Raw genomic sequence first — 115,343 nt, 5'->3', positions numbered from 1 at the left:
GGCGTGTCCCCGCAGGCGCGCGGCGAGTCCCTGACCGTCGAGGAGTTCGCGCGGATCGCCGAGCACAAGGGGGCCGCGGCGTGAGCGTCACCGTCCGCGTCCCCGCGAAGGTCAACGTGCGGCTCGCCGTGGGCCCCGCCCGCCCCGACGGCTTCCACGACCTCGCCAACGTCTTCCTCGCCGTCGGCCTGTACGACGAGGTGACCGTGGCGCCCGCCGAGGAGCTGCGCGTCACCTGCTCGGGCCCGGACGCCGCCCAGGTGCCCCTGGACCGCACCAACCTCGCGGCCCGCGCCGCCCTCGCCCTCGCCGAGCGCCACGGCCGCTCCGCCGACGTGCACATCCACATCGCCAAGGACATCCCCGTCGCGGGCGGCATGGCGGGCGGCAGCGCGGACGGCGCGGGCGCCCTGCTCGCCTGCGACGCGCTCTGGGGGACCGGCGCGTCCCGGGCCGAGCTGCTCGACCTCTGCGCCGAGCTCGGCAGCGACGTGCCGTTCAGCCTGGTCGGCGGCGCCGCCCTCGGCACCGGGCGCGGCGAGAAGCTCCAGGAGCTGGCGGTGGGCGGCGGCTTCCACTGGGTGTTCGCCCTCGCCGACGGCGGCCTCTCCACCCCGGCCGTCTACCGCGAGTTCGACCGCCTCACCCCCGACGCCCCCGCCCCCGAGGCGTCCCCGGCGCTGCTCGACGCCCTGCGCGCGGGCGACGCCGCGGCCCTGGCCGGGGCCGTCTCCAACGACCTCCAGCCCGCCGCGCTCTCCCTCTCCCCAGCCCTCGCCGACACCCTGAAGGCGGGCACGGAGGCGGGCGCCCTCGCGGGCATCGTCTCCGGCTCGGGGCCGACCACCGCCTTCCTGGCCAAGGACGCGACCACCGCCGAACAGATCGCCACGGCCCTGCGCGCGTCGGGCACGTGCCGGACGGCGCGGGTGGCGTCCTCCCCGGCGCCGGGGGCGACCGTCCTCTAGGGCCCTACAGCTCGTCGATGGCGGTCAGGTCGATGTCGATGTCGTACGGCACGCTGAGCTTGAGACGGTCGTGGTGGATACCGGTGAGGGCGTAGGTACCGGAGGTTTGGCCGAGTTCGTAGACCTGGACCACTGGATGGTGGTCCGGGCTCGCCATCTCGACCAGCCAGAAGTGGCGAATGCCCGCGGCGGCGTACCTGATTGGCTTGGTGAAGCGGTCGCGGGACTCGGACTCCGGGGAAATGACCTCGACGGCCAGTACGACGTCCACGCTCTTGAAGTGCGTCTGCATCGGACCCGTCTTCGAACTAGCCCGCACCACTGAGATGTCCGGCTCGGGGCCATTGCGCCTGTTCAGTACCACCGTCATCTCGCGTGCAACCTTCAGCTCGGGCGGCACACTGCGACGCAGGCCACTGACCAGCAGGTCGATCGTAGTGAAGTGGAAATAGCGCTGCGGACTCACGAAGACCAGGCTCCCGTCGACCAACTCGGTGTGCGGCGGGAGATCCGGCAGTGTGAACAGGTCGTCCACCGTGTACCCGTCCATCGGCGGCATGGGCCAGCGGGGGTTTTCGGTGGACTCGGCGGTCATGGTTCCTCCCATGAGCGGGATTCTGTGGCCTGCCCCTCCACGGTAGCGACTGCCTCTGGATCACGTCATCACATCGAGTGACTGTTCGACCCCGTGCCGTCGGCGCCGGTCCACGCCCTACTCTTGAAGGCTGATCCACCCCCTCGTCAGGAGTGAAATGGCCGTCAACCTGGTCAATGTCGAAAACGTCAGCAAGGTGTACGGCACCCGTGCCCTGCTCGACGGTGTCTCGCTCGGCGTGTCCGAGGGGGACCGGATCGGCGTCGTCGGGCGCAACGGCGACGGGAAGACCACCCTCATCCGCATGCTGGCCAAGCTGGAGGAGGCCGACACCGGCAGGGTCACGCACAGCGGCGGCCTGCGCCTCGGCGTGCTGACCCAGCACGACTCGCTCGACCCCGAGGCGACCGTGCGGCACGAGGTCATCGGCGACCTCGCCGACCACGAGTGGGCCGGGAACGCCAAGATCCGGGACGTCCTCACGGGCCTGTTCGGCGGCCTCGACCTGCCCGGCTTCCCGCAGGGCCTCGACACCGTCATCGGCCCGCTGTCCGGCGGCGAGCGCCGCCGCATCGCGCTCGCCCAGCTGCTCATCGCCGAGCAGGACCTGATCGTGCTCGACGAGCCCACCAACCACCTCGACGTGGAGGGCATCTCCTGGCTCGCCCGGCACCTGCGCGAGCGCCGCTCGGCGCTCGTGTGCGTGACGCACGACCGCTGGTTCCTCGACCAGGTGTGCACCCGCATGTGGGACGTGCAGAAGGGCACGGTCTACGAGTACGAGGGCGGCTACTCCGACTACGTCTTCGCGCGCGCCGAGCGCGAGCGCATCGCCGCCACCGAGGAGACCAAGCGGCAGAACCTGGTCCGCAAGGAGCTGGCGTGGCTGCGCCGCGGCGCCCCGGCCCGCACCTCCAAGCCGCGCTTCCGCGTCGAGGCCGCCAATGAGCTGATCAAGGACGTACCGGCGCCGCGCGACACCAGCGAGCTGATGAAGTTCGCCACCACGCGGCTCGGCAAGACCGTCTTCGACCTGGAGGACGTGTCCGTCCAGGCCGGTCCCAAGCTGCTCCTGAAGCACCTCACGTGGCAGCTCGGCCCGGGCGACCGCATCGGCCTGGTGGGCGTGAACGGCGCGGGCAAGACCTCGCTCCTGCGGGCCATGGCGGACGCCGCCCGCTCCGAGGGCGAGACGCAGCCCGCGGCCAGTGGGGTCTCCCCTGCTCGAACGGAGTTGAGAGTTGGGGGAAGGATCACCGTCGGCAAGACCGTGAAGCTCGCCTACCTCTCCCAGGAGGTCGCCGAGCTGGACCCGGCCACGCGCGTCCTGGAGGCCGTGCAGCAGGTGCGCGAGCGCGTCGACCTCGGCAAGGGCCGGGAGATGACCGCGGGCCAGCTGTGCGAGACGTTCGGCTTCAGCAAGGAGAAGCAGTGGACGCCGGTCGGCGACCTGTCCGGCGGCGAGCGCCGCAGGCTCCAGCTGCTCCGCCTCCTCATGGACGAGCCGAACGTGCTGTTCCTCGACGAGCCCACCAACGACCTCGACATCGAGACCCTGACGCAGCTGGAGGACCTGCTCGACGGCTGGCCAGGATCCATGATCGTGATCTCCCACGACCGGTTCTTCGTCGAGCGCACCACGGACCGGGTGCACGCGCTGCTCGGCGACGCCACCATGCGGATGCTGCCGCGCGGCATCGACGAGTACCTGGAGCGCAGGCAGCGGATGACCGAGGCCGCGGCCCCGGCGCCCGCCGCGCGCCCCGAACCGGAGACCAAGGCGGCCTCCGCCGCCGACGCGCGCGCCGCGAAGAAGGAACTGGCGAAGATCGAGCGGCAGCTGGACAAGATCTCGGCCAAGGAGAGCACCCTCCACACGCAGATCGCCGATAACGCCACAGACTTCGAGAAGGTGGCCAAACTGGACGCCGAACTGCGCGAACTCGGCAGCGAGCGTGAAGAGTTGGAAATGCGCTGGCTGGAGCTCGCGGAGAACGCGTGAGCATCGCATAACAGACGCATCACGGGCCGGTCCGCCCTTGGGTACAGGGGCAGGACCGGTCCCGGCCATGGCTTGATTGGAGTGATAGAAAGGTCGGCCTGAGCACCACTTGGCGTGCCGAAAAATCAGTGAAGGGGGAAGCGCTGATGACTCAGCCGCCCAACCAGCCGCCGCACGGCGGCTTCGGAGCTCCACAGGATCCACAGGACCCGCGGCAGCCAGGACCGCCGCAGCCGCCGACGCCTCCCGCGGGTCCGCCGCAGTCGCCTCCCCCGGCCCCGCAGCCCGGCTACGGCCAGCCCCAGCAGCCGCCCGCGCAGGCCGGAGCGTACGGCTATCCGCAGCAGCCGGGCCCCTACGGCCAGCCTCCACAGCCCGGCCCCTACGGTCAGCCGCAGCAGCCGGGGCCGTACGGTCAGCCCGCGCAGCCCGGCTACGGCCAGCCGCAGCAGCCCGGTCCCTACGGTCAGCCCCAGCAGCCCGCCGGTTACGGCTTCCCGCAGCAGCAGTACGCGGGCGGCCCAGCGACCCCGCCGCCGCCCGGCGGTGGCGGCAAGGGCCCCTTCAAGCGCAAGACCGTAGTGATCATCGGGGCCGCGGTGGCCACCCTGCTCGTCGCGGGCGGCGCGGTCTACGCGCTCACCAGCGGCGGCGATGACGACAAGAAGTCCGAGTCCAAGAACAAGGGCCCCAAGCCCACCGCCTCCGCCCCGGTCAACCCGGGCGACGGCAGCGGCGACGGCCACGCGGGCAAGGAGGACCTCAACGAGGGCCGCAAGCCCGGCGAGTCGAAGGTCCTCTGGTACAAGGAGGCCCCCAAGGCCCCCGGCAGGGGCGCCGACGCCCCCGGCATGTGGGTCCAGGACGGCGTCGCCGTGAAGGCCGTCTACAAGGAAGTCCTCGGCTACGACGTCGAGTCGGGCAGGCCCAAGTGGCCCGCCATCGAACTGCCCCAGGACATCTGCGCGGCGTCCAAGCAGGTCAGCGAGGACGGCAAGGTCGTCATCGCGTACAAGGGCGGCACGAAGAGCGACGCCAAGTGCGACCAGCTCCAGGTCGTCGACCTGAAGACGGGCGAGAAGGGCTGGAAGAAGCAGATCAAGGAGGAAGGTCTCTTCGACTCCACGCTCAGCATCGAACTGACCATCACCGGCGACACGCTGATGGTCGGCCGCTCGCAGTCCGGCACCGCGTACAGCATGAGCAGTGGCGACGAGCTCTTCGTCTCCCGCAAGAAGGACGAGGGCACCTGCTTCCCGAACGGCTTCACCGGCGGTGACCGGATGCTGCGGGCGCTGTCCTGCGGCGCCAGCACGCCGACCGAGCACGACGAGATCCAGGAGCTGGACCCGAAGACGGGCAAGGCCAAGTGGACGAAGAAGTTCCCCAAGGGCTGGCGTCTGAACAAGGTCTACTCCACCACCCCGGCCGTCCTCTACCTCACCAACGAGGACAAGAAGCAGTGGAACATCACCACGCTCAAGCCGGGTAGCTCCGCGACCCGTTCCGAGGTCCGGGTCAACGAGGACTTCGCGCCCGAGTGCGGCTGGGGCGGCGTCATGGTGAGCGACCTCCAGGGCTGCGCGGGCGCCGTCGCCGACGACACGTACCTCTACCTGCCGACCAAGAAGACGAGCGGCGCCAACGAGATCGTCGCGATCGGTCTGAACACCGGCAAGGCGAACTGGCGCGTCAAGTCGCCGTCGGACACCTCGATGATGCCGATGAAGATGCAGGACGGACGGCTCGTCGCCTACGTCAAGCCGTCGTACAGCACCGGCGGCCAGGTCGTCTCCATCTCCCCGAGCGGCTCGCACGCGCCGAAGACGCTCCTCAAGAACCCCGAGGGCACGGCGAAGATCGAGAACGGCTTCTTCTCGAAGGCGGTCGACTACGTGGACGGGCGCTTCTACCTCTCCACCACGCGCCTGTCCGGCAGCGCGCAGGGCCGCGAGAAGCTGATGCTCGCCTACGGCAAGTGACCCTTCCCCTCGCCTCGTTCCCCTTCCGTCCCCCCAAGGAAAACACGTCATGACTCAGCCGCCTCAGCCCCCCAACGAGCCCCCGCAGGGCGGGTTCGGCGCCCCCCAGGAGCCCCCGTCCGGCGGCTTCGGCAAGGCCCCGGAGCCGGGCTACGGCTACCCGCAGGCCCCCGGCACCCCGCCGCCGCCCCCGCAGGGCCAGCCGGGCCAGGCGCCGTACGGCTACCCGCAGGCGCCCCAGCCGCCCCAGGCCCCGCAGGCGCCCCAGACCCCGCCCGCGGCCCCGCCGCAGGCGCCGCCCGCCGCTCCGCCGCAGGCACCGCCCGCCCCGCCCGCGTACGGCCAGCCCGCCGCCCCGGCCTACGGCCAGCCCGCGGCCCCCGCGTACGGCCAGCCCGCCGCGCCCGCCTACGGCCAGCAGCCCGGCTACGGCTACCCGGGCCAGCCCGGCGCGCCCGGACAGCAGCAGTACGGCTACCCGCAGCCGCCCACCGTGTCGATGCAGCCGCAGCCGACGGGCCCCGGCGGCCCCGGCGGTTCCAACGGCAAGAAGAAGCAGATGACGATCATCGTCGCGGCGGTCGCCGCGATCGCGCTGATCGTCGGCGGCGGAGTGATCTACGCGGCCACGAAGAAGGACGACGACAAGACCACCAGCGCCAAGAAGGACGACAAGGGCGGCAAGGGCGGCGACAAGAAGGACCTGCCCTCCGGCGGCCCCGCCAAGGAGAAGGTCCCGGCGGACACCAGCGCCAAGGTGGCCTTCCAGGTCCCCGCCCCGGCCGTCCCCAAGGACGACGTGTGGAGCGTCGAGGGCTCCTGGCTGACCGACGACGCGGTCGTCAAGTCCGGCTACCAGGGCAAGGACAAGGACCACGCCCTGATCGCGTACGACCCCGCGTCCGGCAAGCAGAAGTGGTCGGTCCCGCTCACCGGCGAGACCTGCGCGGTCTCCAAGGAGATCACCAAGGACGGCATCGCCGCGGTCGTCGCCAAGGACGCCAAGGCCACCAAGGCGAACAAGTACCCCGACTGCAGCCAGGTCTCCGCGGTCAACGTGAAGACCGGCAAGAAGCTGTGGACCAAGGACGTCACCAACAGCGGCATGAAGGTGGAGTTCGAGGAGATCACCATCTCCGGCTCCACCATCGCCGCGGGCTCCGGCACCGGCGGCACCGGCGCCGCCTGGGACCTCTCCGGCAAGCTCCTGTGGAAGCCGCAGATCGGCGACAAGTGCAAGGACGTCGGCTACGCGGGCGGCGAGCAGCTCGTCGCGGTCCGCAAGTGCGGCGACTACGACGACCCCAAGCTGAAGATCCAGCTGCTCGACCCCAAGTCGGGCGACGTCAAGTGGAGTTACCCGCTGGCCGCGGGCATCGACAACGCCAAGATCATCTCGACCAGCCCGGTCGTCTTCGGCCAGGACACCGAGGAGATCACCGCCAGCGGCGCCACGGACGTCTTCTCGCTGAGCAACAACGGCAAGCTGCGCGCCCGCATCAAGCTGGAGGACGGCAAGTACTCCCACGACTGCGACGTCAACAAGGTCTACAGCTGCCGCGCGATCGCCGTCGGCAACGACAAGCTGTACGTGCCCACGCGCCAGCACGACGCGGGCGGCTCCGGCTACGGCTTCACCAACGAGATCATCGGGTTCTCGCTGGCCACGGGCAAGACCACCGGCGACCGCGCGGACGCGGGCAAGGACGGCGAGATGTTCCCGCTGCGCATGGACGGCGGCAACCTCCTCGCGTACAAGGGCGGCGGCTACAACAAGGGCGCCAAGGTCGTCTCGCTCGACGGCAAGTCGATGAAGGAGACCACGCTCCTGGAGACCCCCGCGACCGAATCGGTCAGCAGCGCCATCAGCGGCATGGTCCCCAAGTCCAACGAGGTCCTGTACGGCAACGGCCATCTGTTCATGGGCAAGGAGCTGATCAGCAAGCCGTACTCCAAGGACGACAAGGAGTACATCGCGCTCGGCTTCACCACTCAGTGAGCCGGTGGGTGACCGGCCGGGCGCCGGTCACCCACCGCCACGAACGGCCCCGGACCGCGCGGTCCGGGGCCGTTCCCGTCTCCGGGGCCGTTCACTCTCCGTACTCCCGTACTGCCGCTAGCTCAAAGGCAGTGATTTCGGCATCCAGGGCTGCATCTGGACGGTAGGGGCAGCGCAACGTCGAACAAGCGTGTAGCTTCCGGGGGATGGAGGGCCGGGGCCCCGGGTCCGTGGGGGGACCAGTGGGGGAATCCGTGGGGGACATTGGGGGGTTGCTCGATGGGTGTGCGGCTCATGGTGGTCGACGACCACCGTCTGCTCGCCGAGGCGCTCGCGTCGGCGCTCAAGCTGCGCGGGCACCGGGTGCTGGCCGCGGCCGCACCGGCCGCTGGCGCGGCCGAACTGGTCATCAGCAGGGCCCCCGAGGTGTGCCTCCTCGGCACGGCGACACCCGCCGAGCCGGGCATGTTCGACCCCGTGGTCAAGATCAAGCGGGAGCGTCCGCAGGTGGCCGTGGTGGTGCTCGGGCCCGTGCCGTCGCCGCGCGGCATCGCGGCGGCCTTCGCGTCCGGCGCCTCCGGGTACGTACGGCACGACGAGCGCATCGAAGGAGTCGAGCGCGCCATCATGAAGGCGCGCGCCGGTGAGGCCGCCGTCGCGCCCCAATTGCTCCAAGGCGCCTTCAGCGAGCTGCTCAACCCCGCGGCGCAGCCCGACGACGAGGGCCAGCGGCTCCTCCAGATGCTCACGCCGCGTGAGGTCGAGGTGCTCGTGCGGGTCGCGGACGGTGAGGACACGCGGCTCATCGCGGCGGGGATGGGGATCGCGCCCAGTACGGCGCGGACGCATGTGCAGCGCGTGCTGATGAAGCTGGGCGTCGGCTCGCGCCTCGAAGCCGCGGCGCTCGCTGCCCGCACGGGGCTCCTCGACCGCGCCGAACGCCCCGCCTCGGGCGGCCGCGTGAACAACTCGGGCTCGCCCCAGTAGCCCCCACGGCCCCCCGCGGCCCGGCCCTCATCGGCCTCCGGCCTCGTCCTCAAACGCCGGACGGGCTGAAAGATCCAGCCTCTCCGGCGTTTGAGGAGCGGGGTCTGGGGCGGAGCCCCAGTTCGGGAAGGGGCGGGTCTGGGGCGTCCCACGCGGGCTACTCCTCCCGGACAGGGGGCGGCGTCGGCCGTAGCCACAGCCACGTGAGGAAGGAGAGGCCGAGGGCGAGCATGCCCAGGCCGGTCCAGAGGTTGATGTTGATGCCCTCGGCCTTGTCGAGGTCGGCGTCGGACGCCGTGATCCCCGCGATCGTCACGATCACGCCGTAGACGACGAACAGGCCCCCGATGATGCGCCGGATGTCGAAGAGGCGCGCGGCCGTCGCGGACTTCCGCTCCAGCTCGGAGACTTCCTTCTGCAGGTCGGACATGGTGGCTCGGACCTCCGGTCAGAACGAGTAGGGGACGTAGCAGGCCGCGGCGAGCACCACCGCGCCCCACCCGAGCAGCGCGGGCCTGCGGTACCAGGCGGAGTCGCCGGGCTCGGCGCCGTCGTCCTCCAGGCCGGGCGACGCCGTGCCGTAGACGAGCCCGGCGAGCTCGGCCTCGGGCTTGGGCGCGGTGAAGAGCGTGACCACCACCATCACCACCGCACCGGCGACGAAGCCGACGATCGCGGAGACGAAGTTGGCACCCTGGTCGGTGGGGATGTCGACGACGCCCTGCTTGTAGATCCAGAAGTAGTTGAGCATCGCGGCGCTGGTGCCCGCGACCAGGCCCCACACACCGGATTTCATGGAGGCGCGCTTCCAGAACATGCCGATGACGAAGACCACGAACATCGGCACGTTGAAGAAGGAGAACAGCGTCTGGAGGTAGCCCATGATGTTGGAGAAGGACGAGGCGATGAAGGCCGTGCCGATCGAGGCGAGCACGCCGATCGCGGTGATGAGCCGCCCGAACCTGAGGTAGTAGCCGTCCTCGCGCCCCGTGACCGCGTACCGCGCCCAGATGTCGTACGTGAACACGGTGTTGAAGGAGGACACGTTGGCCGCCATGCCCGCCATGAACGCGGCGAGCAGGCCGGTGACCGCGATGCCGAGCACGCCGTTGGGCAGCAGCTCCTGCATCAGATAGGGGATCGCGTCGTTGTAGGTGAGGTCCGAGTCGGCCGTGCCTATCTTCGGGACGAGCACCGCCGCGATCAGGCCGGGCAGCATCACCAGGAAGACGATGAAGATCTTCGGGAACGCGGCGATGAGCGGGGTGCGCTGGGCCGCGCTCAGGTTCTTCGCGGACAGGGCCCGCTGCACCTCGGCGAAGTTGGTCGTCCAGTAGCCGAAGGAGAGCACGAAGCCGAGGCCGAGGACGATGGTGAGCCAGTTGGCGCCGAGCGGGTTGGCGTCGCCGATGCCGGTGCCGCCCCAGGCGGTGAGGAAGGCGTCGCCGTGGCTCTTCTCCAGGTTGCCGCTGAGGCCGTCCCAGCCGCCGACCTTCTTCATGCCGATGACGCAGATCGGGATGAGCGCGGCGAGGATGACGAAGAACTGGAGGACCTCGTTGTAGATCGCCGAGGACAGGCCGCCGATGGTGATGTACGCGAGCACGAAGATCCCGGCGACCACGATGGCCACCCACTGCGGCCAGCCGAGCAGCGCCTCCACGACGATCGACAGGGCGTAGAGGTTCACGCCCGCGATGAGGATCGCGGCGAAGGCGAAGAGCGCCGAGCTGAGCAGATGGGCGGACCTGTCGAAGCGCTGGAGCAGGAACTCGGGGACCGAGCGCACCTTCGAGCGGTAGTAGAAGGGCATCATCACAAGGCCCAGGAAGACCATCGCCGGGATGGCGCCGATCCAGTACCAGTGGACGACGGCGACGCCGTACTGCGCGCCTGTCGCGGCCATGCCGAGGATCTCGGTGGCGCCGAGGTTGGCGGCCACGAAGGCGAGGCCGGTCACCCAGGCGGGCAGCGAGCGGCCGGACAGGAAGAAGTCGAGGCTGGTCTTCACGGAGCGCCGGGCGGCGAACCCGATGCCGAGGACGACCACGAAGTAGAGGGCGAGGATGGTGTAGTCGAGGCCGTTGGTGGGCAGCCGGAGGCCTTCGGCCAGTATCTGGGGAGGGGGTGCCTGCATGGGGGAACTCGCTTCGTCGCGCGAACTGATCTGAGCGGAACCTACGCCTCGCCCTTCGGAGAGTGAACAGTTCTGTTGATGTTCTTTGTTTGATTGTGATCGAGTCCCTATGGGTGCCTGGTTTACGTGATTACGGACGGTGTGGGGGTGGCGCACCGGCGGTGGGCATTGACGACGCTGTTGGCTTGTGGTTTGTTGTGTTGAGTTCTGTTGGCGGGCCGGATGAGGAGCCCCACACGTGAAGAAGACCTCGACGCGTCTCGCTGACGGTCGTGAGCTCATCTACTACGACCTGCGCGACGACACCGTCCGCGCCGCCCCCGACCGGCGCCCCCTCGACGCCGTCGCCACCACCTCCGAGATCCGCCGCGACCCCCTCCTCGGCGACAGCGTCGCGATCGCGTCCCACCGCCAGGGCCGCACCTACCACCCCCCGGCCGACCAGTGCCCCCTGTGCCCCTCCACCCCCGAGCGGCCCACCGAGATCCCCGAGTCCGCGTACGACGTCGTGGTCTTCGAGAACCGCTTCCCCTCCCTCGCGGGCGACGCGGGCCGCTGCGAGGTCGTCTGCTTCACCTCCGACCACACGGTGTCCTTCGCCGACCTCACCGAGGAGCAGGCCCGCCTCGTCCTGGACGCCTGGACCGACCGCACCGCCGAGCTGTCCCACCTGCCCGCCGTCCAGCAGGTGTTCTGCTTCGAGAACCGGGGCGCGGAGATCGGCGTGACCCTCGGCCACCCGCACGGCCAGATCTACGCCTATCCCTTCGTGACCCCCCGCACGGCCCTGACGCTGCGCTCCCTGGCCGCGCACAAGGAGACGACCGGCGGCCGCAACCTCTTCGACGACGTCCTCGCCGACGAGCGCGCGGGCGCACGCGTCGTCCTGGACGCCACGCACTGGGTGGCCTTCGTGCCCTACGCCGCGCACTGGCCCTACGAGGTGCACCTCTACCCCAAGCGCCGCGTCCCCGACCTGCTCGCCCTCGACGAGGCGGCGCGCGCCGAGTTCCCCGGCGTCTATCTGGAGCTGCTCAAGCGCTTCGACCGCCTCTTCGCCGCGGACGGGACCCCGACCCCCTACATCGCGGCCTGGCACCAGGCGCCCTTCGCCGCCCTCGACGCGTACGACGGCGTCAACCGCGACGACTTCGCGCTCCACCTCGAGCTTTTCACCATTCGCCGCACTTCGGGCAAGCTGAAGTTCCTCGCGGGTTCCGAATCCGGCATGAGTGTGTTCATCAACGACGTGCCGCCGGAGGCCGCGGCCGAGCGACTGCGAGAGGTAGCGAGTTGATGAGTGCGAAGTACCTGGTCACGGGCGGCGCGGGCTATGTCGGCAGCGTCGTCGCACAGCATCTGGTCGAGGCCGGGCACGAGGTCACGGTCCTGGACAACCTCTCCACGGGCTTCCGCGAGGGCGTCCCCGCCGGTGCCACGTTCATCGAGGGCGACATCCGCGATGCCGCCAAGTGGCTGGATTCCTCGTACGCGGGCGTCCTGCACTTCGCCGCCTTCTCCCAGGTCGGCGAGTCCGTCGCCAAGCCCGAGAAGTACTGGGACAACAACGTCGGCGGCACCATGGCCCTCCTCGCCGCCATGCGCGACGCGGGCGTGCGCACGCTCGTCTTCTCCTCCACCGCCGCGACCTACGGCGAACCGGTGAGCACCCCCATCAAGGAGACCGACCCGACCGCGCCGACCTCCCCCTACGGCGCCTCCAAGCTCGCCGTCGACCACATGATCACGGGCGAGGCGAAGGCCCACGGCCTGGGCGCGGTCTCCCTGCGCTACTTCAACGTGGCGGGCGCGTACGGGGAGTTCGGCGAGCGCCACGACCCCGAGTCCCACCTCATCCCGCTCGTCCTCCAGGTCGCCCAGGGCAGGCGCGAGGCGATCTCCGTCTTCGGCGACGACTACGCGACGCCCGACGGCACCTGCGTGCGCGACTACATCCACGTCGCCGACCTCGCCGACGCCCACCTGCGCGCCCTCGACGCCGCCACGCCGGGCGAGCACCTCATCTGCAACCTCGGCAACGGCAGCGGCTTCTCCGTGCGCGAGGTCATCGAGACCGTCCGCAAGGTGACCGGGCACCCGATCCCCGAGGTCGTGGCCGCGCGCAGGGGCGGCGACCCGGCCGTCCTCGTCGCCTCCGCCGCCACCGCCCACGAGCGCCTCGGCTGGCGGCCCGCCCGCGCCGACCTCGCGGGCATCGTCGCCGACGCCTGGGCCTTCGCCCAGCGAAAGGGGTAACCGGCCCATGTCCGTCGCCGAGGACTTCACCACCCTCTACGGATACGAACCCGCCGGGGTGTGGGCGGCACCGGGCCGCGTCAACCTCATCGGCGAGTACACGGACTTCAACGAGGGCTTCGTGATGCCGCTCGCCCTGCCGCACACCGCGGTGGCCGCGGTCGCCCGCCGCGACGACGGGATCCTGCGGCTGCACTCCGCCGACGTCGAGGGACCCGTCGTCGAACTCGCCGTGGCCGCTCTGGAGCCGCTCTCCGACAGCGGCGGCTGGGCCGCCTACCCCGCCGGTGTCGTCTGGGCGCTGCGCGCGGCCGGGCACCCGGTCGGCGGCGCGGATCTGCACCTGGCCTCCACCGTGCCGACCGGGGCGGGCCTGTCCTCCTCGGCGGCCCTGGAGGTGGTGACGGCCCTCGCCCTGAACGACCTCTACGAACTCGGCCTGGACCGGCGGGAGTTGGCGCTCGTCGCCCAGCGCGCCGAGAACGCGTTCGTGGGCGTGCCCTGCGGCGTCATGGACCAGACGGCGTCCGCCGTCTGCGAGCCCGGCCACGTGCTGCACCTCGACTGCCGCGACCTGTCCGTGCGCCAGGTTCCCTTCGACCTCGCCGCGCACGGACTGCGCCTCCTCGTCGTCGACACGCGCGTCAAGCACGAGCTGGGCGACGGGGCGTACGCCGAGCGGCGCGCGGGCTGCGAGGCCGGGGCGCGCGCGCTCGGCGTGACCCATCTGCGGGACGTCCCGTACGCCGAACTCCCCGCGGCCCTCGACCGCTTGACCGAGGACCGCGTCCGCCGCTACGTACGCCACGTCGTCTCCGACGACCACCGGGTCGAGCGGGTCGCGGCGCTCCTCGACGCGGGCGACGTGCGCGGCATCGGCCCGCTCCTCACCGAAGGCCACGCCTCCCTCCGGGACGACCTGCGCATCTCCTGTCCCGAACTCGACCTCGTCGTCTCGGTGGCGGGGGAGGCGGGGGCGCTGGGTGCGCGGATGACCGGGGGTGGGTTCGGGGGCTCCGCGATCGTCCTCGCGGAGGCGGGCGAGACGGAGGCCCTCGCGAAGGCCCTCCGCACCGCCTTCGCCCGGGCGGGCTTCCCCGAGCCCCGCGTCTTCGAGGCGGAGCCTTCGCCCGGGGCACGCCGCCTGGCCTAGCCCTCGCGGGTGGCGCCCCAGACCCGCCCCTTCCCGATTCCTGGGGGCTCCGCCCCCAGACCCCCGCTCCTCAAACGCCGGAGGGGCTGAAAGATCTGCCGCAACCGGCGACAGTTCTAGCCCGTCCGGCGTTTGAGGACGAGGCGCGGAGCGCCGAAAAGGGCGGGGGCACGGGGGCGGCAGCCCCCGGTTCGGGAAGGGGCGGGTCTGGGGCGCACCCGCGAGGGCTAGCCCAAGCGCTTCGTCAGGGTGTACTCCGTGGCGCCCCGAGGGTAGTCGGGGATGGCGCACACTACCGCGTAGCCCTGCTTCTCGTAGAACGCGGGCGCCTGGAAGTCCCAGGTCTCCAACCGCGAGTTGAGACAGCCACGCTCCGCCACAGCCACCCCCTCCGCCCGCGCGAGCAACCGCGCGCCGAGCCCCGCGCCCCGCGCGCCCGGCGCGACCCAGAGCAGACTCACGTGCAGCCACCCCGCCCACGTGTGCCCGGACAGGCCCCCGACCAGCGCGTCGTCGTCCCCCAACGCCCAGATGCCGAGGGGAACTTCCCGCTCGGCGGGGGTCCCCCGCATCGCCCGCAGCACGGGTGAGGCGTCTGTATTGGCCGCCCGCAGCCGCGCCCGAAGCAGACGAAGCCGTTCTTTGTCGACTCCTGTCTCAATACGAAACATACGGCTCACCATAAACGCGCCGGACAATCAGTTCTGCAAATCCACTTCCGCTCCGGGCCCCCGTCCGTACTCTGAAGGACAGCGCCGGTGGGGGCCGGCGCCGTTCAGGGGGCGAGACAGTCGGGTACGACGCCCGGCCTGGGGGTGGCAGTCACAGCACGGCGGCGGCCGTGCGGCTGTGGCGCTCCCTCGTGCCGGGCGCCGTATCCGCACTTGGTCCACCGTCCTCCAGCCTGTGGGGGTTTCCGTGGTTCGTATCCGAGTCCTGGTCGTCGACGACCATCGCATCTTCGCCGAGTCGCTCGCGGCCGCGCTCGCCGCCGAGCCCGACGTGGACGTGTCCGCCGCGGGCAGCGGCCCGGCGGCGCTGCGCTGCCTTGACCGCGCGGCCGCCGAGGGCCGCAGATACGACGTGCTGCTCGTCGACGCCGACCTCGGCGGCACCGCACCCGTGCTGCACAGCGCGGCCCGCCCGGCGGTGCCCGTGCACGACGGCCAGGCGGACGGGCTCGTGGACGGCATCTCCCTGGTCACGGGCGTCCGTTCGGCGCAGCCCGCCGTGCGGACCGTCGTCCTCGCGGAGAAGGACGACCCGCGCCGCGCCGCGCTCGCGCTCCAGGCCGGGGCCTCGGGCTGGGTGGCGAAGGACTGCTCCCTGTCCCGGCTGCTCACCGTCATCCGCGGGGTCCTGCGGGACGAGACGCATCTGCCGCCCGCCCTGCTCACCGGCGTCCTGCGCGAGCTGACGGCCGCCCGCAAGCACCGTACGGAGTCCGAGCGGCTCGTGGAGTCCCTGACGCCGCGCGAGCGCGAGGTCCTTCGCTGCATGGTCGCGGGCCTCGGCCGCAAGGCCGTCGCGGAACGCCTCTTCCTGTCCCCGCACACCGTCCGCACCCACATGCAGAACGTGCTCGGCAAACTCGGCGTGCACTCCACGCTCGCCGCCGTCGCCCTCGCCCGCAGGGCCGGGGTCGGGCCCGTCGACCTAGCCGGGGACGTTGTCGAACGGGGCGGTCAACTGGCGTAGCAGCGCCGCCAGTTCACCGCGCTGGGCGCGCGACAGCTCGCCGAGGATCGCCCGCTCCTGCTCAAGCAGTCCCGCGAGGGCCTGGTCGGCGCGGTCGCGGCCCTCGTCGGTGAGCCGCACGAGCACGCCGCGGCGGTCGCTCGGGTCCGGCAGGCGCTCCACGAGCCCCTTCTTGGCGAGCCGGTCGATGCGGTTCGTCATCGTGCCCGAGGTCACCAGGGTCTGGGTGAGGAGCTGGCCCGGAGACAGCTGATAGGGGGCGCCCGCGCGTCTGAGCGACGTCAGTACGTCGAACTCCCAGGGCTCCAGCTCGTGCTCGGAGAACGCCAGCCGACGTGCCCGGTCGAGATGGCGCGCCAGCCTGCTCACGCGGCTCAGCACCTCGAGCGGTTCCACGTCGAGGTCAGGGCGCTCCCGACGCCATGCAGCGACCAGCCGGTCGACCTCGTCCTCCATGACGATCAGTGTAGGGGGTCTGTCGACATGAAGTCTCTTGACGTCAAGATAGTCGGGGGGTGAGGATGGCGACGACCGATCGGCACGTCCAGTCCGTACGGGGTGGCCGTACGGCGGGTGTCCGCACGCCCCGGTAGTGCGCGCCGCGCACACCCCGGGCCGCGCGAACGCCCGCCGCCGCGCCCCTCACGACCCCGCCCACCCGCACCCGCGCCCGTCCGCACCCGTGCCTGTACTGCCCCGCCCGCCCGCCCGCCCGCACCCGCGCCCGCCCGCACCCGCGCCCGCCCGCACCCGCGCCCGTCCGTACCCGTGCCTGTCCGCCGCCGCGCCCCGTACTGCCCCGTCCGTCCGTATCCGTGCCTGTCCGCGCCCGTGCCTGTACTGCCCCGCCCGTCCGCGCCCGTGCCTGTACTGCCCTGCCCGTCCGCATCCGTGCCTGTCCGCCGCCGTGCCTGTACTGCCCTGCCCGTCCGTACCCGTGCCGGTCCGCCGCCGGGCCCCGTACGGCCCCGTCCGTCCGTACCCGTGCCGGTCCGTACCCGTGCCCGTACTGCCCCGCCTGTCCGTACCGTGCCTGTCCGCCGCCGCGCCCGTACAGCCCCGCTCGTACGGCCCGCCCGTGCGCCGCAGAGGAGCCCTCTCATGCCGTCCACGCCGCTTCCCGCGTCTCCCACCTGGGACCCGAACCAGTACCTGCGCCACGCGGGCCACCGCAACCGCGCCCTCACCGATCTGCTCGCCCACGTCAGCCCGCCCGCCGACGGGCGGCCCCCGCGCATCGCCGACCTCGGCTGCGGGCCCGGCAACTCCACCGCGCTCATCGCCGAGCGCTGGCCCGGCGCGCACATCACCGGCTACGACAACTCGCCCGAGATGCTGGAACGCGCCGCCGACCACGCCGGGGCCACGCCCGGCGGGGGCCGCGTGGACTTCGCCCACGCCGACCTCGCCCGGTGGACGCCGCCGGAGCCGTACGACCTGATCCTGTCCAACGCCACCTTCCAGTGGGTGCCCGGGCACGCCGACTCCTTCGCCACCTGGATCGACGCCCTCACGCCCGGCGGCACCTTCGCCTTCCAGGTCCCCGCCAACTTCGACGCGCCCAGCCACGCGCTGATGCGGGACCTCGCGGCGGCGCCGCGCTGGCGCGAACGCCTCGCCGGGAGCCTGCGCCACGCCGACGCCGTCCTCGAACCCGCCGCCTACCTCGACCTCCTCAGTGGGCTCGGCTGCGCCGCCGACGTCTGGGAGACCACCTACCTCCAGGTCCTGCCCGGTCAGGACGCGGTCCTCGACTGGGTCAAGGGCACCGGGCTCCGGCCCGTCCTCACGGCCCTCGCCGACGACCCCCGGGCCACCGAGGACTTCCTCACCGAGTACGGCGCCCTCCTGCGCGAGGCCTACCCCCGGCGGGGCCACGGCACGGTCTTCCCCTTCCGCCGCCTCTTCGCGGTGGCCCGCACGGCGACGGGGGGCGCGTGATGCTGACCGCCATCGACCATGTGCAGCTGGCCGCGCCGCCCGGCAGCGAGCCGATCCTCCGCGCCTTCTACGGGGACGTCCTCGGGATGACCGAGGTGCCCAAGCCGCGGGGGCTCGCGGGGCGGGGCGGCTGCTGGTTCCAGGCCGGGGCGGTGCGGCTGCACGTCGGGGTCGAGGACGGGTTCCGGCCCGCGCGCAAGGCCCATCCCGGGCTGCGGGTCACCGGCATCGACGCGTACGCCGACCGGCTCGTGGCCCATGGGGTCGGCGTCGTCTGGGACGACGCGCTCCCTGGCCACCGCCGCTTCTACGCCCACGATCCCGCAGGCAACCGCCTGGAGTTCCTGGAACCCTCTCCCCGGGCCTGAGCCCCGCCTGGGGCCCTCGGGCCGTGCCCCAGGCGCCCTCCACGCCACCCGCCACCCCGGCGACACGGGGCTGCGCTGCGCGCCGCCGGGGCAGTCCCACCCACCCGCCCAACAGGGGGCCAGAGGCCCTGGCCCCGCAGGCCCCCACCCCGAAGCCAGGCTTCACCGGGCCAGGGCGGCCCCGCCACCCGCCCCGCCCGGTACGAGTTCCGCAGGGCACCACCGACGGCCCCCTCGCCGGGGCCAAGCCGCGTAGTGCCGGGGCAGCCCCACCGCCCGCCCCCGCCCAGGACGGGAGTCCATGGGCGCCACCTGTACGTCGGGGTAGTTCCCCCCGGGCCCTTCGCCCGGGAAGAGGGGGTGGTGCAGGGCGCCACCCGCAAACGCCTCCGCCGAGGCCAGGCCGCCCGAGGCTGGGAGCAGTCCCACCACCCGCCCCCACCCGGGGCGGGGCCGCATGGGGCTTGAGCAGTCCGGGCCGGGGGCTATGGGGCATCACCGGCAAGGGTTCCGCGTCGGGGCCGGGTCGGCAGAGCTGAGCCGGGTGGGAGACATCTGCGGGGGCAGCACCCCGCGTCGGGGCCGGGCTTCGCACGCCGAGGGTGGTCCCGCCCGGCTCAGCTCGGCGTGGGCCTGCCCCGGCTGGCGTGCAGCGCGGTCCCGTGCCGCCGGGCTGGGGGACGGGGCATCACCGGCATGCGCTCCGCGCCGGGGCCGGGCCGTGCAATGCCGGGGGCGGTCCCACCGCCCGCCGTTGCCCGGGCGGGGTGGGGGCGCTACCGGGAAGCGTCCCGTACCGGGCGCAGCCTGGGGCGGAGGTTGGAGGGACATCACCGGCATGCGCTTTGCGCCGGGGCCGGGCTATGGAAGCCGGGGGTGGTCCCAGCCCTCGCCCCCTTGCCCGGGGTGGGGGCCGGGGCGCCACCGGCAAGTTCCCCGTACCCGGGGTAGGTCGTGCGCAGCCTGGAGCGGAGGCTGGAGGGCATCACCGGCATGCGCTCCGCGCCGGGGCCGGGCGGGCGGGGGGAGAGCCGTCCGCTGTGGTGGCGCCGCGCGCTGAAACGGTGGCCTTGCAAGGCGGTGAGTGCCCGGCGGGAGAGCCTGGCCCGGTGGGGGCGGGTGGGTGGGACTGCCCGGCGGCGCGCAGCGCAAGCCCCGTCACCGGGCAGCAGCGTGGGGTACCGGTGGCGAGCGCCCCGCGCCGTGGGCCAGGGAGTTTCGGGCGGGTGGGTGGGAGAGGCTCCCGTCGCGGTAGCCGCGGGGGCGTGGGTCCGGGGGCGGTGTTTCGCGTCGGGGTCCGGCCTTGCAAGGCCGGGGAGTTTCGGGCGGGGGCGGTGTTCCGAGCCGGGGCCCGGCCTCGCAAGGCCGGGCGGGTAGGAGAGGCCTCCGCCGCCGTAGCCGCGAGATCGTGGGCCCGGGGGCCGTTTCGCGTCGGGGTCCGGCCTTGCAAGGCCGGGGAGCTTTGGGCGGGTGGGTGGGAGAGGCTCCCGTCGCGGTAGCCGCGGGGGCGTGGGCCCGAGGGCGGCGTTCCGAGCCGGGGTCCGGCCTCGCAAGGCGGGGGAGCTTCGGGCGGGCGGTGGGGGAGGCCCCCGCCGCCGTGGCGGTAGGGGCTTGGCGGGGCGTCGTCAGGACTTGCGGTGGCCTATCAGGCGCGGCTTCGGCTCCAGGCCGTCAAGCCCGTGCCAGGCCAGGTTGACCAGGTGCGCGGCCACCTCCGCCTTCTTGGGCTTGCGCACGTCCAGCCACCACTGCCCGGTCAGGGCCACGCTGCCGACCAGCGCCTGCGCGTACAGCGGCGCCAGCTTCGGATCGAAGCCACGGGTCTTGAACTCCTGCCCGAGGATGTCCTCGACCTGCGTCGCGATGTCGGAGATCAGCGAGGCGAAGGAGCCCGTGGACTGCGGGATGGGGGAGTCGCGGACCAGGATGCGGAAGCCGTCCGTGTACTCCTCGATGTAGTCGAGGAGGGCGAAGGCCGCCTGCTCGCACAGCTCCCGCGGATGCCCGGCGGTCAGGGACCCCGTCACCATGCCGAGGAGCTGGCGCATCTCGCGGTCCACGACCACCGCGTACAGGCCCTCCTTGCCGCCGAAGTGCTCGTACACCACCGGCTTGGAGACACCGGCCTTCGCCGCGATCTCCTCGACCGAGGTGCCTTCGAAGCCCTTGGCGGCAAACAGGGTGCGGCCGATGTCCAGCAGCTGTTCGCGGCGCTCGGCGCCGGTCATACGGGTCCGGCGGGTACGCCGGGGCTTGTCGTTGTTCGAATTCGACGGGCTCTTCGGGGCCCGGGAGGAGCCCTTCGTGCCCGGAGTGCTGGAGTCGGTCGCCACAGGTTCCATCATGCCGCGTCAGCGGCCCGACGGTTGCCAGGGGCATCGATCGCGTCGGCCGGCTTGCGGCGCGCGTCGAGCCGGGACTCCGACGGCCAGCGCACGTCGTACGCCCAGCCGAACTGTTCGAACCAGCGGATCAGACGCGCGGAGGAGTCGATCTGCCCCCGCATCACCCCGTGGCGCGCGGACGTCGGGTCGGCGTGGTGCAGGTTGTGCCAGGACTCGCCGCAGGACAGGACGGCCAGCCACCACACGTTCCCCGAGCGGTCGCGGGACTTGAAGGGCCGCTTGCCCACCGCGTGGCAGATGGAGTTGATGGACCACGTCACATGGTGCAGCAGCGACACCCGCACGAGTGAGCCCCAGAAGAACGCCGTGGCCGCGCCCCACCACGACATCGTCACCAGACCGCCCACCAGCGGCGGGAAGAGCAGCGACACCAGCGTCCACAGCACGAACTGACGCGAGACGGCACGGATCGCCGGGTCCTTGATCAGATCCGGCGCGTACTTCTCCTGCGACGTCTGCTCCTGGTCGAACAGCCAGCCGATGTGCGCCCACCACAGGCCCTTCATCAGGGCGGGCACCGTCTCGCCGTACCGCCACGGGGAGTGCGGGTCGCCCTCCGCGTCGGAGAACTTGTGGTGCTTGCGGTGGTCGGCCACCCAGCGCACCAGCGGGCCCTCGACCGCGAGCGAACCCATCACCGCCAGCGCGATCCGCAGCGGACGCTTGGCCTTGAACGAGCCGTGCGTGAAGTACCGGTGGAAACCGATCGTGATGCCGTGACAGCCCACGAAGTACATGAAGACGAGCAGACCCAGATCGAGCCAGCTCACCCCCCAGCCCCAGGCCAGCGGCACCGCCGCGACCAGGGCGACAAAGGGGACAGCGATGAACAGGAGCAGCGCGATCTGCTCCAGCGAGCCCTTCTGCTCGCCGCCCAGCGTCGCGGACGCGGCGGCGGGCGGGAGCGGGGCGCCGCCCGGCGCCCCCTTCGATTCGTCGATGACGTCGGGGCTTGTGGTCATTGGCTCCCCTGGGGGGTCGAGGGTGTGTACGCGGGCCATGTGCCATGAGAGCGAGTGCCCGCGCGGTGGCCGACGCATGCCGCGCCTACGGGACCGTAACCTACGGGCACGTAAGTATCGCAGCGCGCGGCCCCGCGGCAAGAGGCCGCGAGACAGCGGGAGTGCATCGACACCTATCCTTGGACCGGTCGGACAGCGCGGTCCGCTCTGTTATCTCCCCCGGTTCACCCACCGGGACCCCTCCCAGACGTGCCCACCGTCTCCCACCCCGCGAGGGCCGGGATTCACCGCAAGGAGCCGCACCTGTGAGCAGTGCCGACGACCAGACCGCCCCGCAGGCCGCCGCGAGCACCGCGACGACCACGGCCACCAGCGAGCTGCGCGCCGACATCCGCCGCCTCGGCGACCTCCTCGGCGAGACCCTCGTCCGCCAGGAAGGCCCCGAGCTCCTCGACCTCGTCGAGAAGGTCCGCCGCCTCACCCGCGAGGACGGCGAGGCCGCCGCCAAGCTCCTCGGCGGCACCGAGCTGGAGACCGCCGCCAAGCTGGTACGGGCCTTCTCCACCTACTTCCACCTCGCGAACGTCACCGAGCAGGTGCACCGCGGCCGCGAGCTGCGCGCCCGCCGCGCCGCCGAGGGCGGCCTGCTCGCCCGCACCGCGGACCGGCTCAAGGACGCCGACCCCGAGCACCTGCGCCAGACCGTCGAGCACCTCAACGTGCGCCCGGTCTTCACCGCCCACCCCACCGAGGCCGCCCGCCGCTCCGTCCTCAACAAGCTGCGCCGCGTCGCCGAGCTCCTGGAAACCCCGGTCATCCCCTCCGACCGGCGCCGCCACGACATCCGCCTCGCCGAGAACATCGACCTCGTCTGGCAGACCGACGAACTGCGCGTGGTCCGCCCCGAGCCCGCCGACGAGGCCCGCAACGCCATCTACTACCTCGACGAACTCCACGCCGGAGCCGTCGGCGACGTCCTGGAGGACCTCACCGCGGAACTGGAGCGCGTCGGCGTCCAGCTGCCCGAAGGCACCCGCCCGCTGACCTTCGGCACCTGGATCGGCGGCGACCGCGACGGCAACCCCAACGTGACGCCCGACGTCACCTGGGACATCCTGATCCTCCAGCACGAGCACGGCATCAACGACGCCCTCGACACCGTCGACGAACTCCGCAGCTTCCTGTCGAACTCCATCCGCTACACCGGCGCCACCGAGGAACTCCTCGCCTCCCTCCAGGCCGACCTCGAGCGACTGCCCGAGATCAGCCCCCGCTACAAGCGCCTCAACGCCGAGGAGCCCTACCGCCTCAAGGCCACCTGCGTCCGCCAGAAGCTGGAGAACACCAAGCAGCGCCTGGCCAAGGGCACCGCGCACGAACCCGGCCGCGACTACCTGGGCACCACCGAGCTCCTGCACGACCTCACGCTCATCCAGACGTCGCTGCGCGCCCACAAGGGCGCCCTCTTCGCCGACGGCCGCATGAACCGCACCATCCGCACCCTCGCCGCCTTCGGCCTCCAGCTCGCCACCATGGACGTACGCGAACACGCCGACGCCCACCACCACGCCCTCGGCCAGCTCTTCGACCGCCTCGGCGAGGAGTCCTGGCGCTACGCCGACATGCCGCGCGAGTACCGGCAGAAGCTGCTCGCCAAGGAGCTCCGGTCCCGCCGCCCGCTCGCGCCCTCCCCGGCCCCCCTCGACGCCGCGGGACAGAAGACCCTCGGCGTCTTCGCCACGGTCAAGAAGGCCCTGGAGGTCTTCGGCCCCGAGGTCATCGAGTCGTACATCATCTCCATGTGCCAGGGCGCCGACGACGTCTTCGCCGCCGCCGTCCTCGCCCGCGAGGCAGGCCTGCTCGACCTGCACGCGGGCTGGGCCAAGATCGGCATCGTGCCCCTCCTGGAGACCACCGACGAGCTGCGCGCCGCCGACGTCATCCTCGACGAGATGCTCGCCGACCCCTCCTACCGCCGCCTCGTCGCCCTGCGCGGCGACGTCCAGGAGGTCATGCTCGGCTACTCCGACTCCTCCAAGTTCGGCGGCATCACCACCAGCCAGTGGGAGATCCACCGCGCCCAGCGCCGCCTGCGCGACGTCGCCCACCGCTACGGCGTGCGCCTGCGCCTCTTCCACGGCCGCGGCGGTACCGTCGGCCGCGGCGGCGGCCCCTCGCACGACGCGATCCTCGCCCAGCCCTGGGGCACCCTCGAAGGCGAGATCAAGGTCACCGAGCAGGGCGAAGTCATCTCCGACAAGTACCTGGTGCCCTCGCTCGCCCGCGAGAACCTGGAACTCACCGTGGCCGCCACCCTCCAGGCCTCCGTCCTGCACACCGCCCCGCGCCAGTCCGACGAGGCCCTCGCCCGCTGGGACGCCGCCATGGACGTCGTCTCCGACGCCGCCCACGCCGCGTACCGCAAGCTGGTCGAGGACCCGGACCTGCCGACCTACTTCCTCGCCTCCACGCCGGTCGACCAGCTCGCCGACCTGCACCTGGGCTCCCGGCCCTCCCGCCGCCCCGGCTCGGGCGTCTCGCTCGACGGCCTGCGCGCCATCCCGTGGGTCTTCGGCTGGACCCAGTCGCGGCAGATCGTCCCCGGCTGGTTCGGCGTCGGCTCAGGCCTCAAGGCCCTGCGCGAAGCGGGCCTGGACACCGTCCTGGACGAGATGCACGAGCACTGGCACTTCTTCCGCAACTTCATCTCCAACGTCGAGATGACCCTGGCCAAGACCGACCTCAGGATCGCCCGGCACTACGTCGACTCCCTCGTCCCCGACGACCTCAAGCACATCTTCGCCACCATCGAGGCCGAACACGAGCTGACCGTCCGCGAAGTCCTCCGCGTCACCGGCGAGCAGGAACTCCTCGACGCCCAGCCCGTGCTCCGCCAGACCTTCGCCATCCGCGACGCCTACCTCGACCCGATCTCCTACCTCCAGGTCGCCCTCCTCAAGCGCCAGCGCGAGACGGTAGCCGCCGACGGCGAAGTCGACCCGCTGCTCGCCCGCGCCCTGCTGCTCACCGTCAACGGCGTCGCCGCCGGACTGCGCAACACCGGCTGACCCCGGCGCACGCCCGAACGGCCCGTACCGTTGAAAGGCCGTACCGTTGAAAGGCCCCGCACCCTCCCGGTGCGGGGCCTTTCAGGTGAAAAGTGCGGTTAACGCCTTGTCGTAGCGGTGCGGGCGGACGCGGCCGCCCCACAGTTGACCCGTCCTCAGGTCCCCTCGTGGTCGGAAGTGCTGTGGTCCTCCTCGCCCACCGGTACCGTCGCGCGCTCGGCGCCACGGTGGCCGTCCTGCTCGCCGCCCTCGCGGCGCTCGCCCTGGTCCCCAACGACAGCGCGGCCCGCGCCGACGCCCGCATGAACGTCCGCCTCGACCCCGGCACCACGCCGGTGCCGTCCGGCGACCACGTCACCTACAACGGCTTCATCCAGTGCTCCATCCCCGGAGACTGCCAGTCGGTGACCGTCACCTTCACCCCGCCGCCCGGCGCCTCCGGCAAGGGCGTGATCTCCCAGCCCTACCCGCCCGGCGTCACCGGCGTCACCGCCCACGACGACGGCAGCGTCACCGTCACCTACAGCTCCATCGCCAGCGGCCAGAGCTCACAGCTCACCGTCAGCTGGCCCACCGAGGACTACTGGACGCCCCCCGGCGACCAGCGCGCGAGCATGTCCGCGACCGCCACCAACGGCGACGGCACCCCCAGCACCGACGACGCCGTCGTCGAGGTCACCGCCGAACCCAACCCGGCCGTCCGCAAGGAAGGCCCCTCCCGCGCCCGCCCCGGCGAGACCATCACCTACAAGGTCACCGCCACCAACGACCCGCGCAACACCAACCGCCCCCGCGGCAACCTCGCCCTGGAGAACGCCGTCCTCACCGACGTCCTCCCCGAAGGCGTCGACCTCGTCGACGCCACCCCCGCCGGATACACCTACGACCCCGCAACCCGCACCATCAGCTGGCCCGTCGACACCGAACCCGACCGCCCCGGCGACCAGCTCGCCCAGGTCAAGACCTACCCCTACGGCGTCGTCCACGAAATCCGGGTCAAGGTCCGCGACAGCGTCGCCGACGGCACCACCCTCACCGACACCGCCACCATCAGCGGCGACCCCTTCGGCCCCAGCACCGAAGAGATCACCAAGTCCGACAAGGCCGACACCGTCGTCGGCACCGGCGGCGGCGAAGTCTCCGGCACCCTCGACAAATCCGTCGACACCCCTCTCGCCGCCGACGGCCAGCTCGTCAACTACTTCCTGCGCTTCGCCAACACCGGCACCGACGCCGCCGACGCCCGCCTCAGCGACACCCTCCCCACCGGCTTCACCGCCGAGAACCTCAGCCTCTACACCTCCTCATGGGGCACCTACTCCGGCGACTGGACCGTCCAGCTCACCCGCCGCGACGGCAGCACCGAGACCGTCACCCCCACCGGCCAGACCATCGACCTGCGCCAATTCGGCGACCTCGTGTCCGTACGCGTCGACGTCCCCCGCCTCCCCGCCGGCACCCACCTCATCGTCAAGATCGACGGCACCGCCGACGCCGACGCCCTGCCCGGCGGCAGCGGCGACGTCGACAACTGCGCCCGCCTGAACCTCACCGGCACCGCGGGCACCGCCGACGAAGAGTCCTGCACCAGCTTCCACATCGAACCCGAGGTCTCCCAGCCCGAGCTGACCAAGTCCACCGACCCCATCCCCGTCGGCCCCGGCGGCAGCCACACCTGGACCGTGACCCTCACCAACGACCGCTACCGCACCGGCTCCTCCCCGCTGCGCCCCCGCTACGTCGACCTGGTGCCGAGCCAGCTCTCGTACGTGAAGGGCTCCTGGACCCTCGCGGACGACCAGCCCGACTACTGCCCCGCCGCCGACCGCTTCACCGAGACCGTCTCCGAAGGCCCCGACGGCCGCACCCGCGTCGAACTCACCGCCGAACCCGGCGCCGAGATCCCCGCCGACGACTCCTCCTGCGTCTACACCTTCCGCACGACCGTCGAGCCGGGCGCCGCCAGTGGCACCTACGGCGGCTCCCCGGGCGACGCCGACTACAAGGGCAACCGCGCGGGCCTCTACGACGCCGAGCGGCCCGTCAACACCCGCAGGACCGACACCCACGACATCGACGGCGACGGCGACACCACCGAGAACGTCGCCGAGGCCACCGACGACTTCGCCATCGCCGAATCCTCCGCCCTGTTCGTCACCAAAGAGGTCAAGGGCGACAAGGACGACGCCTTCAAGGGCTCCGCGGAGGTCCCCGGCAAGGAGGACGAGGTCGGCCAGTCCACCATCGGCGGCACCGTCGAATACCGCACCGTCCTCGGCAACATGGGCAACACCGACCTCACCAACGTCGTCGCCTACGACCTGCTGCCCGCCCCCGGCACCTACGGCGTCACCAGCGGCCGCTACGAGGACGACGTGACCAGCCAGTGGCGCCCCACCCTCACCGGGCCCATCGACGCGGGCGGCGCCCCCGTGACCATCACCTACTCCGAGGAACCCGACCCCTGCCGCCCCGAGATGGACAACACCCCCGACAAGAGCGCGCCCTTCCAGTGCGGCGGCGAGATCGACCCCTCCTTCGTCCCCGCCGACGAGGTCACCGACTGGAGCCGGATCCGCTCCATCCGCTTCGACTTCGACGGGCACGTGTTCTCCGCCGGTGAGCGCTATACGCTGCGCTGGCTGATGGAGGTGCCGGAGAGCTCCCCGGGCGGGGAGCCGTTCGAGGGCGGGGAACGCACCTGGAACAAGATCGCCATCTCGGGCGACCGCCGCCAGCCGGACGGCTCCACGCGCGACCTCCTCGCCACCGAGGCCCCCTGGGTCGTCGACGAAGTCCAACCGGCCCCGTCCCCGTCCCCGTCACCTTCGCCGTCGGATTCCCCGTCCCCGTCCCCGTCGCCGTCGGACTCGCCGTCCCCGTCGCCTTCGCCGTCGGATTCCCCGTCCCCGTCGCCTTCGCCCTCTGACTCCCCGTCTCCGTCCCCGTCGCCGTCGGACTCGCCTTCGCCGTCCCCGTCCGACTCGCCGTCTCCGTCCCCGTCGCCCTCGGACTCCCCGTCCCCGTCGCCGTCCCCCTCTGACTCGCCGTCCCCGTCGCCGTCGGACTCGCCGTCGCCGTCGGACTCGCCGTCCCCGTCTCCCTCGCCGTCGGATTCCCCGTCTCCCTCTCCGTCGCCGTCGGACTCGCCTTCACCGTCGCCGTCCGACTCGCCGTCGCCGTCTGACTCCCCGTCGCCCTCGGATTCGCCGTCCCCGTCGCCCTCGGAGTCGGAGTCTCCCTCCCCGTCTCCGTCCGAGCCGACCGAACCGCCGTCGCCCTCGCCCTCACCGTCGGAGTCGACCCGGCCGCCGACGCTGCCGGACACCGGGTCCGGGGGAGCGTGGCTGGCCTCGGGGATCGCGGCGGCGCTGCTCGCGGCAGGCGCGTTGCTCGCGGCGATCGCCCGCAGGCGCCGGGAGGAACAGGGCCACCTGTGAGCTGAGCCCGCCCCGGACTGAAAACACCCCGCCCACCCGCCCCGAAAGGGGCGGGTGGGCGGGGGAACACCCGGACAACGGCGGGAAAGGCCGCCAGGTCGGGGCCGAGCCGGGTCACCGGGGCCGCACGGGCGGGAGGGTGGGAGGACAAGGCCCCCACCGCTCAGGAGTTGTACGTGCCCTGGGCCCGCTCAAGCCCCTCCACAACCAGGCACTCAACCGCATCCGCGGCCCGGTCCACGAAGTAGTCCAGCTCCTTGCGCTCCGCCGACGAGAAGTCCTTCAGCACGAAGTCGGCGACCTGCATCCGCCCCGGCGGACGGCCGATCCCGAAGCGGACCCGGTGGTAGTCGGACCCCATGGCCTTGGTCATCGACTTCAGACCGTTGTGCCCGTTGTCACCGCCACCGAGCTTCAGCCGCAGCGTGCCGTAGTCGATGTCGAGCTCGTCGTGGACGGCGACGACGTTCGCCGTCGGCACCTTGTAGAAGTCGCGCAGCGCCGTCACCGGACCGCCCGACAGATTCATGTACGACGTCGGCTTGGCGAGGACGACACGACGGCTGCCAGGACCCATCGGCCCCAGACGGCCCTCCAGGACCTGCGCCTGCGCCTTCCCGGCACGCTTGAACGTACCGCCGATCCGCTGGGCGAGCAGGTCGACGACCATGAAGCCCACGTTGTGCCGGTTCATGGCGTACCCGGGCCCGGGGTTGCCGAGCCCCACGACCAGCCAGGGAGCGCTCGGGTCCGTCGTCATCTGGGTGTCTCCTCCATCGCTGCTCATAGCCCAACCGCCGCCCAGCGCCGGAGCGCTGGACGGCGGTTGTCACTGCCTTGAGAAGGCGGCTCAGGCCTCGGCGGCCGCGTCGCCCTCGGCCTCGGCCGGGGCTTCCTCGGCCTGCGCGGCCAGGACCTGCAGGACCACGGTGTCGGCGTCGACGGACAGGGTCGCACCGGCGGGCAGCGTGATGTCCTTGGCCAGGATGGAGGCACCGGCCTCCAGGCCCGCGATGGAGACCGTGACGGACTCGGGCAGGTGCGTGGCCTCGGCCTCGATCGGCAGCGTGGACAGCACGTGCTCGAGCAGGTTGCCACCGGCGGCCAGCTCGCCCTCGGTGTGGACCGGAACCTCGACGGTGACCTTCTCGCCACGCTTGACCAGGAGCAGGTCGACGTGCTCGATGAAGCCCTTCAGCGGGTCACGCTGCACGGCCTTCGGGATGGCCAGCTCGCTCTTGCCGTCGATGTCCAGGGACAGCAGGACGTTCGGCGTACGCAGGGCGATCATCAGGTCGTGACCCGGCAGCGTGACGTGGACGGGGTCCGTGCCGTGGCCGTACAGCACGCCGGGAACCTTGTTCTCGCGACGGATGCGGCGGGCGGCACCCTTGCCGAACTCGGAACGGATCTCGGTGCTGAGCTTGACCTCAGACATGGGGCACTCCTCGTAGATAGGTGAACGAAGGTGTCACCCGGCCATACGACTGGCCTGCTACGAAGAGCGCGTCGATAACGGACCGCCGTACCCCAATGAGTACGGCCTCCCTCGCCGAGCAACTTCGACAGTCTACTCGGCGGGGAGGCCGCACCCCAAAACGATCAAGCAGGACTCAGTCCGTCGGACCCGACTGCTCCTCGAAGAGGCTGGTCACAGAGCCGTCCTCGAAGATCTCCCGCACCGCGTTGGCGATGGTCGGAGCGATCGAAAGAACCGTGATCTTGTCGAGCTCCAGCTCGTTCGGCGTCGGCAGCGTGTTCGTGAACACGAACTCACTCACCTTCGAGTTCTTCAGCCGGTCCGCCGCCGGACCCGACAGCACACCGTGCGTCGCCGTCACGATGACGTCCTCCGCACCGTGCGCGAACAGCGCGTCAGCCGCCGCACAGATCGTGCCACCGGTGTCGATCATGTCGTCGACCAGGACACACACCCGGCCCTCGACGTTGCCGACCACCTCGTGGACCGTCACCTGATTGGCGACGTCCTTGTCACGACGCTTGTGCACGATCGCCAGCGGCGCGCCCAGACGGTCGCACCAGCGGTCGGCCACACGCACCCGGCCCGCGTCCGGGGACACGACCGTGAGCTTGTCCCGGTCCACCTTCGTGCCCACGTAGTCCGCGAGGATCGGCAGCGCGAAGAGGTGGTCGACCGGACCGTCGAAGAAGCCCACGATCTGGTCCGTGTGCAGATCCACGGTGACGATGCGGTCCGCACCCGCGGTCTTCATCAGATCCGCGACCAGACGCGCCGAGATCGGCTCACGGCCGCGGTGCTTCTTGTCCTGACGCGCATAGCCGTAGAACGGCACGATCACGGTGATGCTCCGCGCGGAAGCCCGCTTCAGAGCATCGATCATGATCAGCTGCTCCATGATCCACTTGTTGATCGGAGCCGTGTGGCTCTGGATCAGGAAGCAGTCCGCGCCACGTGCCGACTCCTGGTAGCGCACGTAGATCTCGCCGTTGGCGAAATCGAACGCCTTGGTCGGTACGACGCCGATGCCCAGCTCGTGGGCGACCTCCTCGGCCAACTCGGGGTGGGCGCGGCCGGAGAAGAACATCAACTTCTTCTCGCCGGTCGTCTTGATCCCGGTCACAGCACTGTCTCCTCAGACGAGTTCTTCCGCTGCTGCACCCGCGATACATCCAGAGGTCCAGGAGCGATACTCCGCATCCCAGGACATAGGCCGCGCCACGAGTCAGCCGATTGGTGTGCACCTATCACGGTACGCGGTGTTCAGCGCACCTTTTTCCAGTCAGGTTGCCGGTCAGCCCTCGCCGACCGCGTTCTCGGACCCCCGGGAGGCCGCCTCGGCCGCCTTCGCCGCCGCGCTCCCCGGACGCTTACGGGCCACCCAGCCCTCGATATTCCGCTGCTGGCCACGGGCGACAGCCAACGAACCCGGCGGCACGTCCTTCGTGATCACCGACCCCGCAGCCGTGTAAGCACCATCGCCAATCGTGACAGGAGCCACAAACATGTTGTCCGAACCCGTCTTGCAGTGCGACCCCACCGTCGTGTGGTGCTTGGCCTCACCGTCGTAGTTCACGAAGACACTCGCGGCCCCGATGTTCGAGTACTCACCGATCGTCGCGTCCCCCACGTACGACAGGTGCGGCACCTTCGTACCCTCACCGATCGTCGCGTTCTTCATCTCCACATACGTCCCGGCCTTGGCCTTCGCCCCCAGCCGCGTACCGGGCCGCAGATACGCGAACGGACCCACCGACGCCCCCGCGCCGACCTCCGCGCCGTCCGCCACCGTGTTGTCCACCCGCGCGCCCGCACCCACCGCCGTGTCCTTCAGGCGCGTGTTCGGACCGACCTCCGCGCCCTCACCGAGATGCGTCGCCCCCAACAGCTGCGTACCCGGGTGCACCAGCGCGTCCCGCTCGAACGTCACCGTCGCGTCCACCCACGTCGAGGCCGGATCCACCACCGTCACCCCCGCGAGCATGGCCTCCGTCAGCAGCCGGTCGTTCAACACCCGCCGCGCGTCCGCCAGTTGCACCCGGTTGTTGATCCCCGCGATCTCCCGGTGATCCTCCGCCACCGACGCCCCGACCCGGTGCCCCGCCTCCCGCAGAATGCCCAGCACGTCCGTCAGGTACTCCTCACCCTGACTGTTGTCCGTACGCACCTTGCCCAGCGCGTCCGCGAGCAGCTGACCGTCGAACGCGAACACCCCGGAGTTGATCTCACGAATCGCCCGCTGCGCGTCACTCGCGTCCTTGTGCTCCACGATCGCCGTCACCGCACCCGACTCCGGGTCACGCACGATCCGGCCGTACCCGGTCGCGTCGGGGACCTCGGCCGTCAGCACGGTCACGGCGTTGCCGTCGGCGTCGTGCGTCTCCGCCAGGCGCCGCAGCGTCGCGCCCGTCAGCAGCGGGGTGTCCCCGCACACGACGACGACCGTCCCCTCGACCCGGCCGCCGATCTCCTCCAGACCGATGCGGACCGCGTGCCCCGTGCCGTTCTGCTCCGCCTGGTACGCCGTGCGGGCCTGCGGGTCGATCTCGGCGAGGTGCGCCGTGACGCGCTCGCTCCCGTGCCCCACGACGGCGACCAGACGCTCCGGCGCGAGCTCGCGCGCGGCGGCGAGCACGTGCCCGACGAGGGAACGGCCACAGATGTCGTGCAGGACCTTCGGAGTGGCCGACTTCATACGGGTGCCCTCACCCGCTGCGAGGACGACGACGGCTGCCGGGCAATTGGCGCTCACGGGGGTGCCCTTCGGCTTCGAATGCGTGGGGTTCGGACATCCGCAGGATACCGGGGCGTAATCGGGCCGGGGGCCTTGGGCGGTCGGGGTGCCCGGGCCGACCCGCGAGCCCAAAAGGAAGCGGGCCCCGACCTTTAGGTCAGGACCCGAACCAAGTTCGGCTCCCCCGCCAGGACTCGAACCTGAAATACATCATCCAAAGTGACGTGTGTTGCCGATTACACCACGGGGGACCGTGCAGGGAAGCCTACGCGCTTCCAGTCGACGCCCACCACCATGCCATGCCACCAGCCTTCGATGCGAAGGTACAACTCCGCGCTCTGCCGGACCTGGACCACCAGGCAACCGCGGTAGGTCTCGCCCACGTTCTTGCGCACGGTCTTGGGGTTGTGCTTCTTGATGGTCGTCTTGTTGAACGCGGAGCGGTCGGCGCCGACGAGGTCCGCCCAGTACTGTTCGGCGCCCTGCACATCTGCGGTCTCATGGATCATGACGCAGTAGCGCACGTGCTCGCTCTTGACTTCGAGGAGATCGAGCCAGCGCAGGAAGATCATGATCATTTCGGGGTCGCTGTTGACGAACGTGACGCGCTCTCGCCGAGCGTAGGGCTTGCTCTTTGTGCCTTCCGCCCAGTACAGCGCGACTCCAGCGATGAAGAGGTCGCGGTCCGACATGGGGCCGATGGATTCCGTGGCCGCCTGGCGGATCGCGGCGCGCTCGCGGTCCTGCTCGGCGCGGAGCCGGGCCAGCCCCGCGTTCATGCGAGCCCTCTGTTCCTCCGGCGTGCAGCGCGGCTCCGGCTTCGGGAGGTCTCGTACCCACAGGGACACGGAACTCTTGGAGCAGCCGAGTTCCTCCTTGATCTCGTTGTACGTCCAGCCCTTGAGGCGCAGCTCGCGGGCGCGTTCGCGGAGGTCGTCCTTGGCCCTGGGGCGTTTGGTCCACTCCGGGGCGGGCTCGCCCGCGACCAGGCGTTGGAGGAGGTCCTTGCTGCGGACGCCGAGGGCGTCGGCGATCTGGCGGAGGCTGAGGCCCGCGCGGCGCAGGGTGATGGCTCGGTCGCGGAGGGAGGCGAAGTCGGTGATCTCGGTCATGCGGCGAGCCTCGTTCGGAATTTTGGGTTCCGGGTCGAAAATCTGGGCGGTTCAACTGTTCGAGGGTTACCTGGCGGTTCGGGCGTCGTCCGAGGGCCGTCGGGGTAGGGCCGCGGGGTGCTCGCGTGCCGGAAACTCACCGGAAAACCGGGCGTCGGCGCCCGTAGGCTGGAAGACATGACCACGACGGGGGACAGCGGGACCGCGGCCAGGACAGGGCCGTGGTGGTGGGAGCGGCGGCGCAGTGCCGTGCTCGATGTGGGGCTCGGCGTCGTGTCGGCGGCGGAGTGTGGCGCGGAGGGTGTCGAGTTCGCGCGGGACGCGGGGCTGCCGTTGGCGGTGGGGGTGGGCTTCGGGGTGCTGGCGGGGGCGACGCTGGTGTTGCGTCGTCGCTGGCCGATCGCGGTGGTGTTGATCGCGGTGGCGATCACGCCGGCGCAGATGGGCGTCCTGATGACGATCGTGGGTCTGTACACGTTGGCGGCGTCGGAGCTGCCGCGGCGGATCATCGGGGCGCTGGCGGGGATGTCGTTGGCGGGGACGTTGATCGTGACGATGGTGCGGGCCAATCAGGACATAGCGAGCGGGGATCTGACGATCGGCGAGGGGGTCATCCCGTTCATCGCGATCAGTACGTCGCTGGGGGTGACGGCGCCGCCGTTGTTGCTCGGTCTGTATGTGGGTGCGCGTCGTCGGCTGATGGAGTCGTTGCGGGAGCGGGCGGACAGTTTGGAGCGGGAGCTCCAGTTGCTGGCGGAGCGGGCGGAGGAGCGGGCGGAGTGGGCGCGTAACGAGGAGCGCACGCGGATCGCCCGGGACATGCATGACGTGGTGGCGCACCGGGTGAGTCTGATGGTGGTGCACGCGGCGGCGTTGCAGGCGGTGGCGCGGAAGGATCCGGAGAAGGCGGTGAAGAACGCGGCGCTGGTGGGGGACATGGGTCGGCAGGCGCTGACGGAGTTGCGGGAGATGTTGGGGGTGTTGCGGGCGGGTGAGGCTCCGCCGAAGCCCGCTCCGGCTCCGGCTCCGGTGCCGTTGGCGGCGGTGGGGGAGGCGGCGTCGCGGGCGGCGTCGCGGGCCGGGGGTGTGGAGGCGGGGGAGCTGGCGGAGGGGCCGTGTCTGGCGGAGCTGGACGCGTTGGTGGATCAGTCGCGGGCGGCGGGCATGGTGGTGGACATGTCCGTGGAGGGTGAGGCGCGGCTGTATGCGGCGGATGTGGAGGAGACGGCGTATCGGGTGGTGCAGGAGGCGTTGACGAACGTCTTCAAGCATGCGGCGGGTGCGAAGGCGTATGTGCGGCTCGCGCATCGTGGTGCGGAGATCGCGATGCAGGTGGAGAACGGGCCGCCGCCGGAGACGGCTCCGGCGGACGCGCGGTTGCCGAGTGGTGGCAATGGTCTGGTGGGGATGAAGGAGCGGGTGACGGCGCTGGGTGGGGTGTTTGTTTCGGGGCCGACGGACGCGGGTGGTTTCCGGGTGTCGGCGGTGCTTCCGGCGGGGGTGGCCGGGGCCTGATCTCGGCGTCTGCCGCCGTACGGGAGCGCCTCGTAGGGGCGCGGGGCTGTGTCGACGGCGGCTCCGCCGCGTGGGCGCGACCAGCCACGATGGACCCGTAGTCGCCAGACGGCACAGGGCGGCGACATCCAGCGAAGCGCCTACGTTCCGGCGGTGAGGCGTACGGGTTGGGTGCCCGCGATGAGGGTGGTGAGGGCCTGGTCGAGGTGTTGGCCGAGGTACCAGTCGCCGGTGTGGTCGAGGCTGTAGACGCGGCCGCGGGCGTCGATGGCGAGGAGGGCCTGGGTGTCGGTCTCTTCGCCGATGGGGCTGACTTCGGTGCCGAGGGCGCGGCCGAGGTCGCCGAGGGTGCGGGCGGTGTGGAGGCCGTACATGGGGTCGAGGTGCAGGGTGGCGGGGGCTATTTGGCGGCCGGGGCCCTGGGGGGTGATGTGGAGGCCGCCGAATTCGGCCCAGGCTTCGACGGCGGCGGGGAAGACGGCGTGCTGGTGGCCTGCGGGTGAGGTGTGGCGGCGCAGGACGTCGGCCCAGATCTCGGCTTGTTTGATGTCCCAGCGGCCGGGGCGCCAGCCCGCGGTGCGCAGGGCGGCGTCGACGGGTACGGGGAAGCGGGTGGAGTGGTCGGTGTGCATGGTGGTGGGTGCCCTCGGGTGTGGTGCGGTGTGGTCCGGCGTGGTGGTGGGCGGTGCGGCGGGGGTGTCAGCCGTCGGCCGCTGTGGGGTCCACGACGCGGACGCCGAAGTGGTCGGTGAGGGCGGTGCAGGAGCGGCAGGGGCGGGCGAAGGAGCCGTGCAGGGGGTCGCCGTCCTCGCGGATGCGGCGGGTGGTGAGTTTGGCGTGTTTGAGGGCTTTGCGGGCTTCGCCGTTGGTCATGGGTTTGCGGCGGGCGCGTTTGGAGCGGCTGGCGTCGGCGGTGGTGAGGTGCCGGGAGACGAGGAGGGCTTCGGCGCAGCGTCCGGTGAAGCGTTCGCGCTGGGCGCTGGGGAGGGCGTCGAGGAAGTCCTGGACGAGGGGGTGCAGGTCGGGTGGTTCCTCGCCGCGTTTGGGGGTGCTGGTGAGGGTGGTGCCGCGGACGGAGAGCGCGGCGGCGACGGTGGGCAGGATGCCGTCGCGGCGGTGGAGCAGGATGGGTGCGTCGGCGGGGACGCTGCTCCAGCCGACGCGGGGGTCGCCGCCGGGGGTGCCTGGGGTCCCCGTGGTGCGTGCCGTGGTGGTGGCTGTGGTCGTGGAGTGAACGGTTCCGGTGCTTTCGGTGGATGTATCGGTGGTCCGTGACATGCTGGTTTGTGCCGTGTGCATGTGGTGTTTCCCTCCCCGTGCCCGCGGCGTCGGCCGCTGGTGCCACGCCCCCGCGTTGCGGGAACAGACTGCCAAATGGGGCGCGTGGTACGGAAGCTGGGTCGGTGCGACACGACGGGGTTTCGTCTCTGGGTGACGGGCTCGTGGCGGGTGGTCACGGTTCCGGCGGGCCGGTGACCCGTGTCGTCCTTCCGCATAGGCTGTCGCCATTCGTGAACGTCGACAGTGCCGCAGGAGGGCAACCGCCATGACGACAGGTCGGCCAGGTCGGCTCGGGCAGCAGGCCGCGCCGCCGAACGCGGCCTACGCCGGGCAGGTCGTGCACTTCCCGGATCCGGTCCGGGCCGCGCGGCATCCCAGGGGTGTGCGGGTGGACGGTGAGGGCTATCCGGTCTTCTCGCCGTACGCGCGTGCGGCGGCGGAGATCGCGGAGCCGCCGGAGGGTTTCGGCGTGGACGAGCTGCGGCTCACGGACTATGTGTCGGCGAACGCGGCGCTCGCGGCGTCGGGGCACGAGCTGTGGGACACGATTCCGGCGGTGGCGACGCCGCACGGCTGGACGTGGCACCACGTGCCGGGCGGTCGCCGTCTTGAGCTGGTGCCGGTCGAGGTGAAGGCGTTGCTGCGGCATCACGGGGGCATCGCCACGTCCGCCGTGGATCACGGCAAGCGGGGTACGCGTCCGTTGCAGGAGACGCGTCCGGCGCATCTGGCGCTGCCGAAGGGGGCGCTGGCGGTCTCGGAGAGCCAGGTGGCTGGGGTCGAGGAGGACCTGGGCTATCGGCTGCCGGGGGCGTATCGCTCCTTCTTGAAGGCGGCGGGCGGCTGTGCGCCGGTGGGGACGGCCCTGGACGCGGAGCTGGGTCTGCTGATCGACCAGCCGTTCTTCACGGTGCGTGACGAGGCGGCCGTGAACGACCTGGTGTACGTGAACAAGTGTCTGCGCGACCATCTGACCAAGGATTTCCTGGGGGTCGGTTTTGTGCAGGGCGGTCTGCTCGCGGTGAAGGTGAAGGGCGATCGGGTCGGCTCGGTGTGGTTCTGCGCGTACGACGACGCGCGTGACGTGGATCCGTCCTGGGCGCCCGCGGAGCGGGTGCGGCGGCTGCTGTTGCCGTGCGGGGACGACTTCGACGCGTTCCTGTCCCGGCTCGCGGGCAGTCCGCCCGAGCTGGAGACCGTGGCGAACCTGATGGTGGACGGCGGCTTCGCGCGTGTCGTCCCGGTGGGGGAGTGAGCTCCGAGATGGTGACCTTCGCACAGGCGCAGGAGCGCGCCGAGGAGTGGATCAACGGTGAGGTGCCGCCGCCAGGGCACCGTGAGGTGCGGGTGCGGGAGTTCGACCTGGGCTTCGTGGTCTGGGCGGAGGACCGCGAGGGCGGTCCGCGTTCGGACGGTGGCGGTCAGCGTCTGGTGATCGCCCGGGACAGCGGTGAGGCCACGTTGTGGCCCGCGCTGCCGGTGGGTGAGGTGATCCGCCGGTACGAGGAGGAGTACGGGGTGTCGGACGCGCCGGAGCCCGCGGTCGCGCCGGCGGCGCCGGAGCGCATGGATCTGAACCAGACGTCGTTCCTGTTGAGTCCGCCGGAGTGGTTGCAGGAGGCGGCGGACAAGCTGGGGATCCCGGACCGGCGGTCGTCGCCGTCCGCGCCGGAGCCGGAGCCCGCGGCGACGTCGGCGGGGCCTGTTCCGGAGGGGCCGGAGGGTGGTGGCGCGTCGTGGCCTGCTGCCGGTGAGGCTGTCGGGGCGTCGGTGGGTGTGTCCGGTTCCGCCGGGCCGTCGTCGGAGACGCCGTGGGCCGGTACGGACACGAACATCGGGGGCGATGACGACGACGTGGCGGTGCCGCTGCCCGCGACGGTGTTCTCGCCGCCGGTGAATCTGGACGGGGACGAGGAGGACGTGCCGCCGCCGAGCGTGTCGCCGGAGGCGAAGACCGCGCTGATGTCGGGCGGCAGCCAGCTCCCGAAGACGGCGGTCGCGCCCGCCCTGGACGACCCGGCGCCCGGGGCGCAGGGCACGGGCCCGCAGCTTCCGCCGCCGCCCGCGGGCTCGGCGGTGAGCGGTCCGCAGCTTCCGCCGCCGCCCGCTGGCTCGGCCGTGAGTGGCCCGCAGGTGCCGCCGCCGCCCGCCGGTCCGGCGGTCAGTGGCCCCTCTGTGCCGCCTGCGCCTGCTGGTGCGGGTGCGGGTGGCGCCCATGTGCCGCTTCCGACCGCGGGTGGGCCCGGTGCGCCGCTTCCGCCGGTGGGTGGGGTTCCGGGTGGCCCTGGTACGCCGCCGCCCGCCGGTGCGCCAGGCGCGGGCCCGCAGCTTCCGCCGCCCCCCGCCGGGGCGGCTCCGAGTGGTCCGGGCATGCCCCCGCCGCCCGCCGGTGCGACGCCGAGCGGCCCCGGCACGCCGCCGCCCGCCGGTGCGCCGGGCGCGGGCCCGCAGCTTCCGCCGCCGCCCGCCGGGGCGGCCGTGGGTGGCCCCGGTACGCCGCCTCCGCCCGCGGGGGCGACTCCGCCGCCCGGGCCTCAGACGCCGCCCCCGTCCGAGGGTGCTGGCGCGCCGCAGCCCGGTGCGCCCGGCGGCGCGTATGTGGCGACGCAGCTCGTGTCGCCGCTCGGCCCCGAGGGGCCGCAGCCGCCTGGTGCGCCTGGTGCTCCGCAGCCGCCTGCCGCGCCCGGTGTTCCGGGTACGCCGCCCGGTGAGGTGCACCACGCGGCGACGATGCTGGCCGACCCGAGTGCGGGCGGTGGGCCGCAGCCGCCTGGTGCGCCTGGTGCTCCGCAGCCGCCTGCCGCGCCCGGTGTTCCGGGAACGCCGCCCGGTGGGGTGCACCACGCGGCGACGATGCTGGCCGACCCGAGCCTCGGCGGCGCGCCCAAGCCTCCTGGCGCCCCGGGTGCGCCGCAGCCTCCCGGCCCGCCCGGTGCTCCGGGTGCGCCGCAGCCCCCTGGCGCCCCCGGCGTCCCGGGTGCGCCCGGTGGCGGTGTCCACCACGCCGCCACCATGCTCGCGGGTCCCGCCGTCGGCGGCCCCGGTGCGCCTTTGCCGCCCGCGGCCCCGGGTGCGCCCGGCATGCCGCCGCCCGCTCCGGGCATGGTGCCGCCGGGCCCGGGGATGCCGCCGCCGGGTGCCGGGCAGCCGTACGGCTATCCGCAGCCGCCCACCGGGCAGCCGACGGTGGGGCCCGGCTACCAGGCGGTGCTGCGCTACCGCGCCCCGGACGGGTCCGAGCAGCAGGTGATCCGGCGGTCGGCGCCGGGCACCCCGCACCCGGAGTGGCAGATCTTCCACGAGCTGCGTGGCATGAACATTCCGGCGGACCAGGTCCTGGAGCTGCACACGGAGCTGGAGTCGTGTGAGCTGCCGGGCGCGTACTGCGCGCGGATGATCCGTGAGACGTGGCCGCAGGCGCGCATCACCTCGATCGCGCCGTACGGCCGGGATCACGCGTCGCGTCAGCAGGGGATGCAGCAGCTGCTCGCGCACCAGGGCGAGTTGCACCAGGTCGCGGACGGTCCGGCGCGTCCGGCGCCGGTGCGGGCGCCGCTGCCGCCGGTGGCGCCGACGCCGCCGGTGCCGCCGGAGGCCGTGGCGCAGGAGCTCGCGGGGGCGTTCGGGCCGGGGGTGTTCCGGTTCGACCAGCGGGCGGTGTCCCGGCAGGGCGTGCCGGACGTCGTGGCGCACACGCTCGTCGTGGCGGGTCTGCCGCTCGACTTCGGTCCGTTCTTCTGGGCGCAGGCCCAGCCGGGGCGGCCGGTGCCGACGCTCGCCGAGCTGGCGCAGGAGCGCGGGGTGGCGCCCGCGCCGGACGCGGGTTCGTACCTGGTGATGGGCAGCGACTTCGGCCGGGCGGTCTGCGTCCAGTACGGCACGGCGCACATCGTCGCGGTGCCGGTGGAGGCGGGGCCTGGCGGGGCTCCGGTGCCGCCGCAGTTCGTGAACACGGGGCTGCCGGAGTTCGTGCGCTGTCTGGCGCTGCTCGGCCGCATGTGGCGGCTGCGCTACGGCCTCAACCAGGAGCAGGCGGGGCGCTGGACCGTCGACTTCCAGGCGCAGCTCGCCGCGCTCGACCCGGCGGCGCTGTCCTCGCCGGAGAGCTGGTGGTCGGTGCTCCTGGAGCAGATGTGGGACGGCTTGCTGTAGTCCGTACGTGGTGTGTGACCGGGGCGCTCGACCTGTACGACGGGTCGGGCGCTCCGGCGCTGCGCCCCCGGTCGGAGGTCGCACGGCTCTTCGACGTACGGCGGAACGACACCCCGATTCCGACTTCTGGCCCCAATTGACGCATCCTTGACCGGGTGGCGTTGACGGAGTGTCGTGTTATGACCACTTCCGCTTGATCCATCAAGATGTGCGCCAATCGCGTTGTACGCGGGTGGCGCGGCGGAGAGAGTCAGCGCGACGGTGAGAGTCCGTGTGGGCGAAAGAGGGGAACCAGGATGAGCGGCAGCGGTGCGTCACCTCATGGCTTCGTCACCGGCCGCGGCCGCGGCTACCGTCCCGAGCAGGTGGAGGCGTACGCCGACGCGCTGTCCCGGGACCGGGACGCCGCGTGGGAGCGGGCCGCCCGCCTCACCGTCCTCGCCCGGGACATGGGGGAGGAGGCGGCGCGCCTGCGCGAGGTCGTGGCGCGCCTGGCCCCGCAGACGTACGACGAGCTCGGCCGGCGCGCCCAGCACCTGCTCGCGCTGAGCGAGGAGGAGGCCGCGGCCGTGCGGGACGCCGCCGCGGCCGACACCTACGAGCTCGGGCAGGCCGTCGCGGCCGCCGCCACGGAGCTGCGCGCGGCCGCGCGGGCGTACGCCGATTCGGTGCGGGGCGAGGCCGAGGAGCGGGCCAGGCAGCGGCTGCTCGCCGCGCGGGCCACCGCGGACGAGCTGCGGGCCGCGGCGCGCCGCGACGCGAAGGAGTGGCGCGGCGAGGCCCTCGCAGCGCTGCGGGAGATGCGCCGGCGCACGAGCGGTCTCCTTGCCGAGCAGGAGAAGGAGCACGCCGAGCGCTGGGAGGCCACGGAGCGGGAGATCGCCGAGCGGGAGGCCGTCGCCGACGCCCGTGAGGCGGCCCTCGTCGCGGCGGCCGAGGCCCGTCTCGCCGAGGCGAAGCGGGCCTGTGCCGAGGCGGAGGAGGCCGCCCGGCACCGCGAGGAGGACGCGGCCGCGCGCGCCGCCGAGCTGATCGCGGCGGCCCGGGTGCGCGAGGAGCGGATCGGGCGGGAGACGGAGCGGCTGCTGCGCGAGCACGGCGAGCGCTGGGACGAGGTGCGGGCGCACATGGACCACGTCCGCAACAGCCTGGCCTCGCTGACCGGCCGGGGCTACGGCGATGTCCCCGGCCAGAGTCCGGGCGACGCCTCCTGAGCGGGGGCCCGGTGGGAGGGCAGGGGGCGCGTGGGCCTTTCCCCGCGCTGATCAGTCGCTAGGGCGCTCCTCGGGGCGCGTACGAGTCAACCGCGCCTCCTGGGGCTCCTGTTGCGCCCCGGCTTCGGCGGCGGCCGCCGCGCCCGGCTCCTCCGCGCCCGGCTCCTCCGCGCCCGGCTCCTCCGTGCCCGGCCCCTCCGCGTCCGGCTCCTGGATGACGGGGAAGCGCCGGGGCGCGAGCAGCAGCAGGACGAGCAGGCACAGCACCGCCGCGCAGCCCGCGCCCACGTACACGGCGTCCACGGCCGCGTCGACGGCCCGGCGCAGCCGCTCCGGGTCGGCGACGGAGTCCGGGTCGTCGAGGGACTTCGCGACGGCGTCGAGCGAGCCCGCGCCGCCGAGCCGGGAGCTGAGGACGCCGTTGGCGATCGCGCCGAAGACGGCCGCGCCCATGGTCTGGCCGATCTGGCGGCAGAAGAGGACGGACGCGGTGGTCGTGCCGCGCTCCGCCCAGCCGACGGTCGACTGGACGCCGACGATCAGGGGGAGCTGGAAGAGTCCGAGCGCGGCGCCGAGCAGCAGCATCAGGAGCGCGGGCTGCCAGGCCGCGCCGGGGTAGGGGAGCAGCGGGAAGGCGAACAGGACGCAGGCGGCGGCGCTGATGCCGACCATCGCGCAGTTGCGGAAGCCGACGCGCCGGTAGACGTGCTGGCTCAGGGCGGTCGACACGGGCCAGCTCAGGGTCATGATGGACAGGACGAAACCGGCGGCTGTCGGGGCGAGTCGCAGCACCGACTGCGCGTACGTGGGCAGGAAGACGGTGGGCGCGACCATCAGCAGGCCGAGTGAGCCGAGCGCCAGGTTCACGGCGGCGATGGGGCGGCGCCGCCACACCCAGCCCGGAATGATCGGGTCCGCGGCGCGCCGCTCGATGGCCACGATCGCGCCGACGCACGCGAGCCCCGCCGCGAACAGCGCGAGCGAGGGCGGCGACAGCCAGCCCCAGGCGACGCCGCCCTGCACGAGCGCGGTGAGCAGCGCCCCGCCCGCGGCGAACACGGCGAGCGCCCCGGGCCAGTCGACGCGGTGCCGCTCGCCCGGCGGGCGTACCGGCTCGTGCAGGTGGCGGACGATCAGCCAGAGCGCGAAGGCGCCGACGGGCAGGTTGACCAGGAAGATCCAGCGCCAGTCCGCGTAGGCGGTGAGCAGGCCGCCGACCGCGGGGCCCGCGACGGCGGACACGGCCCACACGGTCGAGAGCCTGGCCTGGATGCGGGGGCGCTCCTTGAGCGGGTACAGATCGGCGGCGACGGTCTGCACGGTGCCCTGGAGGGCGCCGCCGCCGAGGCCCTGAAGGACGCGGAAGGCGATCAGGGAGCCCATGTTCCAGGCGAGCGCGCACAGCACCGAACCGGCGAGGAACAGGGCGCAGCCCACGATCAGGACGGGCTTGCGGCCGAAGGTGTCGGACAGCTTCCCGTAGACGGGCAGCGTGACCGTCGCGGCGAGCAGATAGCCGGAGAACAGCCAGGAGAAGACGGAGAAGCCGCCGAGGGAGCCGACGATCTGCGGTACGGCCGTGGAGACGATGGTGGCGTCCAGGGCGGCGAGCGCCATGACGAGCATGAGCGCGGCGACGACGGCGCCGCGCCGGTCCGAGCGCCGCGCCTGCGCTGCCGCCATGGTCAAAGTCCTTTCCCCTTGCACCGGTTGCCCCGGTCACCTTCTCACTGTTGGCGTGCTCCAGGGAGGGGGTGGAGAGCTTCTCCCCTGGTAGGGCGGTTGCTTGGTCAACAAGAGGGTGGAGTGACCCTGAGAAGCGCTCCACCGCCGGGTGGAGAACCCCTAGGGGGACCTCCGTACTAGGGGCAGGGGGACGTTGGTACCGGCGGAGGACGAGAAGGCGCGGGCCGGTCCTTAGATTTGCTTTACGCCGCAGGGCACGGGGCGAAGCCGCCGGGCACGGGCACGGGGCGAAGGCTCCGGGCGCAGGCACGGGGCGCGGGGCCGGTAACGGGGGTCCGGCTCCGCGTCCTGCGACGAACCACAGCGCGGGGGGTGGGGTTTTCCCCAGGAAAAGACTGCGCTGTGCACCAGGGCGCCGGAGTACCCCGGCGCTCCACACTGATCCATGTGAGCGCGCCGACACGCGTTCATCTCGTCACCGACATAGGAGACTTACCGTGACAACGGCTGTATCCACTCCCAGGCACGGGGGAACTGGCGGGCGTACGGCCGTCGCGGCACGGGCACGCCAGGTCGTCAAGGCGTACGGCTCCGGCGAGACCCGGGTCGTCGCCCTCGACCACATCGACGTGGACATCGCCCGCGGCCAGTTCACCGCGATCATGGGCCCCTCCGGGTCCGGCAAGTCCACGCTGATGCACTGCCTCGCGGGCCTCGACACGGTCAGCGGCGGACAGATCTACCTCGACGAGACCGAGATCACCGGCCTGAAGGACAAGAAGCTCACCCAGCTGCGCCGCGACCGCGTCGGCTTCATCTTCCAGGCGTTCAACCTCCTGCCGACGCTGAACGCCCTGGAGAACATCACGCTGCCGATGGACATAGCGGGCCGCAAGCCCGACAAGGCCTGGCTCGACCAGGTCGTCCAGACCGTCGGCCTCGCCGGGCGCCTCAAGCACCGGCCCACCGAGCTCTCCGGCGGTCAGCAGCAGCGCGTCGCCGTGGCCCGTGCCCTGGCCTCCCAGCCCGAGATCATCTTCGGTGACGAGCCGACCGGAAACCTCGACTCCCGCGCGGGCGCCGAAGTCCTCGGCTTCCTGCGCACGTCGGTGACGCAGCTCGGCCAGACCATCGTCATGGTCACCCACGACCCGGTCGCCGCGTCGTACGCGGACCGCGTGCTGTATCTGGCCGACGGCCGCATCGTCGACGAGATGTACAGCCCCACCGCGGACCAAGTCCTCGACCGCATGAAGCACTTCGACGCCCGGGGGCGCACGTCATGACCGTGTGGAAGACCTCGATGCGCAACTTCTTCGCGCACAAGGGACGCATGGCGCTCTCCGCCGTCGCCGTGGTCCTCTCGGTGGCCTTCGTGTGCGGCACCCTGGTGTTCTCCGACACGATGTCCACCACCTTCGACAAGCTCTTCGCGGCCACGTCCTCCGACGTCACCCTCACTCCGAAGGACGCGCCGGACGCGGGCGACGAGGGCCCGCGCACCGGCAGGCCCGAGACCCTGCCCGCCGCCACGGTCGCCCAGGTGAAGAAGGCCGACGGCGTGAAGTCCGTCGAGGGCGCGATCAGCAGCGACAGCGTCACCGTCGTCAACTCCAAGAACAAGGACATCGGCCCCTCCAGCGGCGCCCCCACCCTCGCGGGCAACTGGACGAAGAACGACCTGCGGTCCATGGAGATCACCTCCGGCCACGCCCCGCGCGGCCCCACCGAGGTGATGCTCGACGCCGACACCGCCGACAAGAAGAACCTCAAGATCGGTGACGAGCTGCGCACCATCGCCGCCACCGGCACCTTCACCGCGAAGATCACCGGCATCGCCACCTTCAAGGTGACCAACCCCGGCGCCACCGTCGTCTACTTCGACACCGCCACCGCCCAGCGCGAACTGCTGGGTGCCACCGGCCGGTTCACGCACGTCAACGTCACCGCCGCGAGCGGCGTCAGCGACACCGCGCTCAAGGCGAACGTGGCGAAGACCCTCGGCGCCGACGCCGCCGCCTACAAGATCAAGACGCAGAAGGAGAGCGCCGACGCCAACCGCAAGTCCGTCAGCGGCTTCCTGGACGTCATGAAGTACGCGATGCTCGGCTTCGCCGGGATCGCCTTCCTCGTCGGCATCTTCCTCATCATCAACACCTTCTCCATGCTGGTCGCCCAGCGCACCCGTGAGATCGGTCTGATGCGGGCCATCGGCTCCAGCCGCAAGCAGGTCAACCGCTCGGTGCTCGTCGAGGCCCTGCTGCTCGGCGTCGTCGGCTCCGTCCTCGGCATCGGCGCGGGCATCGGCCTCGCGGTCGGCCTGATGAAGCTGATGTCGGGCGTGGGCATGGAGCTGTCCACGGAGGACCTCACCATCTCGGCGACGACCCCGGTGGTGGGCCTGCTCCTCGGCGTCATCGTCACCGTCCTCGCCGCGTACCTCCCGGCCCGCCGCGCGGGCAAGGTCTCCCCGATGGCCGCCCTGCGCGACGCGGGCACCCCGGCCGACGGCAGGTCCTCCGCGGTGCGCGCCGCCCTCGGCCTGGTCCTCACCGGCGCCGGAGTCTTCGGCCTCTACGCCGCGGCGGCCGCCGACAAGGCGAAGGAGGGCTCCCTCTTCCTCGGCCTCGGCGTCGTCCTCACGCTCATCGGCTTCGTCGTCATCGGCCCGGTCCTCGCGGCCTTCGTGGTCCGCGCGATCAGCGCCGTCCTGCTGCGGATGTTCGGCCCCGTCGGCCGCATGGCCGAGCGCAACGCCCTGCGCAACCCCCGCCGCACCGGCGCCACCGGCGCCGCCCTGATGATCGGCCTGGCCCTGGTGGCCTGCCTCTCGGTGGTCGGCACGTCGATGGTCGCCTCGGCCACGGACGAGCTGGACAAGTCGGTCGGCGCCGACTTCATCATCCAGGGCAGGCAGCCGGTCAGCCACCAGGTGGAGAAGCGCCTCAAGGACACCCCGTACGTCGCCCACACCACCCGTTACAAGGAGGTCAAGGCCGACATCACCACCCCCGACGGCAAGACCGACAAGGGCGTCGACCTCAGCGCCAACGATCGCACCTATGTGCAGGACCTGCGCCGCGAGACCACCGCGGGCAAGATGTCCGCCGCCTACGGGGCGAACGCGATGTCGGTGGGCGAGAGCTTCGCCAAGGACCACCACCTGAAGGTGGGCGACAAGCTCAAGGTCGCCTTCGACGACGGCCGGACCGGACAGCTGAAGCTCGCGGCGATCACCGATGAGGAGGGCACCCTCGACCGGGGCGCGATGTACCTGAACATCACCACCGTCGAGCGGTATGTTGCCCCCGACCGGATGCCGCTGAGCGGCACCGTCTTCGCCAAGGCGGTCGACGGCAAGCAGGACGAGGCCTACGCCGCGCTGAAGAAGACCCTGGAGACGGACCCGCAGCTCAAGGTCCAGGACCAGACCGACTTCAAGCAGACCCTGAAGGACCAGGTCGGCCAGCTTCTGAACATCGTCTACGGCCTCCTCGGCCTCGCGATCATCGTGGCCATCCTGGGCGTGGTGAACACCCTGGCCCTCTCGGTGGTGGAGCGCACCCGCGAGATCGGCCTGATGCGGGCCATCGGCCTCTCCCGCCGCCAGCTGCGCCGCATGATCCGCATGGAGTCCGTGGTCATCGCCCTCTTCGGCGCCCTCCTCGGCCTCGGCCTGGGCATGGGCTGGGGCGCGACCGCCCAGAAGCTCCTCGCCCTGGAGGGCCTGAAGGTCCTGGAGATCCCCTGGCCGACGATCATCGCGGTCTTCGTGGGCTCCGCCTTCGTGGGCCTGTTCGCCGCCCTGATCCCGGCGTTCCGGGCGGGCCGGATGAACGTGCTGAACGCGATCGCAACGGAGTAGCACCACCCGCGAGGGCGACCCTCCGGTGCCCCGGCCCGCGCGGCCGGGGCACTGTGGTGTGCGCCACGGTATGCGCTCTCTTTGGATCTCCCCTTTCCGGGCGCCGGGCGATGGGCTAATTTACTCCCGGCCGAGCACGCCACCCGGAACTGCCCGGGCGGCGGGCATCGGCGTAAACGGGGAACAACGGGGAATGGAGAAAAGTGAATAAAGCGTGTATCTCTCTCGGAGGTGCCCTGCTGGCCGGTGCGGTCGTCGCCACCTCGGCACTGCCCGCCGCCGCGGACGCGGAGCCGACGGCTCCCGCCGTGGTTCAGGGTGCCGCGAAGGCGGACGCCTCCGGGCCGGTGCTGCCCACGGTCGGCGCCGCCTACCGGCTGAAGAAGCTCAAGGCCCTGACGGTCAAGGGCGATGCCTCGCGTGACGAGTGGTTCAAGTACCTGGGCCTCTACCGGCAGGGTTCGAACTATTTCCGGTTCAATTGGGACACTGACTACTGCTCGGGTCCCGCGACCGAGAAGCAGCCCGGTGGTTACGATTTCACCTTCTCTTGCTACCGGCATGACTTCGGTTACCGGAACTACAAGAAGTACGCCGGTGAGTACAATTTCAAGAAGTACCACCGGAAGCGCATTGACGACGTATTCCTGCAGGACATGCAGAAGCAGTGCGGCAGGAAGTTCTGGGCCGACCCGCTCACGCCCGCCCTGCGCAAGAAGATGAAGGCGGCCTGCAACAAGACGGCGAAGACGTACTACAACGCCGTCCGCACCGCCGGGCACCTCTAGAGCACCGCCCGAGCACCACGCCCCGGGGCTTGCCGGGGCGTGGGCTCCGGCCGGGCGTCGTACGCTGGAGGCCCCCCGGCCCGTGAGACGTGTCGGGTGGTTCGCGTTGTCCACGCCCCCGGACGGGATGCCCCTTCATGACCCTGCACGGACTGCTGGACGCCGTCGTCAAGGACGCGGCCCTCACCGAAGCGGTGAAGGCCGCCACGGACGGCAACCGGCACCACATCGACCTCGTCGGCCCCCCGGCCGCCCGGCCCTTCGCCGTGGCCGCCCTCGCGCGCGAGACACGGCGGACCGTGCTCGCCGTGACGGCCACCGGCCGCGAGGCCGAGGACCTGGCCGCGGCGCTGCGCACGATCCTGCCGCCGGAAGGCGTGGCCGAGTACCCCTCGTGGGAGACGCTGCCGCACGAGCGGCTGAGCCCGCGCAGCGACACCGTGGGCCGCCGCCTGGCCGTCCTGCGCCGCCTCGCGCACCCGAACACCGACGGCGCCGACCCCGAGACGGGCCCCGTGAGCGTGATCGTGGCGCCCGTGCGCTCCGTGCTCCAGCCCCAGGTCAAGGGGTTGGGCGACCTGGAGCCCGTGGCCCTGCGCACCGGGCAGGCGGCCGACCTCAACGACGTGGTCGACGCGCTCGGCGCCGCCGCGTACTCCCGCGTGGAGCTGGTGGAGAAGCGCGGCGAGTTCGCCGTGCGCGGCGGCATCCTCGACGTCTTCCCGCCCACCGAGGAGCACCCCCTGCGGGTGGAGTTCTGGGGCGACGACGTGGAGGAGATCCGCTACTTCAAGGTCGCCGACCAGCGGTCCCTTGAGGTGGCCGAGCACGGCCTGTGGGCGCCGCCGTGCCGGGAGCTGCTGCTCACCGACGACGTGCGCGCCCGCGCCCGGCAGCTCGCCGAGGCCCACCCCGAGCTGGGCGAACTGCTCGGCAAGATCGCCGAGGGCATCGCCGTCGAGGGCATGGAGTCCCTCGCCCCGGTGCTCGTGGACGACATGGAGCTGCTGCTCGACGTGCTGCCCGAGGGCGCGATGGCCGTGGTGTGCGACCCGGAGCGGGTGCGCACCCGGGCCGCCGACCTGGTGGCGACGAGCCAGGAGTTCCTCCAGGCGAGCTGGGCGGCGACCGCGGGCGGCGGGGAGGCCCCCATCGACGTGGGCGCGGCCTCGCTGTGGGGCCTCGCGGACGTCCGCGACCGGGCCCGGGAGCTCGGCATGATGTGGTGGTCGGTGAGCCCGTTCGCGGCCGATCTCGACGCGGACGACGACACGCTCACGCTCGGCATGCACGCCCCGGACACCTACCGCGGGGACACGGCGAAGGCGCTGGCCGACACCAAGGGCTGGCTGGCCGACGGCTGGCGGACGGTGTACGTCACGGAGGGCCACGGCCCGGCCGCCCGCACCGTCGAGGTGCTCGGCGGCGAGGGCATCGCGGCCCGCCTGGACGCGGACCTCACCGAGATCGCCCCGTCCGTGGTGCACGTGGCCTGCGGCTCCATCGACTACGGCTTCGTCGACCAGCGGCTGCGGCTCGCCGTCCTGACGGAGACCGACCTCACCGGCCAGAAGGCCGCGGGCAAGGACGGGCAGCGCATGCCCGCCCGCCGCCGCAAGACCATCGATCCGCTCACCCTGGAGCCGGGCGACTACATCGTGCACGAGCAGCACGGCGTGGGCCGCTACATCGAGATGGTGCAGCGGACGGTTCAGGGCGCGACGCGCGAATACCTGGTCGTCGAGTACGCGCCCGCCAAGCGCGGCCAGCCCGGCGACCGCCTGTACATCCCCACCGACCAGCTGGAGCAGATCACCAAGTACGTGGGCGGCGAGGCCCCCACGCTGCACCGGCTCGGCGGCGCCGACTGGACCAAGACCAAGGCCCGCGCCAAGAAGGCGGTCAAGGAGATCGCCGCGGACCTGATCAAGCTGTACTCGGCGCGGATGGCGGCCCCCGGCCACACCTTCGGCCCCGACACGCCCTGGCAGCGCGAGCTGGAGGACGCGTTCCCGTACGCGGAGACGCCCGACCAGCTCACGACGATCGCCGAGGTCAAGGAGGACATGGAGAAGTCGGTCCCGATGGACCGGCTGATCTGCGGCGACGTCGGCTACGGCAAGACGGAGATCGCGGTGCGCGCCGCGTTCAAGGCCGTCCAGGACGGCAAGCAGGTCGCCGTGCTGGTCCCGACGACGCTCCTGGTGCAGCAGCACTTCGGCACGTTCACGGAGCGCTACGGCCAGTTCCCCGTGAACGTACGGGCGCTCAGCCGCTTCCAGACCGACACCGAGTCGAAGGCGACCCTGGAGGGGCTGCGCGAGGGCTCGGTCGACATCGTCATCGGCACGCACCGCCTCTTCTCCTCCGAGACGAAGTTCAAGGACCTGGGCCTGGTCATCGTCGACGAGGAGCAGCGCTTCGGCGTCGAGCACAAGGAGCAGCTGAAGAAGCTGCGCGCCAACGTGGACGTCCTGACGATGTCGGCCACCCCCATTCCCCGTACGCTGGAGATGGCCGTCACCGGCATCCGCGAGATGTCGACGATCACGACGCCGCCGGAGGAGCGCCACCCGGTGCTCACCTTCGTGGGTCCGTACGAGGAGAAGCAGATCGGCGCGGCCGTCCGCCGTGAGCTGCTGCGCGAGGGCCAGGTCTTCTACATCCACAACCGGGTGGAGTCCATCGACCGAGCCGCCGCCCGGCTGCGCGAGATCGTGCCGGAGGCGCGGATCGCCACCGCCCACGGCCAGATGTCCGAGCAGGCCCTGGAGCAGGTCGTGGTGGACTTCTGGGAGAAGAAATTCGACGTACTCGTGTCCACGACGATCGTCGAGTCCGGCATCGACATCTCCAACGCCAACACCCTGATCGTGGAGCGCGGCGACAACTTCGGCCTGAGCCAGCTGCACCAGCTGCGCGGCCGCGTCGGCCGCGGCCGCGAGCGCGGCTACGCGTACTTCCTGTACCCGCCGGAGAAGCCGCTCACGGAGACCGCGCACGAACGGCTCGCGACGATCGCCCAGCACACCGAGATGGGCGCGGGCATGTACGTGGCGATGAAGGACCTGGAGATCCGCGGCGCGGGCAATCTGCTCGGCGGCGAGCAGTCCGGGCACATCGCGGGCGTCGGCTTCGACCTGTACGTCCGCATGGTCGGCGAGGCCGTCGCGGACTACCGCAAGTCGCTCGAGGGCGGCGGCGTCGAGGAGGAGCCGCCGCTTGAGGTGAAGATCGAGCTGCCGGTCGACGCGCACGTCCCGCACGACTACGCGCCCGGCGAGCGGCTCCGCCTCCAGGCCTACCGTGCGATCGCCTCCGCCAACTCCGAGGACGACGTCAAGGCGGTCCGCGAGGAGCTCACCGACCGCTACGGCAAGCTGCCGGAGCCGGTGGAGAACCTGCTGCTCGTGGCGGGCCTGCGGATGCTGGCCCGCGCCTGCGGGGTGGGCGAGATCGTGCTCCAGGGCACGAACATCCGCTTCGCCCCGGTGGAGCTGAGGGAGTCCCAGGAGCTGCGCCTGAAGCGGCTCTACCCCGGCTCGGTCATCAAGGGGGCCGCGCACCAGGTGCTCGTGCCCCGGCCGAAGACCGCGAAGGTCGGCGGCAAGCCGCTGGTCGGGCGGGAACTGCTCGGCTGGGTGGGGGAGTTCCTGGCCTCGGTCCTCGGGTCGTAGCCGGACGGCGTGCGCGCCCGGGGCGGGCTCAGGGCTCAGAGCCCAGGGCTCAGGGCTCAGGGCGTGCACGCCGCCGCGATGGAGAGGCTGTTCTCGTACAGGTGGTGCCGGGTGATCCGGCCGTCCTCGACGGTCAGGCGCAGGGCGAACGGGCCCTCGAAGGACTTCCCGGTGGCGCGTACGGTGCCCGACAGATGGCCCATGATCACGGCGTCCTGCCCGCTCACCAGGTAGGTGTCGACGCTGGCCCGCGCGTCCTCGGCGACCGTGTGGCGCGCAAGGTCCGCTCCCTGGGCGGCGCATTCGGCGCCGGTGGAGCGCGGGCGTATCCACGGCACGGCCGGGTTCTCGGCGAGCAGCCAGTCGACGTCGTCGGCGAAGATCTCGGTGAGGCGCGCGGTGTCGTTCGCGAGGCGCGCGGCGAAGAAGGCGTCGACGGTGGCGCGGGTGGCGTCCTCGACCGTACGGGCTTCGGTGACCATGGGCTCTCCCTCGTTGATGTGACCGTCCCTTGAGGCTGCCAGGGCGCGCGACGGCGCGCGATTACCTCACAGGTAGCGCGCCGAAGGGGCGCGGGGCTGTGCCGATGTGCGGCTCCGCCGCGGGCGCGCCCAGCCACCACAAACCCGCAGGTTGCCGACGGCCCAACCCGGCAATGCAAGTACGGTGGGGACCGTTCCATGGGAGGGAAATTCGTGAGGTTCGGAGTCACGGGGCGGCGCGCGGCCGCTCACGCCGTCGTACTGGTGGTCGCCCTCGGCGGCCTGGCCGCCTGCGACAAGGACGAGAAGGACGGGGCGGGGAAGGGCGGCGCGCCCGGCGGGCGCGCGGGCTCCGCGCTGGCCGCCGTGGACTCACTGACCGTCAAGGGCCGCGCCCCCAAGACCGGTTACGAGCGCGCGCGCTTCGGCAGCGCCTGGGCCGACACCGACTCCAACGGCTGCGGCACCCGCGACGACATACTCAAGCGGGACCTGAAGGACGTGAAGTTCCGGGGCGGCGGCTGCGTGGTCACTGCGGGGAAGCTCGCGCCCGACCCGTACACCGGCAAGGACGTGACGTTCACGCGCGGCCGCAGCCGCGTCGACATCGACCACGTCGTGGCGCTCTCCGACGCCTGGCAGAAGGGCGCGTGGCGCTGGGACGCGAGCAAGCGCATCGCGCTGGCCAACGACCCCCTGAACCTGCTCGCCGTCGACGCGGGCCCCAACCGCGGCAAGGGCGACGGCGACACCGCGACGTGGCTGCCGCCGGACAAGGGCTTCCGGTGCACGTACGTGGCCCGGCAGGTGGCCGTGAAGAAGAAGTACGAGCTGTCGGTGACGGGCGCCGAGCGCGACGCGATGCGCAAGGTCCTGTCGGGCTGCCCGCATCAGAAGCTGCCCGGCGGCGGCACCCCGACCCGGGCCCCGGAGCGCTTCCGGGCGCGGTGACGCACAAATTCGGTGGGCGGGCCGGGGCCGCGCCGCTAGCGTGCTGTGCGTGGACTTGACGATTACCACCCTCGCCGAGCGCCCCCATCTCGCCGAGCCGATGTGGGCCATGGACGACTCCTGGGCCGAGTTCGTGGGCCACGACCTGGTCGCCCGGTCGCACATGAGCCGGATCCCCGACGAGTTCCCGGAGTACGTCCTGCTGGCCACGGACGGTCAGGAGCGGGTGGTGGCGCGGGCGTTCAGCGTGCCGTTCGCGCTGCGCTCCAAGGAGCGGGGCGGTGACCGCGGCGAGCTGCCGGACGGGGGCTGGGACCAGGTCCTGGTCTGGGCGTTCGCCGATCGGCGGTACGGCGACGAGACGGACACGGTCAGCGCGATCGAGGTCGCCGTCGACCCCGCGCGCCAAGGGCTCGGCCTCTCCGGCCGGATGCTGGCCGCGATGCGGGAGAACGCGCGCGCCCACGGCTTCACGGAGGTCGTCGCGCCGGTGCGGCCCAACGCCAAGCACCGGGAGCCCGCGACGTCGATGGCGGAGTACGCGCGGCGCACCCGCGACGACGGCCTGCCGTACGACCCGTGGCTGCGCGTCCACGTGCGCGTGGGCGGCGTCGTCGCGAAGGTGGCGCCGGTGTCGATGACGGTGTCGGGTTCCCTCGCGCAGTGGCGGGAGTGGACGGGGCTGCCGTTCGATCGATCCGGCGGGGAGCGCCTCGTCGAGGTGCCGGGCGCGCTCGTGCCGGTGCGCTGCACGCCGGAGCGCGACTGCGCGGTCTACGTCGAGCCGAACGTGTGGGTGCGGCACGCCCTGTGACAGGGGTGCCGCACGGCCCGGCGGGCGCCCGGTGGGGTGAGCGGGGCGGGCCCGGCGGGCGTCAGCCGTCCAGCTTGTCGAGGTCGAGCACGTCGCCCTTGGGCGGGGTCGCCTTCACGGGCTTGTCGAAGTCGGTGAAGACGATCGTGTCCCGCTTCTTGCCCTTGCCGGGGTCGTTGACCGCCTTCAGGAGGTACGGCTTGCCCTCGGTGGCCACGTAGAGCGTCGCCCGGCTCTCGCCGTCGCTCTCGTGCAGGGTGATCGCGGGGATGCCGTCGACCGTGGTGGCCTTGCCCTTGCGCGCCGCCGACTCGGTGTCCTTGAAGTCGGCGAGGACCGTCTTCAGATCGCAGAACTGGTCGAAGTCCTTCTCGTCGGACTTCGTCGTCGTGGTCTTCACCCAGCGGTCCGCCATCATGTCGATCGACGCCTGGATGTCGGCCTTCGGCTCGCCCTTCATCTCGGAGCGCAGGAACGCGGCGTCGTTGCGCATGTACACCGTCTTGCCCGTGCCGATCAGGTCGACCGAGCCTTCGCCGCCGGTGCCGATGGTGCCGACGCAGCTCCCCTTGGTGTCGAGCGCGAGGTCGATGGAGCCCGGGCCGCCGCCCTCCGACATGGACCCCTTCATCCGGACCGAGGACGCGCCGGACGTCGCCTTCATGGCCTTGCCGACGATCTGGGGCCCCGAGAGGTCCGCGAACGGGTCCTTCTTCTTCGTGGCCGCCGACTTCTTGGTGTCGTCGGACTTGTCGCCCCCGCAGGCCGTGAGCGTGACGGTCGCGGCGGTGGCGAGGCAGAGCGCGGCGAAGGCGGTGCGGCGCGAGTAGGCGTGCATGGAGAGTCCCCCCAGGGAGTTCGTGTTCAGCTCGGACATCAGACCAGATGCTTGTGAACCGAGTCAACACCGTTCACGGTCCATGGGTGGTTAACGGCCGTGAAAGGGGTTCGCCCAACTCTCCTGGGTAGGCTCGGCGTCACACGCGGTGGGCGATGACCGGCGCGCACCGCACGCGGGATCGATGGGACGAGGGGCGGGCCAGTGGGGACCAGCGGGCCGACGCGGCCGGGCGGCAGCACGGGGGGCGCGTCGCGTGACGCGACGCGCGACGTGGCGCGGGAGGCGACGCGCGGCGCGGTGCACGGCGTGGCGCGCGACGCGGTGCGTGACGTGACGCGCGACCCGACGTACGACGTGGCGCACGGCGTGACGCGTGACGTGAAGCGCGACCCGACGTACGGCGTGGCGCGTGACGCGGTGCACGACGTGACGAGCGACGTGACGCGCACGGGGGACGCGGTGTACGACGTGACGCGGGACGCGGTGCACGACGTGACGCGCACGGGGGACGTGGCGCGGGACGCGGTGCACGGCGTGGAGCGTGACGCGGCGCGCGGCGCGGTGTACGACGTGACGCGCGGCGCGAGGTACGACGGGGCGCGTGACGTGGCGCGCGACGCGACGTACGACGTGGCGCGGGACGCTGTGCACGACGTGACGCGTGACGCGACGCGCGACGTTGTGCGTGACGCGGTGCACGGCGTTGCGCACGACGTGACGTACAGCGCCACGCGCGAAGTGACGGGCGACGCCACGCGTGACGTGGCGCGGTGCGCGGCGTGACGGGCGACGTGGCGTACGGCGAAGGCGGGGCCGTCGGGGCGGGCGGCGCCGAGGTGACCGCTGCCGGGATTGCCCGGCTCGCCGGGGTCGGCCGCGCCGCCGTCAGCAACTGGCGCCGCCGCCACGCCGACTTCCCCAGGCCCGTCGGCGGCACCGACACCAGCCCCTCCTTCGCGCTCGCCGAGGTCGAGCGGTGGCTGCGCGGCCAGGGCAAGCTCTCCGAAGTACCGCTGCGCGAACGGGTCTGGCAGCAGCTCGCGGGACACCCCGCGGGCCCCGTCACCGCCCTGCTGCACGCGGGCTGCGGCCTGCTCCTCGTGCACGACCGGCACACCGACTGGCTGCGCTTGAGCGCGGTGTCCGACGCGCACCTGGCGCGGCAGCTCCCGGACGCCCTGGACGCCGTGCTCACGCCGAGGTTCGGCAAGCCGCGGCGCACCCGCGCCGTGCCCGTCCCCGCGACGCCCGACCTCCTGCCGTCCGTGCCGCTGCTGCGCTCCGCCGCCGAACTCGCCGCCGAACTCGGCGCGCACACGGCGTACGAGTTCCTGCTCGGCCGCCACCTCGACGCCAACCCCCGGCAGTACACGCTCACCCCCCAGGGCCCCGCCGAGCTCATGGCCGAGCTCGCCGGGCCCGCCCGCAGCGTGCTCGACCCGGCCTGCGGCACCGGCGCCCTCCTCCGGGCCGCCGTCGGCGCCCCCGGCCTGCAGCTCTACGGCCAGGACAGCGCCGCCGACCTCGCCGCGCTCACCGCGCTGCGCCTGGCCCTCGGCTCCGACGCCCCGGCCACCGTGCGCACCGCCGCCGCCGACACCCTGCGCGCCGACGCCCACCCGGACGTCGCCGTCGACGCCGTCCTGTGCCACCCGCCGTTCAACGACCGCAACTGGGGCCACGACGAGCTGTCCTACGACGCCCGCTGGGAGTACGGCCTGCCCGCGCGCACCGAGTCCGAACTCGCCTGGGTGCAGCACGCCCTCGCCCGGCTGCGCGACGGCGGCACCGCCGTCCTGCTGATGCCGCCCGCCGCCGCGTCCCGCCGCTCGGGGCGCCGCATCCGCGCCGACCTGCTGCGCCGCGGCGCCCTGCGCGCCGTGATCGCGCTGCCGCCGGGCGCGGCGCCCCCGTACAACCTGCCGCTGCACGTCTGGGTCCTGCGCAGGCCGGGCCCCGGCGTGCCCGCCGCCCCCGAGGCCCTCCTCGTCGAGGCGGCCGGGGCCACGGCCGCCGCCGACGGCAGCCCCGACCCCCGGCACCCCGAGTCCCGCCACACCGACGGGCGCGACCCGCGTGCCTGGCCGCCGGTGCAGGACGCCGTGCTCGACGCCTACCGCCGCTTCGAGCGGCACGGCACCCTCGCCGAGCTCCCCGGCTTCGCCGTTTCCGTGCCCGTGGTCGACCTCCTCGACGACGAGGTCGACCTGGCGCCCGCGCGCCGCCTGCCGCCCCGGGCCGCGGGCGGCGGCGCGAAGGAGCTGCGCGCGGTCCGCGACCGGCTCGGCGAGACCCTGCGCCTGACCGCCGAACTCACCCCGCCGCGGGCCGCGCCCGCCACCCCCGACACGGCCCGCTGGCCGCTGACCACCGTCGGCGAACTGGCCCGCGCGGGCCACCTGGTGATCCGCACCGGCGGCGGCCTCTGCGCCCCCGGCGTGCCCGTCCTCACCGACCACGACGTGCTCACCGGCGCGCCACCCGCCGTCCCGGCCGCGCCCCACGACGACACCGCCCTGCCCGCGCAGGCGGAGCGGCCCGTGCTCACCGAGCCCGGCGACGTCGTCGTGCCCGTCTCCGGCACCGCCGCCGCCCGCGTCGTCGACGAGGCCACCGCGGGCGCCGCCCTCGGCCGCGGCCTCGCCCTGCTCCGCCCCGACCCGGCGGCGCTCGACCCCTGGTTCCTCGCCGGGTTCCTGCGCGGCACGGCCAACACCCGCCAGGCCAGCAGCTACGCCTCCACCTCCGCCCGGCTCGACGTGCGCCGCCTCCAGCTGCCCCGCCTCCCGCCGGAGCGCCAGCGCGGCTACGGCGAGCGGTTCCGCGCGCTCGCCGCCTTCGAGGACGCGCTGCGGCTCGCGGGCCGCCTGGGCGAGCAACTGGTGCGCGGAATGTACGACGGGCTCACGGACGGCTCGGTGGCTCCGGGGGAACCGGCGGCGCCGGGGGAACCGGACGGACACCCACCCACGTGACCAGTACGACAACGGTTCGGTACAACCCGATCCGGCTCCGCTGAGTCGGCCTATACGCTCGAATCCTCACCCGTCCGTCCCGTCAGGTATCCAGGAGCAGCCATGCACGGCCACGGCTTTGCGCCGCCGCCCCCGTCGGCCCCTTCGGGCCCGTCCGCGGGGTCGCCCGTGACGATGCGCGTGCTGTTCGTCGTGCTCGCCGCCCTGACGTGCGGCCTGCTGGCGTGGGCCGCGATGCTCCGGCTCGCGCTCGTCACGCGCGCGGTCCGCGACTGGGTACTCTTCGTGGCCGTCGTCGCCCTCGACGTACTCGCCGTCGTGCTCATCGGCGTCGACAAGGGCGACGAGGAGTTCACCGGGCCCGGCAACACGGGCATGACGATCCTCGTCGCCACCCTGGTGCCCGTGATCGCCTACTACCTGACCATGGACATCCGCCACCACGCGCGGCTCGCCCGCGCCCAGGCCCCGTACCAGCAGACGCAGTTCCCGGCCTACCCCGCGCAGCAGTCCCCGCCCGCGTACGGCTACCCGACGCAGAGCACACCCGTTCCCGCCCCGGCCCCGGCGCCGCCGTCCACCCCGCCGGGCCGCCAGGCGCCCGCCCGCATCGACCAGGTCCGCGCCGAGCTCGACGAGCTGAGCGACTACCTGCGCAAGCAGGAAGGCGGCAGCTGACCGTGGCGGCGGGGACCGACCGACGCGTCGTCGCCGGGCGCTACGAACTGGCCACCCTCATCGGCCAGGGCGGCATGGGCCAGGTCTGGACGGCGTACGACCAGCGCCTGGACCGCCGCGTCGCGGTCAAACTCCTGCGCCCGGACAAGGTCGCGGGCGCCGAGGCCGACGAGCTGCGCCGCCGCTTCATCCGCGAGTGCCGCGTCACCGCGCAGGTCGACCACCCCGGCCTGGTCACCGTGCACGACGCGGGCAGCGACGACGACGACCTGTACCTCGTCATGCAGTACGTCGACGGCGCCGACCTCGGCGACCACCTCGCCGAGCACACGCCCTACCCCTGGCAGTGGGCCGTCGCCGTCGCCGCCCAGCTGTGCGCCGTGCTCTCCGCGGTGCACGCCGTGCCGATCGTGCACCGCGACCTCAAGCCGCGGAACGTGATGGTCCGCCAGGACGGCACGCTCACCATCCTCGACCTCGGCATCGCCTCGGTCATGGACACCGACACCACCCGGCTCACCCACACCGGCTCCCCGATCGGCAGCCCCTCGTACATGGCGCCGGAGCAGGCCATGGGCGGCGCCGTCGGCCCGTACACCGACCTGTACGCGCTCGGCGTGCTGCTGCACGAACTCCTCAGCGGCGACGTGCCGTTCTCCGGCTCGACCGCCCTCGGCGTGCTGCACCGGCATCTGTACGAGCCGCCGCTGCCGGTGCGCAGGCTGCGCCCCGAGGTCCCCGAGCCCGTCGAGTCCCTGGTCCTGCGGCTGCTCGCCAAGGACCCCCAGCACCGCCCCGCCAGCGCCCAGGACGTCTACGAGGAGCTTGTGCCGCTGCTGCCCGCGCGCTCCGCGCCCTCCGGCCGCCCGCTCGACCCGACCCGCCCCTTCCTGCGCCCGCACGCGCCCTGGCCCGACCGGGCCGCGACCCCCGCCGCCACGCCGCAGGCCCAGGCGCCCCGGCCCGGCCACGGCCAGGACGTGGCCCGCGCCGTCGACGAGGTCAAGCGGCTGCTCGGCGAGGGCCGCATCACCCAGGCCGTCGACGTGCTCGGCTCGATCCTGCCTGCCGCCGCCGCCCAGCACGGCGAGCACTCGCCCGTCGTCCGCACCCTGCGCAAGCAGTACGCGGCCACGCTGATGGACGACGGCCAGTACCGCCGGGCCCTGCCCGAGCTGCGCCGCCTCGCCGACCAGCGCGCCGCCGAGTCCGGCCACGCCGACCCGCAGTCCCTCCAGTTCCGCTACGAGGCGGCCCAGTGCCTGGAGCAGCTCGGCGAACCGGCCGCGGCCCTGGCCGAGTACCGCGCGCTGCTCCCTTACTACGAGAACCAGTACGCGACCGACGACATCCGCCAGTCCCTGGAGATCCGCCGCCGCATCGGCCACCTCCTGCTCGCCCTCGGCGACCGCTCCGCGGCCCACGACACGCTGGCCCGCCTCGTCCTGGACGCGGAGCGCGTCCACGGCATCGGGCACCCCTTCCCCGCGGAGATCCGCAGAACCCTCCAGTGGCTGGGGCAAGTGCGCGGATAGGGCGGATTCCGGGCGCCGGGGGTGCCCCAACTCCCGGTGAGTCGTTGGTGGTGGCGCGTCCCCCTGAACGAACCGGACGAGTTCTGGGGGAAGGGTGGCCGAGACGACCACCGCTGCCTACCATCGATCACCGCAAGACTTTGTGCAGCGAAGCACAATCTCTCCACCGGGAGGCCAACTTGCACCGCCGCCGTCGCACCGCGCTCCTCCTCTCCGCCGCGGCCGTCGCCGCTGCCCCGCTCCTCACCGCCTGCGGCAGTGACGCACGCCCCGGCGCCGCGGCCGTCGTGGGCGACGACCGCATCACGGTGGCGCAGCTCGAACACCGGGTGAACGAGGTGCGTTCCGCGCAGCGCGCCGCCGTCCCCGACGACCGGCAGTACGAGCAGGTCATCGCCAAGACCGGCAGCCTCACCCGCAACACGCTGCACACGATGGTCCTCGACCGGGTCCTGCACCGCGCCGCGCGCGACGCCGGGGTGACCGTCACCCGCAAGGAGATCCAGACCACCCGCGCCGACATGGCGAAGCAGGCGGGCGGCCGCAAGGCCCTGGAGGCGGGCTGGCTCCAGCAGTACAGCGTCGCGCCCAAGCGCCTCGACGACAGCATCCGCACGGAGATCGAGGCCCGGAAGCTGTCGGCGAGGCTCGGCGCCGACATGACCTCCAAGGCGGGCCAGGACACCTTCTGGGCCGCCCTGTCCAAGGCCTCCAAGAAGCTCGACGTCGATGTGAACCCGCGCTACGGCACGTGGGACACGGCCCAGAACAAGCGCGTCGACACGAAGACGCCTTGGCTCCGCGAAGCAGCGGCCTGACCGCACGCGCGGCGGCGCCCCGCATCGCGCTGGCGCGCTCGTCCTCAAACGCCGGACGGGCTGAATCCGTCCGCCGGGCCGCAGCCGAGATCTTCTAGCCCGTCCGGCGTTCGAGGGGGCGTACCGCCAGGGCCGCCCGCTGTCGGACGCGTGGGTTACGTTCGAGCGGTGAACGAAATCTCGGCGGGGCGCGTCGTCCTGCTCACCACCAGCCACCGCGTAGCCCCCGGCCTCCTGTCCTGGCCCGCCTGGCAGGCCCTGCACGGCGCCGACGACGTGCTGTGCGCCGACGCCGCCCATCCGCAGCTGCCGTATCTGCGCGAGGCGGGCGTCGACGTCAAGCACGCCGAGCCCACCGCCGAGGAGCTGGTGCGCGCCTGCGCGGGCGGCCGCACCGTCCTGGTCGTGGCCACGGCCGAGGGCGACCGCCCGCTGACGGACGGCCTGGCCCGGCTCGCGGGCTCCGGCCGCCACGCCATGCCGGACCTGGAGCTGCTCCCCGCCTCGTACGACCTGCCGGGCGCCCGCCTCCTCGACCTCGTCCAGGTCATGGACCGCATCCGGGCCGAGTGCCCCTGGTCGTCGCGGCAGACCCACAAGAGCCTCGCGAAGTACGGCATCGAGGAGGCGTACGAACTGGTGGAGGCGATCGAGGACGGCGACCGCGAGGAGCTCCGCGAGGAGCTGGGCGACGTCCTGCTCCAGGTCGTCTTCCACGCGCGCATCGCGGAGGAGGACGAGGAAGCGCCCTTCTCCGTCGACGACGTGGCGGGCACCATCGTCGACAAGCTCATCCACCGCCACCCCCACGTCTTCGGCGACGACACCGCGTCGACGCCCGAGGAGGTCAAGGCGCACTGGCTACGCACCAAGGCAGTGGAGAAGCAGCGCGACTCCGTGACGGAGGGCATCCCCCTCGGCCAGCCGGGCCTCGCCCTCGCCGCCAAGCTCGCGTCCCGCGCCCGCACGGCCGCCCTGGACGTCCCCCTGCCGACGGGCGAGGGCATCGGCTACGAACTCCTGGCGATGGCCGTCCACGCGGAGTCCACCGGGGTCGACCCCGAAGCCGCCCTCCGGTCAGCGGCCCGCGCCTACCGCGACGCGATCCGCACGGCGGAAACGGCGTAACCCTCGCGGGGCTGGACGGTGCCGCAAGCGGCAGGGATCCAGCCCCTCCGGCGTTTGAGGAGCGGGGGTCTGGGGGCGGAGCCCCCAGGAATCGGGAAAGGGCGGGCCTGGGGCGTCCCACGCGGGACGGGCGGCTACCGTCGAGCGCATGCACCACAAGCCCCCCGCCCTCCCCGAGCCCGACCTCTTCACCTGGGAGTTCGCCAGCGACCCCTACCCCGCGTACGCCTGGCTCCGCCAACACGCCCCCGTGACCCGGCGGCGGCTGCCGAGCGGCGTGGAGGCCTGGCTGGTCACCCGCTACGCGGACGCGCGGCAGGCCCTCGCCGACCAGCGGCTCAGCAAGAACCCGGCCCACCACGACGAGCCCGCGCACGCCAAGGGCAAGACCGGCATCCCGGGCGAGCGCAAGGCCGAGCTGATGACGCATCTGCTGAACATCGACCCGCCGGACCACACCCGGCTGCGCCGCCTGGTGTCGAAGGCGTTCACGCCGCGCCGCGTGGCGGAGTTCGCCTCCCGGGTGCAGGAGCTGACGGACCAGCTCATCGACGGGTTCGCGGAGCGGGGCGAGGCCGACCTCATCCACGAGTTCGCGTTCCCGCTGCCGATCTACGCCATCTGCGACATGCTCGGCGTACCGCGCGAGGACCAGGACGACTTCCGGGACTGGGCCGGGATGATGATCCGGCACGGCGGGGGCCCACGCGGCGGCGTGGCGCGCTCGGTGAAGAAGATGCGCGGCTACCTCGCCGAGCTCATCCACCGCAAGCGGGAGACCCTCGCGGACGAGGGCGCCGACGACCTGATCTCCGGCCTCATCCGCGCCTCCGACCACGGCGAGCACCTCACCGAGAACGAGGCCGCGGCGATGGCCTTCATCCTGCTGTTCGCCGGTTTCGAGACGACCGTGAACCTCATCGGGAACGGTACGTACGCCCTGCTCACCCATCCCGAACAGCGCCAGACGCTCCAGGAGTCCCTCGACGCGGGCGAGACGGGCCTGTTGGAGACCGGCATCGAGGAACTGCTCCGCTACGACGGCCCCGTCGAGCTGGCCACCTGGCGGTTCGCCACCGAGCCGCTGCGCATCGGCGGCCAGGACATCGCGGCGGGCGACCCGGTGCTCGTCGTGCTCGCCGCCGCCGACCGCGACCCCGACCGCTTCGCCGAGCCCGACCGCCTCGACCTCTCGCGCCGTGACAACCAGCACCTCGGCTACGGCCACGGCATCCACTACTGCCTCGGCGCCCCGCTGGCCCGCCTGGAGGGCCAGACCGCCCTGGCCACCCTCCTGCGGCGCCTGCCCGACCTGCAACTGGCCGTGGCCCCGGAGGAGTTGAGGTGGCGCGGCGGGCTCATCATGCGGGGCCTGCGGACCTTGCCGGTGCGTTTCACACCCGCCCCGCGGGTCACCCGTGCTGATGGGCCGTCAACCATGTGACTTTCGCGTGATCTCGGCTGAACCGACTTGTGACTGGCGTTCGAGTGCCGCTACGTTCACGACGGCCCGGCACCCGCGCGCTCGCGCTCGCGCCGCGCCCGACCTGTCGTCCACGAAAGGCACCTGCATGCTCTCCGGCCAAGGCCGTCACCGTCGCCCCCGCCAGGTCCCGGCGATCCTCGTCACGGCGGGCGTCACCGGATCCGCCATCGCCCTCCCGCTCCTCGGCGCGTCGAGCGCGAGCGCGGCGGACGCCGAGACGTGGGACAAGGTCGCGGAGTGCGAGAGCGGCGGCGCGTGGAGCGCCAAGGGCAGCGGCTACTACGGCGGCCTCCAGCTCACCCAGGACACCTGGGAGCAGTACGGCGGCCTCTCCTACGCGCCGACCGCCGACCAGGCGAGCCGTTCCCAGCAGATCCACGTCGCCGAGAACGTGCTCGCCGACCGCGGCCCCGACGCCTGGCCGAACTGCGCCCCGGCCGCGGGCCTGACGACGGGCGGCGCGGCCGCCGACGTCGACCCGGGCCTGCCCACGACCCCGCCGCGCCCCGCGGACTCCGACGGGTCCACGACGTCCGGCAAGGACGAGGGCAAGGAGAAGGACGAGCGCAAGGGCGAGAAGGACGCGAAGGGCGAGCGCGAGGGCGCCGCCACGGACGCGGACGACTCCGACAGGGCCGAGAAGCCCGGGAGTTCCGCCGACGCGCGAGACAAGGGTCACGAAGCGGACAGCCGGGACGGCGGCGCCGACCGCGCCGACGAGGGCGGCAAGGGCGAGAAGGGCGGCAAGAGCGACGGGCGCGGCGGCAAGCACCGCAAGCCCGCCGCCGACGGCTCCGACAAGTCCGGTGCGGACGACAGCGCTTCGCCGCGGGAGTCCGACAGTGCCGGGCCCGGCACGGACGACGCGTCGCGGAACGGCTCCTCCGGCCGCCACCGCGGCGACCGCGCCGACGAGAACGCCCCGTCCGGCGACACCGGCCCCGGCCGTCACGCCTCGCGCGGCGACGCGCGGGACGTCCCCGGCGCCGAGCGCCCCGCGGGCACGTACACGGTCCGCTCCGGCGACAACCTCTCGGCGATCGCCGACAGCCACGACCTTGACGGCGGCTGGTCGGATCTGTACGCGGGCAACAAGAAGACCGTCGGCTCCGACCCGGACCTCATCCTCCCCGGTCAGCGGCTCGAACTGGGCGCGGACGACAAGGAAGTGACCGAGGGGGAGCCGGGCGGGAAGTAGGCCGAAAGCCCGGCAGTTCGCGATGAATGTCCGGTTTAAAGACGGTGAGAGGCAAGTGAGAGATGGGTCTCAGAAGCCCTGATCGTCTTTGAAATTCGGATGATTGCCTGACTACGGTCATGACCGCTCGCCACAGCGGGCCCCGCCGGTCGGTACGCCGAATCCTGCCAACGGCCGGACGGGAACAGTCGTCGCTTCGAGCGCCGAAGGCAGGAGCGGGGGACCCAAGGTAAGTGCCGGGCCCGGACGTTGAGCGGTCGCCAGACCGCGGGACGCACGGACACGGCTAGGGGTGAAGTCGCGCGCTAGGACGTGCGGCCGGGCACTCACCCGCCCGAACCCGACAGCTCACCTCGCAGGCGTCGGTGAGGGGATCACTTCATGCTGCGTTCCGGCAAGGGCAAGCACCGTCGTCCGACCAAGCTCGACAAGGCCACCCGCGCCGCCACCGTCGTCGGTGTCACCGGTGCCGCTGTCGCCGCCCCGCTGATGGCGGCCGGCACGGCCAACGCCGCCACCCCGGCCGAGTGGGACCGCGTCGCCGCGTGCGAGTCCGGCGGCAACTGGTCCATCAACACCGGCAACGGCTACTACGGCGGCGTGCAGTTCTCCGCCTCCACCTGGGCCGCGTACGGCGGTACGAAGTACGCGCCGACCGCCGACAAGGCGTCCAAGGCCCAGCAGATCGAGATCGCCGAGAAGGTCCTCGCGGGCCAGGGCAAGGGTGCCTGGCCGAAGTGCGGCGTGGGCCTGTCCAGCTCGCCGTACACCGGCGGCGGCTCCTCCGGCGGTGGCCAGCAGCAGCCGCAGCAGCAGGCCAAGCCGAAGCCCCAGCAGCAGGCGCAGCCGCAGCAGCAGGCCGCTCCCAAGCCGCAGCCGCAGCCGCAGCACCAGCCGCAGCAGGCCGCGCCGCAGGTCGAGAAGAAGACCGTCCAGACCCCGACCGGCAAGGTCGTGAAGAAGGGCGACGGCGAGTACAAGGTCGAGTCCGGCGACACCCTGTCCAAGATCGCCCAGGAGCACCACGTCAAGGGCGGCTGGCAGAAGCTGTACCAGCTGAACGACGACATCGTCTCCGACGCCGACTTCATCTACCCGGGCCAGCAGCTGCACCTCAGCTGACCCGCCCCGGCCCCGGCAGCGCCCGGAGCCACCCCGTCCCCATGGGCTACCGCCCCGGTGCGCGTCCCCCCGACGCACCGGGGCGGTACCTTTTTGTCCGGTAGTTTGTTTGCTGAGGGAACTATCCGCGTGCGGTCCGTCGGCCCGTCCATGTGCTGGGCGGTCGGATGGCCGATGCCCCGGAGCCGGTTAGGCTCGTGTCGCAGGGGCCAGCGCGGCCCCTAGTACCCCCGCGTACCCCGCGTCACACCCCATAAGGAGATGCTCGTGCCGTCCATCGACGTCGTCGTAGCCCGGGAAATCCTGGACTCCCGAGGCAATCCCACGGTCGAGGTCGAGGTCGGCCTCGACGACGGCTCCACCGGCCGTGCCGCCGTTCCGTCCGGCGCCTCCACCGGCGCCTTCGAGGCCATCGAACTCCGTGACGGAGACGCCAACCGCTACGGCGGCAAGGGCGTGGAGAAGGCCGTCCTCGCCGTCATCGAGCAGATCGGCCCGGAGCTCGTCGGCTACGACGCCACCGAGCAGCGCCTGATCGACCAGGCCATGTTCGACCTGGACGCCACGGACAACAAGGGCTCGCTCGGCGCCAACGCCATCCTCGGCGTCTCCCTGGCCGTGGCCCACGCCGCCTCCGAGGCCTCCGACCTGCCGCTCTTCCGCTACCTCGGCGGTCCGAACGCGCACCTGCTGCCGGTGCCGATGATGAACATCCTGAACGGCGGATCCCACGCGGACTCCAACGTCGACATCCAGGAGTTCATGATCGCCCCGATCGGCGCGGAGTCCTTCTCCGAGGCCCTGCGCTGGGGCGCCGAGGTCTACCACACGCTGAAGAAGGTCCTCAAGGGCAAGGGCCTGTCCACCGGCCTCGGCGACGAGGGCGGCTTCGCGCCGAACCTGGAGTCCAACCGCGCCGCCCTCGACCTCATCGTCGAGGCCATCAAGCAGGCCGGTTACGTCCCGGGCGAGCAGATCGCGCTGGCGCTCGACGTCGCCGCGTCCGAGTTCTACAAGGACGGCTCCTACGAGTTCGAGGGCAAGTCCCGCTCGGCCGCCGAGATGACCGACTACTACGCCGAGCTGGTCTCCGCGTACCCGCTGGTCTCCATCGAGGACCCGCTGTACGAGGACGACTGGGACGGCTGGAAGATCATCACCGAGAAGCTGGGCGACAAGGTCCAGATCGTCGGCGACGACCTCTTCGTCACCAACCCCGAGCGCCTCCAGCGCGGCATCGACGAGGACGCCGCCAACGCGCTGCTCGTCAAGGTCAACCAGATCGGCTCGCTCACCGAGACCCTGGACGCCGTCGAGCTGGCCCAGCGCAACGGCTTCAAGTGCATGATGTCCCACCGCTCCGGCGAGACCGAGGACGTCACCATCGCCGACCTCGCCGTCGCGGTGAACTGCGGCCAGATCAAGACCGGCGCCCCGGCCCGCTCGGACCGCGTCGCCAAGTACAACCAGCTGCTTCGCATCGAGGAGATCCTCGACGACGCCGCGGTGTACGCGGGCCGCAGCGCGTTCCCGCGCTTCAAGGGCTGAGCCGCTTCCAGGGCTAAGGCCTAGCCAGTCGTACGTACGTCCCCGTACTCGGTCCCGTACCGTGTGCGGGGACGTACGCACGTACTGGGGAGGCGGACATGGCCGTGAAGAACCGCGACCGGTTCTCCACCGCGACGCGGCTCAAGCTGCTCGGCGAGCAGACCGCGGAGCGCGTCTACCGCTCCCAGACCAAGCGCCAGGCCCGCCGCTCCCGGCTCACCGGGCGCGCGGCGCTGCTCGTCCTCGTGGTGTGCTCGCTGGTGGTCGCGCTCGCCTACCCGATGCGGCAGTACGTCTCGCAGCGCGCCGAGATCGCCGAGCAGCGGCAGAAGCAGGCCGAGCACCGCGAGAACGTCGAGCGCCTGCGCGACGAGAAGGCCCGCTGGCAGGACGACGCCTACGCCGAGCAGCGCATCCGCGACCGGCTGCACTACGTGATGCCCGGCGAGACCGGCTTCACGGTGATCGACCCCCAGGCCGCCGAACGCCACCGCCCCGACGGCGGCGGCACCGACCGGCCCTGGTACTCCAACGTCTGGGACGGCATCGACAAGGCGGACGGCTCCGGCGCCGCGGGCCGTCCCGACGACAACTGATCCGACCCTCGCACCCACCGAAAGACAGGCATGGAAACGCCCCCGCCCCAGACCGAGTCCACCGCGCCCACGGACGCCGACATTGCCGCGTTCCAGGCGCAGCTGGGCCGCCCGCCGCGCGGCCTGCGGGCCATCGCGCACCGCTGCCCCTGCGGCAACCCGGACGTGGTCGAGACGGCCCCCCGGCTCGAGGACGGCACGCCGTTCCCGACGACGTTCTACCTGTCGTGCCCGCGCGCGGCCTCCGCGATCGGCACGCTGGAGGCCAACGGCGTGATGAAGGAGATGACGGAGCGGCTCGCGGCCGACCCGGAGCTCGCCGCCGCGTACCGCGCGGCGCACGAGGACTACATCGCCCGGCGCGACTCCATCGAGGTCCTGGAGGGCTTTCCCTCGGCCGGCGGCATGCCGGACCGCGTGAAGTGCCTGCACGTCCTGGTCGCCCACTCCCTGGCCGCGGGCCCCGGCGTGAACCCCCTCGGCGACGAGGCCATCGCCATGCTCCCGGAGTGGTGGCGCAAGGGCCCCTGCGTCTCGCCCGCCGACGGCTGAGCAGTTCCCGTACCCGCCGCTACCGCGGCGGGATCCCTCCCCGCCGCCCACCCACCCGAAAGCCCCGGCTGCGCGAGGACCGGCCCCGACGCGGAGCGCCTGATCGTCCGTCTTCTCGCTGTGGGCAATCGTTCCGCGGGGCGGAACCGGTGGGCACAGCCCCTCACCGCCGCGCAACCGGCAAAGCAAAGGAGCACCCAGCGTGACCCGTGTGGCCGCCATCGACTGTGGTACCAACTCCATCCGGCTCCTCGTGGCGGACGCCGACCCGGCCACGGGCGAGCTCGTCGACCTCGACCGCCGCATGCAGATCGTCCGTCTCGGACAGGGCGTGGACAAGACGGGCCGTCTCGCCCCGGAGGCCCTGGAGCGGACCTTCGCGGCCTGCCGCGAGTACGCCGCCGTCATCAAGGAGCACGGCGCGCAGCGCACCCGCTTCGTGGCGACCTCCGCGTCGCGCGACGCGGAGAACCGCGAGGAGTTCGTCCGCGGCGTCCTGGACATCCTCGGCGTCGAGCCGGAGGTGATCAGCGGCGACCAGGAGGCGGAGTTCTCCTTCACGGGCGCCACCAAGGAGCTGACGGGCCGCGCCGACCTGGAGACGCCCTACCTCGTCGTGGACATCGGCGGCGGCTCCACGGAGTTCGTCGTGGGCGACGCGGGCGTCCGGGCGGCCCGTTCCGTGGACGTCGGCTGCGTCCGCATGACCGAGCGGCACTTCGTGCGCGATGGCGCCGTCACCGACCCGCCGACGGCCGAGCAGCTCGCCGCCGTCCGCGCGGACATCGCCGCGGCGCTCGACCTCGCCGAGGAGACGGTCCCGCTGCGCGAGGCGAGGACCCTGGTGGGGCTCGCGGGCTCGGTCACCACGGTGGCCGGGATCGCGCTCGGCCTCGACGCGTACGAATCCGCCGCGATCCACCACTCGCGCGTCTCGTACGAGCAGGTCAAGGCGATCGTGGAGCGGCTCACGCACTCGACGCACGCCGAGCGCGCGGCGATCCCCGTGATGCACCCGGGCCGGGTCGACGTGATCGCGGCGGGCGCCCTCGTGCTGCTCTCGATCATGGAGCGGGTCGGCGCCCGCGAGGTGGTCGTGAGCGAACACGACATCCTGGACGGAATCGCCTGGAAGGTGGCGGAGGAGCTCGACGCCTAGCCGCCCCCGCGGACCCCCTCGGCGCGGCCCCGCGGATCACCGCTTGAGCGGGGCGGATGCCGTTTGAGCAGCCGTCGGGCGGCTTCGGCGGCCCGGCGGCGACACTCCGTCGGGAAAGTTCGTGAAGTTCTTCACAAGGAAAACGGTCCGGTAGGGCGTGGTTCCGAGGAGTTTCGGGTCCGCAGGCGGGGTTTTGAAGGCGCGAGGCTGACGCTCGAGGGGCATCGCAGGTGTTACGGGGGTGTGAACGGGGGACTGGTTCACCCGGCGTTGCGGCCCGGAGTGGCTGCTCACGAGGGGTTGACAACGACTCGCGGCACCGGCTGGTTCCCCTGAGGTGTCATGACCTCCGTCACGTGGGCGGCGAAGTGTAGCAGAGGCCCCACCCATCCTTGTGAAGGGGCGCACGAGCGACCCCCTCCGAGGGGGTGGATACTCAATGGCATGAGCACCACGGAGCGTCCCAGGATCCTCGTAGTAGGCGGTGGGTACGTAGGCCTGTACGCAGCTCGTCGCATTCTCAAGAAGATGCGCTACGGCGAGGCGACCGTCACGGTCGTCGACCCGCGCTCGTACATGACGTACCAGCCCTTCCTCCCCGAAGCCGCCGCCGGCAGCATCTCGCCGAGGCACGTCGTCGTCCCGCTGCGACGCGTGCTGCCCAAGGCCGAGGTGCTGACCGGTCGGGTCACGACCATCGACCAGGACCGCAAGGTCGCCACGATCGCCCCCCTCGTGGGCGAGGCGTACGAGCTGCCGTTCGACTACCTGGTCATCGCGATGGGCGCGGTCTCCCGCACCTTCCCGATCCCCGGCCTCGCCGAGCAGGGCATCGGCATGAAGGGCATCGAGGAGGCCATCGGCCTGCGCAACCACGTGCTCGAGCAGCTGGACAAGGCCGACTCCACGACCGACGAGGAGGTCCGCCGCAAGGCGCTGACCTTCGTCTTCGTCGGCGGTGGCTTCGCCGGTGCCGAGACCATCGGCGAGGTCGAGGACATGGCCCGCGACGCGGCGAAGTACTACAAGACCGTGTCGCGCGACGACATGCGCTTCGTCCTGGTCGACGCGGCTGACAAGATCCTGCCGGAGGTCGGCCCGAAGCTCGGCCAGTACGGCAAGGAGCACCTGGAGAGCCGCGGCGTCGAGGTCTACCTCTCCACCTCCATGGACTCCTGCGTCGACGGCCACGTCGTGCTGAAGAACGGCCTCGAGGTCGACTCCAACACGATCGTGTGGACCGCCGGTGTGAAGCCGAACCCGGCGCTCGCCCGCTTCGGCCTCCCGCTCGGCCCGCGCGGCCACGTCGACACCCAGACGACCCTCCAGGTCCAGGGCACCGACTACATCTGGGCCGCGGGCGACAACGCCCAGGTCCCGGACCTCGTCGGCCGCAAGGCGGGCAACGAGAACGCCTGGTGCCCGCCGAACGCCCAGCACGCCCTGCGCCAGGCCAAGGTCCTCGGCGACAACGTGGTCTCCGGCATGCGGGGCTTCCCGCAGAAGGAGTACAGCCACGCCAACAAGGGCGCGGTCGCGGGTCTCGGCCTGCACAAGGGCGTCGCGATGATCGTCATGGGCAAGATGAAGATCAAGCTCAAGGGCCGTCTCGCCTGGTACATGCACCGTGGCTACCACGGCATGGCGATGCCGACGTTCAACCGCAAGATCCGCGTCTTCGCGGACTGGACCCTCGGCATGTTCCTCAAGCGCGAGGTCGTCTCCCTCGGCGCGATGGAGACCCCGCGCGAGGAGTTCTACGAGGCCGCCAAGCCCGCGCCCAAGCCGGCCGCCGCCGCTCCGGTCGAGGAGAAGGCCAAGGCCTCCTAGGCTCCGGCGCACGCCGCACTGACCCGAAGGGTCCCCGCTATCCGTGGAGCGGGGGCCCTTCGGGTTTTTCGCGTCCCGGTGGGAAGAACGGGAAGGAGCGCTTCCCGTCGGCCGATTTTCATGTCACCTACACGTATTTTGCCGATTCGTGACGCCGTGACGGGACTGCGCGGACGTGCCGGGGGTGTTTACGTGGAGTCGGACCGTTCCGGCGTACCCCATTGCGGAGGTGTGTGCCATGCAGGACGCCGCTTCGCGGCTGAAGGACATTGCCGAACAGGTGCTGGGAGCCCAGCTGCCGGTTCGGATCCGTGCCTGGGACGGCTCGGAGGACGGTCCGCCGGGGGCACCCGTCCTCGTCGTACGGCATCGGCGCGCGCTGCGCAGGCTGCTGTGGAAGCCGGGGGAGCTGGGGCTCGCCCGGGCCTGGGTGGCCGGGGACCTCGACGTCGACGGCGACCTCTACCAAGCCCTCGACCTGCTCGCCGAGTTCATCTGGGAGCGCGCCGACGACGCCCCCACGCTGCGGCGGTCGCTGCGCGACCCGCGCGTGCGCGCCGCCGTGCGCTCGCTGCTCGCGCTCGCCGCGCCGTTCGTGCCGCCGCCCGTGCCGCGCGAGGAGATGAGCAAGCGGGGCAGGCTGCACCGGCACACCAAGCGCAGCGACAAGCAGGCCATCAGCCACCACTACGACGTCGGCAACGACTTCTACGAGCTCGTCCTCGGCCCCTCCATGGTCTACTCCTGCGCCTACTTCGAGGAGCCCGGGAGCACCCTGGAGGACGCCCAGCGCGACAAGCTCGAACTGATCTGCCGCAAGCTCGGCCTGAAGCCCGGCATGCGCCTCCTCGACGTCGGCTGCGGCTGGGGCTCCATGGCCATCCACGCCGCCCGCGAGCACGGCGTGCGCGTCGTCGGCGTCACGCTCTCCCGCGAGCAGGCCGCGTACGCCCGCAAGCGCATCGCCGAGGAGGGCCTGACCGACCGCGTCGAGATCCGCGTCCAGGACTACCGCGACGTGCGCGACGGCCCGTACGACGCGATCTCGTCCATCGGCATGGCCGAACACGTCGGCTCCGACCGCTACCTGGACTACGCGCGCGACCTGCACACCCTCCTCAAGCCCGGCGGGCGGCTGCTCAACCACCAGATCGCACGCCGCCCCCTGGGCGACGAGGCGGCGTACTCCGTAGACGAGTTCATCGACGCCTACGTCTTCCCCGACGGCGAACTGGCCCCGCTCGGCACCACCGTGGGCCTCCTGGAGCGCGCGGGCTTCGAGGTCCGCGACGTGGAGTCCATCCGCGAGCACTACGCCCACACCCTGCGCCGCTGGGTCGCCAACCTGGAAGCCGACTGGAAGCGGGGCCAGCGCCTGACGACGCCGGGCCGCGCCCGCGTCTGGCGCCTCTACATGGCCGCGTCGGCCCTGGCCTTCGAGCGCAACCGCATCGGCGTCAACCAGGTCCTGGCGGTCAGAACCCCGGAGGACGGCAGATCGAACATGCCGCTACGCGCCCGGGACTGGCGCCCCGAAGGGGCGCGGGGAACTGCGCGACAAGCCACGACGGACCCGCAGCCGAAGCACTGAAAAAGGGGCCCCGGGCGCATCAGCGCCCAGGGCCCCGCACAGCCCGACGTCAGTCGGACTTGATGGCCTGCAACGGATTGAGCCGCGCAGCGCTCCGCGCGGGCCACACCGCCGCGAGCACGCCCACCACCGCCGCGATGGCGAGGAAGACCAGGATCCGCCCGGCGGGGATCTCCATCGTGTACGTCTTCACCGAGCCGGAGATGCTGTCGCCCGCGACCCAGCCGAGGAACAGGCCGAGGCCGACGCCGAGCACCGCGCCGAACAGGGAGATCACGACGGACTCCAGGCGCACCATCTGCTTGATCTTCGCGCGGTCGAGGCCGATCGCGCGGAGCATGCCGATCTCGTGCTTCCGCTCGAAGACGGACATCGCCAGGGTGTTGATGACACCGAGGACCGCCACCAGGATCGCCATGGCGAGCAGGCCGTACAGCATGTTGAGGATCAGGTTGATGGCGCCGCCGATCTCGTTGCTGATGTCGTCCTTGTCCTGGATCTTGATGGCGGGGTTGTCGCCGAGGGCCTTGACGACGGCGTCCTCCGACGCGTCGCTCACGCCGTCCTTCATCTTCAGCAGGACCTGCTGGTCGGCGATCTTGTTGAGGTGCGGGTCGACCACGGCCGTCGGCGTGAACAGGCCGTCGAGCATCTCGTTCGACTCGTACACGCCCGCGACCGTCAGGCGGACCGTCTTGTCGTCGTCGAACTTCACCGGGACGGTGTCGCCCGCCTTCAGGCCCTTCTTCTTCGCGGTGCCGTCGTCGACGAGCACGCTGTCGCTCTTGAGACCGGCGGCGGAGCCGCTGGTGTAGTCGAGGGCGACCAGCTTGCCGAAGGACTTCGGGTCCACACCGGTGATCCGCGTGGACGTGCCGTCGGCCTCGCCCCAGGTGGAGCGCAGCGGGCTGGACGCCTCGACGTCGGGCAGCTTGGCCAGGTCGGCGCGGACCTGCGGGCTCAGCGGCTGGTAGTTGGCCATCGAGACGGTGTAGTCGGCCTTCAGGGAACCGGCGGCCATCTTGTTGATGGCGCTGCCCAGCGAGGTCGCGATGACCGTCATCGCCGTGATGAGGGTCAGGCCGATCATCAGGGCCGAGGCGGTGGAGGCCGTGCGGCGCGGGTTGCGCACCGAGTTGAGGCGGGCCAGCTTGCCGGTGACGCCGAACGGCTTGAGCAGCGGTCCCGAGGCGGCGATGAAGGGGCGGGAGAGCAGCGGCGTGAGGACGATGACGCCGACGAGGACGACGGCGGCGCCGCCCGCGATCACGTAGTTGTCCTCCATGAAGAGCATGACCACGCCGAGCGCGACGATGATCGAGCCGATGGTGTTGCGCACGACCAGGCCGCGCATGGTGGGCGAGGCGTGGACGCTGTTCATGGCGGCGACCGGCGGGATCTTCGCGGCGCGGCGGCCGGGCAGCCAGGCGGCCAGCATCGTCACGACGACGCCGATGAGCAGCGCGACCACGATCGTCGTGGGCGCGACGATCAGGGGCCCGTCGGGCAGCGAGGCGCCGCCCGCGTTCATCAGGGACTCCAGGCCCACGGCCACGCCGATGCCGAGCGCGAAGCCCGCGACGGCGGCGACCAGGCCGACGATGAACGCCTCGATCAGGACCGAGCGCGTGACCTGGCGGCGCGAGGCGCCGACGGCCCGCATCAGGGCCAGCTCCTTGGTGCGCTGGGCGACCAGCATGGTGAAGGTGTTGGCGATGATGAAGATGCCGACGAACAGCGCGATCCCGGCGAAGATCAGCAGCACCTGGCTCATGGCGCTGGTGTTCTGCTCGATCATCCGGTCCTGCTCGTCCTTCAGCGAGGCGCCGGTCTCCGCCTCGGTGTCCTTCGGCAGGAGCTTCTCGACGGCGTTCTTCAGGGCGGACTCGCTGGTGCCCGCGGCGGCCTTCACGTCGATCTCGTCGTACTCGGACTTGCCGAGGACCTTGCGCGCGGTGTCGTTGTCGAAGACGACGAGGCTGCCGCCCGCGACGACGCTGCCGTCGTCGGTGTCGAAGACGCCGGAGATCCTCGCGGTCTTCACGGGGCCGTCGGTGGAGTAGCGGACGGTGTCGCCGACCTTGTATCCGGCGCGGTCGGCGGTACGGCTGTCCAGGGCGATGTCGGCCGCGGACTTCGGGGCGTGGCCCGCGGTGAAGTCGTAGCGCGGGTCCTTGCCGCCCTTGCCGGGGTAGTAGTTGGAGCCCGTGGTGCCCCACTCGCCGCCGACGAGCTTGCCGTCCTTGTCGGCGACGGCGGTGAAGCCGGAGTACGCGCCGATCGCGGAGTCGGCGCCGGGCAGCTGCTTGGCCTTGCCGAGCAGGGCGTCGGTGAGCCGGGGCTTCTGCTTGGCCTCCTGGCCGTCGTCGTCGTGGGAGCCGCCGTCAGGACGGACGGCGACGGAGACGTGGTCGAAGCTCTTCGCCGACTTGTTCTTGTAGGCGGAGCCGAAGGTGTCGGTGAAGACCAGCGTGCCGGAGACGAACGCGACGCCGAGCATGACGGCGAGCACGGTCATCAAGAGCCGGGCCTTGTGCGCGAGCACGTTGCGCAGGGCAGTACGGAACATGGGTGTGAGTCCTGGTGAGGGGCGGGCGAGCCGGGAAGGGGGGCGCCCGAAGGGGCGCGGGGAACTGCGCGACCAGCCACAACCGGTCCGCAGCCGGGGCACTAGCTGACGCGACCCCGACCGTCGAAGTCCTTCATCCGGTCAAGCACGCGCTCAGCGCTCGGCTGGTGCATCTCGTCGACGATCCGCCCGTCCGCGAGGAAGATCACGCGGTCCGCGTACGACGCGGCCACCGGATCGTGGGTGACCATGACGACGGTCTGCCCGAGCTCGCGCACGGAGTTGCGGAGGAAGCCGAGGACCTCGGCGCCGGAGCGCGAGTCGAGGTTTCCGGTCGGCTCGTCACCGAAGATGATCTCGGGCTGGGAGGCGAGCGCGCGGGCCACGGCGACGCGCTGCTGCTGACCGCCGGAGAGCTCGGTGGGCCGGTGGGAGAGGCGCCCGGCCAGGCCCACCATGGAGATCACCTGCTCCAGCCACTGCTTGTTGACCTTGCGGCCCGCGATGTCCATGGGGAGCGTGATGTTCTCCAGGGCGGTCAGCGTCGGCAGCAGGTTGAACGCCTGGAAGATGAAGCCGATCTTGTCCCGGCGGAGCTTGGTGAGCTGCTTGTCCTTCAGCGTCGACAGCTCGGTCTCGCCGATGCGCACCGAGCCGGAGCTGAAGCTGTCCAGACCGGCCACGCAGTGCATCAGGGTGGACTTGCCGGAGCCCGAGGGGCCCATGATCGCGGTGAACTGGCCCTGCCCGAAGTCGACGGAGACCCGGTCGAGCGCGACCACCTGGGTCTCGCCCTGGCCGTACACCTTGGACAGATCCGTGGCGCGCGCGGCCACGGCGGTGGCGTGGGCGGCGAAGGGAGTGGTGGTGGTCACGGGGAGGTGCTCCTGTCGGGACGACGTGTCGGGGGGACTCCATCCATCGTCCTGTCGAAGGAGGGCCGCGTAGTCAGCCGCTGCTCCCGGTTCCGGGGGCGACTGCGGTCGGACTCGGGGCGTGCGTGTCATACCTGGGGATGACGGGCACCCCTGAGACGTGGGGCCCGGGCACGTCCGGTCCGGCCCCGTGCACACGACCGGGGGAACCGGTGGGACACGACCGGGGGAAGCGCTCGGGGCACTGGCTGGCCGACGGTGTGCGCGGGGGCGGCGCACAACGGTGCGCGGCCCTCGCGGGGGCGGGCGGGGAGCGCCTGCCGCACGGGGCACGGAGAGGGCTAAATTCCGTCAATTCCCTCGTGTGCGCGGGCCTTGGCCGGTGCGGCCCGGGGCAAGTACCACCGGCGCGTACCAGGTGCTGATGCACCCTCAGGCGTCAATAAAATAAGACAACGTCGGGCTGCCGTTCCGCTATTCGGGGGATGCCTCCCGATAGGGTCGAAGCCTTGATGCGGAGCCTACGGCCTGCCCGGGTGGTGGAATGCAGACACGGCGAGCTTAAACCTCGCTGCCCTTCATGGGCGTACCGGTTCAAGTCCGGTTCCGGGCACCTCCGCCACCTCCAGCTGACCGTCCTGACCTGGGGCGTTCCATGTCGAGCCCCCTTTGCTGACGGAGTGTCAACTACTGCCGACGGGCGCGCTCTTGATCACCGCGGCTGGGCTGGAAATCCAGCCCCTCCGGCGTTTGAGGAGCGGGGGTCTGGGGGCGGAGCCCCCAGGAAGCGGAGGCTCCCGGCAGGGCCCGTTGACACCTGCGGCAGGGTGGCCGGAGACTCCCCGGATGCGGACGCAGGTGGGGATCATCGGGGCGGGCCCCGCGGGGCTCGTGCTGGCCCGGCTCCTGCACGGCGCGGGCCTCGCCACCACCGTCCTCGAGGCCCGCGACCGGGCCCACGTGGAGGGCCGCCAACGAGCCGGAATCCTGGAGCACGGCACCGCCGAGGTGCTGCGCGCGGCGGGCGCGGGCGAGCGCATGGACCGCGAGGGGACGCGGCACGACGGCATCGAGCTCCGCTTCGACCGCCGCAGGCACCGCGTCGACTTCCCGTCGCTCACCGGCGGCAGGTCCGTGCGGGTCTACGCGCAGACCGAGGTGTGCAAGGACCTCATCGCCCTGCGGCTCCAGGACGACGCCCCGCTGCTCTTCGGCGCCCGCGCGCTCGCCGTGGAGGACGCGGACACCGACCGGCCGCGCGTCCGCTACCGCCACGAGGGCCGCGAGCGCACCCTGGAGTGCGACTACGTCGCCGGGTGCGACGGCTTCTGGGGCGTGGCCCGCGCCGCCGTACCGGCCGCGGTGGCGCGCACGTACGAGCGCGCGTACCCCTTCGGCTGGCTCGGAGTCCTCGCCGCCGCGCCGCCCTCGCACCACGAGCTGGTCTACGCCCGCCACGACCGCGGCTTCGCCCTGCTCAGCCACCGCTCGCCCACGGTCTCCCGGCTCTACCTCCAGGTGCCCGCGGACACCGACCCGGCCGCCTGGAGCGACACGGCGATCTGGGACGAGCTGGAGCGCCGCTGCGAGACCGACGACGGCTGGCGGCTCGCGCGCGGCCCCCTCACCGCGAAGTCCGTCACGCCCCTGCGCTCCTACGTGCACGAGCCGATGCGCCACGGACGGCTCTTCCTCGCCGGGGACGCCGCCCACATCGTGCCGCCCACCGGCGCCAAGGGCCTCAACCTCGCCGTCGGCGACGTCGCCACCCTCGCCCGCGCCCTCGTCGCGCACGCGCGCACCGGCGACCCCGCGCTCCTGGACGCGTACTCCGCGACCTGCCTGCGCCGCGTCTGGCAGGCCGAGCGGTTCTCGAACGCGCTGACGGCCCTGCTGCACCGGCACCCGGACGCCACCCCCTTCGACGACCGCCTCCAGCTCGCCCAGCTCGACCGCGTCGCCACCTCGCGCGCGGCCCGCGCGGACCTCGCCGATGCCTATACGGGCCGCCCCCTGGACGGCGTACTGTGACCGACACCACCCGATAGGGGGGTCCGCGGGCGGGTCGGGAACAGCGTGCCCGGTCCCGCGCGTTCTCCGGGCGAAGAGTGGGGTCTTTGAGAGGGATCCCCCGCCACCTGGCGGGAAAGATCCTCCCCAAGCACTAGGCACATCCTTTTGCCTACGCATTACTCTTGAACCAAAGCCACGCACGGTGGCCATGGAGGAGTGAGATGAGGAGCAGCAACCCGGTCTTCTCGCGACGGGGGTTCAGCCGCGACAACGGCTATGCGGGCTTCAACGCGCAGCCGCAGGCCGGGGGCCCCGCAGTCGGTACGCAGACCAACCCGTACGCGGGCCAGCAGGCCCCCACCAACCCCTACGCCGCGAACCCGTACGGCCAGCAGGACCTCCAGGGCGCCCCGCCGCACGCCCCGGTGACCACCCGCATGACGATGGACGACGTCGTCATGCGCACCGCCACCACCCTCGGCGTCCTCGTCGTGACGGCCGCGCTCGCCTGGGCGCTGCTCCCCGTCGACGACGCGAACATCAGCAAGTCGTACGGCATCGCGATCGGCGCCGGTCTCGTGGCGATGATCCTGGGCTTCGTCCAGGCCTTCAAGCGCAAGGCGTCCCCGCCGCTGATCCTGGCGTACGCGGCCCTGGAAGGCGTCTTCCTCGGCGTCGTCTCCAGCGTCGTGGACAACCGCATCGCGAGCGGCGCGGCCATGCAGGCCGTGCTCGGCACGATGGCCGTCTTCCTCGCCGTCCTGGTGGCGTACAAGGCGGGCTGGATCCGCGTCAACCGCCGCTTCTACGGCTTCGTGATGGCCGCGGCCCTCGGCTTCGTCCTCCTGATGGCGGTGAACCTGCTGTTCTCCGTCTTCGGCGGCGGTGACGGCCTGGGCTTCCGCAGCGGTGGCCTCGGCATCATGTTCGGCATCATCGGCGTGCTGCTCGGCGCGTGCTTCCTGGCCCTGGACTTCAAGCAGGTCGAGGACGGCATCGCGTACGGCGCCCCGCGCGAGGAGGCCTGGCTCGCCGCCTTCGGCCTCACGATGACGCTGGTCTGGATCTACATGGAGTTCCTGCGCCTGATCGCGATCCTGCAGGGGAACGACTGAGCATCGCCGACGCGCCGGTGACCCCACCGGCCGGTCGGTGACACAGCGGCCGAAGGGCCCGCGGACCACGGTCCGCGGGCCCTTCGTCGTGTCGTGGTGGGGATCGGAATCGGGGGACTTCGGGGGAACGGGGAAACAGCGGAACTACGGGTGCGGGTCAGCGCAGATTGCGCGCGGCACGCCTGAGGTCGTATTCGTGGATGATCGCCTTGGCGTGGCCGTAGGCCAGATTGTGCTCGCCGCGGAGCCAGCTGACCTTCTCCTCGAAGCGGAAGAGAGAAGGGCCCTCGTCGACGGTGCGCAGCCAGTCGGAGACTTCACGACCGGTGCAGTGGGGGATGCGAGCGAGCAGATTCCGGTGGGTCTCCGCGGAGAAGACTTGGGACATCGGCGCCTCCGGACGCGTTCGATGTGGTCCGTCCTTCACGCCACCGTGCCTGAGCGTTCGGACATTGGCAACAGTCCCGGCTCGGCGCATAGGGTCGCGGTGTGTTCGATACGACGCCTTTGATCGCCGCCGTGGACCGGTTCGCCGACCGGCTGCGGGCCGCCCCCCAGTCCCGGCTGCAGCGCGGCGCGGCCGCCGAAGCCCTGGCCCTCGCCCGAGAGTTGGCGGTGCGGGCCCAGCTCAACGAGGCGCCGGAGGCCGAGCCCCGGCTGATGCCGGACGCCGGGATGTTCGCGGCCGCCGACCAGGTCACGGTGGCGGGCCGTGACTTGGCGGTCGTCCTGCGGGACGAGGGGGAGCTGGCGGAGGCGGTACGCCTGGTGGAGGAGGCGCTGGCGCGGGCCGGGGTGTGAGAGCGGCCGGGGGTCGGCGGGCGCGGCCCGTTCCTCAGACCGAGGCGATGACGCGGTCCGCCAGGATGTAGACGTTCTCCGTACCGCAGGCGAACGTCAGTGCGTACGCGCCCGAGACGCCGGAGCCGCCGAGCAGGACCGGGGCCTGGCCGTCGCGCAGGGCCGCGGCGAGCAGCTCCGCGGTCTCGCGGTGGCCGGGGGTCATGCACAGCGTCGTGCCGTCCGCGAAGACGTACACGTCGAGGGTGCCGAGCGGCCCCGGGCGGACGTCGGCGAGGGCGGTGCGGGCGTCGGCGAGCTCCTCCAGGCAGGCCACCGTGCGCTCGTGGTCGGTGTAGGCGGGGGACTGCACCGGGACGAAGTCGGGGTGTGAGGGGTGGCGGCGGCGGGCCGCGGCCAGCTCCGCGGAGTCGCCCGCGAACTCGTCGGGGTCGGCGAAGGGCTCCACGACCGGTTCGAGGCTGTCCGATTCCAGACCCGCCAGATCGGCCTGGCGCGGCAGGAACAGCTCGTCCGCGATGCTCTCCGGGAGCCCGCCGAGCAGCGAGGGGGCGTCCGCGATGTCACGGGCCTCCTGCGCGGCCCAGAACGCGCGTGCCTCGGCCAGCTCCCGCTCCCGCTCCTCGGCGAGGGCGTCGGCGACCGCGGCGCGTATCTCGTCGGTGTCCACCGTGGTGCGGGCGGCCGGCACCGTGGCCCGGCCGCGGGCCGCGGCGTGGCTCTCGGCGAGCTCGGTGCGCAGGTCGGTGATCTGCTGCCGCAGGCCCCGCACGGTGTGCAGGGACGCGGCGCCCACGGCCGTGGCGGCGGCCGCGGAGAGCAGCAAGGCAAGACTCATGGCGCTCACTGACGTACTCCCGGTTTCAAGTCGACCCCCGACTTACTACATCAGCTTGAAGCCTGCACCATCCCCCTGTCAGTGCATTACGTCACGAATTGGACAGGACTTTCGGCCCGGTGTTTATCGGCGGATCCGCGCTGACCTGGGCGTATGAATCTCCCCCAGGAGATTGGTCACATCCTGGGGGAGATTGGGTCACGAATGTGTGGAGGGGTCAGCTGAGGCGCTCGATGACCATGGCCATGCCCTGGCCGCCGCCGACGCACATGGTCTCCAGGCCGAACTGCTTGTCGTGGAACTGGAGGCTGTTGATCAGCGTGCCGGTGATGCGGGCGCCGGTCATGCCGAAGGGGTGGCCGACGGCGATCGCGCCGCCGTTGACGTTCAGCTTGTCGAGGGGGATGTCCAGGTCGCGGTACGAGGGGATGACCTGGGCGGCGAAGGCCTCGTTGATCTCGACGAGGTCGATGTCGGAGATCGTGAGCCCGGCCCGCTTCAGGGCCTGCTTGCTGGCCTCGACCGGGCCGAGGCCCATGATCTCGGGGGAGAGCGCGGAGACGCCGGTCGACACGATCCGGGCCAGCGGGGTCAGGCCGAGCTCGCGGGCCTTGGTGTCGGACATGATCACGAGGGCGGCGGCGCCGTCGTTCAGGGGGCAGCAGTTGCCCGCCGTGACGAGCCCGTCCGGGCGGAAGGCAGGCTTGAGGCCCGCGACGCCCTCCATGGTGACGCCCGCGCGCGGGCCGTCGTCCGCGGCGACGACCGTGCCGTCGGGCAGCGTCACCGGGGTGATCTCGCGCTGCCAGAAGCCGTTCTTGAGGGCCTCCTCGGCGAGGTTCTGGGACCGTACGCCGAACTCGTCCATGTCCTGGCGGGTGACGCCCTTGAGCCGGGCGAGGTTCTCGGCGGTCTGGCCCATCGCGATGTACGCGTCCGGCACGAGGCCGTCCTCGCGGGGGTCGTGCCAGTCGGTGTCCGTCTGCTGGGCGCGCTCGGCGGTGCGGGCCTCGGCGTCGGCGAAGAGCGGGTTGTGGGTGTCGGGCTGGCCGTCGCTGCTGCCCTTGACGCTGCGGGACACCATCTCCACGCCCGCCGAGACGAAGACGTCGCCCTCGCCCGCCTTGATGGCGTGCAGGGCCATGCGGGACGTCTGCAGCGACGAGGAGCAGTAGCGGGTGATGGTGCAGCCCGGCAGGTGGTCCATGCCCATCTGCACGGCCACGATCCGGCCGAGGTTGTGGCCCTGCTCGCCGCCGGGCAGGCCGCAGCCCAGCATCAGGTCGTCGATGTCCCTGGGGTCGAGCGCGGGGATCTTGTCGAGGGCGGCCCGGACGATCGTGGCCGTCAGGTCATCGGGGCGGAGCTCCTTGAGCGAGCCCTTGAAGGCGCGGCCGATGGGGGAGCGGGCAGCGGAGACAATCACGGCTTCGGGCATCAGGAGGCTCCAGGGGGTAACGGGCAGGGCTTAAGGGGAAGTTACCCGCACGTATAGCCGGGGTCACGGGATGAGGCCTGTGACACGGGCCGCACTTCTAAGCGGGCGCTCAGGGCGCGCGCGGGGACGGGGCTCGGCTTCCCCTGGGCGGACGGCGTCGCCGCTGCCGCGGCGGGGGCCTTCCCGGCAGGGGCTTTCCCACCCACCCGCCCATGACTCCCCGGCTTTGCCCGCGCGGCCGTCCGGCGCCTCTGGGTGGGTGGTGCCCCTGTGCCGACCCGCAGACGATCGACGGCTGGCAGCGCCCCAAAGGGGCGCGGGGAACTGCGCGATCAGCCACAAAGGATCCGCAGGCGCCCGACGGCCCTATCGCGGCAACTCCAGCGGGCGCAGCCAAGCAGGCGCGCAGCGTAGCCGCCGGGTCCCCCGCCGTCAGGCGATCGGCGCCGGGGCCGGAGTCTGGATCCGGCGGCGCCGCCTGCGCTTGAGGAGGGCGAAGGGGCCACGCGGCCCGGAGGGCATGGCTCCGGTTACTTCCGTGCCGCCTTCGGAGGCGGCCCGCGCCGCCGCCCGGGCCACCGGCAGGAAGCCCTCGCGCCGCGACACGTCGGGCCGCTCCTCCTCCGGCCACAGGCCGAGCGCCGCGCAGAGCGTGGGCAGGACCGCCATCGCCGCCGTGGCGTACCCCTCCGCGGAGGGGTGGTAGTTGTCGGGGCCGAACAGCTCGCGCGGGTTCGCGGCGAACTCCGGGCCGAGCAGGTCGCCGAGCGACACCGTGCGGCCGCCCTGCTCGACCACGCCGATCGTCTGCGCGGCGGCCAGCTGCCGCGAAACCCGGCGGGCCAGCCACCGCAGCGGCTGGTAGACGGGCTCGATCGTGCCCAGGTCGGGACACGTGCCGACGACCACCTCGGCGCCCGCGGTGCGCAGCCTGCGCACCGCCGACGCGAGCAGCCGCACCGACCGCGTCGGCGGCATCCGGTGCGTCACGTCGTTGGCCCCGATCATCACGACGCACACGTCGGGCACCCGGCCCGTCTCGTCGGACAGGACCAGCGTCACCTGTCGGTCGAGGTCGTCGGACTGCGCCCCGGCCTTGGCCACGACCCGCAGGTCCACCGGCCGCTCGGCCACCGCGGCGAGCCCGGACGCCAGCAGCGCGGCGGGCGTCTGCTGGGCCCGGTGCACGCCGAGCCCCGCGGCCGTGGAGTCCCCGAGCATCGCGAACCGCAGCGGCTCCCCGCAGTCGGCGCGGGCCGCGAAGGCCGCCCCGTACCGGCCGTCGGCCCGCGGCGGCGTCCCGTGCCCGCCGTTGCCCACGGACCGCTTGGCCAACTGCACCTCGGCGAGGACGATCCCGACCGTGGCCGCGCCGAGCAGCCCGATGCTTCCGCCGCCGTACGCCGCGCCCGCGGCGATGCGCCGCGCCACCCTCGCCCTCGACATCCCCGCTGTCACCTCTGCCAGGTCCCTGTGGAGCCGTTCGTCCCTTACATCCACTCATTGCCCCGTCGGGACGGTCGGCCAACCGTGAGAGGAGGTGACTCGGGCAGATGGCCCCGTACTCTGACGGTTACCGAAAACCGAAATACGAACACCTCGTGCGAGCAGCCATGCCCTCACGACGTCGCGCCCCGGATACCCGGCCGGATACACGGAGACAACGTGCAATTCCACGACTCGATGACCAGCCTCGTCGGCAACACCCCGCTGGTCAGGCTCAACAACGTGACGCAGGGCCTGAAGGCCACCGTCCTCGCCAAGGTCGAGTACTTCAACCCGGGCGGCTCCGTGAAGGACCGCATCGCCCTGCGCATGATCGAGGCGGCCGAGGCCAGCGGCGAGCTCCGCCCCGGCGGCACCATCGTCGAGCCGACCAGCGGCAACACCGGTGTCGGCCTGGCGATCGTGGCCCAGCAGAAGGGCTACAAGTGCGTCTTCGTGTGCCCGGACAAGGTGAGCACCGACAAGATCAACGTGCTGCGGGCCTACGGTGCCGAGGTGGTCGTCTGCCCGACCGCCGTCGACCCGGAGCACCCGGACTCGTACTACAACGTCTCCGACCGGCTGGTCCGTGAGATCCCGGACGCCTGGAAGCCGGACCAGTACTCCAACCCCAACAACCCGCTGTCGCACTACCACTCCACCGGGCCCGAGCTGTGGGACCAGACGGAGGGGAAGATCACCCACTTCGTGGCGGGCATCGGCACCGGCGGCACGATCTCCGGCACCGGCGGGTACCTGAAGGAGGTCTCGGGCGGCAAGGTCAAGATCGTCGGCGCGGACCCGGAGGGCTCCGTGTACTCCGGCGGCTCCGGGCGGCCGTACCTCGTCGAGGGCGTCGGTGAGGACTTCTGGCCGACGGCCTACGACCGGAACGTCACCGACGAGATCATCGCCGTGTCCGACAAGGACTCCTTCCAGATGACGCGGCGCCTCGCCAAGGAGGAGGGCCTCCTGGTGGGCGGCTCCTGCGGCATGGCCGTCGTCGCGGCGCTGCGCGTCGCGGAGGGCCTCGGCCCCGACGACGTCGTGGTGGTCCTGCTGCCCGACAGCGGCCGCGGCTACATGAGCAAGATCTTCAGCGACGAGTGGATGAACGACTACGGCTTCCTGGAGGAGGCCGGTGACCAGCCGCGCGTCGGTGACGTCCTGCGCCGCAAGGAGGGCGGCGAGCTGCCCTCGCTCGTCCACATGCACCCGGAGGAGACGGTCGGCGAGGCGATCGAGGTCCTGCGCGAGTACGGGGTCTCGCAGATGCCCATCGTGAAGCCGGGCGCGGGGCACCCCGACGTCATGGCCGCGGAGGTCATCGGCTCGGTGGTGGAGCGCGAGCTGCTCGACGCGCTGTTCGCGCAGCGGGCGTCGCTGCACGACCCGCTGGAGAAGCACATGTCCGACCCGCTGCCGCAGGTCGGCTCCGGCGAGCCGGTCGGGGACCTGATGTCCGTGCTCGGCACCGCGGACGCGGCCATCGTCCTCGTCGAGGGCAAGCCCACGGGCGTCGTGAGCCGCCAGGACCTGCTTGCCTTCCTCGCGGAGCAGCAGGGCAGCTAGGTCCCTGGGCCCGGACTTCGCGGAACCGGTACGCACGCGACACGTCCGCGCAGCACCCCCTTAACACGGCTCGGGCACCGTAGGGGGTGTCGGCGTCAGGACTTCCGGAGCGGCTCCCGGACCTCCGTGACGCCCCGGACGCGAGCGTGCGGCCCTGACCTGCGCGCCCGTCCCCCGCGGGGGCCGCCGTCGTCCCGCCCTCCGGTTCGCCCGGGGGTGCGGCGGTCCCCGCGCTACGCGCGGGCGCTTCCCTGGGGCTCCTCGCCGTATCCGCTCCCCTTCGAGAACCGCGCTAACGCGCTTGTCCTCAAACGCCGGACGGGCTGGATCGTCCCGGCTGAGGCCCGGACGACGGCGTGCGGGCCGCCAGGTCGGAGCCCGGCCGGACGGGCTGGAAGCTTCGGCTGGGGCTCAGTCTTCCCAGTCGGGCTTGTGGGGGGAGCGGCGGAGGAAGGGGAGGAGGCCCGTGCCGCGGGCGGCGTGGACCGCGTTGACGCCGACTATGCCGAACCAGGTCACGAAGAGGCCGGACAGCCCCGCGTTCACCACGCCGATCGCCGAGAGGGGGATCGCGAGGATGAGCGAGACGATGCCGAAGCCGAAGCGCTCGCCCCAGGAGTCGACTCCGCTGGCGGGGTTGCGGGCGCTGCGGGCCATGATCATCTGCTGTTCGGCCAGGTGACGGCGCATCTGCCGGTCGATCGTCCCGTCCAGGCGCTTCTCGACCTTTTCGAGGAACGAGTCGACGAGCGCGGACTCGTACTCCTCGCCGAGGTCCTTGCGCGCGTGCAAAGCGGCGTCGAGTTCCTTTTTGAGTTCGGCGTCACGTGTGGCTTCCATACCCCTTACGGTACGCAGCCCGCGCCCCGCGGACAGTGGGGCTAACCCCCCTTTCCGTCCTGGGTGAGACCCCCGCCCGCCGGGTCGCGCCGGGCGAGCAGCCAGTACAGGACGGCCGGGACCACGAGCCCCACGATCCAGGAGACGTCCGCGCCGCCGAGGGGGTCCACCAGCGGCCCGGTGTAGAAGTGCGTGACGAGGAACGGGAGCTGGGCCAGGAGGCCGACGCCGTACACGGCGAGCGCGTCCCAGCGCCAGGCGCCGTAGCGGCCGTGCGGGTCGAAGAGGGCCGGGATGTCGTACCGCTCCTTGGAGATCAGGTAGTAGTCGACGAGGTTGATCGCCGACCACGGGGTGAAGAACGTCAGCAGGAACAGCAGGAAGTCCTTGAAGGACGTCAGGAAGCTGTCCTTGCCGAGGAGCGCCACCGCGGTGCCCGCGACCATGATCAGGCCGATGTACGCGGCCCGGCCGCGCGGCGAGAGCGTCTTCTGGGCGCGGAAGCCGCCGATGCCGGTGACCATCGACATGAAGCCGCCGTACGTGTTGAGCACGTTGATGGTCAGCTTGCCGAGCGCGATCACGAAGTACAGGAGCGAGGCCACCAGGCCGGTGCCGCCGAGCCCCACGACGTAGGCGACCTGGTGGTCCATGAACGCCCCGCCCGCGCTCGCGGCCACCAGCACGCCGAACGTCATCGACCACTGTGAACCGAGCGCGGAGCCGGAGAGCGTCCACCAGAACGTGGCGCGGGCCGAGGTCGTGCGCGGCAGATAGCGCGAGTAGTCCGCGACGTACGGGCCGAACGCCAGCTGCCACGAGGCCGAGAGGGACACCGCGAGCAGGAACACCGGCAGGTCGAAGCGGGCGTCCGCGAGGAGGTCGGCGAGGTCGACGCGGTCCAGGAGGCGGATGCCGAGGTAGACGAAGGCGAGCGCGCAGACCACGCTCGCGATCCGGCCGAGGACGTGGATCACGCGGTAGCCGACCGCGGCCGTCACCGCCGTGACCACCGCGAACAGGACGATCCCGGTGGTGTCCGAGGTGTGCGTCAGCTCGGCGGTGGCCTGCCCGGCGAGCACGCTGCCGCTGGCGAAGAAGCCGACGTACATCAGGATGACGAGGAGCAGCGGCACGACGGCGCCGCGCACCCCGAACTGGGCCCGGGACTGGATCATCTGGGGCAGGCCGAGCCGGGGGCCCTGCGCGGAGTGCAGGGCCATGACGGCGCCGCCGAGCACGTTGCCGAGGGCGAGGCCCACGATCGACCACACCACGTCGCCGCCGAAGACGACGGCGAGCGCGCCCGTGACGACGGCCGTGATCTGGAGGTTCGCCCCGAGCCAGAGCGTGAACTGGCTGACGGGGCTGCCGTGCCGCTCGGCATCCGGTACGACGTCGATGGAGCGCCGCTCCACCAGGGACTTGGGTGACTCCGCCATGTGCGCCGGTCCTCGCCTCGCCGGACTGTATATGGTCATGCAGAGTTCTGGTTTGCTGAATACTTTGTCAATGGTCGGGTGGCGATCAGGAGCGGGAGCGGCGTGAGGAGTCCGGCATGAGTGACAGTCCAGCGACACGGCTGCAGGCGCTCTTCGAGGGGCACCGGCTCACGCCGACGCAGCGCCGCATCGCCCACTGCATGGTGCGGCGCGCCGCCGACGCGCCCTTCCTGTCCAGCGTCGAGCTGGCCGAACTCGCCGGTGTCAGCCAGCCGTCCGTGACCCGCTTCGCGGTCGCGCTCGGCTTCGACGGCTACCCGGCGCTGCGGCGGCACCTGCGCGACGTGGCCCCGGCGGAGGCGCCGGAGGACGCGGCGGCGAACGAGTACCAGCAGGCCGTCGAGGCCGAGATCGAGAACCTGCGCCACCTCGCGGCCGTCCTCGCCGACCCCGCGCCCGTTGAACGCGCGGGCCGCCTCCTGGCCGCCTCCCGCCCCCTGCCGGTCCTCGGCCTGCGCGCCGCCGCCTCCCAGGCCTACGGCTTCTCGTACTTCGCCGCGAAGGTCCACCCCGACGTGCGGCTGCTCGACGAGGGCGGCTCCATGCTCACCGACCGCCTGGACGCGGCCGTGCGCGCCGGGGCCACCGTGCTGCTGTGCTTCGCGCTGCCCCGGCACCCGCGCGAGGTCGTGGACGCCCTCGCCCACGCCCAGGACGCGGGCCTCACCGTCGTCACCGTCGCCGACTCCGCCTTCGCGCCCGTGGCCGCGCACTCCGACCTGCTGCTGCCCGCCGCCGTCGGCACCGGCCTCGCCTTCGACACGGCCTGCGCCCCCATGCTGCTCGGCCGGGCGCTCCTGGAGGCCATGTGCGACGCGCTGCCCGACGCGCAGGCGCGCCTGGAGGAGTTCGACGTGGGGGCGGCCGAGCGCGGCCTCTTCGTCGAGTAGCGCCCCGTCAGACGACGCGCGCGCCGCGCCGCCACACCGCGGACACCAGCGGTACGCCCGGCCGGTAGGCGAGGTGGACGTGGCTCGGCGCGTCCAGGAGCGCCAGGTCGGCGCGGGCGCCGGGGGCGACGCGGCCGACGTCCGTGCGGCGCAGCGCCGCCGCGCCGCCCGCCGTGGCCGCCCACACCGCCTCGTCGGGGGTCATCCCCATGTCCCGTACGGCGAGCGCGACGCAGAACGGCACGGACGAGGTGAACGACGAGCCCGGGTTGCAGTCCGTCGACAGGGCCACCGTCGCGCCCGCGTCGAGCAGCCGCCGGGCGTCGGGCCACTTCGCGCGCGTGGAGAACTCCGCGCCCGGCAGCAGCGTGGCCACCGTGTCGCTGTGGGCGAGGGCGTCCACGTCGGCGTCCGTCAGGTGCGTGCAGTGGTCGGCGCTCGCGGCGTCGAGCTCCACGGCCAGCTGGACGCCGGGGCCGTAGCTGAGCTGGTTGGCGTGCACGCGCGGGTGCAGCCCCTTCGCCTTGCCCGCGGTCAGGATCGCCCGGGCCTGGTCGCCGTCGAAGGCGCCCTTCTCGCAGAACACGTCGATCCAGCGGGCGTGCGGGGCGCAGGCGTCCAGCATCTCGCCGGTCACCAGGTCGACGTACGCCGACGGGTCCTCGGCGTAGTCCGGCGACACGATGTGGGCGCCGAGGAAGGTGACCTCGTCCGTGTGGCGCGCCGCGATGCGCAGGGCGCGGGCCTCGTCCTCGGTGGTCAGGCCGTAGCCCGACTTCGTCTCGAACGTCGTGGTGCCCTGGCGCAGGGCCTCGGCGAGGTAGCGGCCGAGGTTCGCCTCCAGGGCCTCGTCGGACGCGGCGCGGGTCGCCGCCACGGTGGTGCGGATGCCGCCCGCCTCGTAGGGGCGGCCCTCCATGCGGGCGTTGAACTCCTGGGTGCGGTCGCCCGCGAAGAGGAGGTGGGAGTGGGAGTCCACGAAGCCGGGGAGCGCGGCGCGGCCCTCGGCGTCGTACGCCTCGTCCGCCGCCGGGGCCCCGGCGCTCGGGCCCACCCAGGCGACCTCCTCGCCGTCCAGGACGACGGCGGCGTCCTCGACGAGACCGAGGGGGCCGTGGCCGAGGGCGGGGTCGTTGGTGACGAGGCTGCGGATGCCGTGGATGACGGTGGTGGGCATGTGGGGTCCTGTTCGTGGGGTGGGTGAGGGTGGTCCCTCGCGGTGCGCCCCAGACCCCGCTCCTCAAACGCCGGAGGGGCTGATTCTTACGCTGACCCGAGCCGGAGATCTTTCAGCCCGTCCGGCGTTTGAGGACGAGGCGCGGAGCGCCGACAAGCGGGGGCACGGGGGCGGAGCCCCCGGATCGGGAAGGGGCGGGCCTGGGGCGCACCCGCGAGGGCTAGTGCAAGGCTGCCACCGCCCGGGCCAGGGCCGACGGCACGTCGGGGACGAGGGTGTGGGCGCCGTCGCGGACCACGTGGCGGCCCCCGACCACGGTGTGCCGCACGTCCGCCGCGCTCGCCGCGAACACCGCCACCTCCGCCCCGAGCCGCCCCGCGGCCCCCGCGGTCCGCACGGAGTCGAGCGCGACCGTGGCGAAGTCGGCGAGCCGCCCCGCCTCCAGGGCCCCGGCGTCGGCCCAGCCGAGCGCCGCGTGCCCGTCGGCGGACGCCGCCCGCAGCAGCGCGGCCGCCGTCCAGTGCCCCCGCGTGTGCGTGCGGAGCCGCTCGTTGAGCTCCATCGCCCGCGCCTCCTCGAAGAGGTCGATGACGGCGTGGCTGTCGCTGCCGAGGGAGAGCGGGCTGCCCGCCCGCTGGAGGGCGGGCGCGGGCCCGATGCCGTCGGCGAGGTCCCGCTCGGTGGTGGGGCACATGCAGGTGCCGGTGCCCGAGCCGCCGATCAGGGCGATGTCGTCGTCGGTCAGATGGGTGTTGTGCACGCCCGTCGTACGCGCCCCGAGCACCCCGTGGTCGGCGAGCAGCCGCGTGGGCGTGCAGCCGTGCACGGCCAGGCACGCCTCGTTCTCGGCGGTCTGCTCGGAGAGGTGCACGTGCAGCGGGGCGCCCCGCCGCGCGGCCCACTCGGCCACGGTGCCCAACTGCCGCGCGGGCACGGCCCGTACGGAGTGGATGGCCGCGCCCACGCGCGCGTGCTCGCGGTCCTTCAGGAGCGACGCCCGCTCCGCCCATGCCTCCGTCGTGCCGTCGGAGAACCGCAGCTGGTGGCGGTCGGGCGGCGCGCCCTCGGCGGCGTCGCGCAGGCCGGAGGCCACGTACGCGGTGTCGAGGAGCGTGATGCGGATGCCCGCGTCGGCGGCGGCCGCGATCAGGGCCTCGCCCATGGCATTCGGGTCGGCGTACCGCTGGCCGCCGGGCGCGTGGTGCAGATAGTGGAACTCGCCGACGGCCGTGATCCCGGCGAGCGCCATCTCCGCGTACACCGCCCGCGCGAGCGCGTGGTACGTCTCCGGCGTGAGCCGGTCGGCCACGGAGTACATGACCTCGCGCCAGGTCCAGAACGTGCCGCTGCCGACCTGCACGGTGGAGCGCAGCGCCCGGTGGAAAGCGTGGGAGTGGGCGTTGGCCAGGCCGGGCACGGTCAGGCCGCGCAGCACCGTGGCGCCCGGCGGCGGGGCCTCGACGCCGGTGCGGACGGCGGCGATCCGCCCGTCCGCGCCCACGTCGAGCGCCACGCCGGGCTCCACGACCGGCTCCAGCCAGGCGTGTTCCGCCCAGTACGTGTGCGTCACCGGCACGCCAGGCCCTCCAGTACGTCGGCGAGCGCCCGCACCCCGGCGACGCAGTCGTCCTCGGCCGCGTGCTCGGCGGGGGAGTGCGAGACGCCCGTGGGGTTGCGGACGAACAGCATGGCGGTCGGGACGGACGCGGACAGGATGCCCGCGTCGTGCCCGGCGCCGGTGCCGAGCACGGGCACCTCGCGGCCGGTGCGCCCGCGCAGGAGCGCGCCCAGCTCGTCGCGGAGCGCGTGCTCGAACTCGATGACCGGCGTGAACGACTCGCGGACGACGGCGAGGTCGACGCCGTGCCGGTCCGCGTACTCGCGGGCCGCCTTCTCGACCGCCGTCACCACGGTGTCGAGCGTCTCCTCGTCGGCGGCGCGCGAGTCGAGCCAGCCGCGCACCAGGGACGGGATGGCGTTGACGCCGTTGGGCTCGACGGAGATCTTGCCGAACGTCGCCACCGCGCCCGCGAGCTCCGCCTCGCGGCGGGCCGCGAGGACCGTCTCCGCGTAGCTCAGCATCGGGTCGCGGCGGTCGACGAGGCGGGTGGTGCCCGCGTGGTTGGCCTCGCCGCGGAAGTCGAAGCGCCAGCGGCCGTGCGGCCAGATGGCGCTGGCGATGCCGACCTCGTCGCCGGACAGGTCGAGGGCCCGGCCCTGCTCCACGTGCAGCTCCACGAACGCGCCGATCCGGGCGAGCCGCTCGGGGTCCGGGCCGATCGCCGCCGGGTCGTACCCGGCGGCCTCCATCGCCTCCGGCAGGCGTACGCCGTCGCCGTCGCGCAGCTCGTACGCCTGCTCCTTGGTGAGCTGCCCGGCCGTGAGCCGGGAGCCGACGCAGGCCAGGCCGAAGCGCGCCCCTTCCTCGTCGCCGAAGTTGGTGAGGGCGAGGGGCCGGGTGAACCGCGCGCCCCTGGCGCGGAGTTCGTCGAGCGCGGCGAAGGCCGAGACGACGCCGAGGGGGCCGTCGAAGGCGCCGCCGTCGGGGACGGAGTCCAGGTGCGAGCCGGTGACGACGGCGTCTCCCGCGGCGGGGTCGCCGAGCCACGCCCACTGGTTGCCGTTCCGGTCCGTCTCGTAGGCGAGCCCCCGGCTCTCGGCCTGCTCCTGGAACCAGGTCCGGCAGTCGGCGTCGGCCCCGGTCCAGGCGTAGCGCCGGTATCCGCCGGTTTCGGCGTTGCGGCCGATGGGGCTCAGGTCGGCCCACATGCGCTGGAAGGAATCAGCCCGTCCGGCGTGTGAGGACGAGGCCGCAGGCCGATCGGTGGCGGTCACTGCCCCTCCCGCATGGGCACGCGGACCCCGCGCTCGGAGGCCACGGCCTCGGCGCCCTCGTACCCCGCGTCCACATGCCGGATCACACCCATGCCCGGGTCGTTGGTGAGGACCCTGCGGATCTTCTCGCCCCCGAGCTTCGTGCCGTCGGCGACCGTGACCTGGCCCGCGTGGATGGAGCGGCCCATGCCGACGCCGCCGCCGTGGTGGAGGGAGACCCAGGAGGCGCCGGAGGCCACGTTGACCATGGCGTTCAGGAGGGGCCAGTCGGCGATGGCGTCGGAGCCGTCGCGCATGCCCTCGGTCTCGCGGTACGGGGACGCCACCGAGCCGCAGTCGAGGTGGTCGCGGCCGATGGCGAGCGGGGCCTGGAGCTCGCCGGAGGCCACCATGTCGTTGAAGCGCTCGCCCGCCTTGTCGCGCTCGCCGTAGCCGAGCCAGCAGATGCGGGCGGGCAGGCCCTGGAAGTGGACGCGCTCGCCCGCCATCTTGATCCAGCGGTGCAGCGACTCGTTCTCCGGGAAGAGGTCGAGGATCGCCTTGTCGGTCTTGTGGATGTCGGAGGCCTCGCCGGAGAGCGCCGCCCAGCGGAAGGGGCCCTTGCCCTCGCAGAACAGCGGCCGGATGTACGCGGGGACGAAGCCGGGGAAGGCGAACGCCCGGTCGTAGCCCGCCAGTTGGGCCTCGCCGCGGATGGAGTTGCCGTAGTCGAAGACCTCGGCGCCCGCGTCCATGAAGCCGACCATGGCCTCGACGTGCTGGGCCATGGACTCGCGGGCGCGGGTGGTGAAGCCCGCCGGGTCCTTCTCGGCGGCCGTGGCCATGTCGTCGAAGTCGACGCCGACGGGGAGGTAGGCGAGCGGGTCGTGGGCGCTCGTCTGGTCCGTGACGATGTCGACGGGCGCGCCCTCGGCGAGCATGCGAGGCAGCAGCTCCGCCGCGTTGCCGAGCAGGCCGATGGAGAGCGGGCGGCGGGCGTCGCGGGCCTCGGTGGCGAGCTGGAGGGCGTGCTCCAGGGAGTCGGCGCGGACGTCGAGGTAGCGGTGCTCGATGCGGCGCTCGATGGCGCGCGGGTCGCAGTCGATGCAGATCGCGACGCCGTCGTTCATGGTGACGGCGAGCGGCTGGGCGCCGCCCATGCCGCCGAGCCCGGCGGTGAGGGTGATGGTCCCGGCGAGCGTGCCGCCGAACTTCTTCGCCGCGACGGCCGCGAAGGTCTCGTACGTGCCCTGGAGGATGCCCTGGGTGCCGATGTAGATCCAGGAACCGGCCGTCATCTGGCCGTACATGGTGAGGCCGAGGGCCTCAAGGCGGCGGAACTCCTCCCAGTTCGCCCAGTCCCCGACCAGGTTGGAGTTGGCGATGAGCACGCGCGGCGCCCACTCGTGGGTCTGCATCACGCCGACGGGACGGCCGGACTGGACCAGCATGGTCTCGTCCTGCTTGAGGGTCCTGAGCGTGCGCACCATCGCGTCGAAGGAGCGCCAGTCGCGGGCCGCCTTGCCGGTGCCGCCGTAGACGACGAGCTTGTCGGGGTGCTCGGCGACCTCGGGGTCGAGGTTGTTCTGGAGCATGCGCAGGGCGGCTTCCTGCTGCCATCCCAGGGCGCTCAGTTCGGTGCCGCGCGGCGCTCGTACGGGGCGGGGTCCTGACATGGCGGTGCCTCCTGAGGACTGTGACCTTGATATTCACATCCTCGGCTGGTGAATAGCTCTAGTCAATAGCGCCGTAGGGCCAGCGGGCGCGGCGCTCGGGTGATTGTGTGGATCACATGAGCCTCGACGACGCGACGGTTCCCGGCCCCACCGTCGATCCCACGAGTCCCCCGGGCGCGGAGGCCGCCGCCCGCCGAGACCAAGCAGTACGCGCCGCGATCGAGCAGGGCGTGGTGAGCCCCGAGAACCCGCTCGCGGGTCTCGTCGACGTCACCGGCGTCCGCGCGGCCGCCGTCGCGCTGCGCGCCGCCTTCGCCGGGGTCACCCCGCCCGGCACCCCCGTCCTGCACGCCTTCGCCGTGAAGGCGACGCCCCTGGTGCCCGTCCTGCGGCTGCTGTACGAGGAGGGGATCGGCGCCGAGGTGGCGAGCCCCGGTGAGCTGGCCCTCGCCCGCGCCGCCGGGGTGCCGCCCGCGCACACCGTCCTCGACTCGCCCGCCAAGACCCCCGCCGAGCTGCGCGAGGCCCTCGCCCTCGGCATCGCCGTCAACGCCGACAACCCGCAGGAACTGGCCCGCCTCGACGCCCTGGTGCGCTCGGCGCCCACCGGATCACCGCTCGGGATCCGGGTGAACCCGCAGGTCGGCGCGGGCTCCATCGGCGCGCTCTCCACGGCGACGGCGACCTCCAAGTTCGGCGTGCCGCTGCGCGACGACGGCGGCCGCGACTGGCTCCTCCAGGCCTGCCTCGACCGGCCCTGGCTGACCCGGCTGCACGCGCACACCGGCTCCCAGGGCATCCCCCTCGACCTGCTCGTGCGGGGCGTCGCCGCGGTGTACGAACTCGCCGAGGAGATCAACGCCCGTGCCGGGCGCCGCCAGATCGACACGATCGACATCGGCGGCGGCCTGCCCGTCAACTTCGCCTCCGACGAGGCGAGCCCGACCCACGGCCAGTACGCGCGCCTGCTCAAGGAGCGCGTGCCGGGCCTGCTCGACGGGCGCTACGGCCTGGTCACCGAGTTCGGCCGCTCGCTGCTCGCCAAGCAGGGGGTGCTGCTGGCCCGCGTCGAGTACGTCAAGGAGGCGGGCGGGCGGCCCATCGCGCTGACCCACGCGGGCGTCCAGGTGGCGACCCGCACGGTGTACGCGCCCGAGTCCTGGCCGCTGCGGCTCGCCGCGTACGACGCCAAGGGCCGCCCCAAGCAGGGGCCCGCCGTCGGCCAGGACGTCGCGGGCCCGGCCTGCTTCGCGGGCGACCTGCTCGCCGCCGACCACCCGCTGCCCCGGCTCGAAGCGGGCGACCACGTGGCCGCCCTCGACACCGGCGCCTACTACTTCGCCCAGCACTACTCGTACAACAGCCTGCCCCGGCCCGGGATCCACGGCTTCGCCGCGGGCGCGGACGGCACGGTCCGCTTCGCCACCGTGCGCGCGCCGCAGCCGGTGGCGGAGCTGGTCGAGGAGGCGGGCGGCGGCACACCGGACGCGCTGAAGGGGCTGTGAGAGGCCGCCAGAAGGGGCTGTGAGGGGCCGCCACCGGCTCTGATGTTGCTCAACTCCCGCATCGTCCCGGCGTGTCCCGGGCAAGAGATCCTTCCGAAGTTCCCGGGCACGTTCGGGGGAGGCTCCTGTGACGACTTCAGGAACGAGCGGTACCACCAGACAACCGGCCGAGGAGGAGCCCGCCCTGCGCCGGGTCCTCGGCCCCAAGCTGCTGATCCTCTTCGTGATCGGCGACATCCTCGGCACCGGCATCTACGCCACCACCGGCAAGGTGGCGGGAAAGGTGGGCGGCGCCCTGTGGGTGCCGTTCCTCATCGGCTTCGTCGTGGCGATCCTGACGGCCGCGTCGTACGTGGAACTGGTCGGCAAGTACCCCAGGGCGGCGGGCGCCGCGCTCTACACCCAGAAGGCCTTCAAGGTCCCCTTCTTGACCTTCATCATCGCGTTCATGGTGATGTGCTCGGGCCTGTCGTCCGCGAGCGCGGCCGCCCGCGCCTTCAGCGGGGACTATCTGAGCGAGCTGACCGATGACGCGCTGCCGCCGACGCTGGTGGCGATCGCGTTCATCCTCGCCCTCGCCGCGCTGAACCTGCGGGGCGTGTCGGAGTCGGTGAAGACGAACGTCGTGCTGACCCTGGTCGAGCTGACCGGCCTGCTGATCATCCTCGCGATCGGCGCGTGGGCCGTGCTCACGGGGGACGGAGAGCCGTCGCGGCTCACCGAGTTCGAGTCGAGCGGCACCGGCTACGCCCTGTTCACCGGCGTCCTCGGGGCCACCGCGCTCGGCTTCTTCGCCTTCGTCGGCTTCGAGGACTCGGTGAACATGGCCGAGGAGACCAAGGACCCCACCCGCACCTTCCCGCGCGCGATCTTCATCGGCGTGGCGGTGACCGGCACCATCTACGTCCTGGTCGCCCTGGTCTCCTCGCTCCTGGTGGACTACCGGACCCTGGAGGGCTCCAGCGGACCGCTCCTGGAGGTCGTGAAGGCGGGCGGCGTCGACTTCCCGCACAAGCTCTTCGCGCTCATCGCCCTGTTCGCGGTCACCAACTCCGCCCTCATCAACATCATGATGGCGTCCCGCCTCTGCTACGGCATGGCCAACGAACGCATCCTGCCCCGCTCCATGGGCCGCGTCCTGGCCGGTCGCCGCACCCCCGTCGTGGGCATCGCCTTCGTGTCCCTGCTCGCCATCGGCCTGGTCTCCACCGGTGAGATCGAGGGCCTCGGCGACACCACGGCGTTCCTGCTCCTGTGCGTGTTCGCCGTCGTCAACGTCGCGGTCCTGGTGCTGCGCCGGGACCCCGTGGACCACGACCACTTCCGCACGCCCACGGCCCTGCCCGTGCTCGGCGCGCTCACCGCGCTGATCCTCGCGAGCCCGCTCGCCGACCGCCCCGCCGACGTCTACATCCGCGCGGGCGTCCTCCTCGCGATCGGCATCGCCCTGTGGGCGGTGAACAAACTGGTGCTGCGGGCCCGGGGGTAGCCCGAAACCGGGGGCTCCGCCCCCAGACCCCCGCTCCTCAAACGCCGGAGAGGCTGAAATCCCTGCCGCAACCGGCGACAGATCCAGCCCGTCCGGCGTTTGAGGACAAGGCGCGGAGCGCCGAAGAAGGGCCGCTACTCCTCGACCGTCAGCGCTCTGCGTAGCCGCACCAACGTACGGGACAGCAACCGCGACACGTGCATCTGGGAGATGCCCAGCTCCTCGCCGATCTCCGACTGGGTCATGTTCGCCACGAACCGCAGCGAGAGGATCTTCCGGTCCCGCGGCGGCAGTTCGGCGATCAGCGGCTTCAACGACTCGACGTACTCGATGCCTTCGAGCCCGTGGTCCTCGTAGCCGATGCGGTCGGCGAGCGCGCCTTCGGAGTCGTCGTCCTCGGGCTGCGCGTCGAGGGAGCTCGCGGTGTAGGCGTTGGACGCCGCCATGCCCTCGACGACCTCGTCGTGCGTGAGGCCGAGGCGCTCGGCGAGCTCGGCCACCGTCGGCGAACGGTCGAGCTGCTGCGCGAGTTCGTCACCCGCCTTGGCGAGGTCGAGGCGGAGCTCCTGGAGCCGTCGCGGCACGCGCACCGACCACGAGGTGTCGCGGAAGAAGCGCTTGATCTCGCCGACGATGGTCGGCATCGCGAAGGTGGGGAACTCGACGCCGCGGCTGAGCTCGAAGCGGTCGATCGCCTTGATCAGACCGATGGTGCCGACCTGGATGATGTCCTCCATCGGCTCGCTGCGGGAGCGGAACCGGGAGGCGGCGAACTTCACCAGGGCGAGGTTGAGCTCGACGAGGGTGTTGCGTACGTACGCGTGGGCGTGGGTGCCTTCTTCGAGGGACTCGAGCCGCTCGAAGAGCGTCTTGGACAGGGCTCGCGCGTCGAGGGGGCCCACCTCGTCGAACGGGGGGATCTCGGGGAGCCCGGAGAGTGAGTCGGGCCGCTCGTCGGGGCGCGACGGGTCGGTCGCGGCCGCCGGCGGGGCCTCTTCGGCGGGGCCGGGGATCGTGGTTCGGGAGCGGTTCGGCGGGGGTGTCGACGTCGCTTGGTCAGTACGCGATTCGTCGAGCCGGGGTGACATGGTGTCCTCCATCGTTCTCGGCATATGGCTGCCGATGCCACTACGTGCACTGCGGTGTGCGGCGCCTCCATGGCCGTCCGGGTCGGGTGATGTCTCTTCTACCCCTACCCGCTTCCGGCGCGGGGTCGCAAGTGCGGTGCGTGGCGAAATGTCCGAATTCAGGGGGATGTTCGGGTACCCCGGGGCGTACGGAAGGCGTAATGTTCAGGGGCGTCATCGCGCGTCACGGCGCGCGCCTGTAACAGCCCAACGGTCGGAAGAGAGTGACGGCATGGACCGCGGGACGGTCGGCAGCGCACACAGGGGCCGACTTTCGGTCGAAGTCCGGAAAGAGGGCCGCAGCGCCGTCGTGACTCCGGCGGGTGAGCTCGATCACCACACCGCCGATGTGCTGCGCGAGCCGCTCGAGGGCTGCGTCGACGAGGGCTTCTCGCGCCTCGTGGTCGACTGCTCACGGTTGGAGTTCTGTGATTCCACGGGTCTCAACGTGCTCCTCGGGGCCCGCCTCAAGGCCGAGGCCGCGGGCGGCGGCGTGCATCTCGCCGGGATGCTGCCGGTGGTGGCCAGGGTGTTCGAGATCACGGGGGCGGACGCTGTCTTCACCGTCCACGAGACGCTCGAAGCGGCGCTGGCCGACTGAGCGGGATCTCTCTTCGTGGGGAGTGTGAGGCGTGTGGGGGCGATAGGGCGGATGACGTGAAGCGTTATGTGTCAGTTGTCGCTGTGTGACCAATGCGTTACCAGCGTCACACGGTTCCCACCGAATCCATGGGTGTTCGTCCGGTTCGGCCGGGCAGGAGACACCCTGAATCCGGAGTCGGCTGCCGTCAGCCGGGCGCCGGAGCGAACAGCAGACCAACGTCGGATCAAACGTCAGAAATGGCAAGCGGCCGGGGAGCGGCCGGGCGGGCGAGGCCCCGTCGCCGGGCTCCCGTGGTCCGTCCTTGTCCAGAGTCCTCTTGTCGGTGAGGTGAAGTGCTGATGAGCGCCACCCGGCCTTACTCGCCGGGCGACCGTGGCCCGGAGCCGGAGGCCGCTGTCGCGGACGCTCCCGCGCACGCGGCCACCCCCGGGTCCGGGGGCCGCCAGGTCCGCAGGCTGAGCCTGGACGGCGCGAGCGGCGTGGTCCCGCTCTCGCGGGACTTCACCCGCGAGGCGCTGCACGCCTGGGGCTGGCTGCCCGCGGCCACCGCCGACCGGCGCGCCGCCGCGGAGGACGTCCTGCTCGTGGTCTCCGAGCTGGTCACCAACGCCTGCCTGCACGCCGAGGGCCCCGACGAGCTCTGGCTGTCCTGCGACACCGGCAGCAAGGCGCTGCGCATCGAGGTCTCCGACCGCGGTGCCGGGCAGCCCGCGCCGCGCACGCCGCACCGGGCCGGACGGCCCGGCGGGCACGGCATGTTCATCGTGCAGCGGCTCTGTCTGGACTGGGGGGTCGTGCGGACCCCTGGGGCGGCGGGCAAGACGGTGTGGGCGGAGCTGGGGGCGCCGGGGTAGCGCCCGTGCCCGGAGTCGCAAGGGTTACCCGCGGTTCGCAGGGCGCGCCGGATCTTCACGGATCCGGCGCGCCCTTTGTCTTCCCTCGACAAGGTCCCCGGCGTACCTTGAGCGCCCGATCTGATGTGCCGTCAGCAAATCAGTGCGCGCGGCACGGATTTCGCCACCGGCATGAGGGGACCACGAGGTGCCGTACCAGAGGAAACCCACCGCGCTCGCACTCACCGCCGCCCTGGCCGGATCGGCGCTGCTGCTGACCGCACCCGCCGCACGGGCCGAGGTCCAGGACGTCGACTACCAGTGCAAGACGCCCATCGGGAACAAGGGCGCCGTCTCGCCGATCGACATCAAGAGCGTCAAGAGCGGCAAGGGCTACAAGCTCACGATGTCCTTCCAGAAGGGCGTCTCCTCCAGCCCCGTCGAGCTCGGCAAGGGCGCCATGAAGCCGAGCGCGGTCATCGAGCTCGGCGGCGCGGAGAGCGGCACCGTTTCGGTGTCCGGGCCGCCCAACTCCGGGCCCATCCCGGCCAACACCCCCATCAAGATCAGCACCCTGACGGGCACGTACACGCCCAAGAAGTCCGGCAAGGTCACCTTCACCGCCGGTGTCCTCACCATCAAGGCCCTCGGTACGACGACGACGTGCACCCCCGCGAACGACCCGAAGCCGTCGCTGACCCTGAACGTCAAGGGGAGCGGCTCGGACGCCGGCTCCGGCGCGGGCTCGGGATCCGGCGCCGGTTCCGGTTCCGGCTCGGGCACAGGAACGGGCTCCGGTTCCGGTTCCGGCTCCGGCGACGCGTCCGACGGTTCGCGGGGTACGTCGTCCGGCGGGGATGACCTGCCGCAGACCGGGCCCGCCGACTCCGCGATCGCGCTCGGCACGCTCGGCGGCACGGTGCTGCTCGCGGGCGTGGCCGGGGTGCTCTGGCTGACGCGCCGGAACCAGGCGCCGCGCTGAGGGCGGGGACACGGGCGATGCGGGCGCTCGCCGCGGCCGGGGCGCTGCTCGCGTGCGCCGCCGCGCCCCTCGCCCGCGCGGCCGACGGCGGCGGCTGGTCGCTGGCGCCCGCGGGCTCCGCGCGGCCCTCCCCGTACGCGGAGGGCGCGCCGGGCGACCGCTCCGGCGCGGTCGTCGCGCGCGGCGGCGGCCGGGACGCCCGGGTGCCCCTGCGCCTGCGGGTGGCCGGGCCCGCCCCGGCCGCGCCGACCGTGGAGCGCGTACGCCTCGACGCGGACGCGGAGCGGATCACGTACGAGCTGGTGAACCGGGGCACCACGGTGCTCGCGCCGCGCGTCGCGGTACGGGCCGACGGCGTCTTCGGGGAGCTGCTCGACCGGGCGCCGCACCGGGTGCCCGCGCGGATCGCGCCCGGCGGCCGGGTCGCGCTGAGCGAGCCGTGGCCCGGCGTGCCGTGGCCCGCCGCCGTGGGCGCGGGCGCCGGTGCCGTCGCGGCGGTCGTCGCCGCGTGGTGCGCCGTACGGCACGTCGTACGCCGCTGGAGACGGGGCACTGCCCCACTGGCGGAGCCGACAGCGGCGGCGGAGCGGGAGCCGATGGCCACGCGGACGGGAGGCGAGCCGTGAACGTACAGCGGACGTGGGCGCGCGGCTGCGCACCGGCCCTGGCCCTCGCCCTGGCCTTCGCCCTGCTCGGGGCCGTGCCGGGCGCCGCGGCCGAGCCGAAGCCGACGGTGACGCTCTCCAAGTCCCAGGCGGGCACCGGCGGCTCGGTCACCGTGACCGGCAAGGGGTGGCGGCCGCGCGCGCTGCTCATGGTGCTCGTCTGCGGGCAGGGCACGCCCGCCGCGGGGGTGCCCGGCTCCACCAACTCCTGCGCCAATGCCGAGGGCCGTGCCGTCACCACCGGCGGCGACGGCACCTTCCGCAGGCGGCTGCCCGTCGCCGAGCCGCCGAAGCCCTGCCCGTGCGTCGTGCACGTCGCCACGGTGACCGGCCAGAAGGCGGCGGTGGACGCGGCGTTCACGGTCGCGGGGCATCCGGTGAAGCCGCGCGGCGGGCGGCTCGCGGTGCTCGCGGACACCCGGCTCGACGGGTCGAGCGGCCTCCTCACGTGGTTCGGCTCCCCGCCCGCGCGGCAGCTGGTGGTCACGGTGGGCAACCTGGGCACCGCGCCGGTCAAGGACCCGGTCTTCCAGGTCGGCACCTCCCACGGCGTGTTCGCCCCGCAGTGGGAGGAGCAGCAGTGGCGCGGCACCATCGCGCCCGGCGCGAAGGCCAGGATCCGGCTTCCGGTCGAGCTGCCCGCGGGCGCCCACGGCGACTACCTGGTCTCGCTCCGGTACGGCAGCGACGTCCTCGCCGAGCAGCCGTGGGACGTGGGGCGGCCCTGGGGCGTGACGCTGTTCTGGGTGCTCCTCGCCCTCGTCGTACCCGCGGCCGTCTTCCGCGTCGGCATGGTCGCCGTCGACCGGCTCCCCGACGCAAGGAAAGCGCTGAGGGGGGCAGCGCCCCGAAGGGGCGCGGGGAACTGCGCGACCAGCCACGACGCACCCGCAGACGGCCACCGGCCCTAGGAGCCCCCGGCATGGCCCCGCAGCCACCGCAGGGCCTTCGCGGCAAGCCCCCGCTCCCGCAGCAACGCCCCACCGTGCGCCGAGCCGGACAGCGTACGCACGGTCACGTCCCGCAGCCCCGCGCCCCGCTGCGCGGCGGCGAGGTCCGCGGAGTGCGCGGGCGGCACGAAGTCGCCCGCCGAGTGCGCCAGGTACAGCGGAGCGTCCCGCGCGCCCGACGCGTGGGAGGCGGCCGTCAGGTCCTCCCAGCGCTCCCGGCAGGCCCGCCCGGCGCGGTCGGGGTCGCACCCGGCGAGACGTTTCGCCGCCCGCGCGAGCGCCCGCCGCCGCTCCGGGGCGCCCGGCACGGTGCCGTCGCGCCAGGCCCGGTACGGCGAGGCGACGGGGGAGAGGGCGACCACGCCCCGCGTGTACGCGCGCCCGTCGCGGTACGCCCCGACGCTCACGGCGAGGTGCCCGCCCGCTGACGAGCCGAGCAGCAGGGGCCGGGGCGCGCCCGGCCCCTCACGGCGGGAGATCCAGCGCAGGGCGGCCAGGACGTCGGTGCGCTGCGCGGGCCAGACGGCGTCCGAGGAGAGCCGGTAGTCGGTCTCGTACACGGTGAAGCCGCGCGCGGCGAACCACCGGGACCAGCCGCTCCAGTCGTTGTCCCGCGCCCACGAGCCGCCGTGCAGGATCACCAGGGCCGTGCCGCCGTGGCCGTACACGGTCACGGTCTGGCGCGGGTGCGGCCCGTAGGAGTACGCGCGTCCGGGCGCGGGCGAGGCCTCGGCGGCCGCGCTGGACGACAGGAGCGTGCCGCACAGGGCGAGGGTCAGGAGCGTCCGGCGTACGGTCATGGCCCGATGCTGCACCGGCGGACACCGCGCCGCCCCCGGAAACCCCGAGGGCCACCGCACCGGGTGGTGCGGCGGCCCTCAGTTCGTACGGGGGTGGTGCTCAGCGAGTGGTTCCACCGTGGTGCGGGAGCGCCCCGAAGGGGCGCGGGGAACGGCGCGACCAGCCACGGACGGCCCGCAGATTCAGTACTGCGGCTCCAGCGAAGCGACTAGTGCACGTCGCCCATCAGCGCCTTGACCTTCTTGCGGTACATGAAGACCGCGACGGCCGCGATGATCGCCATCGTGGCCTCCATGGCGACCACGCCGGTCTTGTTCAGGTCGACCCCCGCGGTGGAGAGCAGACCCGTGGTGCAGTCACCGGCGGTGACGGCGAGGAACCAGACGCCCAGCATCTGCGAGGCGTACTTCTCCGGGGCCATCTTCGTGGTGACCGACAGGCCGACGGGGGAGACGCACAGCTCACCGATGGTGTGGATGAAGTAGATCGCGACGATCCAGTACGCGCCGACCTTGTCGCCGTCGCCCGCCATGGACAGCGGGATCAGGAAGACGAAGAAGGAGACGCCGACCAGGAAGAGACCGGAGGCGAACTTCACGACCGAGTTCGGCTCCTGGCCGCGCCGGTTGAGCGCCAGCCAGATCCAGGCGACGACCGGGGCCATCGCCATGATCAGGACCGGGTTGACCGACTGGAACCAGGAGACCGGGAAGTCGAAGCCGAAGATCGAGGTGTCGGTGGAGTTCTTGCCGAACAGGGCCACGGTGGACGCGCCCTGGTCGTAGATCATCCAGAAGATCGCGGCGGCCACGAAGAACCAGATGTACGCCGTCATCTTGGACTGCTCGGTCTCGTTCAGCGACTTGTCGCGCTTGATCTTGGTGAGCACCCAGATCGGGATGAGCAGACCGGAGACCGTGATCGGGACGATGGCCCAGTTCAGGGTGTAGACGTCCGTGGCGACGGCGACGCCGTAGAAGACGACGGCGGCGATGATCCACAGCATGGCCTTGCGGACCAGGCTCATGAGCTCGGCGCGCGGCACCGGCTTCGGCACGACGCTGCTCTGCGGGCTCAGGTGGCGGCCGCCGAGCAGGAACTGGATCAGGCCGAGGCCCATGCCGAAGGCGGCGATGGCGAAGCCCAGGTGCCAGCCGACCTTCTCACCGACGGTGCCGATGGCCAGCGGGGCGAAGAAGGCGCCCAGGTTGATGCCGATGTAGAAGACGGTGAAGCCGCCGTCGCGGCGCGGGTCGTCCGGGCCGTTGTAGAGGTGGCCGACCATCGTGGAGATGTTGGCCTTCAGGAGGCCGGAGCCGATCGCCACGAAGACCAGGCCGAGGAAGAACATCGCCTGGCCGGGCAGCGCGAGGGTGAGGTGACCGAGCATGATCACCAGAGCGGCTATCGTGATCGTCTTGCGCGGGCCCCACAGGCGGTCGGCGAACCAGCCGCCCGGCAGGGCGAGCAGATAGACCATCGCCATGTAGATCGAGAAGATCGCCGTGGCTGTGGCGGCGTTCATGTCCATGCCGCCGGGTGCGACCAGGTACAAGGGGAGCAGGGCCTTCATGCCGTAGAAGCTGAAGCGCTCCCACATCTCGGTCATGAAGAGAGTGGCCAGGCCGCGGGGGTGGCCGAAGAAGGTCTTCTCGGAGCCAGGAGTGCTGGCCGAGTCCTTCGTCAGGCTGGACGCCATGGGTCGATCCTCGTGGTGTCGGGACGCGCGTGGCGAGGCCGCCATGGGCGCGCCCGGTGGGGGCGGTCGGCACCGGCGTCGGCCCGTCCACCCCCCACGCCTGCGAGGGGAACCGGTCCGCTGGGCGGAGCACGAGAGACGGCGACACCGAGATCCACACCCCGGACGCATCATCGCGAGCGGGGCCCGACCACAGGTCATTGCTTTCAGGCTGGTGATCACCAGCCCACACACAGAAGGACCCTTGGCGCGCAATAGCGGGCCAAAGGTCCTTGAGTAGTGCTACAGGCGTCTCGCCACCATACGCCACGACAGAGCGTGATTTGGAAGGAGTTGAGACATGGATCACAGGTGACCTAGGAACCAATGGAGCACATTCCAAGGTGTACCCAAGATGTATCCAAGGATCGCATCCTGGATTGTGATCTTCCGGTCCTGGGGGGCCACCCCGTACGGGACCCCGGCGCAGGCCGCGCCCGCTCCTGGCGATCACCCTTCGGCGGCCGTCCGCAGCGGACTACCATCACTCCATGACCCGTGTACTGCTCGCCGAGGACGACGCGTCCATCTCGGAGCCGCTGGCCCGCGCACTGCGCCGCGAGGGCTACGAGGTCGAAGTGCGCGAGGACGGTCCCACCGCCCTCGACGCCGGGCTGCAGGGCAGCGTGGACCTGGTCGTGCTCGACCTGGGCCTGCCCGGCATGGACGGCCTGGAGGTCGCGAGGCGGCTGCGCGCCGAGGGGCACACGGTGCCGATCCTCATCCTCACCGCGCGCGCCGACGAGGTCGACACGGTCGTCGGGCTCGACGCGGGCGCCGACGACTACGTGACCAAACCGTTCCGGCTCGCCGAGCTGCTCGCCCGGGTCCGGGCCCTGCTCCGGCGCGGCGCCACGGAGCCGGCGCAGCCGCCCGCCACGCACGGGGTGCGGATCGACGTCGAGTCGCACCGGGCCTGGATGGGCGAGGAGGAACTCCAGCTCACGGCGAAGGAGTTCGACCTCCTGCGGGTACTCGTCCGGGACGCGGGGCGGGTCGTCACCCGGGACCAGCTGATGCGCGAGGTCTGGGACACGACGTGGTGGTCCTCCACCAAGACCCTCGACATGCACATCTCCTGGCTCCGCAAGAAGCTCGGCGACGACGCGGCGAACCCCCGCTACATCGCCACGGTCCGAGGAGTCGGCTTCCGCTTCGAGAAGTCGTAGCGACCCGTCCCCCCCCCGCTGTGGGCAATCGTCCCGCAAGGCGGGACGGGTGGGCACAGCACCCAGGCGCCGAGCAACCGGAACCCAGGGCCCCGCCCAGGCCAGGGCAAGGGCCGAGGGCGACCAAGCCCCCCGCAGGGGAGGGGCACACTGGTCAGGTCCGTCCCCCTGCCCGGCCGGAGGGCCCCGTGCGTCGTCGCCTCATCAACTCGACCCTCGCCGTCGTACTCGTAGTGATCGCCGTCTTCGGCGTCTCACTGGTGATCGTCGAGACCCGCACGATCAGCAACAGCGCCCAGGAGCGCGTGAACTCCGAGGCCGTCCGCCTCGCGAGCATCGTGGACAGCCGCCTGATCAGCGACGAGCGCGTCAGCGGGGCGATCCTGCGGGAGCAGGTGGACACCGAGCGGTACGCCCGCATCGACATCCCGGGCCGCGCCCCCATCGAGGTCGGCACCCGCCCGACGGGCGACGTCATCCGGGCCACGGAGGACGGCGAGGAGGGCGAGAAGGTCACCGTCGAGGAGCCCCGCACCGCCGTCACCCAGGAGGTCGGCCGCACCCTGCTGATCATCGGCGGCGTGGCCCTGCTCGCCATCATCGCCGCGGTCCTGCTCGCCGTACGCCAGGCGAACCGCCTCGCCTCCCCGCTCACGGACCTCGCCGAGACCGCCGAGCGCCTGGGCTCGGGCGACCCGCGCCCCCGCCACCGCCGCTACGGCGTACCGGAGCTCGACCGGGTCGCGGACGTCCTGGACGCCAGCGCGGAGCGGATCGCCCGCATGCTCACCGCCGAGCGCCGCCTCGCCGCCGACGCCTCGCACCAGCTGCGCACCCCGCTGACCGCCCTGTCCATGCGCCTGGAGGAGGTCGCCGTGACCGACGACCTGGACACGGTGAAGGAGGAGGCGACGATCGCCCTGACCCAGGTGGAGCGGCTCACCGACGTCGTGGAGCGGCTGCTCACCAACTCCCGCGACCCCCGCACGGGCTCCGCGGTCTCCTTCGACCTGGACGAGGTGATCAAGCAGCAGCTGGAGGAGTGGCGCCCCGCCTACCGCAGCGCGGGCCGCGCCATCGTCAGCTCCGGCAAGCGCCACCTCCAGGCGGTCGGCACGCCGGGCGCGGTCGCCCAGGTCCTGGCGGCGCTGATCGAGAACTCGCTGATGCACGGCGGCGGCACCGTGGCCCTGCGCACCCGCGTCACCGGCAACCAGGCGGTCGTCGAGGTCACGGACAGCGGCCCGGGCGTACCCGCCGACCTCGGCGCGCGGATCTTCGAGCGCACCATCAGCGGCCGCAACTCGACGGGGATCGGCCTCGCCGTGGCCCGGGATCTGGCCGAAGCGGACGGGGGCCGCCTGGAGATGCTCCAGGGGAAGCCGCCGGTGTTCGGTCTTTTCCTCTCGCGGACGCCGACGCTCCGCGAGGAGCGCCACGAGGACGAGACCGTGCGCTGAGCGCCCCCGCTCCCCGGGGCGGGACCGGCGCAGGTCAGGCCTGGCGGCGCCCGCCCGACGCGGCCGGTCGGCCGCCGTCGGCCGCCGGAGCGTCCTCCAGGAACGATTCGGCATCGGCGACCGCGGCACGCGCGGGCAGCGCCCGGAACACCCAGGTGCGGTACGACCAGAAGCGGAACAGCGTGGCGATGCCCATGCCGAGGAACTTGAAGACGTTCGCCTGGAGCTTGCTGTCCCACCCGAAACCGTACGTCGCGACGTACAGGACGCCGTTCTCGATCACCAGGCCGACGACGCTGAACAGCAGGAAGAGCGTCAGCTCCTTGGTGCGGCCGCTCTTGTCCCGGTCGCGGTAGGTGAAGTAGCGGAACCCCACGTAGTTGCAGCAGATCGCGACCACCGTCGCGATGACGCTGGCGCGCACCACCTGGAGGTCGGTGAGGTGGCGTACGAGGTTGAAGACGGCGAAGTTCACCAGTGTCCCCACCGCGCCCACGGCCCCGAACTTGGCCACTTCCCGCGTGAGCCGGTCCATTCGCACCCGCAGTGCGCCGCGGTCCGTCATGGTTGGTCGCCCCAGCCCCGTGATTGGTGTCCATCGGTCGTGTTGCCGTGTCGGTCGGCCGTACCGGCGGGTCATGCCGGTGGTGCCGCTCCTGTGGTGCCGCGCCCGCCTCGTTTGCGGTTTCCCCGGTCGCGTCAACCCAGCCATGCTAACCAGCACCTGCCGGTGGCGCGCGGGGACGCCGTCCAATCCGTGGCACGGCTGTGACGCCAGTGCACGGGATCGGGCCGTTCCCGGATGGCCGATACCCTGTGGGTGTGACGTTCCCGGTAGTCGGCATGGTCGGCGGGGGGCAGCTCGCTCGTATGACCCACGAGGCGGGCATCCCGCTAGGCATCAGGTTCAAGCTCCTCAGTGACACTCCGCAGGATTCCGCGGCGCAGGTCGTCAGCGACGTCGTCATCGGCGACTATCGCGACCTGGACACGCTGCGTGACTTCGCGCGGGGCTGCGACGTGATCACCTTCGATCACGAACACGTACCCACCGAGCATCTACGGGCCCTGGAGGCGGACGGCATCCCCGTGCGCCCGGGGCCCGACGCCTTGGTGCACGCCCAGGACAAGGGGGTGATGCGCGCGAAGCTGGATGAGCTCGGGGTGCCGTGCCCACGCCACCGCATCGTGGAGGACCCGGCGGACGTCGTGGCCTTCGCGGCGGAAGGGGTCACGGAGGGTGACGGCTTCCCGGTCATCCTGAAGACCGTGCGCGGCGGGTACGACGGCAAGGGCGTCTGGCTCGTGCGCTCCGCGGCCGACGCCGCCGAGCCGTTCCGCGCGGGTGTGCCGGTCCTCGCCGAGGAGATGGTGGACTTCGCCCGGGAGCTGGCGGCGAACGTCGTGCGCTCGCCGCACGGCCAGGCCGTGGCGTACCCGGTCGTGGAGTCCCGGCAGGTCGACGGCGTCTGCGACACCGTGATCGCGCCCGCCCCCGACCTCAGCGACGAACTGGCCGGGCAGGCCCAGGAGCTGGCGCTTCGCGTGGCCCAGGAGCTCGGCGTGGTCGGACACCTCGCCGTGGAGCTGTTCGAGACCCGCGACGGCCGCGTCCTGGTCAACGAGCTCGCGATGCGACCGCACAATTCCGGCCACTGGAGCCAGGACGGCGCCGTGACCTCCCAGTTCGCCAACCACGTCCGCGCGGTCCTCGACCTGCCCCTCGGCGACCCGCGCCCGCGCGCCACGTGGACGGTCATGGCGAACGTCCTGGGCGGCGACTACCCCGACATGTACACCGCGTACCTGCACTGCATGGCGCGGGACCCGCGGCTGAAGATCCACATGTACGGCAAGGACGTGAAGCCCGGCCGCAAGGTCGGACACGTCAACACCTACGGCGACGACCTTGACGACGTGCTTGAGCGCGCCCGTCACGCGGCCGGATACCTCAGAGGAACGATCACCGAATGACCGCACCTGTTATCGGCATCGTCATGGGCTCGGACTCCGACTGGCCCGTCATGGAGGCCGCCGCCAAGGCCCTCGACGAGTTCGAGATCCCGTACGAGGTGGACGTGGTGTCCGCGCACCGCATGCCGCGCGAGATGGTCGCGTACGGCGAGGAGGCCGCGGAGCGCGGCCTGAAGGCGATCATCGCGGGCGCGGGCGGCGCCGCGCACCTGCCGGGCATGCTGGCGTCGGTGACCCCGCTGCCGGTGATCGGCGTTCCCGTGCCGCTGAAGTACCTCGACGGCATGGACTCCCTGCTCTCCATCGTGCAGATGCCCGCGGGCGTGCCGGTCGCGACGGTCTCGGTGGGCGGCGCGCGCAACGCGGGCCTGCTCGCCGCGCGGATCCTCGCCGCGCACGACGCCGAACTGCTCGGCCGGATGCGCGAGTTCCAGCAGGAGCTGAACGAGCAGGCGAGTGAGAAGGGCAAGCGCCTGCGCGCCAAGGTCGAGGGCGCGGGGACCGGCTTCGGCTTCGGGACGTGACTCCGGGGCAGGGCGCGGGACGGGGCAGCGCACGTGACAGCGCGCGCGATCAAGGGAACAGTGGCCGCATGACGAAGCTGACCGATTCCCTGGCCCGAGCCCGCTCCCTGCTCGCCGAGTTCCCCGTCGTGGACGGTCACAACGACCTGCCGTGGGCGCTGCGCGAGAAGGCCGGTTACGACCTCGACCGCCTGGACGTCGCCGCTGACCAGACGGGCCGGCTCCACACCGACCTGGCGCGGCTTCGCGCGGGCGGCGTCGGCGCGCAGTACTGGTCGGTGTACGTGCGCAGCGACATGGCGGGCGACGACGCGGTCAGCGCGACGCTGGAGCAGATCGACTGCGTCCAGCGGCTGCTCGCCCGCCACCCGGCCGAGCTGCGCCCCGCGCTGACCGCCGCCGACATGGAGGCGGCCCGCGCGGAGGGCCGCATCGCGTCCCTGATGGGCGCCGAGGGCGGCCACTCGATCAACAACTCCCTCGCCACGCTGCGGGCGTTGTACGCCCTCGGCGTGCGCTACATGACGCTGACGCACAACGACAACATCGCCTGGGCGGACTCGGCGACGGACGTCCCCGGTGTCGGCGGCCTGTCCGCGTTCGGCCGCGAGGTCGTCCGCGAGATGAACCGGCTCGGCATGCTGGTGGACCTCTCGCACGTGGCGGCGACGACGATGCGGGCGGCCCTGGACACCTCCGAGGCGCCGGTGATCTTCTCGCACTCCTCGTCCCGCGCGGTGTGCGACCACCCGCGCAACATCCCGGACGACGTCCTGGAGCGGCTGCCCGCGAACGGCGGCGTCGCGATGGCCACCTTCGTGCCGAAGTTCGTCCTCCAGGCGGCCGTCGACTGGACCCTCGCGGCCGACGAGAACATGCGGGCGCACGGCTTCCACCACCTGGACACCACCCCGGAGGCCATGAAGGTGCACGCGGCCTTCGAGGAGTCGCGCCCGCGCCCCGTGGCCACCGCGGCGACGGTGGCCGACCACCTCGACCACATGCGAGAGGTCGCGGGCATCGACCACGTCGGCATCGGCGGGGACTACGACGGCACGGCGTTCACCCCGTCCGGCCTCGACGACGTCTCCGGCTATCCGAACCTCGTCGCCGAGCTCCTCGACCGCGGCTGGTCCGAGCCCGACCTCGCCAAGCTGACCTGGCGGAACGCGGCCCGGGTGCTGGGCGCCGCGGAGGACGTGGCCCGCGACGCGAAGGCCCGCAGGGCCCCGTCGATCGCGACCCTGGAGCAGCTCGACGGCTGACGGGTCATCAACAGGCGCCAGGGGCGCGGCTCTCGGGCCGCGCCCCTTCGTCGCCCCTCATTCTTGAACGACCGATCTAAATGGGTTACCGTCCTCGCAGAGGTTATGAACTGACCAGTCCAAAACTCTCGAAGGAGACCCCCATGTCCGACACCGTGCCCACCGACGAGGAGCTGGCCCACTCCCTGGAGGGCGACTTCACCAGCGCGTACGCCGAGGTGAACGGCGTCCGGCTGCACTACGTGGCGGGCGGCAGCGGCGACCCGCTCGTCCTGCTCGGCGGCTGGCCGCAGACCTGGTGGCAGTTCCACAGGGTCATGCCCGCCCTCGCGCGCAGCTACCGCGTCATCGCCGTGGACCTGCGCGGCATGGGCGGCTCCGCGAAGCCGCAGTCCGGCTACGACAAGAAGACGATGGCCGAGGACATCCACGCGCTGGTCCGCCACCTCGGCCACGACCGCGTGCACCTCGCCGGGCACGACATCGGCGCGATGGTCGCCCACGCCTTCGCCGTCAACCACCCCGAAGCCACCCGGAAGCTGGCCCTCCTGGACGTGGCCCACCCCGACCCGAGCCTGCGCGAGCTCACCCTGCTCCCGGTCGCCGACGGGGCCGACTGGGAGGCCGCCCCCGGTGGCGTCTACCTCTGGTGGTTCGCGTTCAACCAGGTCAAGGGCCTGCCGGAGCGGCTGCTCGCGGGCCGGGCCGACATCCTCATCGACTGGCTCTTCGGCTATCTGCTCCAGGACCAGTCCACGATCGACGAGCGCTCGCGCGCGGTGTACGCGGCGGCCTACGCCACGCCTGACGCGATCCGCGCGGGCAACGCCTGGTACCAGACGTTCCTCCAGGACGTCGAGGACTTCGAGACGTACGACCGGGTGGGCGTCCCCGTCCTCGCGCTCGCGGGCGACCGCAGCCACGCGTATCTGCGCGCCATCCTGCCCGGCCACGCCGAGGAATTCCGCCTGCGGCGGATCGAGGGCAGCGGCCACTACCTCCCCGAGGAGCGGCCGGAGCAGGTGACGGCGGAGCTGGTGGAGTTCTTCGCCTGACGCGCCGATCCGACCGGGGCTACGGCAGGTTGCGGGCCATCACGATCCGCTGGACCTGGTTCGTGCCCTCGTAGATCTGCGTGATCTTGGCGTCGCGCATCATGCGCTCGACCGGGTAGTCACGGGTGTAGCCGTAGCCGCCGAGGAGCTGGACGGCGTCCGTGGTGACCTCCATGGCGATGTCGGAGGCGAAGCACTTGGCGGCGGCGCCGAGGTAGGTGAGGTCGGCGTCGCCGCGCTCGGAGGCGGCCGCGGCCTGGTAGGTCAGGGCGCGGGCAGCGGAGATCTTCATCGCCATGTCGGCGAGCATGAACTGGATGCCCTGGAAGTCGGCGATCGGCTTGCCGAACTGCTTGCGCTCCTGGACGTAGCCCTTGGCGTAGTCGAGGGCGCCCTGGGCGATGCCGAGGGCCTGGGCGGCGATGGTGATGCGGGTGTGGTCGAGGGTCTTCATCGCCGTGGCGAAGCCCGTGCCCTCCTCGCCGATCATGCGGTCGGCGGGGATGCGCACGTTGTCGAGGTAGACCTCGCGGGTCGGCGAGCCCTTGATGCCGAGCTTCTTCTCCGGGGCGCCGAAGGACACGCCCTCGTCGCCCTTCTCCACGACGAAGGCGCTGATGCCCTTGGAGCGCTTCTCCGGGTCGGTGACGGCCATGACCGTGTAGTACTCGGAGACGCCCGCGTTGGTGATCCAGCGCTTCACGCCGTTCAGGACGTAGGAGTCGCCGTCGCGCACGGCCTTCGTCTTCATGCCCGCCGCGTCCGAACCCGCGTCCGGCTCCGAGAGGCAGTACGAGAACATGCCCTCGCCCTTGGCCAGCGGCGTCATGTACTTCTTCTTCAGCTCCTCGGAGCCGGAGAGGATCACGGGCAGCGAACCCAGCTTGTTCACGGCCGGGATGAGGGAGGACGACGCGCAGACGCGGGCCACCTCCTCGATCACGATGACCGTGGCGAGCGCGTCGGCGCCACCGCCGCCGTAGCTCTCCGGCACGTGCACCGCGTGCAGGTCGGAGGCCACCAGGGCGTCCAGGGCCTCCTGCGGGAAGCGGGCCTCCTCGTCCACGGCGGCGGCGAACGGCGCGATCTTCGACTCGGCGAGCGAGCGGATCGTGTCGCGGAGCATGTCGTGCTCCTCGGACGGGCGGTACAGGTCGAAGTCAGCCGATCCGGCCAAGGTCTCTCACGCTCCAAGGACGCTGTGGACGCTAGTCACCCTTGCTAATTACCGTTAAGTAACACGTTGGGTACTCGAATTTTAGGGTGCCGCCCGCGTCACCGGTACGTGAGCTTGACGACAGGGGGAAACGTGCCCGGTGAGAGCCCCGGGCACGCCTGACCGCGCCCCGACTATGCTCGGGCAGCGCACCCCGGCCAGTACACCTCTGGAGCACCTCATGGCCCTGAAGATCACCGTGATCGGCACCGGCTACCTCGGCGCCACGCACGCCGCGGCCATGGCGGAGCTCGGCTTCGAGGTCCTCGGGCTCGACGTCGTGCCCGAGAAGATCGAGATGCTCACGCGGGGCGAAGTCCCCATGTACGAGCCCGGCCTGGAGGAGCTGCTGCGCCGCCACGTCGCCGGGATCGAGGGCTCCAGCGGCCGACTGCGCTTCACGATGGACTTCGCCGAGGCCGCGGAGTTCGGCGACGTCCACTTCGTCTGCGTGAACACCCCGCAGAAGCACGGCGAGTACGCCTGCGACATGAGCTACGTCGACGCCGCCTTCGCCTCCCTCGCCCCGCATCTGAAGCCGGGCGCGCTGGTCGTCGGCAAGTCGACGGTGCCGGTCGGCTCGGCCCAGCGCCTGTCCGGACTCCTTCCCGAGGGCACCGAGCTGGCGTGGAACCCGGAGTTCCTGCGCGAGGGCTTCGCCGTGGACGACACGCTGCACCCGGACCGGATCGTGGTCGGCGTGGACAGCGAGCGGGCCGAGAAGCTGCTGCGCGACGTGTACGCCAAGCCGGTCGCCGAGGGCACGCCCTTCGTCGTGACGGACTTCCCCACGGCCGAACTCGTGAAGACGGCGGCGAACTCCTTCCTCGCCACGAAGATCTCCTTCATCAACGCCATGGCCGAGGTGTGCGAGGCCGCGGGCGGCGACGTGGTGAAGCTGGCCGAGGCCCTCGGGTACGACGACCGCATCGGCGCCAAGTTCCTGCGCGCCGGGATCGGCTTCGGCGGCGGCTGCCTGCCCAAGGACATCCGCGCGTTCATGGCGCGCGCCGGTGAGCTGGGCGCCGACCAGGCCCTCACCTTCCTGCGCGAGGTCGACTCCATCAACATGCGCCGCCGCGGACACATGGTGGAGCTGGCCCGCGAGGCCGTCGGCGGCGGCTCCTTCCTCGGCAAGCGGGTGGCCGTCCTCGGCGCCACGTTCAAGCCCGACTCGGACGACGTGCGCGACTCGCCCGCCCTGAACGTGGCCGGGCAGATCCACCTCCAGGGCGGCCAGGTCACCGTCTACGACCCCAAGGGCATGGACAACGCCCGCCGCCTCTTCCCCACGCTCGGGTACGCCGCCTCCGCCGAGGAGGCGGTCCGGGGCGCCGACGTCGTCCTGCACCTCACGGAGTGGCGGGAGTTCCGCGACCTCGACCCCGAGGCGCTCGGGGCCGTCGCCGGACACCGCGTCCTGCTCGACGGGCGCAACGCCCTGGACCCGGACCGCTGGCGCGCCGGGGGCTGGACGTACCGAGCCATGGGCAGGCCCGCGGCCTGACGCACGTCCGGGGCTAGGGCCTGTCCGATGGGTCGGCGCGGCGTCGCGACGCCTGGCACTTCCCCAAGCTCTCGGCTTCGCTCGAGCAGGGGAGGCCCCATTCTC

At 72.2% G+C, this 115,343-nt stretch carries 92 protein-coding genes, 2 tRNA genes and 1 riboswitch (1 of these 95 running past the window's edge); of the genes, 59 read left to right on the top strand and 35 right to left on the bottom strand.

Features of this window, described 5'->3' with window-relative positions; all coding sequences use genetic code 11:
* Positions 1-84 carry the 3' end of a 16S rRNA (adenine(1518)-N(6)/adenine(1519)-N(6))-dimethyltransferase RsmA gene (gene rsmA / locus ACIG3E_RS13330; RefSeq protein WP_399615076.1) on the top strand. It extends 786 nt beyond the left edge of the window, so the window shows 84 of its 870 coding nt (coding positions 787-870); its start codon lies off the left edge, out of view; the stop codon is at positions 82-84.
* Positions 81-968, top strand: coding sequence for a 4-(cytidine 5'-diphospho)-2-C-methyl-D-erythritol kinase (locus ACIG3E_RS13325; RefSeq protein WP_399615074.1), 888 nt, complete (start codon positions 81-83; stop codon positions 966-968). The genes rsmA and ACIG3E_RS13325 overlap by 4 nt, the downstream gene beginning before the upstream one ends.
* A 4-nt stretch (positions 969-972) precedes the next feature.
* Here ACIG3E_RS13325 and ACIG3E_RS13320 read toward each other — a convergent pair whose 3' ends face one another.
* Positions 973-1,563 (bottom strand): Uma2 family endonuclease, encoded by a 591-nt coding sequence (locus ACIG3E_RS13320; protein ID WP_399615072.1) that lies wholly within the window; start codon positions 1,561-1,563, stop codon positions 973-975.
* Positions 1,564-1,720: 157 nt separating this feature from the next.
* Between ACIG3E_RS13320 and ACIG3E_RS13315 the strand changes: the two genes are divergently transcribed.
* The 4 genes from ACIG3E_RS13315 (at position 1,721) to ACIG3E_RS13300 (ending at position 8,533) form a co-directional block, all read left to right on the top strand.
* On the top strand, positions 1,721-3,565 hold the full coding sequence (locus ACIG3E_RS13315; protein ID WP_399615069.1) for an ABC-F family ATP-binding cassette domain-containing protein: 1,845 nt from the start codon (positions 1,721-1,723) through the stop codon (positions 3,563-3,565).
* A 146-nt stretch (positions 3,566-3,711) separates the two neighbouring features.
* Positions 3,712-5,547: a PQQ-binding-like beta-propeller repeat protein gene (locus ACIG3E_RS13310; RefSeq protein ID WP_399615067.1), complete on the top strand. Its 1,836-nt coding sequence runs from the start codon at positions 3,712-3,714 to the stop codon at positions 5,545-5,547.
* 49 nt (positions 5,548-5,596) lie between these two features.
* Entirely contained in the window at positions 5,597-7,546 is a 1,950-nt protein-coding gene (locus ACIG3E_RS13305; protein WP_399615064.1) for a PQQ-binding-like beta-propeller repeat protein, read from the top strand.
* A 279-nt stretch (positions 7,547-7,825) separates the two neighbouring features.
* Positions 7,826-8,533, top strand: coding sequence for a LuxR C-terminal-related transcriptional regulator (locus ACIG3E_RS13300; RefSeq protein WP_172385007.1), 708 nt, complete (start codon positions 7,826-7,828; stop codon positions 8,531-8,533).
* 157 nt (positions 8,534-8,690) lie between these two features.
* Here the strand turns inward: ACIG3E_RS13300 and ACIG3E_RS13295 are convergent, their stop codons facing one another.
* Positions 8,691-8,963, bottom strand: coding sequence for a hypothetical protein (locus ACIG3E_RS13295; RefSeq protein WP_399615061.1), 273 nt, complete (start codon positions 8,961-8,963; stop codon positions 8,691-8,693).
* 18 nt (positions 8,964-8,981) lie between these two features.
* Positions 8,982-10,670: a sodium:solute symporter family protein gene (locus ACIG3E_RS13290; RefSeq protein WP_399615059.1), complete on the bottom strand. Its 1,689-nt coding sequence runs from the start codon at positions 10,668-10,670 to the stop codon at positions 8,982-8,984.
* Between the two features lie 238 nt (positions 10,671-10,908).
* Between ACIG3E_RS13290 and galT the strand changes: the two genes are divergently transcribed.
* The 3 genes from galT to galK are packed head-to-tail and all read left to right on the top strand — an operon-like array spanning position 10,909 to position 14,079.
* A complete protein-coding gene (gene galT / locus ACIG3E_RS13285; protein WP_399615056.1) occupies positions 10,909-11,967 on the top strand; it encodes a galactose-1-phosphate uridylyltransferase in 1,059 nt (352 codons plus the stop codon).
* The gene (gene galE / locus ACIG3E_RS13280; protein WP_399615054.1) at positions 11,967-12,926 is read left to right on the top strand and encodes a UDP-glucose 4-epimerase GalE; all 960 of its coding nucleotides are present in this window, start codon (positions 11,967-11,969) and stop codon (positions 12,924-12,926) included. Before galT ends, galE begins: the two co-directional genes overlap by 1 nt.
* A 7-nt stretch (positions 12,927-12,933) precedes the next feature.
* Positions 12,934-14,079 (top strand): galactokinase, encoded by a 1,146-nt coding sequence (gene galK / locus ACIG3E_RS13275; protein WP_399615052.1) that lies wholly within the window; start codon positions 12,934-12,936, stop codon positions 14,077-14,079.
* Between the two features lie 227 nt (positions 14,080-14,306).
* Here the strand turns inward: galK and ACIG3E_RS13270 are convergent, their stop codons facing one another.
* The gene (locus ACIG3E_RS13270) at positions 14,307-14,762 is read right to left on the bottom strand and encodes a GNAT family N-acetyltransferase (protein WP_399615049.1); all 456 of its coding nucleotides are present in this window, start codon (positions 14,760-14,762) and stop codon (positions 14,307-14,309) included.
* Between the two features lie 235 nt (positions 14,763-14,997).
* On the opposite strand from ACIG3E_RS13270, the gene ACIG3E_RS13265 reads away from it, so the two are divergent.
* Positions 14,998-15,777: a response regulator transcription factor gene (locus ACIG3E_RS13265; protein ID WP_138960158.1), complete on the top strand. Its 780-nt coding sequence runs from the start codon at positions 14,998-15,000 to the stop codon at positions 15,775-15,777.
* Here ACIG3E_RS13265 and tamR read toward each other — a convergent pair.
* Positions 15,736-16,233: a MarR family transcriptional regulator TamR gene (tamR, locus tag ACIG3E_RS13260; protein WP_138960157.1), complete on the bottom strand. Its 498-nt coding sequence runs from the start codon at positions 16,231-16,233 to the stop codon at positions 15,736-15,738. The two genes, ACIG3E_RS13265 and tamR, sit on opposite strands and share 42 nt — an antisense overlap.
* Before the next feature lie 645 nt (positions 16,234-16,878).
* Between tamR and ACIG3E_RS13255 the strand changes: the two genes are divergently transcribed.
* Both ACIG3E_RS13255 and ACIG3E_RS13250 read left to right on the top strand, forming a co-directional pair.
* Positions 16,879-17,718 carry a trans-aconitate 2-methyltransferase gene (locus ACIG3E_RS13255; protein WP_399615046.1) on the top strand — a complete coding sequence of 280 codons (840 nt, stop codon included), beginning with the start codon at positions 16,879-16,881 and terminating at the stop codon, positions 17,716-17,718.
* Complete coding sequence (locus ACIG3E_RS13250) at positions 17,718-18,086, top strand: VOC family protein (protein WP_399615043.1); 369 nt, start codon at positions 17,718-17,720, stop codon at positions 18,084-18,086. The genes ACIG3E_RS13255 and ACIG3E_RS13250 overlap by 1 nt, the downstream gene beginning before the upstream one ends.
* Positions 18,087-19,711: 1,625 nt before the next feature.
* On the opposite strand, the gene ACIG3E_RS13245 is transcribed toward ACIG3E_RS13250, so the two are convergent.
* Positions 19,712-20,431, bottom strand: coding sequence for a TetR/AcrR family transcriptional regulator (locus tag ACIG3E_RS13245; RefSeq protein ID WP_399615041.1), 720 nt, complete (start codon positions 20,429-20,431; stop codon positions 19,712-19,714).
* Positions 20,428-21,453: an acyl-CoA desaturase gene (locus ACIG3E_RS13240; RefSeq protein WP_399615039.1), complete on the bottom strand. Its 1,026-nt coding sequence runs from the start codon at positions 21,451-21,453 to the stop codon at positions 20,428-20,430. Before ACIG3E_RS13240 ends, ACIG3E_RS13245 begins: the two co-directional genes overlap by 4 nt.
* Before the next feature lie 305 nt (positions 21,454-21,758).
* Between ACIG3E_RS13240 and ppc the strand changes: the two genes are divergently transcribed.
* Both ppc and ACIG3E_RS13230 read left to right on the top strand, forming a co-directional pair.
* A complete protein-coding gene (ppc, locus tag ACIG3E_RS13235) occupies positions 21,759-24,521 on the top strand; it encodes a phosphoenolpyruvate carboxylase (protein ID WP_399615036.1) in 2,763 nt (920 codons plus the stop codon).
* 167 nt (positions 24,522-24,688) lie between these two features.
* Entirely contained in the window at positions 24,689-27,961 is a 3,273-nt protein-coding gene (locus ACIG3E_RS13230; RefSeq protein ID WP_399615033.1) for a hypothetical protein, read from the top strand.
* A 163-nt stretch (positions 27,962-28,124) separates the two neighbouring features.
* Here the strand turns inward: ACIG3E_RS13230 and pth are convergent, their stop codons facing one another.
* The 6 genes from pth to ACIG3E_RS13200 all read right to left on the bottom strand — a co-directional run bounded on the left by pth (position 28,125) and on the right by ACIG3E_RS13200 (position 33,287).
* Positions 28,125-28,721 carry an aminoacyl-tRNA hydrolase gene (gene pth / locus ACIG3E_RS13225; RefSeq protein ID WP_138960151.1) on the bottom strand — a complete coding sequence of 199 codons (597 nt, stop codon included), beginning with the start codon at positions 28,719-28,721 and terminating at the stop codon, positions 28,125-28,127.
* Positions 28,722-28,811: 90 nt separating this feature from the next.
* On the bottom strand, positions 28,812-29,399 hold the full coding sequence (locus tag ACIG3E_RS13220) for a 50S ribosomal protein L25/general stress protein Ctc (protein ID WP_399615030.1): 588 nt from the start codon (positions 29,397-29,399) through the stop codon (positions 28,812-28,814).
* Positions 29,400-29,574: 175 nt separating this feature from the next.
* Entirely contained in the window at positions 29,575-30,564 is a 990-nt protein-coding gene (locus ACIG3E_RS13215) for a ribose-phosphate diphosphokinase (RefSeq protein ID WP_399615027.1), read from the bottom strand.
* Between the two features lie 171 nt (positions 30,565-30,735).
* On the bottom strand, positions 30,736-32,193 hold the full coding sequence (glmU, locus tag ACIG3E_RS13210) for a bifunctional UDP-N-acetylglucosamine diphosphorylase/glucosamine-1-phosphate N-acetyltransferase GlmU (RefSeq protein WP_399615024.1): 1,458 nt from the start codon (positions 32,191-32,193) through the stop codon (positions 30,736-30,738).
* Positions 32,194-32,354: 161 nt separating this feature from the next.
* A tRNA-Gln gene (locus ACIG3E_RS13205) sits at positions 32,355-32,426 on the bottom strand.
* The gene (locus tag ACIG3E_RS13200; RefSeq protein ID WP_399615022.1) at positions 32,412-33,287 is read right to left on the bottom strand and encodes a hypothetical protein; all 876 of its coding nucleotides are present in this window, start codon (positions 33,285-33,287) and stop codon (positions 32,412-32,414) included. The genes ACIG3E_RS13205 and ACIG3E_RS13200 overlap by 15 nt, the downstream gene beginning before the upstream one ends.
* Positions 33,288-33,464: 177 nt before the next feature.
* Here ACIG3E_RS13200 and ACIG3E_RS13195 point away from each other — a divergent pair, with 177 nt between their 5' ends.
* Entirely contained in the window at positions 33,465-34,802 is a 1,338-nt protein-coding gene (locus ACIG3E_RS13195) for a sensor histidine kinase (RefSeq protein ID WP_399615020.1), read from the top strand.
* 140 nt (positions 34,803-34,942) lie between these two features.
* Here ACIG3E_RS13195 and ACIG3E_RS13190 read toward each other — a convergent pair whose 3' ends face one another.
* Both ACIG3E_RS13190 and ACIG3E_RS13185 read right to left on the bottom strand, forming a co-directional pair.
* Complete coding sequence (locus tag ACIG3E_RS13190; RefSeq protein ID WP_399615016.1) at positions 34,943-35,434, bottom strand: SUKH-3 domain-containing protein; 492 nt, start codon at positions 35,432-35,434, stop codon at positions 34,943-34,945.
* A gap of 67 nt (positions 35,435-35,501) precedes the next feature.
* On the bottom strand, positions 35,502-36,101 hold the full coding sequence (locus tag ACIG3E_RS13185; RefSeq protein WP_399615014.1) for a YwqJ-related putative deaminase: 600 nt from the start codon (positions 36,099-36,101) through the stop codon (positions 35,502-35,504).
* A 247-nt stretch (positions 36,102-36,348) separates the two neighbouring features.
* Between ACIG3E_RS13185 and ACIG3E_RS13180 the strand changes: the two genes are divergently transcribed.
* The 3 genes from ACIG3E_RS13180 (at position 36,349) to ACIG3E_RS13170 (ending at position 41,449) form a co-directional block, all read left to right on the top strand.
* Entirely contained in the window at positions 36,349-37,338 is a 990-nt protein-coding gene (locus tag ACIG3E_RS13180; protein WP_399615011.1) for an SMI1/KNR4 family protein, read from the top strand.
* 8 nt (positions 37,339-37,346) lie between these two features.
* On the top strand, positions 37,347-40,235 hold the full coding sequence (locus tag ACIG3E_RS13175; RefSeq protein ID WP_399615008.1) for an SUKH-4 family immunity protein: 2,889 nt from the start codon (positions 37,347-37,349) through the stop codon (positions 40,233-40,235).
* 296 nt (positions 40,236-40,531) lie between these two features.
* Complete coding sequence (locus ACIG3E_RS13170) at positions 40,532-41,449, top strand: cellulose-binding protein (protein ID WP_399615005.1); 918 nt, start codon at positions 40,532-40,534, stop codon at positions 41,447-41,449.
* Between the two features lie 51 nt (positions 41,450-41,500).
* Here ACIG3E_RS13170 and ACIG3E_RS13165 read toward each other — a convergent pair whose 3' ends face one another.
* Positions 41,501-43,132 carry an MFS transporter gene (locus tag ACIG3E_RS13165; protein WP_399615002.1) on the bottom strand — a complete coding sequence of 544 codons (1,632 nt, stop codon included), beginning with the start codon at positions 43,130-43,132 and terminating at the stop codon, positions 41,501-41,503.
* Positions 43,133-43,632: 500 nt separating this feature from the next.
* On the opposite strand from ACIG3E_RS13165, the gene ACIG3E_RS13160 reads away from it, so the two are divergent.
* The 4 genes from ACIG3E_RS13160 (at position 43,633) to mfd (ending at position 51,465) form a co-directional block, all read left to right on the top strand.
* On the top strand, positions 43,633-44,421 hold the full coding sequence (locus ACIG3E_RS13160; protein ID WP_399615000.1) for an ABC transporter ATP-binding protein: 789 nt from the start codon (positions 43,633-43,635) through the stop codon (positions 44,419-44,421).
* A complete protein-coding gene (locus ACIG3E_RS13155; protein WP_399614998.1) occupies positions 44,418-47,000 on the top strand; it encodes an ABC transporter permease in 2,583 nt (860 codons plus the stop codon). Before ACIG3E_RS13160 ends, ACIG3E_RS13155 begins: the two co-directional genes overlap by 4 nt.
* Before the next feature lie 203 nt (positions 47,001-47,203).
* On the top strand, positions 47,204-47,788 hold the full coding sequence (locus tag ACIG3E_RS13150) for a phospholipase A2 (RefSeq protein WP_399614996.1): 585 nt from the start codon (positions 47,204-47,206) through the stop codon (positions 47,786-47,788).
* 137 nt (positions 47,789-47,925) lie between these two features.
* Positions 47,926-51,465, top strand: a complete 3,540-nt coding sequence (gene mfd / locus ACIG3E_RS13145; protein WP_399614993.1) for a transcription-repair coupling factor — start codon at positions 47,926-47,928, stop codon at positions 51,463-51,465.
* 56 nt (positions 51,466-51,521) lie between these two features.
* Here the strand turns inward: mfd and ACIG3E_RS13140 are convergent, their stop codons facing one another.
* Positions 51,522-51,947, bottom strand: coding sequence for a nuclear transport factor 2 family protein (locus ACIG3E_RS13140; protein WP_399614990.1), 426 nt, complete (start codon positions 51,945-51,947; stop codon positions 51,522-51,524).
* Between the two features lie 198 nt (positions 51,948-52,145).
* Between ACIG3E_RS13140 and ACIG3E_RS13135 the strand changes: the two genes are divergently transcribed.
* Both ACIG3E_RS13135 and ACIG3E_RS13130 read left to right on the top strand, forming a co-directional pair.
* Complete coding sequence (locus ACIG3E_RS13135; protein ID WP_399614987.1) at positions 52,146-52,898, top strand: HNH endonuclease family protein; 753 nt, start codon at positions 52,146-52,148, stop codon at positions 52,896-52,898.
* Positions 52,899-52,947: 49 nt separating this feature from the next.
* Positions 52,948-53,712 carry an N-acetyltransferase gene (locus ACIG3E_RS13130; RefSeq protein WP_399614984.1) on the top strand — a complete coding sequence of 255 codons (765 nt, stop codon included), beginning with the start codon at positions 52,948-52,950 and terminating at the stop codon, positions 53,710-53,712.
* 61 nt (positions 53,713-53,773) lie between these two features.
* Here ACIG3E_RS13130 and ACIG3E_RS13125 read toward each other — a convergent pair whose 3' ends face one another.
* The gene (locus ACIG3E_RS13125; RefSeq protein WP_399614982.1) at positions 53,774-54,589 is read right to left on the bottom strand and encodes a hypothetical protein; all 816 of its coding nucleotides are present in this window, start codon (positions 54,587-54,589) and stop codon (positions 53,774-53,776) included.
* Positions 54,590-54,754: 165 nt separating this feature from the next.
* Here ACIG3E_RS13125 and ACIG3E_RS13120 point away from each other — a divergent pair, with 165 nt between their 5' ends.
* The 15 genes from ACIG3E_RS13120 to ACIG3E_RS13050 all read left to right on the top strand — a co-directional run bounded on the left by ACIG3E_RS13120 (position 54,755) and on the right by ACIG3E_RS13050 (position 72,769).
* The gene (locus tag ACIG3E_RS13120; protein ID WP_399614979.1) at positions 54,755-55,336 is read left to right on the top strand and encodes a hypothetical protein; all 582 of its coding nucleotides are present in this window, start codon (positions 54,755-54,757) and stop codon (positions 55,334-55,336) included.
* A complete protein-coding gene (locus ACIG3E_RS13115; protein WP_399614976.1) occupies positions 55,333-57,528 on the top strand; it encodes an N-6 DNA methylase in 2,196 nt (731 codons plus the stop codon). The genes ACIG3E_RS13120 and ACIG3E_RS13115 overlap by 4 nt, the downstream gene beginning before the upstream one ends.
* 174 nt (positions 57,529-57,702) lie before the next feature.
* Entirely contained in the window at positions 57,703-58,206 is a 504-nt protein-coding gene (locus ACIG3E_RS13110) for a hypothetical protein (protein WP_399615788.1), read from the top strand.
* 47 nt (positions 58,207-58,253) lie between these two features.
* On the top strand, positions 58,254-59,741 hold the full coding sequence (locus ACIG3E_RS13105) for a protein kinase (protein ID WP_399615786.1): 1,488 nt from the start codon (positions 58,254-58,256) through the stop codon (positions 59,739-59,741).
* A gap of 179 nt (positions 59,742-59,920) precedes the next feature.
* On the top strand, positions 59,921-60,559 hold the full coding sequence (locus ACIG3E_RS13100; protein WP_399614973.1) for a SurA N-terminal domain-containing protein: 639 nt from the start codon (positions 59,921-59,923) through the stop codon (positions 60,557-60,559).
* Between the two features lie 150 nt (positions 60,560-60,709).
* Entirely contained in the window at positions 60,710-61,687 is a 978-nt protein-coding gene (locus tag ACIG3E_RS13095) for a nucleoside triphosphate pyrophosphohydrolase (protein WP_399614971.1), read from the top strand.
* 148 nt (positions 61,688-61,835) lie between these two features.
* A complete protein-coding gene (locus ACIG3E_RS13090) occupies positions 61,836-63,131 on the top strand; it encodes a cytochrome P450 (protein WP_399614968.1) in 1,296 nt (431 codons plus the stop codon).
* Between the two features lie 127 nt (positions 63,132-63,258).
* Positions 63,259-64,371 (top strand): transglycosylase family protein, encoded by a 1,113-nt coding sequence (locus ACIG3E_RS13085; protein ID WP_399614966.1) that lies wholly within the window; start codon positions 63,259-63,261, stop codon positions 64,369-64,371.
* A 191-nt stretch (positions 64,372-64,562) separates the two neighbouring features.
* A riboswitch (cyclic di-AMP (ydaO/yuaA leader) is annotated at positions 64,563-64,748 on the top strand.
* A gap of 4 nt (positions 64,749-64,752) precedes the next feature.
* Complete coding sequence (locus tag ACIG3E_RS13080; protein ID WP_399614965.1) at positions 64,753-65,493, top strand: transglycosylase family protein; 741 nt, start codon at positions 64,753-64,755, stop codon at positions 65,491-65,493.
* Between the two features lie 261 nt (positions 65,494-65,754).
* Complete coding sequence (eno, locus tag ACIG3E_RS13075; protein ID WP_172385041.1) at positions 65,755-67,041, top strand: phosphopyruvate hydratase; 1,287 nt, start codon at positions 65,755-65,757, stop codon at positions 67,039-67,041.
* A gap of 98 nt (positions 67,042-67,139) precedes the next feature.
* Complete coding sequence (locus tag ACIG3E_RS13070; RefSeq protein ID WP_399614962.1) at positions 67,140-67,637, top strand: septum formation initiator family protein; 498 nt, start codon at positions 67,140-67,142, stop codon at positions 67,635-67,637.
* Between the two features lie 30 nt (positions 67,638-67,667).
* Entirely contained in the window at positions 67,668-68,189 is a 522-nt protein-coding gene (locus ACIG3E_RS13065) for a DUF501 domain-containing protein (RefSeq protein WP_399614960.1), read from the top strand.
* A gap of 202 nt (positions 68,190-68,391) precedes the next feature.
* Positions 68,392-69,348, top strand: a complete 957-nt coding sequence (locus tag ACIG3E_RS13060) for an exopolyphosphatase (protein WP_399614958.1) — start codon at positions 68,392-68,394, stop codon at positions 69,346-69,348.
* A 444-nt stretch (positions 69,349-69,792) separates the two neighbouring features.
* On the top strand, positions 69,793-71,178 hold the full coding sequence (locus ACIG3E_RS13055; protein ID WP_399614956.1) for an NAD(P)/FAD-dependent oxidoreductase: 1,386 nt from the start codon (positions 69,793-69,795) through the stop codon (positions 71,176-71,178).
* Between the two features lie 238 nt (positions 71,179-71,416).
* Positions 71,417-72,769 carry a class I SAM-dependent methyltransferase gene (locus ACIG3E_RS13050; protein WP_399614953.1) on the top strand — a complete coding sequence of 451 codons (1,353 nt, stop codon included), beginning with the start codon at positions 71,417-71,419 and terminating at the stop codon, positions 72,767-72,769.
* A gap of 49 nt (positions 72,770-72,818) precedes the next feature.
* Here the strand turns inward: ACIG3E_RS13050 and ACIG3E_RS13045 are convergent, their stop codons facing one another.
* Positions 72,819-75,338, bottom strand: a complete 2,520-nt coding sequence (locus tag ACIG3E_RS13045; protein WP_399614951.1) for an ABC transporter permease — start codon at positions 75,336-75,338, stop codon at positions 72,819-72,821.
* Positions 75,339-75,439: 101 nt separating this feature from the next.
* The gene (locus ACIG3E_RS13040) at positions 75,440-76,213 is read right to left on the bottom strand and encodes an ABC transporter ATP-binding protein (protein ID WP_399614949.1); all 774 of its coding nucleotides are present in this window, start codon (positions 76,211-76,213) and stop codon (positions 75,440-75,442) included.
* A gap of 530 nt (positions 76,214-76,743) precedes the next feature.
* On the opposite strand from ACIG3E_RS13040, the gene ACIG3E_RS13035 reads away from it, so the two are divergent.
* The 3 genes from ACIG3E_RS13035 to ACIG3E_RS13025 all read left to right on the top strand — a co-directional run bounded on the left by ACIG3E_RS13035 (position 76,744) and on the right by ACIG3E_RS13025 (position 79,341).
* Positions 76,744-76,826: transfer RNA gene (locus ACIG3E_RS13035), tRNA-Leu, on the top strand.
* A 233-nt stretch (positions 76,827-77,059) separates the two neighbouring features.
* Positions 77,060-78,244 (top strand): 4-hydroxybenzoate 3-monooxygenase, encoded by a 1,185-nt coding sequence (locus tag ACIG3E_RS13030; RefSeq protein ID WP_399614947.1) that lies wholly within the window; start codon positions 77,060-77,062, stop codon positions 78,242-78,244.
* A gap of 203 nt (positions 78,245-78,447) precedes the next feature.
* Entirely contained in the window at positions 78,448-79,341 is an 894-nt protein-coding gene (locus ACIG3E_RS13025; RefSeq protein ID WP_399614945.1) for a Bax inhibitor-1/YccA family protein, read from the top strand.
* A gap of 157 nt (positions 79,342-79,498) precedes the next feature.
* Here ACIG3E_RS13025 and ACIG3E_RS13020 read toward each other — a convergent pair whose 3' ends face one another.
* Positions 79,499-79,729 carry a DUF4287 domain-containing protein gene (locus ACIG3E_RS13020; protein WP_399614942.1) on the bottom strand — a complete coding sequence of 77 codons (231 nt, stop codon included), beginning with the start codon at positions 79,727-79,729 and terminating at the stop codon, positions 79,499-79,501.
* Between the two features lie 101 nt (positions 79,730-79,830).
* Here ACIG3E_RS13020 and ACIG3E_RS13015 point away from each other — a divergent pair, with 101 nt between their 5' ends.
* Positions 79,831-80,142 (top strand): hypothetical protein, encoded by a 312-nt coding sequence (locus ACIG3E_RS13015; protein WP_399614940.1) that lies wholly within the window; start codon positions 79,831-79,833, stop codon positions 80,140-80,142.
* A gap of 34 nt (positions 80,143-80,176) precedes the next feature.
* On the opposite strand, the gene ACIG3E_RS13010 is transcribed toward ACIG3E_RS13015, so the two are convergent.
* The 3 genes from ACIG3E_RS13010 to ACIG3E_RS13000 all read right to left on the bottom strand — a co-directional run bounded on the left by ACIG3E_RS13010 (position 80,177) and on the right by ACIG3E_RS13000 (position 83,864).
* On the bottom strand, positions 80,177-80,989 hold the full coding sequence (locus ACIG3E_RS13010; protein ID WP_399614938.1) for a hypothetical protein: 813 nt from the start codon (positions 80,987-80,989) through the stop codon (positions 80,177-80,179).
* A 208-nt stretch (positions 80,990-81,197) separates the two neighbouring features.
* Positions 81,198-82,418 carry an acetyl-CoA C-acetyltransferase gene (locus tag ACIG3E_RS13005; protein WP_399614935.1) on the bottom strand — a complete coding sequence of 407 codons (1,221 nt, stop codon included), beginning with the start codon at positions 82,416-82,418 and terminating at the stop codon, positions 81,198-81,200.
* Positions 82,419-82,850: 432 nt separating this feature from the next.
* On the bottom strand, positions 82,851-83,864 hold the full coding sequence (locus ACIG3E_RS13000) for an SGNH/GDSL hydrolase family protein (protein WP_399614934.1): 1,014 nt from the start codon (positions 83,862-83,864) through the stop codon (positions 82,851-82,853).
* A 219-nt stretch (positions 83,865-84,083) separates the two neighbouring features.
* Here ACIG3E_RS13000 and ACIG3E_RS12995 point away from each other — a divergent pair, with 219 nt between their 5' ends.
* Positions 84,084-85,475, top strand: a complete 1,392-nt coding sequence (locus ACIG3E_RS12995) for a cystathionine beta-synthase (RefSeq protein ID WP_399614932.1) — start codon at positions 84,084-84,086, stop codon at positions 85,473-85,475.
* Between the two features lie 411 nt (positions 85,476-85,886).
* On the opposite strand, the gene ACIG3E_RS12990 is transcribed toward ACIG3E_RS12995, so the two are convergent.
* Together ACIG3E_RS12990 and ACIG3E_RS12985 are read right to left on the bottom strand one after the other, a co-directional pair.
* The gene (locus tag ACIG3E_RS12990; RefSeq protein WP_399614929.1) at positions 85,887-86,315 is read right to left on the bottom strand and encodes a hypothetical protein; all 429 of its coding nucleotides are present in this window, start codon (positions 86,313-86,315) and stop codon (positions 85,887-85,889) included.
* A gap of 41 nt (positions 86,316-86,356) precedes the next feature.
* Positions 86,357-87,757 carry a purine-cytosine permease family protein gene (locus tag ACIG3E_RS12985; protein ID WP_399614927.1) on the bottom strand — a complete coding sequence of 467 codons (1,401 nt, stop codon included), beginning with the start codon at positions 87,755-87,757 and terminating at the stop codon, positions 86,357-86,359.
* 116 nt (positions 87,758-87,873) lie between these two features.
* Between ACIG3E_RS12985 and ACIG3E_RS12980 the strand changes: the two genes are divergently transcribed.
* Positions 87,874-88,707: a MurR/RpiR family transcriptional regulator gene (locus ACIG3E_RS12980; RefSeq protein ID WP_399614924.1), complete on the top strand. Its 834-nt coding sequence runs from the start codon at positions 87,874-87,876 to the stop codon at positions 88,705-88,707.
* 7 nt (positions 88,708-88,714) lie between these two features.
* Here ACIG3E_RS12980 and hutI read toward each other — a convergent pair whose 3' ends face one another.
* From hutI to hutU, 4 genes are all read right to left on the bottom strand, one after another.
* Positions 88,715-89,884, bottom strand: a complete 1,170-nt coding sequence (gene hutI / locus ACIG3E_RS12975; RefSeq protein WP_399614922.1) for an imidazolonepropionase — start codon at positions 89,882-89,884, stop codon at positions 88,715-88,717.
* 220 nt (positions 89,885-90,104) lie between these two features.
* A complete protein-coding gene (locus ACIG3E_RS12970) occupies positions 90,105-91,454 on the bottom strand; it encodes a formimidoylglutamate deiminase (protein ID WP_399615783.1) in 1,350 nt (449 codons plus the stop codon).
* Entirely contained in the window at positions 91,451-92,653 is a 1,203-nt protein-coding gene (locus ACIG3E_RS12965) for an allantoate amidohydrolase (protein ID WP_399614918.1), read from the bottom strand. Before ACIG3E_RS12965 ends, ACIG3E_RS12970 begins: the two co-directional genes overlap by 4 nt.
* Positions 92,654-92,715: 62 nt before the next feature.
* Entirely contained in the window at positions 92,716-94,374 is a 1,659-nt protein-coding gene (gene hutU, locus ACIG3E_RS12960; protein WP_399614916.1) for a urocanate hydratase, read from the bottom strand.
* A 116-nt stretch (positions 94,375-94,490) separates the two neighbouring features.
* Between hutU and ACIG3E_RS12955 the strand changes: the two genes are divergently transcribed.
* Together ACIG3E_RS12955 and ACIG3E_RS12950 are read left to right on the top strand one after the other, a co-directional pair.
* Positions 94,491-95,879, top strand: a complete 1,389-nt coding sequence (locus ACIG3E_RS12955; protein WP_399614913.1) for a diaminopimelate decarboxylase — start codon at positions 94,491-94,493, stop codon at positions 95,877-95,879.
* Positions 95,880-96,006: 127 nt separating this feature from the next.
* Entirely contained in the window at positions 96,007-97,368 is a 1,362-nt protein-coding gene (locus tag ACIG3E_RS12950; protein WP_399614910.1) for an APC family permease, read from the top strand.
* A 134-nt stretch (positions 97,369-97,502) separates the two neighbouring features.
* Here ACIG3E_RS12950 and ACIG3E_RS12945 read toward each other — a convergent pair whose 3' ends face one another.
* Positions 97,503-98,456, bottom strand: coding sequence for an RNA polymerase sigma factor SigF (locus tag ACIG3E_RS12945; RefSeq protein WP_399614907.1), 954 nt, complete (start codon positions 98,454-98,456; stop codon positions 97,503-97,505).
* 271 nt (positions 98,457-98,727) lie between these two features.
* Here ACIG3E_RS12945 and ACIG3E_RS12940 point away from each other — a divergent pair, with 271 nt between their 5' ends.
* The 5 genes from ACIG3E_RS12940 to ACIG3E_RS12920 all read left to right on the top strand — a co-directional run bounded on the left by ACIG3E_RS12940 (position 98,728) and on the right by ACIG3E_RS12920 (position 102,490).
* Positions 98,728-99,096 carry an STAS domain-containing protein gene (locus ACIG3E_RS12940; RefSeq protein WP_138960103.1) on the top strand — a complete coding sequence of 123 codons (369 nt, stop codon included), beginning with the start codon at positions 98,728-98,730 and terminating at the stop codon, positions 99,094-99,096.
* 341 nt (positions 99,097-99,437) lie between these two features.
* Positions 99,438-99,953 carry an ATP-binding protein gene (locus ACIG3E_RS12935; protein WP_399614904.1) on the top strand — a complete coding sequence of 172 codons (516 nt, stop codon included), beginning with the start codon at positions 99,438-99,440 and terminating at the stop codon, positions 99,951-99,953.
* Positions 99,954-100,140: 187 nt separating this feature from the next.
* Complete coding sequence (locus ACIG3E_RS12930) at positions 100,141-100,914, top strand: LPXTG cell wall anchor domain-containing protein (RefSeq protein WP_399614901.1); 774 nt, start codon at positions 100,141-100,143, stop codon at positions 100,912-100,914.
* A gap of 17 nt (positions 100,915-100,931) precedes the next feature.
* Positions 100,932-101,540, top strand: a complete 609-nt coding sequence (locus ACIG3E_RS12925; RefSeq protein WP_399614898.1) for a hypothetical protein — start codon at positions 100,932-100,934, stop codon at positions 101,538-101,540.
* The gene (locus tag ACIG3E_RS12920; RefSeq protein WP_399614895.1) at positions 101,537-102,490 is read left to right on the top strand and encodes a hypothetical protein; all 954 of its coding nucleotides are present in this window, start codon (positions 101,537-101,539) and stop codon (positions 102,488-102,490) included. Before ACIG3E_RS12925 ends, ACIG3E_RS12920 begins: the two co-directional genes overlap by 4 nt.
* Here the strand turns inward: ACIG3E_RS12920 and ACIG3E_RS12915 are convergent.
* Together ACIG3E_RS12915 and ACIG3E_RS12910 are read right to left on the bottom strand one after the other, a co-directional pair.
* Complete coding sequence (locus ACIG3E_RS12915) at positions 102,487-103,329, bottom strand: alpha/beta hydrolase family protein (protein WP_399614892.1); 843 nt, start codon at positions 103,327-103,329, stop codon at positions 102,487-102,489. The two genes, ACIG3E_RS12920 and ACIG3E_RS12915, sit on opposite strands and share 4 nt — an antisense overlap.
* A gap of 209 nt (positions 103,330-103,538) precedes the next feature.
* Positions 103,539-105,029: a peptide MFS transporter gene (locus ACIG3E_RS12910; RefSeq protein ID WP_399614890.1), complete on the bottom strand. Its 1,491-nt coding sequence runs from the start codon at positions 105,027-105,029 to the stop codon at positions 103,539-103,541.
* 530 nt (positions 105,030-105,559) lie between these two features.
* Between ACIG3E_RS12910 and ACIG3E_RS12905 the strand changes: the two genes are divergently transcribed.
* Together ACIG3E_RS12905 and ACIG3E_RS12900 are read left to right on the top strand one after the other, a co-directional pair.
* Positions 105,560-106,237 (top strand): response regulator transcription factor, encoded by a 678-nt coding sequence (locus tag ACIG3E_RS12905; RefSeq protein WP_016644465.1) that lies wholly within the window; start codon positions 105,560-105,562, stop codon positions 106,235-106,237.
* A gap of 188 nt (positions 106,238-106,425) precedes the next feature.
* Positions 106,426-107,697 carry an ATP-binding protein gene (locus ACIG3E_RS12900; RefSeq protein WP_366791494.1) on the top strand — a complete coding sequence of 424 codons (1,272 nt, stop codon included), beginning with the start codon at positions 106,426-106,428 and terminating at the stop codon, positions 107,695-107,697.
* Positions 107,698-107,731: 34 nt separating this feature from the next.
* Here the strand turns inward: ACIG3E_RS12900 and ACIG3E_RS12895 are convergent, their stop codons facing one another.
* The gene (locus ACIG3E_RS12895) at positions 107,732-108,262 is read right to left on the bottom strand and encodes a GtrA family protein (protein ID WP_399614885.1); all 531 of its coding nucleotides are present in this window, start codon (positions 108,260-108,262) and stop codon (positions 107,732-107,734) included.
* A gap of 257 nt (positions 108,263-108,519) precedes the next feature.
* Between ACIG3E_RS12895 and ACIG3E_RS12890 the strand changes: the two genes are divergently transcribed.
* The 4 genes from ACIG3E_RS12890 to ACIG3E_RS12875 all read left to right on the top strand — a co-directional run bounded on the left by ACIG3E_RS12890 (position 108,520) and on the right by ACIG3E_RS12875 (position 112,515).
* Entirely contained in the window at positions 108,520-109,671 is a 1,152-nt protein-coding gene (locus ACIG3E_RS12890) for a 5-(carboxyamino)imidazole ribonucleotide synthase (RefSeq protein ID WP_399614882.1), read from the top strand.
* Entirely contained in the window at positions 109,668-110,195 is a 528-nt protein-coding gene (gene purE / locus ACIG3E_RS12885) for a 5-(carboxyamino)imidazole ribonucleotide mutase (protein ID WP_399614879.1), read from the top strand. The genes ACIG3E_RS12890 and purE overlap by 4 nt, the downstream gene beginning before the upstream one ends.
* Positions 110,196-110,263: 68 nt before the next feature.
* Positions 110,264-111,460 carry a dipeptidase gene (locus ACIG3E_RS12880; protein WP_399614876.1) on the top strand — a complete coding sequence of 399 codons (1,197 nt, stop codon included), beginning with the start codon at positions 110,264-110,266 and terminating at the stop codon, positions 111,458-111,460.
* A 143-nt stretch (positions 111,461-111,603) separates the two neighbouring features.
* Positions 111,604-112,515, top strand: coding sequence for an alpha/beta fold hydrolase (locus ACIG3E_RS12875; protein ID WP_399614874.1), 912 nt, complete (start codon positions 111,604-111,606; stop codon positions 112,513-112,515).
* A 19-nt stretch (positions 112,516-112,534) separates the two neighbouring features.
* On the opposite strand, the gene ACIG3E_RS12870 is transcribed toward ACIG3E_RS12875, so the two are convergent.
* The gene (locus ACIG3E_RS12870) at positions 112,535-113,692 is read right to left on the bottom strand and encodes an acyl-CoA dehydrogenase family protein (protein WP_242718841.1); all 1,158 of its coding nucleotides are present in this window, start codon (positions 113,690-113,692) and stop codon (positions 112,535-112,537) included.
* Between the two features lie 220 nt (positions 113,693-113,912).
* Here ACIG3E_RS12870 and ACIG3E_RS12865 point away from each other — a divergent pair, with 220 nt between their 5' ends.
* Complete coding sequence (locus tag ACIG3E_RS12865; protein ID WP_399614872.1) at positions 113,913-115,238, top strand: UDP-glucose dehydrogenase family protein; 1,326 nt, start codon at positions 113,913-113,915, stop codon at positions 115,236-115,238.
* Positions 115,239-115,343 lie beyond the last annotated feature (105 nt).

This window comes from Streptomyces sp. NPDC053474 (genome assembly GCF_044544845.1).
Lineage (GTDB): Bacteria > Actinomycetota > Actinomycetes > Streptomycetales > Streptomycetaceae > Streptomyces.
This window is presented reverse-complemented; position numbering and strand designations above follow the sequence as displayed.

What these genes read in the sequence shown, in the direction of transcription:
- ACIG3E_RS13175 (WP_399615008.1), top strand. Translation starts at nt 37,347, where the DNA reads ATGGTGACCTTCGCACAGGCGCAGGAGCGCGCCGAGGAGTGGATCAAC.
- ACIG3E_RS13165 (WP_399615002.1), bottom strand. Translation starts at nt 43,132, where the DNA reads ATGGCGGCAGCGCAGGCGCGGCGCTCGGACCGGCGCGGCGCCGTCGTC.
- ACIG3E_RS12955 (WP_399614913.1), top strand. Translation starts at nt 94,491, where the DNA reads ATGAGCCTCGACGACGCGACGGTTCCCGGCCCCACCGTCGATCCCACG.
- galK (WP_399615052.1), top strand. Translation starts at nt 12,934, where the DNA reads ATGTCCGTCGCCGAGGACTTCACCACCCTCTACGGATACGAACCCGCC.
- ACIG3E_RS13110 (WP_399615788.1), top strand. Translation starts at nt 57,703, where the DNA reads ATGCGCGTGCTGTTCGTCGTGCTCGCCGCCCTGACGTGCGGCCTGCTG.
- ACIG3E_RS13195 (WP_399615020.1), top strand. Translation starts at nt 33,465, where the DNA reads ATGACCACGACGGGGGACAGCGGGACCGCGGCCAGGACAGGGCCGTGG.
- ACIG3E_RS13140 (WP_399614990.1), bottom strand. Translation starts at nt 51,947, where the DNA reads ATGGTCACCGAAGCCCGTACGGTCGAGGACGCCACCCGCGCCACCGTC.
- purE (WP_399614879.1), top strand. Translation starts at nt 109,668, where the DNA reads ATGACCGCACCTGTTATCGGCATCGTCATGGGCTCGGACTCCGACTGG.
- ACIG3E_RS12880 (WP_399614876.1), top strand. Translation starts at nt 110,264, where the DNA reads ATGACGAAGCTGACCGATTCCCTGGCCCGAGCCCGCTCCCTGCTCGCC.
- ACIG3E_RS12915 (WP_399614892.1), bottom strand. Translation starts at nt 103,329, where the DNA reads ATGACCGTACGCCGGACGCTCCTGACCCTCGCCCTGTGCGGCACGCTC.
- ACIG3E_RS13170 (WP_399615005.1), top strand. Translation starts at nt 40,532, where the DNA reads ATGAGCGGCAGCGGTGCGTCACCTCATGGCTTCGTCACCGGCCGCGGC.
- ACIG3E_RS13050 (WP_399614953.1), top strand. Translation starts at nt 71,417, where the DNA reads ATGCAGGACGCCGCTTCGCGGCTGAAGGACATTGCCGAACAGGTGCTG.
- ACIG3E_RS13065 (WP_399614960.1), top strand. Translation starts at nt 67,668, where the DNA reads ATGGAAACGCCCCCGCCCCAGACCGAGTCCACCGCGCCCACGGACGCC.
- ACIG3E_RS12940 (WP_138960103.1), top strand. Translation starts at nt 98,728, where the DNA reads ATGGACCGCGGGACGGTCGGCAGCGCACACAGGGGCCGACTTTCGGTC.
- ACIG3E_RS12865 (WP_399614872.1), top strand. Translation starts at nt 113,913, where the DNA reads ATGGCCCTGAAGATCACCGTGATCGGCACCGGCTACCTCGGCGCCACG.
- ACIG3E_RS13200 (WP_399615022.1), bottom strand. Translation starts at nt 33,287, where the DNA reads ATGACCGAGATCACCGACTTCGCCTCCCTCCGCGACCGAGCCATCACC.
- ACIG3E_RS13000 (WP_399614934.1), bottom strand. Translation starts at nt 83,864, where the DNA reads ATGTCGAGGGCGAGGGTGGCGCGGCGCATCGCCGCGGGCGCGGCGTAC.
- galE (WP_399615054.1), top strand. Translation starts at nt 11,967, where the DNA reads ATGAGTGCGAAGTACCTGGTCACGGGCGGCGCGGGCTATGTCGGCAGC.
- ACIG3E_RS13025 (WP_399614945.1), top strand. Translation starts at nt 78,448, where the DNA reads ATGAGGAGCAGCAACCCGGTCTTCTCGCGACGGGGGTTCAGCCGCGAC.
- ACIG3E_RS13250 (WP_399615043.1), top strand. Translation starts at nt 17,718, where the DNA reads ATGCTGACCGCCATCGACCATGTGCAGCTGGCCGCGCCGCCCGGCAGC.
- ACIG3E_RS13085 (WP_399614966.1), top strand. Translation starts at nt 63,259, where the DNA reads ATGCTCTCCGGCCAAGGCCGTCACCGTCGCCCCCGCCAGGTCCCGGCG.
- tamR (WP_138960157.1), bottom strand. Translation starts at nt 16,233, where the DNA reads ATGGAGGACGAGGTCGACCGGCTGGTCGCTGCATGGCGTCGGGAGCGC.
- ACIG3E_RS12985 (WP_399614927.1), bottom strand. Translation starts at nt 87,757, where the DNA reads ATGGCGGAGTCACCCAAGTCCCTGGTGGAGCGGCGCTCCATCGACGTC.
- ACIG3E_RS12935 (WP_399614904.1), top strand. Translation starts at nt 99,438, where the DNA reads ATGAGCGCCACCCGGCCTTACTCGCCGGGCGACCGTGGCCCGGAGCCG.
- ACIG3E_RS13155 (WP_399614998.1), top strand. Translation starts at nt 44,418, where the DNA reads ATGACCGTGTGGAAGACCTCGATGCGCAACTTCTTCGCGCACAAGGGA.
- ACIG3E_RS13055 (WP_399614956.1), top strand. Translation starts at nt 69,793, where the DNA reads ATGAGCACCACGGAGCGTCCCAGGATCCTCGTAGTAGGCGGTGGGTAC.
- mfd (WP_399614993.1), top strand. Translation starts at nt 47,926, where the DNA reads ATGACCCTGCACGGACTGCTGGACGCCGTCGTCAAGGACGCGGCCCTC.
- ACIG3E_RS13300 (WP_172385007.1), top strand. Translation starts at nt 7,826, where the DNA reads ATGGGTGTGCGGCTCATGGTGGTCGACGACCACCGTCTGCTCGCCGAG.
- ACIG3E_RS13185 (WP_399615014.1), bottom strand. Translation starts at nt 36,101, where the DNA reads ATGCACACGGCACAAACCAGCATGTCACGGACCACCGATACATCCACC.
- ACIG3E_RS13180 (WP_399615011.1), top strand. Translation starts at nt 36,349, where the DNA reads ATGACGACAGGTCGGCCAGGTCGGCTCGGGCAGCAGGCCGCGCCGCCG.
- ACIG3E_RS12895 (WP_399614885.1), bottom strand. Translation starts at nt 108,262, where the DNA reads ATGACGGACCGCGGCGCACTGCGGGTGCGAATGGACCGGCTCACGCGG.
- ACIG3E_RS13030 (WP_399614947.1), top strand. Translation starts at nt 77,060, where the DNA reads ATGCGGACGCAGGTGGGGATCATCGGGGCGGGCCCCGCGGGGCTCGTG.
- ACIG3E_RS13020 (WP_399614942.1), bottom strand. Translation starts at nt 79,729, where the DNA reads ATGTCCCAAGTCTTCTCCGCGGAGACCCACCGGAATCTGCTCGCTCGC.
- ACIG3E_RS13070 (WP_399614962.1), top strand. Translation starts at nt 67,140, where the DNA reads ATGGCCGTGAAGAACCGCGACCGGTTCTCCACCGCGACGCGGCTCAAG.
- ACIG3E_RS12945 (WP_399614907.1), bottom strand. Translation starts at nt 98,456, where the DNA reads ATGTCACCCCGGCTCGACGAATCGCGTACTGACCAAGCGACGTCGACA.
- ACIG3E_RS12905 (WP_016644465.1), top strand. Translation starts at nt 105,560, where the DNA reads ATGACCCGTGTACTGCTCGCCGAGGACGACGCGTCCATCTCGGAGCCG.
- ACIG3E_RS13315 (WP_399615069.1), top strand. Translation starts at nt 1,721, where the DNA reads ATGGCCGTCAACCTGGTCAATGTCGAAAACGTCAGCAAGGTGTACGGC.
- ACIG3E_RS12875 (WP_399614874.1), top strand. Translation starts at nt 111,604, where the DNA reads ATGTCCGACACCGTGCCCACCGACGAGGAGCTGGCCCACTCCCTGGAG.
- ACIG3E_RS13090 (WP_399614968.1), top strand. Translation starts at nt 61,836, where the DNA reads ATGCACCACAAGCCCCCCGCCCTCCCCGAGCCCGACCTCTTCACCTGG.
- ACIG3E_RS13295 (WP_399615061.1), bottom strand. Translation starts at nt 8,963, where the DNA reads ATGTCCGACCTGCAGAAGGAAGTCTCCGAGCTGGAGCGGAAGTCCGCG.
- ACIG3E_RS13245 (WP_399615041.1), bottom strand. Translation starts at nt 20,431, where the DNA reads ATGATGGAACCTGTGGCGACCGACTCCAGCACTCCGGGCACGAAGGGC.
- ACIG3E_RS13080 (WP_399614965.1), top strand. Translation starts at nt 64,753, where the DNA reads ATGCTGCGTTCCGGCAAGGGCAAGCACCGTCGTCCGACCAAGCTCGAC.
- eno (WP_172385041.1), top strand. Translation starts at nt 65,755, where the DNA reads ATGCTCGTGCCGTCCATCGACGTCGTCGTAGCCCGGGAAATCCTGGAC.
- ACIG3E_RS13005 (WP_399614935.1), bottom strand. Translation starts at nt 82,418, where the DNA reads ATGCCCGAAGCCGTGATTGTCTCCGCTGCCCGCTCCCCCATCGGCCGC.
- ACIG3E_RS13045 (WP_399614951.1), bottom strand. Translation starts at nt 75,338, where the DNA reads ATGTTCCGTACTGCCCTGCGCAACGTGCTCGCGCACAAGGCCCGGCTC.
- ACIG3E_RS12990 (WP_399614929.1), bottom strand. Translation starts at nt 86,315, where the DNA reads ATGGAAGCCACACGTGACGCCGAACTCAAAAAGGAACTCGACGCCGCT.
- ACIG3E_RS13270 (WP_399615049.1), bottom strand. Translation starts at nt 14,762, where the DNA reads ATGGTGAGCCGTATGTTTCGTATTGAGACAGGAGTCGACAAAGAACGG.
- ACIG3E_RS13305 (WP_399615064.1), top strand. Translation starts at nt 5,597, where the DNA reads ATGACTCAGCCGCCTCAGCCCCCCAACGAGCCCCCGCAGGGCGGGTTC.
- hutU (WP_399614916.1), bottom strand. Translation starts at nt 94,374, where the DNA reads ATGTCAGGACCCCGCCCCGTACGAGCGCCGCGCGGCACCGAACTGAGC.
- ACIG3E_RS12965 (WP_399614918.1), bottom strand. Translation starts at nt 92,653, where the DNA reads ATGTGGGCCGACCTGAGCCCCATCGGCCGCAACGCCGAAACCGGCGGA.
- ACIG3E_RS13320 (WP_399615072.1), bottom strand. Translation starts at nt 1,563, where the DNA reads ATGACCGCCGAGTCCACCGAAAACCCCCGCTGGCCCATGCCGCCGATG.
- ACIG3E_RS13240 (WP_399615039.1), bottom strand. Translation starts at nt 21,453, where the DNA reads ATGACCACAAGCCCCGACGTCATCGACGAATCGAAGGGGGCGCCGGGC.
- ACIG3E_RS13125 (WP_399614982.1), bottom strand. Translation starts at nt 54,589, where the DNA reads ATGTCCGAGCTGAACACGAACTCCCTGGGGGGACTCTCCATGCACGCC.
- ACIG3E_RS12910 (WP_399614890.1), bottom strand. Translation starts at nt 105,029, where the DNA reads ATGGCGTCCAGCCTGACGAAGGACTCGGCCAGCACTCCTGGCTCCGAG.
- ACIG3E_RS12980 (WP_399614924.1), top strand. Translation starts at nt 87,874, where the DNA reads ATGAGTGACAGTCCAGCGACACGGCTGCAGGCGCTCTTCGAGGGGCAC.
- pth (WP_138960151.1), bottom strand. Translation starts at nt 28,721, where the DNA reads ATGACGACGGACCCGAGCGCTCCCTGGCTGGTCGTGGGGCTCGGCAAC.
- ACIG3E_RS13290 (WP_399615059.1), bottom strand. Translation starts at nt 10,670, where the DNA reads ATGCAGGCACCCCCTCCCCAGATACTGGCCGAAGGCCTCCGGCTGCCC.
- ACIG3E_RS13255 (WP_399615046.1), top strand. Translation starts at nt 16,879, where the DNA reads ATGCCGTCCACGCCGCTTCCCGCGTCTCCCACCTGGGACCCGAACCAG.
- ACIG3E_RS12925 (WP_399614898.1), top strand. Translation starts at nt 100,932, where the DNA reads ATGCGGGCGCTCGCCGCGGCCGGGGCGCTGCTCGCGTGCGCCGCCGCG.
- ACIG3E_RS13310 (WP_399615067.1), top strand. Translation starts at nt 3,712, where the DNA reads ATGACTCAGCCGCCCAACCAGCCGCCGCACGGCGGCTTCGGAGCTCCA.
- ACIG3E_RS13190 (WP_399615016.1), bottom strand. Translation starts at nt 35,434, where the DNA reads ATGCACACCGACCACTCCACCCGCTTCCCCGTACCCGTCGACGCCGCC.
- hutI (WP_399614922.1), bottom strand. Translation starts at nt 89,884, where the DNA reads ATGCCCACCACCGTCATCCACGGCATCCGCAGCCTCGTCACCAACGAC.
- ACIG3E_RS13135 (WP_399614987.1), top strand. Translation starts at nt 52,146, where the DNA reads ATGGGAGGGAAATTCGTGAGGTTCGGAGTCACGGGGCGGCGCGCGGCC.
- ACIG3E_RS13220 (WP_399615030.1), bottom strand. Translation starts at nt 29,399, where the DNA reads ATGTCTGAGGTCAAGCTCAGCACCGAGATCCGTTCCGAGTTCGGCAAG.